Annotated in this window: 118 protein-coding genes, 2 tRNA genes, 1 pseudogene and 1 riboswitch (2 of these 122 cut by a window edge); of the genes and pseudogenes, 62 read left to right on the forward strand and 59 right to left on the reverse strand. The window is 62.0% G+C overall.

Annotated features, from left to right (window positions below; all coding sequences use genetic code 11):
* Positions 1-405, reverse strand: partial view of a glycerate kinase type-2 family protein gene (locus LC298_RS09040; protein WP_131569006.1) — the 5' portion only. It extends 870 nt beyond the left edge of the window; the window shows 405 of its 1275 coding nt (coding positions 1-405); it begins with the start codon at positions 403-405; the stop codon falls past the left edge of the window.
* 135 nt (positions 406-540) lie between these two features.
* Between LC298_RS09040 and LC298_RS09045 the strand changes: the two genes are divergently transcribed.
* The 6 genes from LC298_RS09045 (at position 541) to LC298_RS09070 (ending at position 3917) form a co-directional block, all read left to right on the forward strand.
* Positions 541-921 (forward strand): YciI family protein, encoded by a 381-nt coding sequence (locus LC298_RS09045; protein WP_131569008.1) that lies wholly within the window; start codon positions 541-543, stop codon positions 919-921.
* Complete coding sequence (locus tag LC298_RS09050) at positions 899-2167, forward strand: RNA polymerase sigma factor (protein WP_131569010.1); 1269 nt, start codon at positions 899-901, stop codon at positions 2165-2167. The genes LC298_RS09045 and LC298_RS09050 overlap by 23 nt, the downstream gene beginning before the upstream one ends.
* Positions 2168-2211: 44 nt before the next feature.
* Positions 2212-2361, forward strand: a complete 150-nt coding sequence (locus tag LC298_RS09055; protein ID WP_158284769.1) for a hypothetical protein — start codon at positions 2212-2214, stop codon at positions 2359-2361.
* Positions 2362-2443: 82 nt separating this feature from the next.
* On the forward strand, positions 2444-2824 hold the full coding sequence (locus tag LC298_RS09060; RefSeq protein ID WP_131569012.1) for a VOC family protein: 381 nt from the start codon (positions 2444-2446) through the stop codon (positions 2822-2824).
* Positions 2825-2896: 72 nt separating this feature from the next.
* A complete protein-coding gene (locus tag LC298_RS09065; protein WP_131569015.1) occupies positions 2897-3238 on the forward strand; it encodes a TfoX/Sxy family protein in 342 nt (113 codons plus the stop codon).
* 13 nt (positions 3239-3251) lie between these two features.
* Positions 3252-3917 carry a TIGR02453 family protein gene (locus tag LC298_RS09070; RefSeq protein ID WP_158284770.1) on the forward strand — a complete coding sequence of 222 codons (666 nt, stop codon included), beginning with the start codon at positions 3252-3254 and terminating at the stop codon, positions 3915-3917.
* A gap of 21 nt (positions 3918-3938) precedes the next feature.
* Here LC298_RS09070 and LC298_RS09075 read toward each other — a convergent pair whose 3' ends face one another.
* The 3 genes from LC298_RS09075 to LC298_RS09085 form a co-directional block, all read right to left on the reverse strand.
* A complete protein-coding gene (locus LC298_RS09075; protein WP_223385612.1) occupies positions 3939-4259 on the reverse strand; it encodes a hypothetical protein in 321 nt (106 codons plus the stop codon).
* A gap of 86 nt (positions 4260-4345) precedes the next feature.
* A complete protein-coding gene (locus tag LC298_RS09080; RefSeq protein WP_131569019.1) occupies positions 4346-5485 on the reverse strand; it encodes an acyl-CoA dehydrogenase family protein in 1140 nt (379 codons plus the stop codon).
* A gap of 1 nt (position 5486) precedes the next feature.
* Complete coding sequence (locus tag LC298_RS09085) at positions 5487-6683, reverse strand: acyl-CoA dehydrogenase family protein (RefSeq protein WP_131569021.1); 1197 nt, start codon at positions 6681-6683, stop codon at positions 5487-5489.
* 189 nt (positions 6684-6872) lie between these two features.
* Here LC298_RS09085 and LC298_RS09090 point away from each other — a divergent pair, with 189 nt between their 5' ends.
* A complete protein-coding gene (locus tag LC298_RS09090) occupies positions 6873-7646 on the forward strand; it encodes a Crp/Fnr family transcriptional regulator (protein ID WP_158284771.1) in 774 nt (257 codons plus the stop codon).
* Positions 7647-7668: 22 nt separating this feature from the next.
* Here LC298_RS09090 and LC298_RS09095 read toward each other — a convergent pair.
* Both LC298_RS09095 and LC298_RS09100 read right to left on the reverse strand, forming a co-directional pair.
* Positions 7669-7745 (reverse strand) — tRNA-Arg (locus LC298_RS09095).
* A gap of 53 nt (positions 7746-7798) precedes the next feature.
* On the reverse strand, positions 7799-8962 hold the full coding sequence (locus LC298_RS09100) for a M20 aminoacylase family protein (RefSeq protein WP_131569025.1): 1164 nt from the start codon (positions 8960-8962) through the stop codon (positions 7799-7801).
* Between the two features lie 173 nt (positions 8963-9135).
* Between LC298_RS09100 and LC298_RS09105 the strand changes: the two genes are divergently transcribed.
* Entirely contained in the window at positions 9136-10299 is a 1164-nt protein-coding gene (locus LC298_RS09105; RefSeq protein WP_131569027.1) for a D-alanyl-D-alanine carboxypeptidase family protein, read from the forward strand.
* A gap of 5 nt (positions 10300-10304) precedes the next feature.
* Complete coding sequence (locus LC298_RS09110) at positions 10305-11324, forward strand: CobW family GTP-binding protein (RefSeq protein ID WP_131569030.1); 1020 nt, start codon at positions 10305-10307, stop codon at positions 11322-11324.
* Between the two features lie 14 nt (positions 11325-11338).
* On the opposite strand, the gene LC298_RS09115 is transcribed toward LC298_RS09110, so the two are convergent.
* The 4 genes from LC298_RS09115 to LC298_RS09130 all read right to left on the reverse strand — a co-directional run bounded on the left by LC298_RS09115 (position 11339) and on the right by LC298_RS09130 (position 15987).
* The gene (locus tag LC298_RS09115) at positions 11339-12394 is read right to left on the reverse strand and encodes an esterase-like activity of phytase family protein (protein ID WP_131569032.1); all 1056 of its coding nucleotides are present in this window, start codon (positions 12392-12394) and stop codon (positions 11339-11341) included.
* Positions 12391-14289, reverse strand: a complete 1899-nt coding sequence (gene cobT / locus LC298_RS09120) for a cobaltochelatase subunit CobT (protein WP_131569034.1) — start codon at positions 14287-14289, stop codon at positions 12391-12393. The genes LC298_RS09115 and cobT overlap by 4 nt, the downstream gene beginning before the upstream one ends.
* A 23-nt stretch (positions 14290-14312) precedes the next feature.
* Entirely contained in the window at positions 14313-15299 is a 987-nt protein-coding gene (gene cobS, locus LC298_RS09125) for a cobaltochelatase subunit CobS (RefSeq protein WP_131569036.1), read from the reverse strand.
* A gap of 64 nt (positions 15300-15363) precedes the next feature.
* Positions 15364-15987 carry a J domain-containing protein gene (locus tag LC298_RS09130; RefSeq protein WP_131569038.1) on the reverse strand — a complete coding sequence of 208 codons (624 nt, stop codon included), beginning with the start codon at positions 15985-15987 and terminating at the stop codon, positions 15364-15366.
* 141 nt (positions 15988-16128) lie between these two features.
* Here LC298_RS09130 and LC298_RS09135 point away from each other — a divergent pair, with 141 nt between their 5' ends.
* The gene (locus LC298_RS09135) at positions 16129-16416 is read left to right on the forward strand and encodes a BolA family protein (RefSeq protein WP_131569040.1); all 288 of its coding nucleotides are present in this window, start codon (positions 16129-16131) and stop codon (positions 16414-16416) included.
* 6 nt (positions 16417-16422) lie between these two features.
* On the opposite strand, the gene LC298_RS09140 is transcribed toward LC298_RS09135, so the two are convergent.
* The 3 genes from LC298_RS09140 to LC298_RS09150 are packed head-to-tail and all read right to left on the reverse strand — an operon-like array spanning position 16423 to position 19424.
* Complete coding sequence (locus LC298_RS09140; RefSeq protein ID WP_131569042.1) at positions 16423-17679, reverse strand: HlyC/CorC family transporter; 1257 nt, start codon at positions 17677-17679, stop codon at positions 16423-16425.
* Positions 17680-17685: 6 nt separating this feature from the next.
* Positions 17686-18807 carry a 3-dehydroquinate synthase gene (gene aroB / locus LC298_RS09145; RefSeq protein WP_131569044.1) on the reverse strand — a complete coding sequence of 374 codons (1122 nt, stop codon included), beginning with the start codon at positions 18805-18807 and terminating at the stop codon, positions 17686-17688.
* Positions 18804-19424 (reverse strand): shikimate kinase, encoded by a 621-nt coding sequence (locus LC298_RS09150; RefSeq protein ID WP_131569046.1) that lies wholly within the window; start codon positions 19422-19424, stop codon positions 18804-18806. The genes aroB and LC298_RS09150 overlap by 4 nt, the downstream gene beginning before the upstream one ends.
* A 146-nt stretch (positions 19425-19570) precedes the next feature.
* Between LC298_RS09150 and LC298_RS09155 the strand changes: the two genes are divergently transcribed.
* The 5 genes from LC298_RS09155 to LC298_RS09175 all read left to right on the forward strand — a co-directional run bounded on the left by LC298_RS09155 (position 19571) and on the right by LC298_RS09175 (position 23050).
* On the forward strand, positions 19571-19720 hold the full coding sequence (locus LC298_RS09155; RefSeq protein ID WP_199223278.1) for a hypothetical protein: 150 nt from the start codon (positions 19571-19573) through the stop codon (positions 19718-19720).
* A 60-nt stretch (positions 19721-19780) separates the two neighbouring features.
* Entirely contained in the window at positions 19781-20698 is a 918-nt protein-coding gene (locus LC298_RS09160; RefSeq protein ID WP_131569048.1) for a site-specific tyrosine recombinase XerD, read from the forward strand.
* 67 nt (positions 20699-20765) lie between these two features.
* Positions 20766-21725 (forward strand): acetyl-CoA carboxylase carboxyltransferase subunit alpha, encoded by a 960-nt coding sequence (locus LC298_RS09165; RefSeq protein WP_131569050.1) that lies wholly within the window; start codon positions 20766-20768, stop codon positions 21723-21725.
* 145 nt (positions 21726-21870) lie between these two features.
* A complete protein-coding gene (locus LC298_RS09170) occupies positions 21871-22818 on the forward strand; it encodes a L,D-transpeptidase family protein (protein ID WP_131569052.1) in 948 nt (315 codons plus the stop codon).
* Between the two features lie 7 nt (positions 22819-22825).
* Positions 22826-23050 carry a sulfurtransferase TusA family protein gene (locus tag LC298_RS09175; protein ID WP_131569054.1) on the forward strand — a complete coding sequence of 75 codons (225 nt, stop codon included), beginning with the start codon at positions 22826-22828 and terminating at the stop codon, positions 23048-23050.
* Between the two features lie 13 nt (positions 23051-23063).
* Here the strand turns inward: LC298_RS09175 and LC298_RS09180 are convergent, their stop codons facing one another.
* Positions 23064-23699 (reverse strand): queuosine precursor transporter, encoded by a 636-nt coding sequence (locus LC298_RS09180; RefSeq protein WP_131569056.1) that lies wholly within the window; start codon positions 23697-23699, stop codon positions 23064-23066.
* An 89-nt stretch (positions 23700-23788) separates the two neighbouring features.
* Complete coding sequence (gene rpmB, locus LC298_RS09185) at positions 23789-24082, reverse strand: 50S ribosomal protein L28 (protein WP_131569058.1); 294 nt, start codon at positions 24080-24082, stop codon at positions 23789-23791.
* A gap of 242 nt (positions 24083-24324) precedes the next feature.
* Between rpmB and LC298_RS09190 the strand changes: the two genes are divergently transcribed.
* The 3 genes from LC298_RS09190 (at position 24325) to LC298_RS09200 (ending at position 26769) form a co-directional block, all read left to right on the forward strand.
* A complete protein-coding gene (locus LC298_RS09190) occupies positions 24325-25128 on the forward strand; it encodes a DUF3108 domain-containing protein (RefSeq protein ID WP_131569060.1) in 804 nt (267 codons plus the stop codon).
* A gap of 68 nt (positions 25129-25196) precedes the next feature.
* Positions 25197-26114 (forward strand): aromatic amino acid exporter YddG, encoded by a 918-nt coding sequence (gene yddG, locus LC298_RS09195; RefSeq protein ID WP_131569062.1) that lies wholly within the window; start codon positions 25197-25199, stop codon positions 26112-26114.
* Positions 26104-26769, forward strand: coding sequence for a lysoplasmalogenase (locus tag LC298_RS09200; RefSeq protein WP_158284772.1), 666 nt, complete (start codon positions 26104-26106; stop codon positions 26767-26769). Before yddG ends, LC298_RS09200 begins: the two co-directional genes overlap by 11 nt.
* Here LC298_RS09200 and LC298_RS09205 read toward each other — a convergent pair.
* Positions 26766-27221, reverse strand: a complete 456-nt coding sequence (locus tag LC298_RS09205; protein ID WP_131569066.1) for a cupin domain-containing protein — start codon at positions 27219-27221, stop codon at positions 26766-26768. The genes LC298_RS09200 and LC298_RS09205 overlap by 4 nt on opposite strands.
* The gene (gene gloB, locus LC298_RS09210; RefSeq protein WP_428977557.1) at positions 27221-27985 is read right to left on the reverse strand and encodes a hydroxyacylglutathione hydrolase; all 765 of its coding nucleotides are present in this window, start codon (positions 27983-27985) and stop codon (positions 27221-27223) included. The genes LC298_RS09205 and gloB overlap by 1 nt, the downstream gene beginning before the upstream one ends.
* A 90-nt stretch (positions 27986-28075) precedes the next feature.
* Here gloB and LC298_RS09215 point away from each other — a divergent pair, with 90 nt between their 5' ends.
* The 3 genes from LC298_RS09215 to LC298_RS09225 all read left to right on the forward strand — a co-directional run bounded on the left by LC298_RS09215 (position 28076) and on the right by LC298_RS09225 (position 30994).
* Entirely contained in the window at positions 28076-28795 is a 720-nt protein-coding gene (locus LC298_RS09215) for a class I SAM-dependent methyltransferase (RefSeq protein ID WP_131569070.1), read from the forward strand.
* A gap of 123 nt (positions 28796-28918) precedes the next feature.
* Positions 28919-30034, forward strand: coding sequence for a histidinol-phosphate transaminase (gene hisC, locus LC298_RS09220; protein ID WP_131569072.1), 1116 nt, complete (start codon positions 28919-28921; stop codon positions 30032-30034).
* A gap of 3 nt (positions 30035-30037) precedes the next feature.
* Positions 30038-30994, forward strand: coding sequence for a prephenate/arogenate dehydrogenase family protein (locus LC298_RS09225; protein WP_131569074.1), 957 nt, complete (start codon positions 30038-30040; stop codon positions 30992-30994).
* Here LC298_RS09225 and LC298_RS09230 read toward each other — a convergent pair.
* Positions 30991-31992, reverse strand: coding sequence for a DUF2125 domain-containing protein (locus LC298_RS09230; protein WP_131569076.1), 1002 nt, complete (start codon positions 31990-31992; stop codon positions 30991-30993). The two genes, LC298_RS09225 and LC298_RS09230, sit on opposite strands and share 4 nt — an antisense overlap.
* Positions 31993-32031: 39 nt before the next feature.
* On the opposite strand from LC298_RS09230, the gene LC298_RS09235 reads away from it, so the two are divergent.
* Positions 32032-32559, forward strand: a complete 528-nt coding sequence (locus LC298_RS09235; protein ID WP_131569078.1) for a gamma-glutamylcyclotransferase — start codon at positions 32032-32034, stop codon at positions 32557-32559.
* Here the strand turns inward: LC298_RS09235 and LC298_RS09240 are convergent.
* The 4 genes from LC298_RS09240 to ftsE all read right to left on the reverse strand — a co-directional run bounded on the left by LC298_RS09240 (position 32556) and on the right by ftsE (position 35938).
* Positions 32556-33299 carry a lysophospholipid acyltransferase family protein gene (locus tag LC298_RS09240; protein ID WP_131569377.1) on the reverse strand — a complete coding sequence of 248 codons (744 nt, stop codon included), beginning with the start codon at positions 33297-33299 and terminating at the stop codon, positions 32556-32558. The two genes, LC298_RS09235 and LC298_RS09240, sit on opposite strands and share 4 nt — an antisense overlap.
* A gap of 153 nt (positions 33300-33452) precedes the next feature.
* Entirely contained in the window at positions 33453-34163 is a 711-nt protein-coding gene (locus LC298_RS09245) for a YdcF family protein (protein WP_158284773.1), read from the reverse strand.
* Between the two features lie 115 nt (positions 34164-34278).
* Positions 34279-35286 carry a cell division protein FtsX gene (locus LC298_RS09250; protein WP_131569083.1) on the reverse strand — a complete coding sequence of 336 codons (1008 nt, stop codon included), beginning with the start codon at positions 35284-35286 and terminating at the stop codon, positions 34279-34281.
* A complete protein-coding gene (gene ftsE, locus LC298_RS09255) occupies positions 35279-35938 on the reverse strand; it encodes a cell division ATP-binding protein FtsE (protein ID WP_131569085.1) in 660 nt (219 codons plus the stop codon). The genes LC298_RS09250 and ftsE overlap by 8 nt, the downstream gene beginning before the upstream one ends.
* A 161-nt stretch (positions 35939-36099) precedes the next feature.
* Here ftsE and LC298_RS09260 point away from each other — a divergent pair, with 161 nt between their 5' ends.
* From LC298_RS09260 to LC298_RS09270, 3 genes are read left to right on the forward strand one after another with little or no spacing between them, the layout of a single operon-like run.
* A complete protein-coding gene (locus LC298_RS09260) occupies positions 36100-36654 on the forward strand; it encodes a hypothetical protein (RefSeq protein ID WP_131569087.1) in 555 nt (184 codons plus the stop codon).
* Positions 36655-36658: 4 nt separating this feature from the next.
* Positions 36659-37210 carry a hypoxanthine phosphoribosyltransferase gene (hpt, locus tag LC298_RS09265; protein WP_131569090.1) on the forward strand — a complete coding sequence of 184 codons (552 nt, stop codon included), beginning with the start codon at positions 36659-36661 and terminating at the stop codon, positions 37208-37210.
* Positions 37210-37575 carry a response regulator gene (locus LC298_RS09270; RefSeq protein WP_131569092.1) on the forward strand — a complete coding sequence of 122 codons (366 nt, stop codon included), beginning with the start codon at positions 37210-37212 and terminating at the stop codon, positions 37573-37575. Before hpt ends, LC298_RS09270 begins: the two co-directional genes overlap by 1 nt.
* A 6-nt stretch (positions 37576-37581) precedes the next feature.
* Here the strand turns inward: LC298_RS09270 and LC298_RS09275 are convergent, their stop codons facing one another.
* From LC298_RS09275 to argH, 4 genes are all read right to left on the reverse strand, one after another.
* A complete protein-coding gene (locus tag LC298_RS09275; RefSeq protein ID WP_131569094.1) occupies positions 37582-40125 on the reverse strand; it encodes a TIGR02302 family protein in 2544 nt (847 codons plus the stop codon).
* A gap of 108 nt (positions 40126-40233) precedes the next feature.
* Positions 40234-41499 carry a diaminopimelate decarboxylase gene (gene lysA / locus LC298_RS09280; protein ID WP_131569096.1) on the reverse strand — a complete coding sequence of 422 codons (1266 nt, stop codon included), beginning with the start codon at positions 41497-41499 and terminating at the stop codon, positions 40234-40236.
* A gap of 21 nt (positions 41500-41520) precedes the next feature.
* Positions 41521-41697, reverse strand: a complete 177-nt coding sequence (gene lptM / locus LC298_RS09285) for an LPS translocon maturation chaperone LptM (RefSeq protein WP_199223279.1) — start codon at positions 41695-41697, stop codon at positions 41521-41523.
* Positions 41698-41786: 89 nt separating this feature from the next.
* Positions 41787-43208, reverse strand: a complete 1422-nt coding sequence (gene argH / locus LC298_RS09290; RefSeq protein WP_131569098.1) for an argininosuccinate lyase — start codon at positions 43206-43208, stop codon at positions 41787-41789.
* Here argH and tlpA point away from each other — a divergent pair.
* A complete protein-coding gene (gene tlpA, locus LC298_RS09295; protein WP_131569100.1) occupies positions 43207-43887 on the forward strand; it encodes a thiol:disulfide interchange protein TlpA in 681 nt (226 codons plus the stop codon). The genes argH and tlpA overlap by 2 nt on opposite strands.
* A gap of 9 nt (positions 43888-43896) precedes the next feature.
* Here tlpA and LC298_RS09300 read toward each other — a convergent pair whose 3' ends face one another.
* Entirely contained in the window at positions 43897-44574 is a 678-nt protein-coding gene (locus LC298_RS09300; RefSeq protein WP_131569102.1) for a hypothetical protein, read from the reverse strand.
* A gap of 656 nt (positions 44575-45230) precedes the next feature.
* Here LC298_RS09300 and LC298_RS09305 point away from each other — a divergent pair.
* The 6 genes from LC298_RS09305 (at position 45231) to LC298_RS09330 (ending at position 52593) form a co-directional block, all read left to right on the forward strand.
* Positions 45231-48326: a helicase-related protein gene (locus tag LC298_RS09305; RefSeq protein ID WP_223385613.1), complete on the forward strand. Its 3096-nt coding sequence runs from the start codon at positions 45231-45233 to the stop codon at positions 48324-48326.
* 15 nt (positions 48327-48341) lie between these two features.
* A complete protein-coding gene (locus LC298_RS09310) occupies positions 48342-48737 on the forward strand; it encodes an RNA-binding S4 domain-containing protein (RefSeq protein WP_131569106.1) in 396 nt (131 codons plus the stop codon).
* A gap of 27 nt (positions 48738-48764) precedes the next feature.
* Positions 48765-50099 carry a GH1 family beta-glucosidase gene (locus tag LC298_RS09315; protein ID WP_131569108.1) on the forward strand — a complete coding sequence of 445 codons (1335 nt, stop codon included), beginning with the start codon at positions 48765-48767 and terminating at the stop codon, positions 50097-50099.
* 163 nt (positions 50100-50262) lie between these two features.
* The gene (gene fdxA, locus LC298_RS09320) at positions 50263-50601 is read left to right on the forward strand and encodes a ferredoxin FdxA (protein WP_131569379.1); all 339 of its coding nucleotides are present in this window, start codon (positions 50263-50265) and stop codon (positions 50599-50601) included.
* Positions 50602-50930: 329 nt separating this feature from the next.
* A complete protein-coding gene (locus LC298_RS09325; RefSeq protein WP_131569110.1) occupies positions 50931-51506 on the forward strand; it encodes a CarD family transcriptional regulator in 576 nt (191 codons plus the stop codon).
* 220 nt (positions 51507-51726) lie between these two features.
* Complete coding sequence (locus LC298_RS09330; protein ID WP_223385614.1) at positions 51727-52593, forward strand: RNA polymerase factor sigma-32; 867 nt, start codon at positions 51727-51729, stop codon at positions 52591-52593.
* Between the two features lie 28 nt (positions 52594-52621).
* On the opposite strand, the gene LC298_RS09335 is transcribed toward LC298_RS09330, so the two are convergent.
* The 3 genes from LC298_RS09335 to LC298_RS09345 all read right to left on the reverse strand — a co-directional run bounded on the left by LC298_RS09335 (position 52622) and on the right by LC298_RS09345 (position 55604).
* On the reverse strand, positions 52622-52921 hold the full coding sequence (locus LC298_RS09335) for a DUF2794 domain-containing protein (protein WP_223385626.1): 300 nt from the start codon (positions 52919-52921) through the stop codon (positions 52622-52624).
* A 535-nt stretch (positions 52922-53456) separates the two neighbouring features.
* On the reverse strand, positions 53457-54206 hold the full coding sequence (locus tag LC298_RS09340) for a DUF1223 domain-containing protein (protein ID WP_131569386.1): 750 nt from the start codon (positions 54204-54206) through the stop codon (positions 53457-53459).
* 132 nt (positions 54207-54338) lie between these two features.
* A complete protein-coding gene (locus LC298_RS09345) occupies positions 54339-55604 on the reverse strand; it encodes a D-amino acid dehydrogenase (protein ID WP_131569112.1) in 1266 nt (421 codons plus the stop codon).
* Positions 55605-55790: 186 nt separating this feature from the next.
* Positions 55791-55884, reverse strand: a riboswitch (glycine riboswitch).
* Positions 55885-56011: 127 nt separating this feature from the next.
* Here LC298_RS09345 and LC298_RS09350 point away from each other — a divergent pair.
* Complete coding sequence (locus LC298_RS09350) at positions 56012-57232, forward strand: NAD-dependent epimerase/dehydratase family protein (RefSeq protein ID WP_131569114.1); 1221 nt, start codon at positions 56012-56014, stop codon at positions 57230-57232.
* On the opposite strand, the gene LC298_RS09355 is transcribed toward LC298_RS09350, so the two are convergent.
* Both LC298_RS09355 and LC298_RS09360 read right to left on the reverse strand, forming a co-directional pair.
* Positions 57216-57794, reverse strand: a complete 579-nt coding sequence (locus LC298_RS09355) for an NUDIX domain-containing protein (RefSeq protein ID WP_223385615.1) — start codon at positions 57792-57794, stop codon at positions 57216-57218. The two genes, LC298_RS09350 and LC298_RS09355, sit on opposite strands and share 17 nt — an antisense overlap.
* Before the next feature lie 201 nt (positions 57795-57995).
* The gene (locus LC298_RS09360) at positions 57996-58925 is read right to left on the reverse strand and encodes a hypothetical protein (RefSeq protein ID WP_223385616.1); all 930 of its coding nucleotides are present in this window, start codon (positions 58923-58925) and stop codon (positions 57996-57998) included.
* A gap of 323 nt (positions 58926-59248) precedes the next feature.
* On the opposite strand from LC298_RS09360, the gene LC298_RS09365 reads away from it, so the two are divergent.
* A complete protein-coding gene (locus LC298_RS09365) occupies positions 59249-59854 on the forward strand; it encodes a rhodanese-like domain-containing protein (RefSeq protein ID WP_131569120.1) in 606 nt (201 codons plus the stop codon).
* Positions 59855-59861: 7 nt separating this feature from the next.
* Here the strand turns inward: LC298_RS09365 and LC298_RS09370 are convergent, their stop codons facing one another.
* From LC298_RS09370 to fsa, 6 genes and pseudogenes are all read right to left on the reverse strand, one after another.
* Complete coding sequence (locus tag LC298_RS09370; RefSeq protein ID WP_158284774.1) at positions 59862-60710, reverse strand: LysR substrate-binding domain-containing protein; 849 nt, start codon at positions 60708-60710, stop codon at positions 59862-59864.
* 328 nt (positions 60711-61038) lie between these two features.
* Positions 61039-61416 (reverse strand): iron chaperone, encoded by a 378-nt coding sequence (locus LC298_RS09375; protein ID WP_131569124.1) that lies wholly within the window; start codon positions 61414-61416, stop codon positions 61039-61041.
* 46 nt (positions 61417-61462) lie between these two features.
* Complete coding sequence (locus LC298_RS09380; protein WP_131569126.1) at positions 61463-61885, reverse strand: metallopeptidase family protein; 423 nt, start codon at positions 61883-61885, stop codon at positions 61463-61465.
* 116 nt (positions 61886-62001) lie between these two features.
* The gene (locus LC298_RS09385) at positions 62002-62553 is read right to left on the reverse strand and encodes an SDR family oxidoreductase (protein ID WP_199223280.1); all 552 of its coding nucleotides are present in this window, start codon (positions 62551-62553) and stop codon (positions 62002-62004) included.
* Between the two features lie 13 nt (positions 62554-62566).
* Positions 62567-62686: pseudogene (locus LC298_RS18020) on the reverse strand (SDR family NAD(P)-dependent oxidoreductase); the annotation flags it as partial.
* Between the two features lie 83 nt (positions 62687-62769).
* The gene (gene fsa, locus LC298_RS09390) at positions 62770-63423 is read right to left on the reverse strand and encodes a fructose-6-phosphate aldolase (RefSeq protein ID WP_131569128.1); all 654 of its coding nucleotides are present in this window, start codon (positions 63421-63423) and stop codon (positions 62770-62772) included.
* Positions 63424-63505: 82 nt separating this feature from the next.
* Between fsa and LC298_RS09395 the strand changes: the two genes are divergently transcribed.
* The 9 genes from LC298_RS09395 to LC298_RS09435 all read left to right on the forward strand — a co-directional run bounded on the left by LC298_RS09395 (position 63506) and on the right by LC298_RS09435 (position 72457).
* On the forward strand, positions 63506-65701 hold the full coding sequence (locus LC298_RS09395) for a primosomal protein N' (protein ID WP_131569131.1): 2196 nt from the start codon (positions 63506-63508) through the stop codon (positions 65699-65701).
* Positions 65702-65753: 52 nt separating this feature from the next.
* Positions 65754-66701, forward strand: a complete 948-nt coding sequence (locus LC298_RS09400) for a DMT family transporter (RefSeq protein ID WP_131569133.1) — start codon at positions 65754-65756, stop codon at positions 66699-66701.
* On the forward strand, positions 66698-67090 hold the full coding sequence (locus LC298_RS09405; protein WP_131569135.1) for an AGROH133_08824 family phage infection protein: 393 nt from the start codon (positions 66698-66700) through the stop codon (positions 67088-67090). Before LC298_RS09400 ends, LC298_RS09405 begins: the two co-directional genes overlap by 4 nt.
* A 221-nt stretch (positions 67091-67311) precedes the next feature.
* Positions 67312-67875, forward strand: coding sequence for a F0F1 ATP synthase subunit delta (locus LC298_RS09410; protein WP_131569137.1), 564 nt, complete (start codon positions 67312-67314; stop codon positions 67873-67875).
* Complete coding sequence (atpA, locus tag LC298_RS09415) at positions 67875-69404, forward strand: F0F1 ATP synthase subunit alpha (protein ID WP_131569139.1); 1530 nt, start codon at positions 67875-67877, stop codon at positions 69402-69404. The genes LC298_RS09410 and atpA overlap by 1 nt, the downstream gene beginning before the upstream one ends.
* A 35-nt stretch (positions 69405-69439) precedes the next feature.
* Entirely contained in the window at positions 69440-70321 is an 882-nt protein-coding gene (locus LC298_RS09420) for a F0F1 ATP synthase subunit gamma (protein WP_131569141.1), read from the forward strand.
* Between the two features lie 14 nt (positions 70322-70335).
* On the forward strand, positions 70336-71817 hold the full coding sequence (gene atpD, locus LC298_RS09425; RefSeq protein WP_223385617.1) for a F0F1 ATP synthase subunit beta: 1482 nt from the start codon (positions 70336-70338) through the stop codon (positions 71815-71817).
* A gap of 30 nt (positions 71818-71847) precedes the next feature.
* Positions 71848-72042: a hypothetical protein gene (locus LC298_RS09430; protein ID WP_131569143.1), complete on the forward strand. Its 195-nt coding sequence runs from the start codon at positions 71848-71850 to the stop codon at positions 72040-72042.
* A 7-nt stretch (positions 72043-72049) separates the two neighbouring features.
* A complete protein-coding gene (locus LC298_RS09435; protein WP_131569145.1) occupies positions 72050-72457 on the forward strand; it encodes a F0F1 ATP synthase subunit epsilon in 408 nt (135 codons plus the stop codon).
* Between the two features lie 112 nt (positions 72458-72569).
* Here LC298_RS09435 and LC298_RS09440 read toward each other — a convergent pair whose 3' ends face one another.
* The 15 genes from LC298_RS09440 to LC298_RS09510 all read right to left on the reverse strand — a co-directional run bounded on the left by LC298_RS09440 (position 72570) and on the right by LC298_RS09510 (position 85502).
* Positions 72570-73070, reverse strand: a complete 501-nt coding sequence (locus LC298_RS09440) for a GNAT family N-acetyltransferase (protein WP_131569147.1) — start codon at positions 73068-73070, stop codon at positions 72570-72572.
* Positions 73067-73768, reverse strand: a complete 702-nt coding sequence (locus LC298_RS09445; protein WP_131569149.1) for an aspartate/glutamate racemase family protein — start codon at positions 73766-73768, stop codon at positions 73067-73069. The genes LC298_RS09440 and LC298_RS09445 overlap by 4 nt, the downstream gene beginning before the upstream one ends.
* Positions 73765-74298 (reverse strand): RNA pyrophosphohydrolase, encoded by a 534-nt coding sequence (locus LC298_RS09450; protein WP_131569151.1) that lies wholly within the window; start codon positions 74296-74298, stop codon positions 73765-73767. The genes LC298_RS09445 and LC298_RS09450 overlap by 4 nt, the downstream gene beginning before the upstream one ends.
* Positions 74299-74306: 8 nt before the next feature.
* Positions 74307-75467, reverse strand: a complete 1161-nt coding sequence (locus tag LC298_RS09455) for a divergent polysaccharide deacetylase family protein (RefSeq protein WP_223385618.1) — start codon at positions 75465-75467, stop codon at positions 74307-74309.
* 138 nt (positions 75468-75605) lie between these two features.
* Entirely contained in the window at positions 75606-76928 is a 1323-nt protein-coding gene (locus tag LC298_RS09460) for a S41 family peptidase (RefSeq protein WP_131569155.1), read from the reverse strand.
* A 5-nt stretch (positions 76929-76933) separates the two neighbouring features.
* A complete protein-coding gene (locus LC298_RS09465) occupies positions 76934-78256 on the reverse strand; it encodes a murein hydrolase activator EnvC family protein (protein WP_131569158.1) in 1323 nt (440 codons plus the stop codon).
* A 93-nt stretch (positions 78257-78349) separates the two neighbouring features.
* Positions 78350-78835, reverse strand: coding sequence for a 23S rRNA (pseudouridine(1915)-N(3))-methyltransferase RlmH (gene rlmH, locus LC298_RS09470; protein ID WP_131569160.1), 486 nt, complete (start codon positions 78833-78835; stop codon positions 78350-78352).
* A 34-nt stretch (positions 78836-78869) separates the two neighbouring features.
* Positions 78870-79250: a ribosome silencing factor gene (gene rsfS / locus LC298_RS09475; protein WP_131569162.1), complete on the reverse strand. Its 381-nt coding sequence runs from the start codon at positions 79248-79250 to the stop codon at positions 78870-78872.
* Between the two features lie 140 nt (positions 79251-79390).
* Entirely contained in the window at positions 79391-80029 is a 639-nt protein-coding gene (locus LC298_RS09480; protein WP_223385619.1) for a nicotinate-nucleotide adenylyltransferase, read from the reverse strand.
* 10 nt (positions 80030-80039) lie between these two features.
* A complete protein-coding gene (locus tag LC298_RS09485) occupies positions 80040-81326 on the reverse strand; it encodes a glutamate-5-semialdehyde dehydrogenase (RefSeq protein WP_131569164.1) in 1287 nt (428 codons plus the stop codon).
* A gap of 110 nt (positions 81327-81436) precedes the next feature.
* Positions 81437-82552, reverse strand: coding sequence for a glutamate 5-kinase (gene proB / locus LC298_RS09490; RefSeq protein ID WP_131569166.1), 1116 nt, complete (start codon positions 82550-82552; stop codon positions 81437-81439).
* The gene (gene obgE / locus LC298_RS09495) at positions 82549-83583 is read right to left on the reverse strand and encodes a GTPase ObgE (protein ID WP_131569168.1); all 1035 of its coding nucleotides are present in this window, start codon (positions 83581-83583) and stop codon (positions 82549-82551) included. The genes proB and obgE overlap by 4 nt, the downstream gene beginning before the upstream one ends.
* Before the next feature lie 131 nt (positions 83584-83714).
* Entirely contained in the window at positions 83715-84326 is a 612-nt protein-coding gene (locus tag LC298_RS09500; protein WP_131569170.1) for a GNAT family N-acetyltransferase, read from the reverse strand.
* 113 nt (positions 84327-84439) lie between these two features.
* Positions 84440-84709 (reverse strand): 50S ribosomal protein L27, encoded by a 270-nt coding sequence (gene rpmA, locus LC298_RS09505; protein ID WP_131569172.1) that lies wholly within the window; start codon positions 84707-84709, stop codon positions 84440-84442.
* 82 nt (positions 84710-84791) lie between these two features.
* Positions 84792-85502 (reverse strand): 50S ribosomal protein L21, encoded by a 711-nt coding sequence (locus LC298_RS09510; protein ID WP_131569174.1) that lies wholly within the window; start codon positions 85500-85502, stop codon positions 84792-84794.
* A 263-nt stretch (positions 85503-85765) separates the two neighbouring features.
* Here LC298_RS09510 and LC298_RS09515 point away from each other — a divergent pair.
* From LC298_RS09515 to LC298_RS09560, 10 genes are all read left to right on the forward strand, one after another.
* A tRNA-Ser gene (locus tag LC298_RS09515) sits at positions 85766-85855 on the forward strand.
* A gap of 145 nt (positions 85856-86000) precedes the next feature.
* A complete protein-coding gene (locus LC298_RS09520) occupies positions 86001-86882 on the forward strand; it encodes a choline kinase family protein (RefSeq protein WP_131569176.1) in 882 nt (293 codons plus the stop codon).
* 2 nt (positions 86883-86884) lie between these two features.
* Positions 86885-89338: a GcvT family protein gene (locus tag LC298_RS09525; RefSeq protein ID WP_131569178.1), complete on the forward strand. Its 2454-nt coding sequence runs from the start codon at positions 86885-86887 to the stop codon at positions 89336-89338.
* 532 nt (positions 89339-89870) lie between these two features.
* On the forward strand, positions 89871-90773 hold the full coding sequence (locus LC298_RS09530) for a LysR family transcriptional regulator (RefSeq protein WP_131569180.1): 903 nt from the start codon (positions 89871-89873) through the stop codon (positions 90771-90773).
* Between the two features lie 129 nt (positions 90774-90902).
* Positions 90903-92063, forward strand: a complete 1161-nt coding sequence (locus LC298_RS09535; protein WP_131569182.1) for an ABC transporter substrate-binding protein — start codon at positions 90903-90905, stop codon at positions 92061-92063.
* Between the two features lie 70 nt (positions 92064-92133).
* Entirely contained in the window at positions 92134-93123 is a 990-nt protein-coding gene (locus LC298_RS09540) for an ABC transporter ATP-binding protein (protein WP_131569184.1), read from the forward strand.
* Positions 93120-94067 carry an ABC transporter permease gene (locus tag LC298_RS09545; protein WP_131569186.1) on the forward strand — a complete coding sequence of 316 codons (948 nt, stop codon included), beginning with the start codon at positions 93120-93122 and terminating at the stop codon, positions 94065-94067. Before LC298_RS09540 ends, LC298_RS09545 begins: the two co-directional genes overlap by 4 nt.
* On the forward strand, positions 94057-94872 hold the full coding sequence (locus tag LC298_RS09550) for an ABC transporter permease (RefSeq protein ID WP_131569188.1): 816 nt from the start codon (positions 94057-94059) through the stop codon (positions 94870-94872). Before LC298_RS09545 ends, LC298_RS09550 begins: the two co-directional genes overlap by 11 nt.
* A gap of 23 nt (positions 94873-94895) precedes the next feature.
* The gene (locus LC298_RS09555) at positions 94896-96320 is read left to right on the forward strand and encodes a gamma-aminobutyraldehyde dehydrogenase (RefSeq protein ID WP_131569190.1); all 1425 of its coding nucleotides are present in this window, start codon (positions 94896-94898) and stop codon (positions 96318-96320) included.
* Positions 96321-96429: 109 nt separating this feature from the next.
* Positions 96430-96579: a hypothetical protein gene (locus LC298_RS09560; RefSeq protein ID WP_158284775.1), complete on the forward strand. Its 150-nt coding sequence runs from the start codon at positions 96430-96432 to the stop codon at positions 96577-96579.
* Positions 96580-96830: 251 nt separating this feature from the next.
* Here LC298_RS09560 and LC298_RS09565 read toward each other — a convergent pair whose 3' ends face one another.
* Positions 96831-97292 (reverse strand): hypothetical protein, encoded by a 462-nt coding sequence (locus LC298_RS09565; RefSeq protein WP_131569192.1) that lies wholly within the window; start codon positions 97290-97292, stop codon positions 96831-96833.
* Between the two features lie 152 nt (positions 97293-97444).
* Here LC298_RS09565 and LC298_RS09570 point away from each other — a divergent pair, with 152 nt between their 5' ends.
* A complete protein-coding gene (locus tag LC298_RS09570; protein WP_131569194.1) occupies positions 97445-98941 on the forward strand; it encodes a winged helix-turn-helix domain-containing protein in 1497 nt (498 codons plus the stop codon).
* Here the strand turns inward: LC298_RS09570 and LC298_RS09575 are convergent.
* The 4 genes from LC298_RS09575 to LC298_RS09590 all read right to left on the reverse strand — a co-directional run bounded on the left by LC298_RS09575 (position 98938) and on the right by LC298_RS09590 (position 101731).
* Positions 98938-99123, reverse strand: a complete 186-nt coding sequence (locus tag LC298_RS09575) for a hypothetical protein (RefSeq protein WP_131569197.1) — start codon at positions 99121-99123, stop codon at positions 98938-98940. The genes LC298_RS09570 and LC298_RS09575 overlap by 4 nt on opposite strands.
* 197 nt (positions 99124-99320) lie before the next feature.
* Positions 99321-100259: a fumarylacetoacetate hydrolase family protein gene (locus tag LC298_RS09580; protein WP_131569199.1), complete on the reverse strand. Its 939-nt coding sequence runs from the start codon at positions 100257-100259 to the stop codon at positions 99321-99323.
* Between the two features lie 12 nt (positions 100260-100271).
* Positions 100272-101018, reverse strand: a complete 747-nt coding sequence (locus LC298_RS09585) for a sulfite exporter TauE/SafE family protein (RefSeq protein ID WP_131569201.1) — start codon at positions 101016-101018, stop codon at positions 100272-100274.
* Complete coding sequence (locus LC298_RS09590) at positions 101015-101731, reverse strand: GntR family transcriptional regulator (protein WP_131569203.1); 717 nt, start codon at positions 101729-101731, stop codon at positions 101015-101017. The genes LC298_RS09585 and LC298_RS09590 overlap by 4 nt, the downstream gene beginning before the upstream one ends.
* 109 nt (positions 101732-101840) lie before the next feature.
* Here LC298_RS09590 and LC298_RS09595 point away from each other — a divergent pair, with 109 nt between their 5' ends.
* From LC298_RS09595 to LC298_RS09610, 4 genes are all read left to right on the forward strand, one after another.
* Positions 101841-102710 (forward strand): fumarylacetoacetate hydrolase family protein, encoded by an 870-nt coding sequence (locus LC298_RS09595; RefSeq protein WP_131569213.1) that lies wholly within the window; start codon positions 101841-101843, stop codon positions 102708-102710.
* A 40-nt stretch (positions 102711-102750) separates the two neighbouring features.
* Entirely contained in the window at positions 102751-103824 is a 1074-nt protein-coding gene (locus LC298_RS09600; RefSeq protein WP_199223281.1) for a Bug family tripartite tricarboxylate transporter substrate binding protein, read from the forward strand.
* A 66-nt stretch (positions 103825-103890) separates the two neighbouring features.
* Positions 103891-105825 (forward strand): tripartite tricarboxylate transporter permease, encoded by a 1935-nt coding sequence (locus LC298_RS09605; RefSeq protein WP_131569215.1) that lies wholly within the window; start codon positions 103891-103893, stop codon positions 105823-105825.
* 14 nt (positions 105826-105839) lie between these two features.
* Positions 105840-106367: an OsmC family protein gene (locus LC298_RS09610; RefSeq protein WP_131569217.1), complete on the forward strand. Its 528-nt coding sequence runs from the start codon at positions 105840-105842 to the stop codon at positions 106365-106367.
* A gap of 191 nt (positions 106368-106558) precedes the next feature.
* Here the strand turns inward: LC298_RS09610 and LC298_RS09615 are convergent, their stop codons facing one another.
* Complete coding sequence (locus tag LC298_RS09615; protein WP_131569219.1) at positions 106559-107314, reverse strand: response regulator transcription factor; 756 nt, start codon at positions 107312-107314, stop codon at positions 106559-106561.
* Positions 107315-107391: 77 nt separating this feature from the next.
* Between LC298_RS09615 and LC298_RS09620 the strand changes: the two genes are divergently transcribed.
* From LC298_RS09620 to LC298_RS09635, 4 genes are all read left to right on the forward strand, one after another.
* Positions 107392-109593 carry a hybrid sensor histidine kinase/response regulator gene (locus LC298_RS09620; RefSeq protein ID WP_131569221.1) on the forward strand — a complete coding sequence of 734 codons (2202 nt, stop codon included), beginning with the start codon at positions 107392-107394 and terminating at the stop codon, positions 109591-109593.
* A gap of 194 nt (positions 109594-109787) precedes the next feature.
* Positions 109788-110867, forward strand: a complete 1080-nt coding sequence (locus tag LC298_RS09625) for a cytochrome-c peroxidase (RefSeq protein WP_199223282.1) — start codon at positions 109788-109790, stop codon at positions 110865-110867.
* An 11-nt stretch (positions 110868-110878) separates the two neighbouring features.
* Positions 110879-112006, forward strand: a complete 1128-nt coding sequence (locus tag LC298_RS09630; RefSeq protein WP_199223283.1) for a cytochrome-c peroxidase — start codon at positions 110879-110881, stop codon at positions 112004-112006.
* A 14-nt stretch (positions 112007-112020) separates the two neighbouring features.
* On the forward strand, positions 112021-112141 hold the 5' portion of the coding sequence (locus LC298_RS09635; RefSeq protein ID WP_131569227.1) for an arsenate reductase (azurin) small subunit. It continues 467 nt past the right edge of the window; only the first 121 of its 588 coding nucleotides appear in the window; its start codon is at positions 112021-112023; its stop codon lies off the right edge, out of view.

Below are 112141 nucleotides of genomic sequence, written 5' to 3' on the forward strand. Positions count from 1 at the left end.
CGGAGCCGGCAGCAGCGCGGACGCGCCGCCGGAAATCAGGCAAAGCACCAGTTCGCTGGCCCGCGCCTTTCCTGCGACCGTCTCGACCGCTCTTGCCGCCTCCGCGCCTGCGGCATCCGGCAGCGGGTGCGATGCACCGTGAACGACCGCTCCAGCGATCTCTCGCACGTTCTCGTAGTTCGTTACCACGACCACGTTGCCGAGCTTGCCGGCCGGCACCCGCGAAAGGGCAGCCTCGGTCATCGGGCAGGCGCCCTTCCCGGCGGCAATGATGTGGACGCGCGTCACTTCGTGCAGCATGTCATTGTGCACGCGCAGGGCGCTAAGCACCGCGTCGTGAGGATCGGCTGCGGCCACTCCATGCCTGAAGATTTCGCGAGCATCGGCTGCGAGGTCGTCGATCATTTGTGTCGGGCTTTCATGCGAGGGACATCGGTGTAGGTGCATTGTGCAGCGCGGAAGGCGATCTGTCACGATACGATGTAGGTTTTCATCCGTCGGGTTCGTCGTACAATCGCGACATGCCCATGGGAGGAAACCATGCTCTACGCAATCCTGATCTACGGTGCGGATGGTGTTTTCGACCGCCTATCGGAGAAACAACAGGAGGCAATTCTCGCGAAGCACGGGAAATTGCAGGAAACGATGAAGAAACGAAATGCCCTAGGGGCGGTCGCCCGGCTGATGGAAAGCAATACGGCCGTGTCTCTGCGGCCTCATGGCGGCTCCGTCGTTGTGACCGATGGGCCGTTCGCTGAGTCCAAGGAGCATCTTCTGGGCTTTTATCTGATCGAATGCGCCACCATGGATGAAGCGATCGAGGCCGCCAGGCTCCTGCCGATGGACACCGCATCCTACGAGATCCGTCCGGTTCACTGGTCCAACCAGCAAGCCTCCGATGGCCCTGACCCACACGCTTGAGGCGCATCTCGCCAATGCCAGGCCGCGAGCGCTGGCCGCGCTGCTGCGCCGGTTTCGCGATCTCGACGTCGCCGAGGACGCCCTGCAGGAAGCGATGCTGCGCGCGCTCAAGAAATGGCCGGCGACGCGGATTCCGTCGGATCCGGCCGCATGGCTGATCCGCACCGGCTCGAACGCCATGATCGACCGGATCCGCCGCGACAGAAGGTTTGCCGAACTCGCCTCTGACGAGATCGCATTAATGGGCGGGCCGCGGGACCACACCGAGGTCGAATTGGAGCGTGCCGAGGTAATCGACAGTGCCGACATGCGCGATGATGTGCTGCGGCTGATGTTCATGTGCTGCCATCCCGATCTCGGTGTGCACGATCAACTGGCGCTGGCGCTCAAGGTCATTGCGGGATTTTCGGTGGAGCAGATCGCCGCTGCGTTCGTCATCAAGCCGAAGGCGATGGAACAGCGTATCACCCGCGCCAAGAAGAAGGCGTCTGCGGTTGCCGGTAGGCTCGAGACACCCACCGCATTCGAGCGTACGCGCCGCCTCGAGGCGGTGTGTCTGATGATCTATCTTCTGTTCAACGAGGGCTACGCCTCGAGCCATGGCAAGAGCCATATCAACCCGGAGATCTGTTCCGAGGCGATCCGGCTTGCGCGGCTCTTGCTGTCGCTGTTCCCGGCGCAGGCCGAGGTCATGGGGTTGCTCGCGCTTTGCCTTCTGCAGCATGCGCGGCATCGCGCGCGGATCGGCGCCGGAGGCGAACTCATCACGCTCGACGCCCAGGACCGGACGCTTTGGGACAGGGAGGCGATCGCCGAAGCGACTGTCATGATCGAAAAGGCGCTTCGAAAGGGTCGCCCTGGCCCTTACCAGATCCAGGCGGCGATTGCCGCAGTGCATTGCCGGGCAGCGACCGCCGCAGATGCCGACTGGGCCGAGATCGAACTGCTTTACGGCGCGCTGGAACGCGAGATGCCCACTCCGGTCGTCGCCCTCAACCATGCGGTAGCGATTTCCATGACGAAGGGTCACGCCGCCGCGCTCGCCGCACTCGCCCCGTTGGAGGACGATCTGGGAAGCTACCTGCCCTATCATGTCGCGAGAGCGGATTTCCTTGCCGCGCTCGGACGCAAGGAAGAAGCCCTCCACGCATTCCGAGCGGCGCTTTCACTCTGTCCCAATAAGGGTCAGGAGGCACATATTACCCAGCGAATTGCGGCATTGCAGAGGTGCTTGGCACCCGATTGATTGGCGCTGCCAATTCCCGGTTTCCGCAAGAAAAATGGACGAACATGATGGAGATTGACATGCTGGGATCGCTCGGTTTGTTTTTTGCCGGTCTCGGAGTTTTCTTCATGGGCGGAGGTACGATCTACTGGGTCTCCGTTCAGGACCGCGAAGCACAGCGGCGCGCCCGTTCGGGAAGCTACCACACCTCCTGATCGCAAAAACTTTCCGGGCTGTCGGATTTCGGGTTTTCCCTTCGTCGTATCGCCGTTGATGCAAAGCGAAGGGAGATTCGATATGAGCAATCCGATGCAGACGCATGGCGCGCCGAGCTGGATTCAGCATCAGGGCAGCGACCCGGCCGCCGCGCGCAAATTCTACGAGACAGTGCTCGATTGGCATGTCAACGATATGCCCATGGGTGACGGGTCGTCCTATCCCGCGATCGTCGTCGGTGACACGCCGGTCGGCGGCTTTTATCCCCAGCCTGCGGAAGAAGGTGCTTGGACCGTCTACATCACCGTTGATAATGTAGACGTGCGGTTCAAGAAGGCCGTCGACGCCGGCGCCACCCCGGTTACGGAACCGACCAGTATGCCGGGCGTAGGTCGGATGGCGACCATCCGCGATCCGCAAGGCGGTTCGCTCGCGCTCATAACCTACGAGAGCCAGCAATAGTCGATTAGGAAGCGGTCGGGATATCCTGATCCGGGCCGCTTTTCGCCGCATGAAATTCGGATAAGATGACATATGGCCTACGATGAGAAGCTCGCCGAAAGAATGCGCGACATGCTCGCCGGCCTGCAGGGCCTGTCGGAAAAGAGAATGATGGGCGGGGTCTGCTTCCTGCTCGACGGCAACATGGTTGGTGGCGCGCACCGGGAGAAAAAAAGCGGCGAGGGCCGACTGATGCTGCGTGTGGGCAAGGAGCAACAGGAGGAGGCGCTGAAACGTCCGGGCGTGACGCCGATGATCCATGGCGGACGCGCGATGGGCGGCTTTGTTCATGCGGGCGAGGATACCGATCTGGCCGTGCTGCGTGACCTCGTCTCGATGGCTGTCGCATTCACCGGTTCGTTGCCGCCGAAATAGTCAGGAGCCAACGATGCCCACCGGCGAATTTACAGGCTTTCCTCGCGAGACCCTCGATTTTCTTGAGCAACTGAAAGCCAACAATGACCGGGAATGGTTCTCCGGTCACAAGAACGCTTACGCCAGTGCGGTTAAAAAGCCCGCCACGGCCCTGGCAGAAATCGTCGCCGGTGAACTCGAGCGCCTTACCGGCCAGCCGCACAGGCCTAAGCTTTTCCGGATAAACCGCGATCTCCGTTTCTCGAAGGACAAGACGCCCTACCACACTCACATCCACATCTCGTGGTTACCGGTTGAAGAGGGTGACGGCTTCCCGGTGTGGATGTTCGGCCTTTCACCGGAATATTGTACGGTTGGTTGCGGCGTATTCGAGTTTCCGAGAAATGTCCTCGATATCTACCGAAAGAAGATCGCTGCGGAATTGGGCGACGATCTAGGCCGTATGCTCGACAGGTTGAGGCACGACGGCTTTCGGATCGGCGAGCCCGCACTGAAGCGCGTGCCGGCCGGCTTCCCGGATGATCACCCTTACGTGGAACTAGCGCTACACAAGGGCATTGTTGCTTGGCGGGATTTGGAGGGCCCTGAAGCGGCGACGCAGCCGGACTTAGTGTCCCGCTGCGTCACAGAATTCGCGAAATTGGTCCCGTTGTGGCGGTTTCTGCGCGAACTACGCTGAAACCGCGTACACGGAAAGCGTTTAGTTTTCCGGTGCAGGCTCGACGTCGACCGTCGGCACGGTAACCTTTTCCTCTTCCATGACGACTTTCGGTACAAGGACGGTTTTTTCCTCGCTGCCGACGTCTACCGAACCGGCTTGGACGTCAAACTTTGGTGCCTGGCCGCCTTCGACCTTCACATCCACATCCGGAAGCTTAGCTTCCTGCGTCTGATCGACGTCAAAGAAATAGAATGCAGCTGCGATGATCACGGCGATGGCTACCGCACTGGCGATGATTGTGGAGGTCTTCATTTTCTCGTCCTTGAATGATGTTGCCTGCCACAACAACTCACGATCCATTTTTTGGTTCCGGACCCTAGGGAAAAAAATCCGTTAACCATTTGACATCGATGATAATTTTCAACCGAATCAGGGGAGAGGCGTGGTCAGACGCCGGCCACAGCTGCAATCTCCGCATATCGCGCGGTGTGGAAATCCACGTCACCGAACTGATGATCGATCATCACGAGGCGCTTGGCGTAATGTCCGAGGGAATATTCCCATGTCATAGCGATGCCGCCATGCATCTGGATGGCTTCTTCGGCAACCATCCGGCCAATGCGCCCGGTCATGGCCTTGGCCGCTGAGACCGCCAGTTCGCGTTCCTCACGCGATCTGTTCAAACATCCGGCGGCATTAATCACCGACGATCGCGCCTGCTCGATTTCCATCAGCAACGTTGCCATTCGGTGCTGCAGCGCCTGGAATTTCCCGATCGGCACGCCGAATTGCCTGCGCGTCTTCAGATATTCGATCGTGATGTCGCGGCAGACCTCCATCGCGCCGATTGCTTCGGCCGACAGCGCGAGCGCGCCGCGCGCCAATGTTTCCTCCAGGGCAGGGAATGCACCGCCCTCCCTGCCGAGCAGCGCGCCCCCATCGAGCGTAACCGCCTCGAAGGCAATCTCGGCAGCGTGCAGACCGTCGATCGTTGGATAACCCCGGGCCGTGACGCCTTCGGCATTCGCCGGAACGAGAAATAAGGAGATACCCTCCTCGTCCCACACCTCGCCGCCGGTGCGTGCCGACACGACCAGCGTTCCGGCGCTGTCCCCGTTCAGAACCACCGCCTTTTCGCCGTTCAGGCGCCAACCATCACCATCGCGCTCCGCCCTGGTTTCGACGTGAACGTGGTCGTAACGGCTTTGGGGTTCGCCATGGGCCAAGGCCACGATTGTTTCACCGGCGATGACCCCTTCGAGCCTCGCCTTCTGAGCCTCATCGCCGAGCGACGCGATGGCGTTTCCGCCGAGGACAGAGGCAAGCAGCGGCTCGACCACCAGACCCCGTCCGATCTCCTCGAACACAGTGGAGAGATCGAAGCCCCCGCCGCCGAAACCACCATCGGCCTCCGCAAACAGCGCGCCGATAATCCCCAGCTCGGCGAACTGGCTCCAGATGTCGCGCGAAAATCCTTCCGGCGAAGCCGCAATCTCGTGCCGCACTTCGATGCCGTAATTGTCGGCGACGAAACGGGCAAGCGTATCCTTTAGCATACGCTGTTCGTCGGTCAGGGAAAAATCCATGTCAGAGCCCCATGACCATCTTTGAAATGATGTTGCGCTGAACCTCGTTCGATCCGCCGTAGATCGAGATCTTGCGGTTGTTGAAATAGTCGGCGGCGACACCGGCAGCGTCTTCGGGTCCTATCGGCTCGCCGTTCCAGCCGGGCTCCAGCGCCTCCGAGACGAAAGGCAGCGCGTAGGGACCCAGCGCGCGCCGTGCCAGATCGTTCAACTCCTGCCGGATCTCAGTGCCCTTAATCTTCAGCATCGAGGATATCGGACCGGCATTTGCGGCTGCATCTGGCGCGGAAAGGACACGGAGATTCGTCGTCGCCAGCGCAGCGAGCTCCATTTCAACCTTGGCGATTCTCGCCGCGAAGAGTGGATCGTTGATCAGCGGCCTGCCACGAACCTTTTGATCGCGGGCAATCGCCTTGACATGCGCCAGCGCCGCTCGCGAGAAGCCAACACCGGCGATGTTGGTTCGCTCATGTGTCAGCAGGTATTTGGCGTAGGTCCATCCCTTGTTCTCCTCGCCAACGAGATTTTCGATTGGAACCCGCACGTCGTCGAAGAACACTTCGTTCACCTCATGCGTGCCTTCGAGCAGGATGATTGGCCGGATCGTGATGCCCGGCGTGTCCATGTCGATCAGTAGGAACGAGATACCTTCCTGGGGTTTTCCCTCAGTCGAGGTGCGTACGAGACAGAATATCTTGTTGGCGTGCTGGCCAAGCGTGGTCCACGTCTTCTGGCCATTGACGACGTAATGGTCGCCGTCGCGCACGGCACGGGTCTTCAGCGACGCCAGGTCGGACCCTGCGCCCGGCTCCGAATAGCCCTGACACCACCAGTCCGAACCGTTAAGAATACGCGGGAGGTAACGATCCTTCTGCTCCGGCGAGCCGAACTTCATCAGCACAGGCGCGAGCATCTTCAGGCCGAACGGCACGATGCGCGGCGCGTTTGCCGCAGCCGCCTCGTCCTCGAATATTTGCTGCTGAACTGTCGTCCAACCCGCGCCTCCATGTTCCTTCGGCCAATCTTGGGCAAGCCAGCCCTTATCGTTGAGGATGCCATGCCATTGTTCCATGTCGTCGCGGGAAAGATGCTGATTGCGGCGCACCTTTTCCGACAGGGTCCGCGGCAGTCTCTCTTGCAGAAACGCCCGAACTTTTTCGCGAAACGCCAGATCCTCCGCCGAATACGAGATGTCCATGCCGATACTCCTCCGGAACCGTCGGCAGGCACGCTGCCACGGGGTCACGTCGAAAGCCATACGGATTTCGCGAAGGGCCATCAACCGGGGGATGGCATAATCACGTCGCCCCGGAGACATTCCGCTGTAGCGATACGTGGTCTATAGACGATGCAGGGACGCAAACCGGAAGATCAGATGGAAATGCGAATGATGACTGAAGGCGAGGCCATGCACAGCGCCGCCGTCCGTCGACTCAGTTCAACTGTCCTGCTCACGACTGAGGAAATCGAGTTCTTCGAGGGACTTCAAAATAACCGCGCCCAACTGAAACCAGACGAAAAGATCATCGCCGATGGCGAGGAATTCACTGCCAGCTTTCTGATTCGCAAGGGCTGGGCGATGCGCTGGCACGTGACGCCCCTCGGGCGGCGACAGATCATCAAGATCTATCTGCCAGGAGACTTCATCGGTCTGCACGTAAACTTCCGGCGCTCCGCAGTCCACAATGTCTCGGCGCTGACCAATGTTGAACTGGCGGCGATCGAGCCAACCCGCATCCTCGACATCTACCGTAACTATCCGATACTCGCCGCGGGTCTCGACTGGAGCGCTGTGCGCAGTTTCAACATCATTAGTGAGCACAATATCAGCCTCGGTGCTCGACCTGCGCGACAGCGAATTCTCCACCTGTTCCTCGAGCTTTGGTGCCGAATGCTTTTGATCGAGGAGGCGGACGACGACAGTTTCGACTTTCCGCTTACACAATCGCAGATCGCCGATATCTGCGGACTGTCCCTCGTTCACACAAACAAGTCGATTCAGCATTTGCGGCGCTCGGGCCTGATCGTCTTCGGCAAGGGCAGACTCCAGTTTCCGGATATCGACGCGGCGGTCGAATTCTGCGATTTCGATGCCAGGTTCTTGGGAGAGTTCCGCACGAAGCGGCCGCCGCACGCTGTGCTCGCCAGCGGAACCGACTGACTGGACAAGGAAAGGGAGCAAATGGTGATCCCGACAGGATTCGAACCTGTGACCCTCAGATTAGGAATCTGATGCTCTATCCTGCTGAGCTACGGGACCACGCGTTCGCCTGATATCAAGAACGGCCGGATTTTAAAACCGAAATCGGACCGTCAGGCGGGAGCATTAGCCTCGGCAAGCGCCGCCCAGTAGCTGATGCCAAGCGGTATGATCTCGTCATTGAAGTCATATGCTGGATGATGCAGTCCCGCGGTCTCGCCGTTGCCGATCAGGATCATCGCGCCGGGGCGCGCTTCCAGCATATATGAAAAATCCTCCCCGCCCATCAGCGGGGGCGCCGACGTGTCGACAGCGCTGTCGCCGACGATGCGGGCGGCCTGCTTTGCCGCGAACACTGCTTCCGCCTCGTGATTGACCGTTACCGGATATCCGTTCCGGTATTCGACTGTCGCGATCGCCCCATGGGCGGCGGCGATACCCTCGGTGAGTGTCCGGATCCGTACCTCGCCCAGTTTGCGGCTTTCCGCTGAAAGCGTGCGGACCGTTCCGGACATCTCCGCCGTCTCGGGAATGACATTGTGCGCGCTGCCGGCATTGAATTTCGTCACCGAAACAACGATCGACGAGATCGGGTCGGTATTGCGCGATGCGATGGTCTGCAGTGCGGTGACGAGCTGACTCGCTGCAACGATCGGATCAACCGTCTGGTGCGGCATGGCTGCATGGCCGCCCTTGCCCTTGATTTCGATGCGGAACTCGTCCGTTGCTGCAAAAAAGGGCCCCGGGCGGATGGAGAAGGCGCCGGCCGGGACGCCCGGCATATTGTGCATTCCGAACACCCGTTCGATGCCGAAGCGCTCCATCATGCTGTCCTTGACCATGGCGTCGCCGCCGCCGCCGCCTTCTTCGGCAGGCTGGAAGATGACGACGATGGTGCCGGCAAAATTGCGGGTCTCGGCGAGGTACTTCGATGCGCCGAGCAGCATGGCGGTGTGTCCGTCATGCCCGCAGGCATGCATCTTGCCGGCCACCCTGGACTGATAAGCCTTGCCCGTTTCCTCACGGATCGGAAGCGCGTCCATATCGGCGCGAAGACCGATGGTCCCGGCGGGACCGCGCGCGCCCTTGATGACGCCCACCACGCCGGTTCGCCCGATGCCGGTGGCAACCTCATCGCACCCGAACTCACGGAGTTTTTCGGCGACGAAGGCTGCCGTGTCGTGCACGTCAAACAGCAGTTCTGGGTTCATGTGCAGATGCCTGCGCCACTCCGCAACTTCGGGCTGCAATTGATGAGCACGGTTCAGTATCGGCATTCGTTGTCCTTCGATTCTTTCTGTCTGCGGACCAGATGGCGGACTCCGCCCGCTGAGGCAAGCGCGCGGCTTGTCCCACCTTTGCCGCATTCATGCAGCAGCAGGTGCATTGCTTGTTTCGTCACAGGCCCTACCTTAGACAACTCGATCGGCAACATATCAACGGAAATAGCATGAACGCGGGAATACTACTGCGCCTGACACGCTCGGCTGCAATCGCATTTCTCTTCTCGTTTCCGGCCGCCGCAGCCCCGGTAATCGTCGTGGATGCCGCGAGCGGGCGCGTTCTGCACTCCGAGGATGCCTTTCTTCGCTGGAGCCCGGCATCGCTGACCAAGTTGATGACGGCCTATGTGGCGTTTCGGGAAATTGAATCCGGCCGGCTGAACCTGAAATCCCCCGTCCGCATTTCAACCAATGCGGCACACAACCCGCCTAGCCACATGGCTTATCCGGTCGGCACCATCATAACGCTGGAAAACGCCCTGAAGATGATCATCGTGAAGTCCGCAAACGATATTGCGGTGGCGATCGGTGAATCCATCGCCGGAACCGAGGAGGATTTCGTGATCCGTATGAATCAGGAAGCTCACTTTCTGGGCATGACGGACACCAACTTCGAGAATCCGAATGGCCTGCACGCCGACGGCCAGTATTCAACCGCTCGCGATCTCGCGATCCTGACACGCGCGATCAGGACTCAATACCCGCAATATGCCGACTTGTTCTCGATCGAGGCCATCCGCGATGGCGAACGGGTCTACAAAACCTACAATGACCTCATCGGCCGGTTTCAGGGCGCTGACGGCATGAAGACCGGTTACGTCTGCGAATCGGGTTTCAATCTTGCCGCGTCAGCAACACAGGATGGCCGCACCATGATCGCTATCATACTCGGGGAGATAGGACCGAAGGGCCGCGCCGAGCGCGCCGCCACGCTCCTCCAAAAGGCATTCGACACCGGCGACGAAACGGGGCTGCCGCTGATCACCGATCTCGCCAAGACGCCCGACACCCCGGAGACACCGGTCGACATGCGGCCTATCGTCTGCTCCGACGCGGGGCGCGCCGCGAGACAAAGCGAACGCGGTGAGCCATTCGATACCGCCTTGCTGACGGATCTGGACCGGCCGCCCGTCGCGGTGGCGGTCGGCAAAGGCGGCGCCATCGGATCTAGCCGCTCGGCGACGATGGTTCTGGGAAAAATGGTCAAGGAAGTCCCGCTGCCTGCCGATAAACCCGAGCGCGTGACGCTGGTCGACGAAGACGACCGGGCAAGATATGCCCTGGAGCCGGGCTTCGACGTACCGGTCCCGGATAGGCGGCCGGAAACCTGACAGCGATGTCGATACCCGTTCATATCGTTACGGGCTTTCTCGGAGCCGGCAAGACGACGCTGCTGAACAGACAGCTTTCGTCCGGCGACCTCGCCAATACGGCAATCATCGTCAATGAGTTCGGCGACGTCGGTATTGACCATCTGCTCGTTGAATCGGCCAGTCCCGCGGACGCGATGATCGAACTGTCCGACGGTTGCCTCTGCTGCACGGTTCGCGGGGACCTTGTCGATACGCTGGAGCAGCTCTCGCGGCGCGTGAGCGGAGGGACCCCGCTCGAACGCGTGATCATCGAGACCACCGGCCTCGCCGACCCTGCACCAGTCCTGCAGGTCATCATGGCGGCACCCGGAATTCGAGACCGCTTCCGCGTGGCCGGTGTAGTGACGGCTGTGTGCGCTCTGACGGGTCTCGATAGCCTCGACCAACACAACGAAGCGCGGACCCAAGTGGCGCTCGCGGATGTGATCATCCTGACCAAGACGGATATCGCACCGCCCTCTCCCGCATTGATTGCTACGCTGGCAGCGCTAAACCCCCTCGTTGAACCGGTTGACGCAAATGCGTCCGACGTCTCGCTAACGCTCGACGACGCCACGGTTTCTAACGCTAAAATCACGGATTCGGGCGCCGGTCACCATAACGATCGCCACCACGACAACGGTATCGAGGCCTTCACACTGACCCATAACCGCCCGATCGACGAGGCGTCAGTCGGAATGTTCGTTGATCTGTTGCGCTCGACCATGGCGCCAGAGATGTTGCGTATGAAGGGGATCGTCTGGACCGAGCAGTTGGCCGATCAGCCTTTGGTCATACACGGCGTCCGGTCGGTTTTTGATCCGCCGCAACGGCTTGCGTCCTGGCCCAGCAGTGAACGGAAGACGCGGCTCGTCGTGATATCGAAACACGGCAAGCGGCGGCACATCGCTGACCTGTTTGCAGCTTTTACCGGCCAGGCACGCATCGATACGCCGGACCAGCAGGCGATCACTGAAAATCCGCTGGCTATTCCCGGGATGTAGTCCCTGGCGCCGGATTATCCGGAACCTGACCGGCTTTGGACGCTGTCAACAAGAAGGAATTCGAGCAGCAGATTGCGCTGCAGGATCGAATGGTTGTCGTCCGACACGATCGTCAACCTGGGCGTGCCGTCCGGATCTGTCGAAATTGCGAGGCCTTCCATGTTGTCGATCTGATAAAGCTGATCGGCCTCTAGCAGGATTTCGCCATCAATGGTGACCCCCTCGCCGATCGCGTTGGCTGCGATCCGTCGCAGACGCATGGCGACACCATCCTGCATGTTGAAACGGCGTTCAAGCAGGATGAGATCGCCATCGGACAAAAACTCGCCGTCGGTTACGTCGAAAGCGCCCCGCCTTGTTACCGAAAACTCGAAACTCGAGCCGTCCTCGCGTCGAACAAACGCCATGATATTTCCGTCAGGGTCGAGACTGCGCTCGGAAATCCCCACCAGGGCCCCGGCAAGCGGCGTGCGCTCCGGCGAAACGGCGATCGTTTCGAAGCCCTTGTTGTTCCGCAGTTCATGCAAGGGCACCGGCGGCTGCCATTCCCGTACGAACATTGGCCAATCGCCGTCGGTCAGCGAATATTCGCTGACACGGTGCAACCGCTCGAAGCTGACGAATACCCGATCGTCTGTAACAGTCACGCCTTCGGCGTCAGTCTCCCATTTGCTATGACTGCTTTCGCCCTTGGCACCTGACATCTCCCGCATGGCGACAGCCGAAAGACCTGTCGGCTTGCGCGCCGCATCCCGCTCGATCGTTCCTGCGAACCAGAAGCCGGTATCTGTCACACCGATGAAACGCGATTGGTCGTCAAACACGTGGACGCCCGAAAGCGCACCAAAATGCCGGGACGATCCGTAGAGCTCCAGTCCCCCGGCAAATTTCAGAGTGCCGAATCGCATATTATTCGAGCCAATTCTGAAATACTCGATCGGACGCACCCTCACCGTGACCTCAATCGCCTCCCCGGCCACATCGGCGAGGACGGCGGGCGCAAGCGCGAAAAATCCGAAAACAAGCAACGTCAGGCGGCACGGCCGTCCGCTCCTACTGTAGCGCTTCACCGCGACACCCGGGGTCTCGTATCACTCGCTTTTTGCTCCTCGAACAGCCCCGCAAGCTGTTCGGTCATCGCCCCGGCCAATTCTTCGGCGTCGACGATCGTGACTGCACGGCGATAGTATCGGGTCACGTCATGGCCAATGCCGATCGCCAGCAGTTCGACATTTGATCGGGTCTCGATCTCCTCGATCACGGCACGCAGATGTCGCTCGAGATAATTGCCCGGATTAACTGATAGCGTGGAATCGTCGACCGGAGCGCCGTCGGAAATCATCATCAGGATGCGGCGCTGTTCCGGCCGCATGGCGAGCCGGCGGTACGCCCAGGTAAGGGCTTCGCCGTCGATGTTTTCCTTCAGCAGTCCCTCGCGCATCATTAGGCCGAGGTTACGACGTGCCCGCCGCCATGGAGCATCGGCACTTTTGTAGATGATGTGCCGGAGATCGTTCAGCCGCCCCGGCTCCGCCGGTTTGCCGCCCTTCAGCCACGCCTCGCGCGCCTGACCGCCCTTCCAGGCGCGCGTCGTGAAGCCGAGGATTTCAACCTTCACGCCGCAGCGTTCCAGCGTGCGCGCCAGAATGTCTGCGCATGTTGCCGCAACAGTGATCGGCCGGCCGCGCATCGAGCCCGAATTGTCGAGCAGCAGCGTCACCACCGTGTCCCGGAAGTTTGTATCCCGCTCGCGCTTGAAGGAAAGCGGGGCGAAGGTGCCGGCCATCTCATCGATGATGATACGCGGCAGGCGCGCCGGATCGAGATATCCCTCTTCAAGATCGAAATCCCAAGAGCGGTTTTGTTGCGCCATCAGCCGACGCTGCAACCTGTTCGCCAGCCGTCCAACCACGCCCTGAAGATTGGCGAGCTGTTTGTCGAGGAAAGACCGCAGCCGGTCGAGTTCGGCCTCGTCGCAGAGTTCCTCGGCGGCGATCGTCTCGTCGAACTCCGTGGTGAAAATCTTGTAATCGATGCCGGAAAGGATGTCGGTAAAGGGCTGGTCGGACCGTAGAGCCTCGCCTGGTTCCTCCGCGTCGGCATCCATGTCCTCGTCCATGTCCTCCGAGGTCGCCTCAGAGACGTCCATTTCACCGGACTCGGGTTGCTCGCTTTCGACTTGTGAATCCTCAGCTTCGGACTGATCCTCTCCGCCCTCGTCCTGCTGACCTCCCTCGGTCTCGTCGTCGGCGTCCGGCTGGTCTTCGTCGTTCTCTTCATCCTGATCCGGCTCTTCGCCCGACATCTCGTCGGCGAGTTCCATCGAGACCAGCATGTCACGCACCGCTTTCGCGAAAGCGGTCTGGTCGTCAATCGATGATTCAAGGTTGGGAAAGCTGTTCTCAGCCCTTTCGTCGATCCAATCTCGCCAGAGGTCGGCTACTGCGGACGCACCGGGCGGCGTCGGCAGGCCGGTCAGCTTCTCGCGGACTAGCAGCGCCACTGCTTCGGAGAGCGGCGCCTGATCCCGCTCGGTAACACCGGCTAGGTTCGATTTGACGAAGCGGTCGTCAATCATTGCGGACAGATTGTCGCCGACGCCCGGCATGCGCCGGGCTCCGATCGCTTCCACCCGCGCCTGTTCGACGGCGTCAAAAACGGCGCGCGCATCGGCGCCATCGGGCGCAGCCGCCGCGTGTATGCGGGGATTGTGGCAGGCTGTGCGCAGCGCCATCGAATCGCCGACGCCGCGGGTCACCATGACGTCGTTCTTCGTGATCCGCTTCGGGAGATCCGGCAACCGCGCGTGCTTGCCGGCAAGCGCGGGCTTGTCGGTTGCGAACACAACTTCGAGTTCTGGCTCGCCGGCCATCGCCCGCATGCAGGACGTCACCGCCCGCTTCAGCGGTTCGGTGTCAACCGGCTTACCCGGCTTCTTTCGGATGTTGTCGCCAGGCCTCGCCATTGTGTCTCTTGTCGTCGGCGCACTCAGCTCAAGACCACATTGGCCGCGCTTTCGGCCAGTTCCTCGCTGAAGCAGCGCTGATAGAACTCGGCCACGAGCGTGCGCTCGAGATCATCGCACTTGTTGAGGAAGGTGAGCCGGAAAGCGAAACCGATATCCTTGAAAATATCTGCATTTTCCGCCCATGTGATCACGGTACGCGGGCTCATCACGGTGGAAAGATCGCCATTGATGAACGCCTGGCGCGTTAGGTCGGCGAGGCGCACCATGTTGTTCACGGTCTCGCGCCCATCCTTGGTCTGGTAATGCTTTGCCTTGGCCAGCACGATCTCGACTTCCTTGTCATGGGGCAGATAGTTCAGCGTCGTGACGATCGACCAGCGGTCCATCTGGGCCTGGTTAATCTGCTGCGTGCCATGATAAAGACCGGTCGTATCTCCAAGGCCGACAGTGTTGGCGGTTGCAAACAGCCGAAAGGCCGGATGCGGGCGGATCACTCTACTCTGGTCCAGCAGCGTGAGCCGGCCAGACGACTCCAGCACGCGCTGAATGACGAACATGACGTCCGGACGCCCGGCGTCGTATTCGTCGAACACCAGCGCGACATTGTGCTGATAGGCCCACGGCAGTATACCATCGCGAAATTCGGTGACCTGCTTTCCTTCATGAACTACGATCGCGTCCTTGCCCACAAGGTCGATCCGGCTCACATGGCTGTCGAGGTTAATGCGCACGCACGGCCAGTTCAGCCGCGCGGCGACCTGCTCGATATGGGTCGACTTGCCGGTGCCGTGGTAGCCAGAAACCATGACACGACGGTTGTGAGCAAAACCGGCCAGAATCGCGAGGGTCGTGGTCCGGTCGAAGATATAATCTCGGTCGATTTCGGGCACATAAGCGTCGGCTTCCCTATAGGCCGGCACTGTCATGTCGACATCGATGCCGAACACTTCGCGCACATCTGCGGAGGTGTCGGGCATGTTTGCGATGTCGAGATCGATCTTGTTCATCTTGCGTCCTCGAAATGGCGGGCGCCGCCTGCACAATGGAGTTCAGTTTTGTCTTGGGCGGCACCTAGCACAGCCCGGCAGTCTTCAACAATTGGTAGGCCTGCACGACATCGCGGAATCGTTCCTCGGACGTGCGGTCGCCGCCATTTGCATCCGGATGATGCTTCTTCACCAGCGCCTTGTACTGGGTTTTGATGTCCTCGCCGGTTGCGCTCGCGTTAAGCCCAAGCGTCGCCATGGCCTTGGCCTCGAGCGGCTTCAGCTTGCGCATCTTCGGAATGGACTCGCGCGCCATCCAGTTGGGGTCACGCATCCGCATGGAACGGGCCGATCCAGACTTCAGGTCGGAAAACACCGGCGCAGAGGACGTCGTCGTCTCGGACTTAGCGGTCCCCATTTTCCAGGTCGGGCGGTTGCCGGTCAGCGAATCCTTCTGGAACTTCGCGACATCCTTGTCTGACAAGCCCGAGAAGTAATTGTAGTTCTTGTTGTACTCACGAACGTGATCAATGCAGAAGCTGAAATATTGCCCCTCGCGATCGCGGCCGGCAGGCGCCTTGTGCCCGCCGGGCTTCTCGCAGCCCGCCCACTGGCATGCTTGCGAGGAAACCTCCTCCTGCGGGCGCTTGCGTTTCTTTCCGCCCGGATTGATGCGGATCGAATCAAAGTATTTCGAACTGGTTGTCATGACCACGGTTATGGGGCGGAGACCGCCTTCAGCAAGGATTGACACAGGAAGATTTGGCGCGGCACATCACACCGCAACGTCCCCAAAAACAGGACGCACTGGTTTAACCATCAATGATGGCGGAGGCAAGGTAGGAAGCACATGGGCCCATTGGAAGAACGGATCACAAGAAAGATTCAGGAACAACTTTCACCGACCCGGTTCGAAGTTATCAATGAGAGCCATTTGCACGCCGGACATCAGGGCGGAGCAATGGATGGAACCGGGGAGACTCATTTCCGGGTCCGCGTGATCGCTGCGTCCTTCACCGGGATGAGTCGGGTAGATCGGCATCGCGCGCTTAACGAGTTGCTCGCTGACGAACTCGCCGGCGGCGTCCACGCGCTGGCGCTCGAACCCGCCGCACCAAGTGAGAACGTCAGGTGGTGATGGAGCCTAAACGGGCCGGACCCTGAGCTTGGTAATGCGATTTTTCTCGCGTTTCATCACAACAAAGCGCATGCCGTGGAATGTGAAGGCCTGTTTTTCGGCCGGGATCGTCTGCGCTTCGTGAATGACAAGACCTGCTATTGTCGTCGCCTCATCGTCCGGCAAATTCCAGTCAAGCGCCCGGTTGATGTCTCGGATCGGCACCGAGCCATCGACGACCACCGATCCGTCGGCCTCCGTGCGGACACCTTGAACGTCGATGTCGTGCTCGTCGGCAATCTCGCCGACGATCTCCTCGATGATGTCCTCCAGCGTGACAAGTCCCTCAACCTCGCCGTACTCGTCGACTACCAGCGCGACATGCGCCTTACGCCGCAGGAACGCGTCGAGCTGATCGCGCAAGCTCGTCGTATCGGGCACGAACCACGGCTTGGTCGCCACCTTGAGGATATCGATCTTTGCTGGATCGTTTTCGACAGCGTGCAGCGCTCGCAGTATGTCTTTCGCATGCACGATTCCGACGATGTTGTCCGTTTCGCCGCGCCAAACCGGCATCCTTGTATGGGGGCTTTGCAGGATCTCGGCGACGATCGTCCTCGGATCGAGATCCGCATTGACCATGCGCATGCTCGTCCGGTGAACCATGATGTCGGACACCTCCAGTTCAGCGAGGTCCAGCAACCCTCCGAGCCGGTCCCGTTCTTCTTTCACGACCGAGCCTTCCTGGTGCAACACTTCGACCGCGCCGCGAATTTCCTCGTGAGCGGTCAGCATGGATTCGTTGTCGGCCAGATCAACCCCGAAGAATTTGAGAATCCGGCGCACGAGCCAGTTAACAAAGCTGGAAAGCGGACCGACCACCACAACGAAGCGGCGAATGACGGGCGCCACGAAAAGCGCGAACCGGTCGGGGTTGGAAATCGCCCAGGATTTCGGCAGTACCTCGGCGAAGATCACCAGCAGCACTGTCATCCCGATCGTCGCATAGGCCACACCCGTCTGTCCGAAGATGGTCAGGAAGACGCTGGTCGCCAGTGCGGAACCGAGAATATTGACAAGATTGTTGCCGATTAGCAGCGCGCCGATCAGCCTGTCCTGACGACTTAGCATCGCGTTGACGCTTCTGGCGCGCAGATCGCCATTGGCCTCGAACTGGTGCATGCGTGCTCTCGATGTCGCCGTCAGCGCGGTCTCCGAGCCAGAGAAAAATGCCGACATGATCACCAGAAAGAGCACCACCAGGGCGACAATCAGAATTTCCATAACCGTCTATTCTCCAATCGCCCCGGCAAGATAGGCGTGCACTTCCGAAGCGGGAACGTCGCGCGCGACGAAGGCCTGACCTATGCCGCGCGTGAGGATGAAGTTCAGCGCGCCGCGGGTGACCTTCTTGTCTTGCGCTATGAAATCGAGCATCCGGTCGGCGTTGCCGGCAACCGCCTTCAGCCCGTTGAGATTTGTCGGCAGTCCGGCGGTTTCAAGATGCGCGGCGACCCGCTTCGCATCGTCCGGGCTCGCGAGGTTCATGCGCGCCGAAAACTCGTGCGCCATCACCATGCCGATGGCGACACCTTCGCCGTGTACGATGATCTCCGGATCGAATTTCGCCGCGGCCTCCAGGGCGTGGCCGAAGGTGTGGCCGAGATTGAGCAGGGCCCGATCGCCCGTCTCGCGTTCGTCGCGCGCAACCACCGCGGACTTCGCTCGGCACGATTCGGCGATCGCGTTAATTCGCTCGGGCCCGCCCGCGCGAATTGCCGGCCATTGCCTCTCCAGCCACGCGAAGAAATCCGGGCGGTCGATCAGCCCGTATTTAACCACCTCGGCATAGCCAGCGCGGAATTCACGATCCGGCAGCGTGTCGAGCGCGTCCGTATCAGCCAGAACCAGTTGCGGCTGGTAGAACGCGCCAACGAGGTTCTTGCCATGGGGACTGTTGATGCCGGTCTTGCCGCCAACTGAGGAATCGACTTGGGCGAGCAGAGAGGTCGGCATCTGCACAAACCGCATTCCGCGCCGCGCGATAGCGGCCGCGAATCCGGCGAGATCACCGATCACGCCGCCTCCGAGTGCAATGACCGCATCACCGCGTTCAAGTCTCGCATCGAGGATCCGCTCAACCACATCCTGCAGGGTAGGGTAACATTTGGAAGGTTCGCCAGCCGGTACGCGGACCACCGTCGCGCCGATGCCGAATGCCTCCATACTCGCCAAGACTGAATCGAGGTGATAGCGCGCGACGTTCTCGTCGGTCACAACCGCGGCCCGTGCGCCCGGTGGTAGCACATCGGCCACCAGTTCGCCGCTCTTGGCGAGCAATCCGGGACCGATATGGATGTCATAGGACCGGTCGCCGAGAGACACCGGCACTATCTGATGGATGTCCCTCATACTCCTCTAGCCTCGCCGGCGGCGCCAACGTGACTGACGCGAGAGGCGTTGCCTACGGTCAGAAAAGTGGCGACAGCCTCCACGACCCGGGCTGCCATTTCATCCTTGGAGACGTCCTGCGAAGGGACTTCGACATCTGCGTGCGCATAGACAGGGTAGCGCTCGGCAATCAGTTTTTGCATCACCATGCGCGGATCGGGATTTTGCAACAGCGGACGGTTTTGGCGACGCGAAACCCGTTCCATTAGCAGGTCGATATCCGCGGAAAGCCAGATCGAGACGCCGCGCCGTGCGATCGTCTGGCGCGTCTGCTCGTTCATGAATGCACCGCCGCCGGTCGCGAGCACCCGCGGCCCTCCCTTCAGGACGCGGGCGATAACCCGTTTCTCCAGGGCGCGGAATTCGGGTTCGCCATATTGTTCGAACAGGTCGGCCACTGTCATTTGCGAAGCGGCTTCGATTTCCGAATCAGCGTCGACGAACGGCAGTTCGAGCATCGCAGCCAGTTTTCGACCGATGGCCGATTTGCCAGCGCCCATAAGTCCCACGAGCACCACGGACCGCTTGCCGATCAGGCGGCGGACGGTCTTGCAATGTGCTGTCGTTTCCCGGGTCATGCTCTCCACCGTGTGGCTCCGCTTACCACACGAACGGTTGTGACGTGTCAAGAATTGTAACGGCGGTGAAGTTAGGGTTTGATTTCGACGCTGCGGGAACGCATACCGCAACAGAGGAAGGGGCGCCTCGGAGGATTTGGGGAAACATGCCGAGTTTGATTCGGTTTCTTTTCATGATCGGCGTGCTTGCGGGCTTGGTATACGCGGGCATGTGGGCGCTTGTCTTCTTTGTCGAGCCGACGCCGCGTGAAATGACAGTGCGCATTCCCGCCGACCGGATCAATCCGGACCGCTAGCGTGGAGACACACTTGGCGGCGGAAACCGGGGGTAAACTTTCCGGCGTTAGCTTTCGGGCATGATCGACGCATTCCTGGAAATGATGAGCGCCGAACGAGGCGCTGCGGACAACACGCTCGCTTCCTACCGCCGCGACCTGGAGGATGCCGAGCGCTTCACGCGCTCTTCATGCGGAACACGATTGGCTGAATCCGCGTCAAGCGATATCGCGGCGTTGTTGCGTGACATGGAAAAAGCGGGCTTTGCCGCATCCTCGCAAGCGCGGCGCCTATCCGCGCTACGGCAATATTTTCGATTTCTACACGCCGAAGGCATACGGGCCGACGATCCTACGGGGGTCGTCATGTCGCCCAAACGCGCGCGCGCCTTGCCGAAGATCCTGAGCGAAAACGAAGTCGATCGTCTGCTGCACCGCGCCGCCGACGAGGCAAGAGATCCGTCGATAGCGGCGGGGCAGGTGCAGAGCGCGGTCCGAACCCGCGCATTGCTGGAACTCCTCTATGCAACCGGAATGCGGGTCACCGAACTCGTGTCACTTCCCGTCAGTGTCGCTTGGAGCGAGGAGCCGTTCTTCATCGTGAAAGGTAAGGGCGGCAAGGAACGGATGGTTCCAGTCACGCAATCCGCTCGCGATGCGGTATCGGACCACCTCCAATTGCGCGACCGCGATCCGCGATCCGCTACTTGCCCCTGGCTCTTCCCGGCAGAAAGTTACACGAAAGCCATCGCGAGGCAGGTTTTCGCCCGCGACTTGAAGGCACTCGGTGCGCGATGCGGAATCCCTTCCGCACGCATGTCGCCGCACGTGCTCCGTCACGCTTTCGCAAGTCACCTGCTGCAGAATGGCGCCGATTTGCGAGTGGTGCAGCAGCTTCTTGGGCACGCCGATATCTCCACGACGCAAATCTACACACACGTGATGGAGGAGCGTCTGCACCGCCTTGTCAGCGAGAATCATCCGCTGGCGTGCAGATAGCGTTATCTTGACATCAATCCCTTTTACCTCCACCTGCACCCGAAATCGTCACCGGAACCGCTATTGAATGTACAGCTATCTCGATTTCGAAAAGCCGATTGCCGATCTGGATGGCCAGATCATGGAACTCAAAAAGCTTTCCGAAGGTGAGAACGGCGGGGTTGACGTAGCCGAGGAAATCGCCCGTCTGGAGCGGCGCTCGGCCGAGGCCCTTGTCGAGGTGTATCGGAAACTGACGCCTTGGCAGAAGGCGCAGGTCGCCCGCCACCCGGACCGTCCGCACTGCTCACGCTACGTGGAAGCGCTGTTTACGGAGTTCACGCCGCTGGCAGGCGACCGGAAATTTGCCGAGGACCATGCGGTGATCGCCGGCTTCGCCCGTTTCAACGGTGAGCCCGTAGCCGTGATCGGCCAGGAAAAGGGTTCCGACACCAAGGCTCGGCTCAAGCACAATTTCGGCATGGCGCGCCCGGAGGGTTATCGAAAGGCCGTGAGGATCATGGAACTGGCGAACCGCTTTGCGATGCCGGTTATCACGCTGGTCGACACGGCTGGCGCCTATCCCGGGGTCGGGGCAGAGGAGCGTGGGCAGGCCGAGGCGATCGCCCGGTCGACCGAGGCCTGCCTGAATCTCGAAGTGCCGATTGTCTCGGTCGTTATTGGGGAGGGCGGCTCGGGGGGCGCCATAGCGATCGCCACCGCCAATCGCGTGTTCATGCTCGAACATTCCATCTACAGCGTCATTTCGCCGGAGGGCGGAGCGTCGATTCTCTGGCGCGACGCAGCCCGCGCCAAGGACGCCGCGACGGCGATGAAGATCACGGCGCAGGATCTCCAGGACCTGAAGATCATCGACGGCATCATTCCCGAGCCGCTCGGCGGCGCGCATCGGGACCACGATGCTGTCATAATGGAAACGTCAAAAACACTGAAACAGGCGCTTGACGAACTCTCCCCCATCGACGGGCTGACCCTCAAGAAGGATCGTCGTGAGAAGTTTCTCGCTATCGGTCGCCACCTGAACTAGCGTGGACGCGAAACCGCCATATAGCCGCCGCATTTTCTGCCGATTTCACACCCGTGATATTTCCGTGAGTGGGCTGGGGAAACATTGCGGTAAGCAATGGTCAACTATGATCCGGACGAGAATGACTGACCGGAGGATGTAGCGGATGGTCTTGCGACGCACTTTAACGGCGCTGGTCTTGGCCGGCGCAACCGCGTTGGCGGGATGTCAGGCCAACGACATATTGGCTCTGAAGGAAAACGCGCCGATTCCGAAAGATGCGTTAGCCTTTATGAAGGCCAACGGGATGACATCCGCGTCACCGATATTCATGCGAATCTTCAAGAACGAAGGTGTTCTGGAGATGTGGAAGCAGAAAGACACCGGACGCTACGATCTCGTGAAGAGCTACGAGATTTGCAAATACTCGGGAGTTCCGGGGCCAAAATTCAAGGAAGGCGACCGGCAGGCTCCGGAGGGCTTCTATTTCGTCTCGCGCAGCCTGCTGAACCCAAATTCGTCCTATCATCTCTCCTTCAACATGGGCTTTCCCAACGCTTACGATCGCTCACTCGGGCGCACTGGCACGAACCTGATGGTGCATGGCGCATGTTCATCGGCGGGCTGCTATTCCATGACTGACGAGTATATCGCGGAAATCTACGCATTCGCCCGCGAGGCGTTGAACGGTGGTCAGCAGGACGCATTTCAGATCCAGGCATTTCCCTTCCGCATGACGCCGGAAAACCTCGCCGAAAATCGGGGCAGCCCGCACTTTGAATTTTGGAAGATGCTCAAGGAAGGCTACGACCATTTCGAGCTGACCAAGGTTCCGCCGAAAGTCGATATTTGCGACCGCCGCTATGTCTTTAACCAAGAGGCGGAAGACGGCGAGTTCGTGCCGACCCAGCAGTGTCCGCAGACGACGATGCCTGAACGGCTGGCCGTTGCGTACAATACGCTGCAGTCCCAGCACGCACTGGCGTTCGAGCAGGCAGTGGCAAAGCTCGAGGGTCGAGAAATTCCCGAGCAGTTGCAATCGATTCCCACAACTCCGGTTCAGGACCTGCTCGAATCGCCCGCCTACACGGGTTCGACCACGTCCGCTGAATAGATCCGCGATGGAAGACGATTACGATCTACGCGGCCTCAACTGTCCCCTGCCAGTCCTCAAGACGCAAAAACGCATGCGCACCATGGCCAAGGGCGACCGCATCTGGGTGCGCACAAGCGATCCGCTTGCGGTTATCGATATTCCTAATTTCTGTCAGGAGCGCGGCCACGCGTTGATCGAGACGCAATCCGCTGAAGACGGGCACCGCTTTCTGATCGAGCGCGGCGCCTGACGTGTCGGCGGCCTCAGACCGCCGCCGGGGTCTCGGAAGTCACAACGCCCCGAAGCGCTCCGTACGGCAAAAGCATCGCAACGCCGACGATCAGCTTCACGACCAAATCGCCGGCAGCCAGCGATACCCAGAGCGGAACCTCGCTGCCGAAACCCAGAAACGGCACCGGGAAATCGAGAGAGCCGCGTTCGCCGCCGAAGTCAAAAACGGCGAAAAATCCTGCAAACGCGATGCTGAAGAACATGAAGGTGTCGAGTACCGAACCGATCACCGACGAGACGAGTGGCGCTTTCCACCATGCGGAATGGCGCAGGCGATCGAAGACGGAAACGTCCAGTAACTGGGCGGCCAGAAAAGCTGTGCCTGAGGCGATCGCAATACGCGGGCTAGCGAGCAAAGCGGAAAGCGCCACCGCCAGAACGAATCCACAAAACACAATGACACGCGCTGCCGAACTGCCGAAACGGCGGTTTGTCAGGTCCGTTACGAGGAACGCGACGGGGTAGGTGAAGGCGCCCCATGTCAGGAGATCTCCGAGATTGAGGCCGCCGATCGAGGCCTGGACCGGAAACTGGACGAGATAGTTCGACAGCGCGACGATGGCGCACATGGCGAAAATGAAAGGGAAATAAGAGCGCAGAGCTTGCATTTTTTTACCCTGGGTGATGCCACCAGCTGAACCAACGAAACGGGCCGGCGAACCGGCCCGTGAAAAGATCTTTGAACCGGCAGACCGTATCAGGCGGTCTGTTCGGAAACCTTCTTGGCGATCTGACGCTTCAGCAGACGGGCACGCTGCGACAGGTCATCCGCCTTGGCTTTCGCCAGAAATGCATCCAGACCACCACGATGCTCGACCGTACGGAGTGCAGCCGCAGACACGCGAAAACGGTAACTCTGGCCGAGCGTCTCGGACATCAGCGTGACTTGGCAGAGATTTGGCAAAAACCGGCGGCGGGTCTTGTTATTCGCGTGGCTTACATTGTTGCCAGTCAAGACAGCCTTGCCGGTCAATTCACATGCGCGTGACATCGTAATCACCTTTGAAATCGGTTTTCGTATCCGCTTTCGCAACGCGGTCTCGAGTTGCGCCGACCGAGGCGGCGTCACTGGACAATCGCGGCATCTGCGGAAAAGTCAGGGTCCTATAGTGACAACCACCATTTTCGTCAACCGCCCCCGTTCACTTTCGCGCCGGTTGGCAGACGCCACCATACAATGGTCGCTTTCAGCCGCGAAGCCAATTCCAGGGACGACAACTAGGAAACTGAATCATGCGCGTGATTGGAGCCGCGTCATTTCTCTTTGTCCTCGCCTCCGCACCCCAGCCGGCTGCACAGGAAGGGGTGACCCACAATTCGGAATACCGGGTAACAGCGCTCGGACTGCCGGTGGGTACCTCGGCCTTCCAGACTGCAATCGCCGGTGACGTCTACGCGCTCAAGGGCTCTGTGAACTCGTCCGGCCTTGCCCAGCTTTTCGCCCCCACATCCGGCACCCTGAAAGTCTCAGGTCGCATTGGAAGTGGCGGCGTCGAGGCAAATGCTTTCGCGATGCATTACAAGACTGGAAAGAAACGCCAGCGCACTGCCATTGGTTTCAGACGCGGCAGCATCGCCAGTATCGTCAACGAACCCGAGCCGCGCAAAGGCGCAGACTGGATCGACGTTCACCAGGATCAATTGCGCAATGCCCTCGATCCAATCAGCGCTATGCTGGTTCGCGCGGGAGGGCCAGCCGAGGTCTGTAACCGAACCGTACGCGTGTTCGACGGGGCAATGCGCGCAGATATCGCCATGTCGTACCTGCGCACCGTGCCGTTCTACACCGAAGGCTTCAATGGAGACGCAGTAACCTGTCGTGCGCGTTTTATTCCCGTATCAGGCTACTCCGGCGGAAAAAAGGAGATTGCCTGGATGCGTGACAAGGGCCGGATCGAGATCGGGTTTGCGCCGATCGCAGGCACAGAGCTCTATGCGCCCGTTACCGCCTCGATCAGCACCCAGATCGGCAAGGTGCGCATTCGCGCGACCCGTTTCCAAAGGACAGGCGCGGCGCCCGAACTCACCGCGAAGTAGTTCCGGACCCGCCGTCGCATCGCACGGTCGGCGCTTGACAAAATTTCGCAGCGCGGCGAACGGAAAGTATGTCAGGAGCCCCATCCTCCCGTCCATCGCGTCTCGCTGCCACACTGATCGGCTTTACGGCGGTCGTGATGTGGGCGTTGCTGGCGCTGTTCACCGCTGTCTCGGGTGACGTGCCGCCGTTCCAGCTCTCGGCAATGACGTTTGCACTGGGCGGCATGATCGGTCTTGTGGTGTCGACGATGCGAGGAACGCTCCCCGCCCTGAAACGAGCGATTCCGGTAAAAGCATGGCTGATCGGCGTCGGGGGGCTGTTCGGATATCATTTTCTCTATTTCACCGCCCTCCGTCACGCACCGGCGGTAGAGGCAAGCCTGATCGCTTATCTCTGGCCGATGCTCATCGTGACCGGCAGCGCGATGATGCCCGGCGAGCGCCTCGGCTGGCACCATCTGGCAGGCGTCGCCTGCGGTTTCGCCGGCACGGTGCTGATTGTCACTGACGGAAGCGGACTGTCGCTGAAGACGGAATATGCCTACGGTTATGCCATCGCGCTTGCGGCTGCGTTCACATGGTCTGGCTACTCTCTGCTTTCGCGCCGTTTCGCGTCCGTTCCGACGGACGTCGTGGCAATCTACTGCATGGCCACCGCCATTCTTTCCCTGATTGCCCATCTCGCGCTCGAAACTACCGTTTGGCCGCAAGGCACGACCGAGTGGCTGGCGGTTGCCGGCCTCGGGGCTCTGCCCGTCGGGGCGGCGTTCTATGTCTGGGACCATGGCGTCAAGCATGGGGATATCCAGGTTCTGGGTGCATCTAGCTATGCCGCGCCGCTTATCTCGACGATCATTCTGGTTGCTGCCGGCCAAGCCAACGCCGGCTGGAGCATCGCGCTTGCCTGCCTCTTGATCACGGGCGGTGCCGCGATCGCCGCGAAGGACATGCTGGTCGTGCGAAGGAGGAAGAACATTGCCATTTGAGGGAGGCGTCTCGGGAACGGCTAATGGAACCCTGCTCTTTGCCGTCCTGCTGGCCGCCGCCTATCTTTTTTACGGCCAGCGCCGCCAGTCAATTCTGAAAGTCGTCGCCAAGACTGGCTCCATCGGCCTGCTCGCGCTTCTCGCGGGCATAGGGAACGGCCCGTGGCTTCTGACGCTGGCGCTTGTTCTATGCGCCGCAGGCGACTTTTTCTTGGCGGTTGAAGACCGGAACGCACGCTTCTTTACCGTCGGGCTCGGGGCGTTCCTGCTTGGCCACCTGGCCTATGTCGCATTGTTTGCCGCGCTTGCCGGAACCACGGCGATTTCGACGCCCGTGGCCGCAGTGATCGGAGTTGGCATTGCCTTCGTAGCGATCACGATGGCCACACGGCTCTGGTCCGCGGCAGGGCCTCTCCGCATCCCTGTTATGGTCTATATCACGGCAATTTTCGCCATGGGCCTGACCGCGCTGGCGACAGGCATCCCACTGCTAATCGCCGGAGCGGCGAGCTTCATCGCATCGGACGCTGTTCTCGCAGCTGACCGCTTCCTGATGAACAGCCAAACGCCGCTGCGGCAATTTGCCGGTCCGTTCGTCTGGATCACCTATTTCGCCGCCCAAGTACTCATCACCTTGGGGATTCTTCTAGCCTAGACGCCCCTTGGCGTGCGCGGTGTCGGCCGCCAATCGGGCGGCGCAAGTTCGAACGAGGCGAACTCGAAACCCGGCGCGACCGTGCAACCGACAAGCGTCCACCGGCCGAGCGATGTCGCCGTCTGCCACCAATTTGCAGGCACGACCAACTGCGGACGTTCCCCTGCAGCGAGATTTGACCCGAGCCGGTACGCCTCGGCGTCATGCCCGTTCGCCGACAGCGTCAGCACCAGTGGCGCACCCGCGTAATAATGCCAAACCTCGGCGGCGTCGGTTACCCGGTGCCAGTGGGACACATCGCCAGCCTCCAGCAGGAAATAGATCGCGGTGGAGTGTCCCCGCGCATCCGCATGCCCGCCAGCGTCCCGAAACGTCTCGGCGTACCAACCGCCTTCCGGATGGGGCTTCAGGCCGAGCAGGGATTTGATCCTGTCCGCCGCAAGATTTTGCATCAGAAGCGGTCCTTGCGAGCGCGTATTTCGGCAAAGACGGCCTCATCCGTCTCGCTCTCCATCCCGAGCGTGCGGCGTATTGCCGGATCGTCAGGGCGCAGGAACGGATTCGTGGCCAATTCGCCGGAGAGCAAGACTGGAAGCGTCGGTCTGCCGCTCTGGCGTAAAAGTTCGACTTCCGCCGTGCGCGCAATCAACGCATCGTTATCGGGGTCGACGGACAACGCGAAGCGTGCATTGGAGAGCGTGTATTCATGTCCGCAGTAAAGCTGCGTATCAGGTGGCAGCGCCTTCAATTTTCGCAAGGCCGACCACATCTCCGCCGGGCCGCGCTCGAACAAGCGCCCGCATCCGAGCGAGAAAAGCGTATCTCCGGCAAACAGCACCGTGGCTTCCGGCGAGTGATAGACGATATGACCCGCCGTATGACCGGGCGTTCCGATCACCCTAAATCCGTACGCACCGAAGTCGAACACGTCGCCTTCGGCGAGTGTCCGGTCGATGCCCGGAATTCGGTCCGCTTCCGCCTGCGGCCCGACGATATGGCACCCGAACCGCTTCTTCAGGGCCAGATTACCGGCCGTGTGGTCGTGATGGTGATGCGTCGTCATGATATCGGTCAGCGTCCATCCCTTTGCCTCGAGCACCGCAACGATAGGATCAGCCTCCGGTGCATCCACAGAGGCGGTGCGACCGGTTTCCGAGTCGTGGATCAGAACGCCGAAATTGTCGGAAAGGCACGTGAACTGTTCAATCGCCAACACGCTTCGTCTCCTTGACATTGCCCTCGCCGCGGGGAAGGGATTTGTTGCACCTGCCGATGCGCGAAGCAACCTGAAGGACAGCCACAAACCATGCATATGGACATTGTGGAGATACGCAGCTTTTACGATAGTCTGCTCGGCAGGATGGTTGCGCGCTCGATCGGCATGGGCCTCACACGCATCTGGCAGTCGCTACCGAACGAAAGACTACTCGGGCTGGGCTACGCGCGGCCGTGGCTCGATCTCTTCGAGCCTGACACTGAGCGCACCTTCTCCTTTATGTTGGCCGCTCAGGGCGCTGTGAAATGGCCGCGCGAGGGGCTCTCCCGCTCCGCGCTCGTTTTCGACGAGGAATTGCCGCTGCCGGATTCCGCCATCGACCGTATATTGATGGTGCACGCGCTCGAGCACTCCGAAAACCCTCGCGAAACCTTGATGGAAGCTTGGCGCGTGCTCGCGCCCAACGGCCGGCTGATCTTGGTCGTACCCAACCGCCGCGGTCTCTGGGCGCGCTTCGAACACACGCCCTTCGGCACCGGCCGTCCTTTCTCGAAGGGTCAGCTCGTCCGATTGCTCCGCGACTGCAACTTCACCCCCGGTCCTATGACCGAGGCCTTGCTGTACCCGCCTGTGACCCGGTCATCACTGCTTCGGATCGCGGTTCAGACCGAAAGGATCGGGTTGCGATTGTGGCCGCTCTTTGCCGGCGTCATCGTGATGGAGGCGCAGAAGCGTTTGTATCAGGGACTTCCGGTTGCCGCACGACAGTCGCGCCGGGTGTTCGTCCCCGTACTGGCGCCGCAAGGATAGGTGCGGTTCGGCGCGATTGGCGTCCGCCCGCGCAAGCCCTCGTCTCGACATTTGAACATCGGCCCTGTATCCCGCTGCGGTCTAACAGGGGCCTGTCCTGGGCTCAAAAGGAAAGACCTTCGAATGTCCGCGTCGAATTCCGCAGATCGTCCTGTTCCGAAACCCGGCGTCATGGACATTGCCGCCTATGTTCCCGGGCGCAGCAAGGCCGCGCCCGGCGTAAAGCTGTGGAAATTGTCTTCCAATGAGACACCCCTCGGGCCTAGCCCGACTGCGGTGGCGGCATATGAGGCTGTTGCGTCGAATCTGGAGCGCTATCCCGACGGATCGGCGACGGATTTACGACAAGCAATCGCCGAGGTGCACGGCCTGAATATCGACAACCTGATCTGCGGAAACGGATCGGACGAATTGCTCGGACTCCTCGCCAACACCTATTTGGCGCCGGGCGACGAGGCGATATTCACCGAGCACGGCTTCCTCGTCTACAAGATCCAGATTCTCGCGGCTGGCGGCACTCCGGTCGTTGCGCCGGAGACCAATTACCAGAGCGACGTCGACGCTATTCTGGAGCGCATAACCGATCGCACCCGGATCGTGTTTCTCGCCAATCCCAACAATCCCACCGGCACATATATCAGCGATGAGGAGGTCCGCCGGTTACATGCCGGCCTGCCGAAACACGTGCTTCTCGTGCTTGATGCGGCTTATGCGGAATATGTACGACGGAACGACTACAGCGCAGGCATCGAACTCGTTTCCGGGCACGACAACGTCGTCATGACGCGCACTTTCTCGAAGATTCATGGGCTCGCTGCATTGCGCATCGGCTGGATGTATGGCCCCATTCATATAATCGATGCGCTGAACCGGGTGCGCGGACCGTTCAACGTCAACGCGGCAGCCATTGCGTCGGGCGTGGCGGCGATCCGCGACCGCGCCCATACCGACAAGGCGGTCGCGCACAACGAAACATGGCTCCCGGTGCTGACGAACGCGCTGACCGATATCGGCCTGACTGTCACCCCGAGCGTCGGCAACTTCATCCTGATACATTTCCCAAAGGACGACCCCCGGCGTACTGCAGCCGCGGCCGATGCCTACCTTACCAAACGGGGGTATGTATTACGGGCTGTTGCCGGATACGGATTGCCGAACGCCCTTCGTATGACCATCGGTCCAGCTGAAGCCAATGAGGGCGTGATTGCGGCGTTAACCGAGTTCATGGACCGCGGCTGAATCATGTCATCATCCAAACCGTTGTTCGAACGCGTCGCGTTGATCGGCATCGGCCTGATCGGCTCGTCGCTTGCGCGCGTGATCCGACGCGAGGGTCTCGCCGGCGAGATTGTGATCTCCACCCGTTCATCTCAGACGCTTGATCGCGCCCGAGCTCTAGGACTTGGCGACCGCTACACAAGCGATGCGGCCGATGCCGTTCGCGATGCCGATCTGATCATCTTGTCCATTCCCGTCGGCGCATACGCACCTGTCGCCGCCACCATATCGCCGCATCTCGCAAAAGGTGCGATCCTGACCGACGCCGGCTCGACGAAGGGATCGGTCATCAGCGACGTGACTCCGCACCTGCCCCGCCACGTGAATTTCATTCCGGGACATCCCATCGCCGGCACCGAACAATCCGGTCCGGATGCGGGGTTCGACAGTCTGTTCGAAAACCGCTGGTGCATCCTGACCCCCGTCCCCGGAACAGATGAAGTTGCGGTCAAGAAGCTCGCGCGGTTCTGGACGGCATGCGGTTCGACGGTCGAGATGATGGATGCCGCGCATCACGACCGGGTTCTCGCCATCGTTTCCCACCTGCCGCACATCATAGCGTACAACATAGTCGGTACGGCGGATGACCTGGAATCGGTGTCCAAGTCCGAAGTCATCAAGTACTCCGCTTCAGGTTTCCGTGATTTCACACGCCTCGCGGCGTCCGACCCGGTGATGTGGCGCGACGTCTGCTTGGCCAACCGCGATGCCATTCTTGAAATGCTTGGCCGGTTTTCCGAGGACCTTGCCGCTCTCCAGCGCTCGATTCGATGGAGTGACGGGGACGCCCTGTTCGATCTGTTCACCCGAACCCGCGCCATCCGCCGTTCGATCATCGAGGCCGGGCAGGAGGTCGACGCGCCGGATTTCGGTCGTCATCCGGAAATCGCGAAAGGCGAGTCCGCAAAGAACGAGGGCTAGTCAATCGGCGGAATGTCGCCAAGGGCGAAAAAGCCGAGCCGGACCATGCCATCCCGGATCGCGACTGGCAGCGTCACCTCGGGGACCGATCCATCGTCTGATGGCGGCTGGACGGAAGCCAATGCCTCGATCTGCGCCGCATATTGAGGAAAGACGGGTTTGAACGCTGCGGCAAGCCCGGCCGGATCGACGACCGACAGTTCCAGGGTTGCGTCAACGAGCCCATCCGCGCCGATCGAGAAGGGGCCGTTCAACATCACGCCCTTCTCAGGCGTCACGAGCAATGCCCCCCGTCGCAACTCGCCCGACACGCCGCGCAGCGAACTCACGCCGCCGGAGGCAAGCGCGACGCCGTCTTTGATGGTAACATCCGCGTCGCCTGACAGCGGCGGCAGAGCGGAATAGGGCGCAAGCGGAGGCGCTGCCGCCAAGCCCTCGAACCGTACCGCCAGATCAAGCGCGTCGCCATTCTGACGCATATGGATTTCGAAGCGCGTCGACGTCATCAAAGGATTCTCGTCATGCGTCGAAACACGCAGTCGATCGATCGCGGCCGACGCTCGCTGCGGCAAGGGCTCGGCGACCACGGCGCTCGTCTGTGCCAGATCGTACTCGATACGCAGGGGCGGCAAGACAGGACTTAGGACGGTCATCGGACTGTCCAGTTCAGCGATGATACGGCGCGGCTCGTAAACCTGAGCCGCGCTCCGGAACGCGCCCGCCTCGATCGAGAACTCCCGCGCGGGCTGCTCGAACGCAATCGAAGCGCACCGAACCTCGAAGCGGAACGGATAACCTGTCACCGCGCGGCCCGGACAGTCGATGGAGTTCCCTTTTGCTCGCTGGGCGTCCAGGGCGGCCGTGGCATAAGCCTCGACCTTGTCGGCCAGCCAGAACCAACCCCCGGAATATGCGATGGCCACGAGAAAAATGATCACAGCGAGCCAGCGAATCTGGCGGCCTGTGTCTCGGGGTGATTTTTCTCTGCGGCTTTCCATGATACGGCGGGCACTCGTAATTGTGAAACGTCCGCGCTTATGAATGATTTTTGGGTCTTCGGCTACGCATCTCTGATGTGGAAGCCCGGTTTCGATTTTGTTGAAAAACAGCGCGCCCGATTGCACGGCTACCACCGCAGCCTGTGCGTGATCTCGATCGAGCATCGCGGGTCCGCCCACCGTCCGGGCCTGGTTATGGGCCTGGATCGCGGAGGATCGTGCGTCGGCGTCGCGTTTCGGGTGGACGGACGGAATCGGGCAAACGTGCTCGACTACCTGCGCGCCCGCGAACTGGTTACCAATGTCTATCTGGAACGCCGCGGTTCAATCACAATCGAGGACGGGAACCATGCGTCCGCTTTGATCTACGTGGCAGACCGCGACCACGGGCAATATGCGGGGCGTCTGAGCGTAGGGGAGGCCGTCGCGCGCGTATGCGGCGCCGTCGGGGGGATGGGGCCGAACGAGGATTACGTTCTCAACACCGCAGACCACATCCGCACGCTTGGCATCCGCGACCACTGGCTGGAGGAGGTCGTCTCGCGAGTTAAGGCGCGCCGAACTTAAGCGCTGGTGGGGCTAGCCGCTTCAGCGCGGAGTTCCGCAACCCGTTTTCGCGCCGTCTCCGGGAACGGTGGCGCGGTCGGGTCGTCGGCAAGTTCCAGAAGTTGCCTGTCGCAAGCCTCCTCGATGCGGCGGATCAGTTCGCCGCGAAACTCATCGCGGCCGAGACCGGGCTGGATGGGCTTGAGAATTTCCACCTTGATCGTCCCCGGATAGCGCATGAATGTGCGTCGGCGCCAATAGAGCCCTGCATTGTGGGCGATCGGCACGACCGGGACATCAAGAGCCTCGTAAAGATTGACAATCCCCATTTTGTAGGAGGCTTCAGCGCCTGGGGAGCGCCGCGTACCTTCCGGATAGATCACGATCTGGCGGCCTTGCTCAACGGCACGTCTGGCCCCGCGGTTCACGGAAGCAATGGCCGTCGCACGATTTCCCCGGTCGATCGCGATCATGTCCATCTTGGCGAGGTACCAGCCGAAGATCGGAACCCACGTCAGTTCGCGCTTGAGAATGTAGACGGGATCGGGCCACCACGGCAGAAATGCGAACGTATCCCAGACGGACTGATGTTTGGGCGCGAGAATATAGCTGCCGGCCGGCAGGTTCTCCTTGCCGATGACCACGTGATCGGTGCCCACGATGACCTTCATCAGCCACAAATGTGTCTTTGCCCAGAACTTCGGTACGAACCATGCGTTTTTGCGCGGCGCCAGAAAATAGAAGGGAGTGAACACGATCATCTCGATCAGGGTCACCGCATAGAAAAGGAAATTGAAAAAGAGAGAGCGAATGGCCAGCAAGGGGAACCCGATCGGCGGTTAATGGATAAGACTCACCGAAAGCCGATACACGCCGTCGCGCGATAAAGCAAAACGCCTGCCCCGTGACTCCTGTCAGGAACCTGGGACGAGCGCCGCGCGCTGGGTCTGAAGCTGATCGTCCCTCAGCGGTGCGATCAGGTGGCGAAATTGCGCCGCGCTGTATTTAATGTACTCCGCGAACAACAGCCGGTAGCGCGCTGCCTCATCCGAAACACTTTGTTCGTCATTCCTTCGGGCAGCGACGGCATGCGGGATCAGCTCGATTCCCGCCATATAGCGGCGCATTTCAAGCAGGCTGCGCGGCATGTGATAATCATTGGTAACGACGATGAGCGAACTGTATCCGCGATCCGCTGCCCAGCGCGACGTCTCGACCGCATTTCCTATCGTGTCGAGCGCGACGTTGTCGACGTCCACGCAGCATCGGAAGCGCGCGACATCGCTGGCAAAGGTCCTGCGCAACACGTCACGCGACGTCGATGGGTTAACCCCGCTAATGAGCAGGCGGCTGCCGCGCTCTTCTTCCAGCAGTTTCAGCGCAGCACCGATGCGGTCGTAGCCGCCGGTCAGTACGACGATCCCGTCGGCAGCCCGGGTAGCCTGCACTGACCTCAGATCGGAGACCCAGGAGGCGAAAAGAAGAAATCCGACGATCACCGCCGCCGCAGCCCCCAGAAATACAATCGCACCCACGCTCGCGGCCCGCCGCCAGGCACGCGCCGATGAGGATCTCTTTTCATTCTGGGTTTCGTCTGTGGCCTGCATTCCAATGCCAGAATCCATGTCCACTGTCCCGGACATGATGGATGGTTACCCATGAAATACGGCGCCGCATAGGCAAAAACCGCCATGAGCTGAATTTTCCGCTTGTTTTCAAGGCGCAAGCAAGCCGTGCCGTCTAATCGAGGCGTCCGGGGTCCGCCCGTCGGTCGTCAATGTCACGCAACGCCTGAAGCACCGTCAGCCTCGTCGTCAATGCTGTAAGCAGCCCGACCAGCACAATCACCGCGACCACTCCACCATAGGCAGCCGCTCCGATTGCAAAATCGCCAAACAAGGCTGAGGCCTGCTCGCCTTCGGGGGTGATGATGTTGCGGGCGGCCCACCAGTTGACGAGGAAGAAGACGATTATTGCCGTGCCACCGCCGATCATGCCGCCCCAGATGCCCGAAAGCAGAAAGCGCATCTGAAATTGTCGTGCCACAAATCCCGCCTTCGCGCCGATGAAATGCAGCACCTCGATGACATGCTGGTTTCCAGCCATGGCGCCGCGCGTGGCGAAGACAACCGTCAGCACCAATGCCGCCAGAACGAGCCCTAGAATCGAAACGCCGATGAACGTCATCGTGCGCGCCATTCCGACCAGCCGGTCGACCCAGGCGCGATGATCGTCGAGCGACGCGTAAGGGACGGCCTCGCGAATGGCACCGCGCATCGCCTCAAAATCGGGCGGCGCCGTCTCGTCTATCGTGACGACAACAAGCCGTGGCACAGGCAGTTCCTCTAGCCCCAGCCCGCTGCCCAGCCAGGGTTCGAGCAGTGCGATCGTTTCTTCGTTACCGATAATTCTTGCATCACGTACCCCTTCGAATCGCAGCGCAGCCGCGCGCGCGGCGTCGAGTGCCGCGCTCATGTCGCGGCCGTCGCCCGGCCGGATCTGAATTGTCGCCTCTCGCGATATCTGACTTTGCCAAGTGGTGGCGCTCTTGTTGACGAGGGACACCGCCCCGACGGTCAGGCAGGAGAGGAACGACATGATTGCGATGACGAGAATCAGGGCCTGTGTCGCCACGCCGGATCGCGGCACGATCGGCGCCATGGGCCGCAATTGCGGCTCCGTTGTTTTCGGCAACACGCTGACCGACGGATTGTTCTTCCCGATGGGCGTTCTCGGCCTGTCACTCATAAATTTCGAGCTGCCCCTCGCTGAGGATCATGCGCCGCGCCTCGACCTGGTCCATCAGACCGAGATCGTGCGTTGCAATCACCACCGCTGTGCCAAGCCGATTGAGTTCGAGAAATAGCCGCAAAAGGCGCTTTGCCATTGGCGTGTCCACATTTCCTGTCGGTTCGTCAGCAAGCAGGATTTCGGGCTGGTCGATCAGTGCGCGGGCGATCGCGACACGCTGCTTCTCACCACCCGAAAGAACAGGCGGAAGCGCGTGCAGCCGGTCCCCTAGGCCAACCCATTTCAGCAATTCGAGAACATCGCTGCGATAACCGGCCTCCTCTCTCCCGCGTACCCGCAAGGGCAAGGCGACGTTCTCGTATATCGTCATGTGATCGAGCAGACGGAAATCCTGGAACACCACGCCGATGCGCCGACGCAACAAGGGCAACTCCGAAACCTCGATCGTCGCTATATCCTTGTCAAACACGGTGATCAGACCGCGCGTCGGGCGCAGGGACATGAAAAGCAGCCGCAGCAAGGTCGTCTTGCCGGCGCCGGATGGGCCGGTGAGAAACTGAAACGACTGCTTGGGAACGTGAAAGGAGACATCCCGCAGAACCTCCGGCCCCATCCCGTAGCGTAGCCCGACATTCTCGAATTTGATCAACGCCCCGTCCGAATCGCAAGTGTTCGCAGCGCCAAGGCTTAAAGCACTTTCACCCCGAATTGAACCGAAGGCGACACCGGCTTCGCAGCCCACAACAGTGAATTAACCAAACCCGGATAGACCCGAATCATGGCTGTTCCGCGTCGGAAAGGAGCGCAGACATGGCGCAGGACTTCATCGACGCGGAATTCGTTACCTTGCAACGGGAAGAAGCGGACATGTCGGCTGGAAACGCGTCCAGTCGGGATACGGCCGCCACTCGACAGCGTCAGATGGGCGAGCAGATCACCGTCCTGAAATCGTCGGCCCTGGGCAGCCGGCCTTCGCTCATGGCGGAAAGACTCTATCTGGCGACGGTGGTGACGGCTGCGCTGATCGCCTTTATTGCCGCCGGTGGTCATGTGCTGCTGAGGGGCGCACACTTCGCTGCAGACCCCTCCCTGACCCTGCGGATGGGAGCAGCCGGGGCGGACCCGCGAAGCGGTCGCGCTGTCACGATAAGCGCGACGATCAGCAATGCAGGCGCCAAAGCTCAAATCGTCCCCGACATCATTCTTGTTTTCGAAGCAATCGACGGTGGAGGCCGCCTTTCCTACAGACTCCCTCGTGGAGAAATGCTTGGAGCGGGCAAAAGTCTTGCCTTTACCGTCCGCATGCCGAAGAAACCGGGATACCGCGAGGCGCCCAGCCTGCGATTCGACACAAGCGGAGCGTAACCCCATGCCGGTTGTCCGGGGCAAGAAGATTGATGTTCTATATTCCGCGTCCACCATCGCGGCGCGCAATCTCGAGTTGGCGAAGGAAATTGCCGCGCGCGACTACACCGATCTGCTGGTGATTTCCGTGCTGAAGGGATCGTTCATCTTCTCGGCCGATCTCGTGCGCGCCATGCATGATGCGGGGCTGGAACCGGGCGTCGAGTTCATCATGCTTTCGACCTATGGCAAAGGTACCGAGCCCGGCAAGGTGAATATTCTGCGTGATGTCGACAGCGATGTGAGCGGGCGCGACGTGCTGCTGGTGGACGACATTCTGGAATCCGGGCGCACACTGACATTCGCGCGCGAACGCATGCTTGAACGCGGGGCGAAGAGCGTGAATGTCGCTGTTCTGCTCGACAAGTCCTCGCGTCGCCAGGCCGACACTCCTTTCCAGGCCGACTTCGTCGGCTTCGAGTGCCCGGATCATTTCGTCGTCGGCTACGGAATGGATGTCGGACACGCCTTTCGCGAGCTACCGTTCGTCGGCGTCGTCACCGGAGACGCTGACTGATGGCCCGGATCCTGATTGTCGAGGATGACGATTCCGTTCGCAACTTCACCGCCCGTGCTCTCCAGATCGACGGACACGCCGTCGATCAGGCCGAAGATGGCGATATAGGTCTGCAGAAGGTTCTCGAAGACGACGGTGCCTACGACCTCGTCCTCTCGGACATACGCATGCCGGCGATGGACGGCATCGAGATGGCCAAGGAAATCGTCAAGGATCTCCCGGACCTGAAAATCCTGTTAATGACCGGTTTCGCCGAACAACGCGAACGGGCCCGCGACATTTCAAAGATCATCGTCGATGTGGTGCAGAAGCCATTCACGCTGGCTGACATTCGACAGGCCGTGAACCGCGCTCTCGGGTCCTAGAGCCAGTCAGTTCAACTCAAGCAGACGCTCCAGATACTCTTTCTCGAGTTGCGGCGAGAGCGCGTTGCCGAGACGCCGCCGGATGGCTTCGAGGATTTCGCGTGCCCTGCGGATGTCGATTTCGTCCGGCACTTCGACCGATTCGCCGAAATCCGGTCCTGCGGATCGCTGCGGTCGCCCTAGCGGATCGCGGTCTATGCCATTTCGGTTGCCGCCCGGTTCGGATGCGCCAGTGCCGCCATCCATGGCCTGCTGCATCTGTTGCATCATCGAATTGGCGCCCTGGCGCAGGGCTTCCATCGCCTCTCCCTGATCGGAAAACGCACCTTCGCCGTCGCCTTCCTGAAGCGCCTCGCCCGCTTCGCCCATCGCCCGGCCAGCGTCGCCAAACTCCTCACCCGGATTGATCCCCATGCCGCGCAGTCCGTCCATGAACCGGTCGAGCCGCTCGCGAAGAGTCTGCTGACCGGGCGCGAGCCCTTGCAACCCGCGCTGTCCGTTCTGGCCGAATTGCTGGCCCTGCTGGCCGCCTTGGCCTTCCTGCCCCTGCTGGCCTTCACCCGTCTGGCCTTGCTCTCCCTGCTGGCTCTCGCCGTTGCGGCGGTTTTGACGATAGGTTTCGTTCATTAATTCCTGCTGGCGGCGAAGAATTTCGCCAAGCTCGTTCATCTGCTGCTGCGCACGGTTCTGACCGTCGCCCTGCTGCTGGTTGTGCCGGCCCATCTGCAGGTTGTTCATCATGTCCTGCAGTTGTGACAGCATCTCTTGCGCCTGCTCGCGCGCGCCTGACTTCGCCAGTTCCTCGATCTTGTCGAGCATCTCCTGCAGGCTCTGCATGTCCAGCTCCTGGGCCGCTCCCTCCGGTATTTGTTCGGCGAGGTCCGGATTGTTCTCCATCTGACGGGCAAGTTCGCGCAAATATTCCTGCATCGCTTCGCGCAGTTCTGCCATCAATTCTTCGATCTGCTCGTCGGAAGCTCCATTCTCCAGAGCATCCTGAAGCGCTTGCTGCGCCTCCCGCATCCTGCGTTCGGCATCGCTGAGATTGCCGTCCTCGATCGTCCGGGCAAACTCCCAGAGATAGTCGACCACGCCCCTCAATGCTTCGTCGTTTCCGTAGGCGGTCATCAGCCGCGCCCGTGCGGTCACCAGGCCGAGAAAATGTCCGGCATCTTTGATGGTTTCCTCCGGATAGAGTGTCAGCACGTCGATCACGTCGACGATTTTGGGCACGCTGTTGGCGTCAAGGGCGAGACTGCGCCGCTGCTCGATGATGGCGCGTGCGAGCGGGTTCGAGAACGGCCGTCCCGGCAAGACGAGCGTCTTGGTGGCGCTGCGTCCGATTTGGCCCCGGTCATCTTCCGCCTCAAGCGTCAGCTCGACGCGGGCACCCGCCCAAGGATGCTCGCTCAGGTCCGCCATCGTCTTGGCTACACCGTTGTCGGAAGACCTGCGCGGCAGGGACAGGGGCAGTTCGGGCGCTTCGTAAAGCGGATGGGCAGCATCCGGCTGATCGTCGGCGAGCGCGATGATGCCACGAGCGGCGCTCACCCGATGGTCGTCGGTAGCCATGTATTCGACCGTCATCGTGCCGTTTACCGCGCGGGACGGATCGTCTTGGAACGCGATCGACGGAGGATCGTCTGGCGTGACCTCGAATCGCCACGATCGCAATGGACCGGTCCCCTCCGAAATAGCCAGTTCGCCGGACTCCTCGAGCGCCACCTCAAAGCGCCGCGAGGCCGTCGGTACCGACGCATCGCCGCCGCCCTCCGCCATTCGCAACGGCAACTCCGGCTGAGGCCATGTAACAGTCTCCCGTCCGGAACCGCCGGCGATCCGCACGACAGCAAGGCTGCCTTCTGGCACCGTGACCGTCGATTTGATGGCATTCTGCTCGGACGTCAGGAAAATCGGAGCCAGACCGGTATAGGGCGGCGGCGTGACCCAGGCATCGATGCGGGCAGGGATCACCTCGCCGGCGTTGTGGGCGCGGAATGCGTCTCCAAGCGAGCCGCCCGATATCCCAAAGGAATAGGCAAAAGCGGTTACCATGAGCAGCGCGACAAATGCGCGAAGGGCATAGGGGTCGCGCGCCGGAATGTCAGTGCGAGCGCCTGCCTCTTCGACCGACGAGACGCTCTCCGCCATCCGGCGCTGATGCTCGCGCCACAAGGCGGCGGCAAACGCGTCGCTGTCTCCCGAGGGTCGGTCATCCTGTGTGGTTATCGGGGCATGGGCCAGGAGATTGGCCTGCTCCAGTCGCCGGTCAATCGCACGGCGATCGGCAGTTCTCAGGGACCGCAATGGCCAAAGACTCGCCAGAGCGGCAAGCGCGAATGCCGCGACCATCCCCAGGCGCAACGCATCCGGAACGGCCCTGAACGCGCCGAACCAGGAGAGAGTCGCGAAGAGCGAGAGCACTGCCGCGAGCGGCAGAATACGCGGCAATAACCGTTCCGCGACGATCGCGATTGAGGTCGCGAATCGCGCAAACCTCAATTTACGCGACAGGTCGGGAGAATTTTTTGGGTCTGTATCGGCAGCCATGAGCCTCTCGTCTCCGTAACAGAGAGTAGCATTCTTCGTGGCGAAGACGAGGCATAAACGCGCAAAAGCCCCTCACAGCTTTGTTAGACGATGAAGCCCTGCGAGGGCCTAGAGCCAAGGGGGAACGCTGTCCAGCCCGATCAAATCCTCGTAGGTGGGACGCGGCCGGGCCACATAGAAGCGGTCGCCTCTAACAATGACTTCCGGCACGAGAAGTCGCGAATTATAGGTGCCCGACTGGACGGCCCCATATGCGCCGGCCGATCCGATGGCGACGAGGTCGCCTCCCTCAAGCCGCGCCATTTCGCGTTCTTTAGCGAGAAAATCACCCGATTCGCAGACCGGCCCCACGATATCGGCCGTCACGCGCGGCGCGCCTTCGCCGGGTAGGTTGACCGGTCGAATGTCGTGCCAAGCGTCGTACAGCGTCGGACGAATGAGGTCATTCATCGCCGCGTCGACGATCACGAAATTGCGTGCTTCGGCGTCTTTCACGTAGAGGACGGTGGTGACGAGAATGCCGGCATTGCCGACAATCAGGCGTCCGGGCTCGAAAATCGCCTTCAGGCCGAGCGGCCGGACGTGCTTCTTGACGATTTCGCCATAGGCGTCGGGGAGCGGCGGCGGCGCATTGTCGGTGCGATAGGGGATGCCGAGACCTCCTCCGAGATCGACATGTTCGATCGAATGCCCATCGGCGCGCAACTGCCCGACCAGTTCGGTCAGCAATGCGAAGGCATCGTCGAAGGGTTGCAACTCGGTGATCTGGCTGCCGATATGCATGTCGATGCCGATGACCCGGATGTGGGGCAGTTCCGCGGCGCGGCGATAGACGTCGCGGGCGCGCGTCCACGAGATGCCGAACTTGTCGTCCTTCTTGCCGGTGGAAATCTTGTGATGCGTCTTCGCGTCGACATCCGGATTGATGCGCAGCGACACCGGCGCCTCCCTGCCGGCGGCGGTTGCCCGGGCCGACAGCGCCTCCAGTTCGGGTTCGGATTCGACATTGAAGCAGTGAATGCCCTCGGCCAGCGCGAAATCCATCTCGCGCGCGGTCTTGCCGACGCCCGAGAACATGATCTTCCCCGGCGGGATGCCAGCAGAAAGCGCGCGGCGCAACTCGCCCTCCGACACGACATCGGCGCCCGAGCCGAGTCGTGCCAGAGTGGTCAGGACCGCCTGGTTCGAATTCGCCTTCATCGCATAGCAGACGAGCGAATCGATATCGGCAAATGCTTCCGAGAAGACGCGGTAATGGCGTTCGAGCGTCGCCGTCGAATAGCAATAGAAGGGTGTCCCGACCTCTGCCGCAATATCGGCGACGGGCACGTCCTCGGCGTGGAGCACGCCTTCGCGATATTCGAAATGATTCACGGCATCACCTGATGGGAAGGCTCAGAGCAGCGCGTCGAGAATGAACGGCCTGTCCTCCACCGGCGTTTCCTCGGCAGTGGCCGGCGTGGATGTTGCGCTGGCCGGGGGCGGCTCGAGCGGACCCGCCCTTCCGCAGGCGGCGATACCCAGGGCGACAAGCGCGAAAAGGACGAAGCGTTTCGTTTCGAAAAGACCCATGGCGGCGTTCCCGTTGACCTTTCATCGGCGGCGCTGACGGACAAGTTCCTAGCGCGCATGAACAGGAATGAACAGTCCCGGCGGGGTCGCTATTTCGCGTTGCCGGACGCCCCAAGCCTTTTCTTCCAGAAGCGGATCTGCCGGCGCACTTCCTGCGGCGCGGTGCCGCCGAAGCTCTTTCGGCTTGCGGCCGATTTTTCGACCGTCAGGACGCCAAACACCGAATCGGTAATGCGCGGATGGATCGACTGGAGATCTTCGAGCGTCAGCTTTTCCAGCGCAACGCCCTTTTCCACCGCCACCGCCACCGCGCGACCGGTGACATGATGGGCCTCGCGGAACGGAATGCCGAGTTCGCGAACCAGCCAGTCGGCGAGATCGGTGGCCGTCGAATAGCCGGACCCCGCGGCCTTCTTCATCGCCTTGGCGTTGACGGTCAGGTCGCCGACCATGCCCGTCATTGCGGCAAGCGCGAGCTCCAGCGACTCGGAGGCGTCGAAGACGGCTTCCTTGTCTTCCTGCATGTCCTTCGAATAGGCGAGCGGCAGCCCCTTCATGACAGTCAGCAGCGCGATCAGGTCGCCATTGATCCGGCCGGTCTTGGCGCGAACCAGTTCGGCGGCGTCCGGGTTCTTCTTTTGCGGCATGATCGACGAGCCGGTCGAGAACGCGTCGGACAACGTCACGAAACCGAATTGCGGCGTCGACCAGATGACGATTTCCTCGGCGAGCCGGGACAGATGCGTCGCGCAGATCGAGGCGGCAGCCATGTATTCAAGCGCGAAATCCCGGTCGGAAACCGTATCGATCGAGTTGCGCGTCGGCCCCGTGAAGCCGAGCGCCGATGCGGTCTGGCTCCGGTCGATCGGAAATCCCGTGCCGGCAAGCGCCGCAGCGCCGAGCGGGCATTCGTTCATGCGGGCAAGACAATCCTCCATCCGCGACAAATCGCGCCCGAACATCTCGACATAAGCCATGCAGTGATGGCCGAAGGTCACCGGCTGTGCGGTCTGCAAATGGGTGAATCCGGGCATCACGGTCTTGGCGTGTTCTTCGGCGCGTGCCAGAAACGCGGCAATCAGCGATTGCAGCAACCCGACCGCCTTCTCGGTCTCGCCGCGCGCCCACATCCGGAAGTCGAGGGCGACTTGGTCGTTGCGGGAGCGGGCGGTGTGCAACCGGCCCGCCGCAGGTCCGATCAACTCCGACAGTCTCGCCTCGACATTCATGTGAATGTCCTCCAGCTTGCGCGAGAAGTTGAAATCGCCAGCCTCGATTTCTGAACGGATCGTGTTCAGTCCGTGAATGATCTTGTCGCGGTCACCGGCGGAAATTATGTCACAGTCGGCAAGCATGGTGGCATGGGCTATAGAGCCTTCGATATCCTGCCGGTAAAGCTTGCGGTCGTAGCCGATGGACGCGTTGATCTCTTCCATGATCGCGGCGGGACCGGAGGCGAAACGCCCGCCCCACATCTGGTTGGAGCCCTTGGTCTTGGAATCGTCGGACATGAAAGAACAAACCCCGGAAAAAACTCATGGCCAGCCGCGCCGCTTTTCGGCAGGAGCGATCGCGGCCGTGGCAATTGGCTTGGTAGCCGCGCTCGGCGCCGCCGGGATATACGTCACCGGCGCGCTTTCTGGCAATGGCACCACCTCCGGCAGCGCATGTGCCGCTGCGATCGCCGAGGGGAAAGCGCTGAAACCCCTCATGGCAGGCGATGTCGCCGCGATGGCGAAACGCAGCCAGGCGAACGATCTTTCTGGCCTGGGTTTCAATGACGGCAGCGGGACGGCGATGACCCTTGCCGATACCGGGGCCACGACCCGGCTCGTCAATCTGTGGGCGACCTGGTGCGCCCCGTGCCGCGAGGAAATGCCAGCGCTCGACAGGCTGCAGGCGGAGATGGGCGGGGAAGAATTCGAGGTGGTTGCGATCTCGGTCGATGGTGGCTCGGACGCCAAGCCCCGCAAGTTCTTCGAGGAAATCGGGATCGAGCACCTCGCCTTCTATCACGATCCGACGATAGGGGTGTTCAACGAACTGAAGAAGGAGAGTCTTGCGTTCGGTCTTCCGGTGACACTGCTGGTCGATGAATCAAACTGCGTGATCGCCAACATGAACGGTCCGGCGGACTGGGCGAGCCCGGACGCATTCCGTCTGATCGAGGCCGCGATAGCGAAGAACTGACCTCCGGTCTCAGCCGAGGAATGCCCGCATGTGAAACGCCGCCATCTCGTCGGGCTGGTTGAAATCCGTGCCGACCGGGCATGCCCGCCGCGCGAGGCAACCGCGATGACAAGACGCGTCCGGATTCGCCGCCAGGTAGCCGCGGCACAGCGGCACGTCATATCCTGAAAGAGAAAGAGCCCCGGCAGGACAGGTGGTAATGCATGGCTTTTTCGTGCACGAGGTGCACGGACCGGGGAGCGCCTGCGCAGCGAAGGTTCCGGACCGGTCGGTCGAAATGAACGCCGCACGGAAACCCGCCCAGGGGCCGTACCGGTGATGCGCCAAGAGTCCCATCGGGGACGGAGAAAAGCCTCCCGCCTTCCGGGCCCATTCGGCGAAGGGAAACCAGGGCGCTCCATCGAAGGGAAAGAGAGCGCCGAGAGAGAATTCGTGCGCCACCTCCAGAAGCACCCGCCTCGTGTAACGGTCGAGCGGATCGGCCACCCCGTCCCGTGCTTCCGGCGCTTGCTGAAACGCAGTCCACATCGCGGCGCCTGCGTTTCCGATCACGAGAAGCGTACGCGCCGGCCGCCCGCATTCAAGGTCTGGGACGCTATCTGCGGGCTCCGGATGGAACCCGCCGAACGCGAGAAAGCCGCCAGTCCAAAGCCGTTTTCCGAAGCGTGTCGCGGTTCGAATATCCATGGCGCGAACATGTATCACCCCATGCCCGGAGTGCCAGCAGGATTACGACGCCACGCGCTACGAGCCGAAATCCATTAACCTTTCGGATCGAAACGCCGTCCAAAAAACCGCGATGAATCGCTAAAGTTGTATCTCCTGACGTTTCGTGACCCCATATCTGGTGGAGAACAAAACCAGAAACCTGACAGATCGGTGATTCGTCGCCGATTCGTTCCGCCTCGGTTCCGGAAGTTAACGAGATCTGTGCTTTTCGTTAGTGCTCATGGTTAACCGAAGGTTTCTATTGCGCTTAGAATTCAAGAGGTTGCCTTCGACCGGTCGCTGAGATCGGCGAACCGCGGGCAAACCTTAACGCGGCCGCGTCATTGCTGCTCGAACATCCAATCGTTGAATCAGCAAGTGGTGTCACCGCACGCACACGACACCACATCTTGTGGAGAACAGAGGTGCAACCTATGAGAGTCACCGATTCGTCTCCGATTCGTTCCAGACTCGTTCTGGTTGTTAAAAGATGCAACCGCAAGGCGGTAGAAGCGCTGCATTTTCGCGTTATTTTCGCCCTTTAATTGCCGTCCAGACCCATTAAGTCCCTCCTGACGGCAACTTGCCGCATATCCCTCCGCAGACTGCCGGATTCGAATTCAATGCAAGAGTCAATGCCACGCGACTTTTTTTCCGGTCACACGGTCAAGGCGGTGCTCGGCCCGACGAATACCGGCAAGACTCATTATGCGATCGAACGCATGGTGGCGCATTCGAGCGGCATGATCGGTCTGCCGCTGCGCCTTCTCGCCCGCGAGGTGTATGGACGCGTTGCAAAGAAGGTCGGGGTCGACCAGGTATCGCTGATTACGGGCGAGGAAAAGATCCAGCCGCCAAATGCGCGATTTTCCGTTTGCACCGTCGAGGCGATGCCGGCGCAAGCCGATGTGGCGTTCGTCGCGATCGACGAGATCCAGCTTGCCGGCGATCTGGAGCGCGGGCACATCTTTACCGACCGCCTGCTGAACCTGCGCGGACGCGAGGAAACACTCCTTCTCGGCTCGGACACCATGGCGGGAATCCTGCGCCTGCTCCTGCCGGGCATCGATATCCTCAGCCGCCCCCGCATGTCGCATCTGGCCTATGCCGGCTCAAGGAAGATAACCCGCCTGCCGCGCCGTTCGGCGATCGTCGCTTTTTCCACGGACGAAGTCTACACGATCGCAGAACTGATCCGCCGCCAACGTGGCGGCGCGGCGGTGGTCATGGGCGCGCTGTCGCCGCGCACCCGCAATGCCCAGGTCGAGATCTATCAGAACGGCGATGTCGAGTATCTCGTCGCCACCGACGCCATCGGCATGGGTCTCAATCTCGATGTCGACCACGTCGCGTTCGCGCAATTGCGCAAATTCGACGGATATAGTTACCGGGATCTGAATGCGGCCGAGATGGGGCAGATCGCGGGCCGCGCCGGACGCCACATTCGTGACGGAACGTTCGGCGTTTCCGGTCACGCGGGACCGCTGGACGACGAGACCGTGCGCCGGATCGAAGGCCATGAATTCGATCCGGTCAAGGTGCTGCAGTGGCGCTCGCGCCGACTGGACTTCTCTTCCCTCGACGCGCTTCGCAACTCGCTGGAGACGACACCCGCCGCCCAAGGGCTGACGAAGGCGCTTCCGGCGGTCGATCAGCGTGCGCTGGAGTTTCTCTCTCGAGACCGCGTCATCGCCGAGATTTGCAGCGGATCGCGCGAGGTCGCGATGCTTTGGGAAAGCTGCATGTTGCCCGACTACCGCAAGATCGCCCCGGCCCAGCATGCCGACATCATTTCGCAGATATTTCTTGATCTGGTGAAGCGCGGACATGTCGACGAGGACTACATGGCCGAGCAGGTTCGGCGCGCCGACCGAACCGATGGAGAGATCGACACGCTGTCCCACCGCATCGCCCAGATCCGGACCTGGACATATGTGGCGAACCGGCCCGGCTGGCTGAGCGACCATCTCCACTGGAAGGAAACGACGCGGGCGATCGAGGACAAGCTCTCCGACGCCTTGCATGAGCGGTTGACGAAACGCTTCGTAGACCGCAGGACATCCGTGCTTATGAAGCGTCTGCGAGAGAATGTGACCATGGAAGCAGAAATCAGCCAGACCGGCGACGTCATGGTGGAAGGCCACCATGTCGGACAATTGGACGGATTCAGGTTCACCGCCGACAGATCCGCCGAGGGCGAGGATGCCAAGGCAGTCCGCGCCGCCTCCGGCAAGGCGCTTGCCACGGAGTTCGAAACGCGCGCAGGCCGCTTCGCCGCATCCGGCAACAGCGATTTCGGCCTCGGCATGGATGGCGTGCTGCGCTGGCTCGGCTCGCCGGTCGCCAGCCTCACTGCCTCCGACGAATGGCTCAAGCCGCGCGTGGTGCTGCTCGCGGACGAACAGTTGAGCGGTCCGGCCCGGGACAGCGTTGCCGCCCGCGCCGAGCGTTTCGTCGCTCATCACATCGAGACGCAACTGAAGCCCTTGGTGGATCTGGCGCGCGCCGACGAACTTTCCGGCATTGCCCGGGGCATCGGCTTCCGGCTGATCGAAAATTACGGCATCGTGCAGCGGCGCGAGATCGCCGATGACATACGCTCGCTGGACCAGGACGGCCGGGCGGCCCTGCGCCGATACGGCGTTCGGTTCGGGTTCTACCACATCTTTATCCCGGCGCTCATCAAGCCCGCTCCCGCCGGGTTGCTGACCCTGCTATGGGCTTTGCAGAACGACGGACGGGAAAAGCCTGGTTACGGAGATGTCGTTCATCTGCTCTCGACCGGCCGTACCTCGCTGGTGCCCGATCCCCAATTCGACTCCGCGTTCTACAAGCTGGCCGGTTACCGGCACTTGGGAAGCCGGGCGGTACGGGTCGATATCCTGGAACGGCTGGCCGACCTGATCCGTCCGGCGTTGCAGTGGCGGGACGGAAACGGCGCGCTCCCCGATGGCGCCGGCGGTGGCGGCCGTTTCTTCGTGACGCCGGCGATGATGTCCATCCTCGGCGCGACTGCCGATGACATGGAGGCGGTGCTGAAGAGCCTCGGTTACCGGCACGACGTGGTCGACGCATCCGAGTTCGAGACGAAGATCGAGGCGCTGCGCGCGGCCAACGCACCCGACAAAGAGGAAGCCGAGACCACCGCCAAGGATAACTCCGGTGGGGAGGCGGCGGCATTACCCGGAGATCCCGCGGCCGCGACAACCCCGGAACCCGAGACGGCAGCATCCGATCGCCCTTTGGCGGGGCCGGCTGCCGACGACGCCGCGGCGGCAATGGAACCCGGCCCGGCGCCTCAGGCGATTTCGGAGCCACCGGCTGCAGCGGTCGACGCGCCGAGCGAACCCGGCGTGAGTGCGGAAACCACGCAGACCCGCCCATCCGAGGACGCTGACACCAAACCCTCAGACCCGGAAGACGAAGGCCCGAAGACGATTCTCGTCTGGCATCAGCCGCGAAGCGACCGTCACCGCCGTGGAGCGCACACCCAAGGGCGCCGCAGTGACGGGAAGCCGGGGGGCGAGCACCGCGGCCGTGGCGATGGCGGTAAGCCGGGCGGCAAACGCGACGAGAAGTTCCGCGGCAGGAACCGCAACAGGCCGAACGCCGCTGGCAACCGTCTCCCCGCAGGCACGAAACAGGCAAGTCAGCCTCGCCGCGAGGCCAAGCCCGATCCGGATTCCCCCTTCGCCAAGCTCGCGGCGCTGAAGGAGCAGTTCGACAAGTAATGGCAAAGAAAGCCAATGGCGTCTGAACGCCAGCGGATCGACAAGTGGTTGTTCTTCGCGCGCGTCGTGAAGTCCCGGACGCTGGCGGCCAAGCTCGTCCAAGGCGGCAAGGTCAGGGTCAATGGCGAGAAGATCGCGCAGGCGAGCCAGGATGTGAAACCGGGAGACGTTCTGACAGTGACCCTTGATCGCCGGATCGTGGTTCACCGCGTGGTGGATTGCGGCGAGCGCCGGGGACCGGCGGCCGAGGCACGAACGCTGTACGAGGACCTTTCGCCGCCCCCGCCTCCAAGAGGCGAGAGCGCGCTCGACCGGGTGGTGGCGAAGCGCGAGCCGGGTTCCGGACGACCGACCAAGAAGGAACGCCGGGCGCTTGACCGTTTGTCAGACGTCGGACCGGCCGGAGACTGAGGCGAGAGCGCCGACGGAAGCATCCGCATGGGCTTCACCCACACCCGAGCAGACTTTCCGGAGGATTTCCTCTTCGGAGCGGCGACGGCCGCCTATCAGATCGAAGGGTCTTCTTTCGGCGGGTGTGGCCCGTCGCATTGGGACACGTTCGCGGCAACGCCGGGCAATGTCGCCAATGGCGACGACGGGGCCGTGGCGTGCGACCACTACCACCGGTTCGCCGAAGACCTCGATCTGGTCCGTGTGGCCGGCTTCGACGCCTACCGTTTCTCGACGTCTTGGTCGCGTGTCCTGCCGGAGGGACGCGGGCGGACGAACGAGGCGGGTCTCGATTACTACGAGCGGCTGGTCGACGAGATTCTCTCCCGCGGCCTGCGTCCGTTCCTGACGCTATACCACTGGGATCTGCCGGCGGCGCTGTCGGACCTCGGTGGGTGGCGCAACCGCGATGTGGCGGACTGGTTCGCCGACTTCACGGAGATCGTCATCGGCAGAATCGGCGACCGGGTTGCCGCGGTGGCCACTCTCAACGAGCCCTGGTGCGTCTCCTGGCTCAGCCATTTCTGGGGCTTCCATGCGCCGGGCCTGCGAGACATCCGCGCCACCGCGCATTCCATGCACCACGTCCTTCTGGCCCACGGCCGCGCCGTCGAGGTCATGCGCGCCATGAACCAGCGCAATTTGGGTATCGTGCTCAATTTCGAGTATGCCAACCCGGCGACCGACACCGACGCCGACAGGGCCGCCGCCGACCGCTACGACGGTATCTACAATCGCTGGTTTGTCGAGGCGATGTTCTCAGGGAGATATCCAGACATCGCCCTCGAAGGCTTGGGCTCGCACATGCCAAAAGGCTTCGAGAATGACATGGAGACGATCGGAGCACCATTGGATTGGCTCGGCGTCAACTACTATACGCGGAGCAATTTGCGCCATCTCCCAAATGCGATGTGGCCAACATTCGAAGCCGTCCCTGGACCGCTCGACAAGACGGACATGGGCTGGGAAATCTACCCCGACGGACTGCGCAACATTCTGACGCGGCTGCATCGGGACTACACGCGTGGCTTGCCCATCTACGTGACCGAAAACGGCATGGCCGGCGCGAACGAGACCGGTCCCGGCACAATCGACGACGCGGTACGCACCGACTACTTCGACGCCCACCTCCACGCGGTTCGCGGCGCGATTAAAGACGGCGTACCGGTGAAAGGTTATTTCGCCTGGTCGCTTCTCGACAACTACGAGTGGTCGTTCGGATACGGCAAACGCTTTGGCATCGTGCATGTCGATTACGCCACACAGAAACGAACACCAAAGGCCTCATACCAGGCGTTCAGGCAGGCGCTGAGCAGAAGTTAAGGAGGTCGGGAACCGTTTTCTTCAGACGCCGAATTATGCGCCAAACCGTTTCCCCATTGCGCCGTTTTGCCCCCTTGCACGCATATCTCAAAGCCGTTACCCATCGCCGTCGAACACCCTCGCCGGAAACGCGGCGTTGCAGATCTTCTCCGGAGTCCAAGCCGTGACCTATATCGTCACCGAAAACTGCATACGCTGCAAATACATGGATTGCGTCGAGGTCTGCCCGGTGGATTGCTTCTACGAAGGCGACAACATGCTCGTCATCCATCCCGATGAGTGCATCGATTGCGGCGTCTGCGAACCCGAGTGCCCTGCCGACGCGATCAAGCCGGACACGGAACCGGGCCTCGACAAGTGGCTGCAGATTAACACCGAATACGCCGAAAGATGGCCCAATATCACCATCAAGCGTGATGCGCCCGAGGACGCCAAGGCAATGGACGGCGTCGAGAACAAGTACGAATTGTACTTCTCCCCGGAGCCAGGCGAAGGGGACTAGGCGATTGAAAACGGGCCCTGAGCGCCCCATATGATGTTTTCATCCCGCAGGAACTACCCCTGCGGAAAGTTCGCATTTGTGCAACGCATTGAAAAACGCACGTTTTTGTGCTATGCATACAAAATGTCATCGCACGTCACGCTTTTGGGCTGTTTGACGCTTTCACTTTGAAGGAACGTCTTTTCGACCGGTTTTGTATCGGGTAGGCCATTTTGGCCGGATTCGTACTCCCCGGAAATGACGTATGTGTGCGTGTTGAGATGACGACAACAGGCTCTGGCTCCGAACCGGCTTTCCGGTGCGGCGCCCAGACAGGGAGTAAGCAAAGTATGGCGGCTGCCTCTAAAAAAACATCTCAGCGGCAGGGATTCAAGACCAACGAGTTTATCGTGTATCCGGCGCATGGCGTCGGGCAGATCACGGCGATCGAGGATCAGGAAGTTGCAGGTCACAAGCTGGAACTGTTCGTCGTCGAGTTCCAGAAGGACAAGATGCGCCTGAAGGTCCCGGTCGCGAAAGCGTTGTCAATCGGCATGCGCAAACTGTCCGAGCCGGGTTTTGTGGAACGCGCGCTGAAGATTTTGCAGGGTCGCGCTCGGGTCAAGCGCACCATGTGGTCGCGCCGTGCCCAGGAGTATGACGCGAAGATCAATTCCGGCGACCTGATTTCGATCGCCGAGGTCGTCCGCGATCTCTATCGCGCAGAGAACCAGCCGGAACAATCGTATTCGGAGCGCCAGCTCTACGAGGCTGCGCTGGATCGGATGGCGCGTGAAATCGCTGCCGTCAACAAGATCTCGGACACCGAGGCCGTGCGTCTCATCGAGACCAATCTTAACAAGGGTCCCAAACGCGGCGCCAAGGCTGAGAACGATGAGACATCGGCTCAGGAAGAAGCCGCGTAGCGGCAGACGCCGAGCGATCGAATAACCCGGCCTTCGCGCCGGGTTTTTTCGTTTCTTGCGGGGGTTCGGTCTGATCTGCCCTCGCTTCCGCCCACCTAAAGATATCGTCGTAGCGCGCGATCAGCAGGAAGTAGGAGGGGTCTGCGGGTCAAGGTGATCCGGAACAAATAAGCGCGCGTAGAGTTGGTCACAGGTCCAGCTAGGCAGATCGGAGAACGGTATGGGTTCGGAACCAGCACGGCTCACCATGGTAAGAGCAGCAATGGCGGCCCCCTATCTGGAGCGTGACGAGGAACACGAGCTCGCGGTTCTCTGGAAAGAGAAGCAGGACCAGGACGCCCTTCACAAGATAACGACCGCCCATATGCGCCTTGTCATTTCAATGGCCTCGAAGTTCCGAAATTTCGGTCTGCCGATGAGCGACCTCGTACAGGAAGGCCATGTGGGCCTGCTCGAAGCGGCGGCCCGTTTTGACCCGGACCGCGAGGTGCGCTTCTCGACCTACGCAACCTGGTGGATTCGCGCGTCGATGCAGGATTACATCCTTCGCAACTGGTCGATTGTTCGGGGAGGAACGAGCTCCGCACAGAAGGCCCTGTTCTTCAACCTGCGCCGCTTGCGCGCCCGGCTTTCGCAAACCGGCGGTACGGTTTCAAAACCGGTCCTGTACCAGCAGATCTCTAATGCGCTCGGCGTGTCGGAGAAGGACGTCGCCGTCATGGATTCCCGCCTTTCCGGACCGGACACTTCGCTCTCCGCCCCGGTTTCCGACGAAGAGAGTGCCGCCACGCGGCAGGATTTTCTCGTCGATGAAAGTCCTCTCCCGGACGAGATCGTCGAAGGCATGATCGACGAGCCGCGACGCAGCCGATGGCTGCACAACGCGCTCGGGATGCTCAACGACCGGGAGCGGCGCATCATCGCGCAACGCCGGCTGTCCGAAGAGGGCGCCACACTGGAATCGCTCGGCGCGCAGCTCGGGATCTCCAAGGAGCGCGTGCGGCAGATCGAGAACCGTGCCCTCGAAAAACTCAAGGACGCGCTTATCCGCGGGAACCCCGACATCGCGGCCCTGCAATTCGCTTGAAGAGCAGACCCAGCTCTAGCGGGGCCATCTAGCGCGAGGCGACCAGCTTGAGCGGCTTGTCGAAGACCTTCAGCACGTTGGCGAGTTCATGTCCACGCTTGAGGATCTGTCCGGACGCCGAGATCAGGCTGAATGCGCCCTGCCGCCGCGCGAGTTTGGGATTTTTTTCAATGCGGTACAGCGGCACTTCGGACGAGTGCCGAAAGACGGAAAAGACCGCCCGGTCCTTCATATGATCGAGGGCGTAGTCACGCCATTCACCCGCACCAACCATCATTGAATAGATTCGGAGGATTTGATCGAGTTCGCGGCGTTCGAAGCGCACCATTTCGACCGCGTTGATCCGCGGAGAGCCTTGGGCGAGTGGAACCACCTTGCCATCATCGTAGGACGCACCGGCCGCCGGCTGCGTCATGGAGTTCGGCGAATCATCTTCAGACATGGGCGCTCCCGTTTCTGATGGAGCAGATTTGCCGGGATTTTCCTCGGTTGCAAGTCTGCCGGCCTGCGCATGCCCCGATTCTCGCCGGCAGAGATGGTAAAGAATCGGCTAATTCTTGTGCTCACAGAATGGAACACCGTGTACCGATCAGTGACTGCGGGACATGGTTTCGCCCTAGTTGCGACACAACTCAGCCCTGTTTCGAAGGGACCTTCGCCGTGTTGCCGATTGTGTTCCCCGACAATTGTCTCAGGAACGCGAAGAGCACGGTGAGGGTGACAGCCAGGTCACGGCGCTCGGCTTTGCCACTCTTAGGACCGGTGCGGTGCAGGCGTTGGAAACCTCTAGCCCCCCAGCCCCCCGATGCCACGCCGGGCCGGTCCGCACCTTGTGTCCGCCGGAGCCGCCCACCTGCTCCGGTTCAACCGCTTTGGCGGGGAAGTATGGCTGCGCCGATGATAGCACCCGGATTTCCGGATGCCGTGGCTTCCTGAAGCAGAACGGCGCAGCCATCGGCCTCGTTGGAGGCCAGTTCGGACAGTGGAATGTCGATTGTCGTCTGTTCGCCGTTCCACATCCCGACCGTCTGAACATCCGTCACCGCATTGACATAGGTAATGTTCTTACCCGCGTTTTCGCCGCGCTCAATCGTGACATCCGTCCGGCCCTTGAAATAGACGACCACCACGTGAAATTCGCCGGCGGCCTGTGCGCTTCCAGCAACGGAAACCCGCATTCGCTTGCCAATCTGGGAAATTCGGAGGTCCACGGTCAGACCGTTGCCCTTGCTCTCATAGTCGCCGAGCCTGTCGACGATTTCGTCGAACCTGCCCCCGTTGATGTGCGAACGGCCGTTCATGATGGCCTGCGGCGTGTAGACACCCCGGCGCTTGAGTTCCTTAGCGTAATTGTACTGACGCTCCGAATTTTCCCGCGAGCCGAGCGTGTCGCGCCAGCCCAGATAATCCCAGTAGTCGACATGGTATCCGAGCGCGATCACGTCCCCGCGCTCGACGAGGCGGACAAGAGCTTCATCCGCCGGGGGACAGGAACTGCAGCCCTGGCTGGTGAAGAGTTCGACCACGCCCAGCGGCCGCGAGGGACCTTCCTGCGCAGCGGCTGAAAGGCCAACGACAACGAGCCCGGCGGCAAGTGCCGCTATGGCGAACATCCTATTCACGCAAAATCACCCGCAATTTGATCGGCTGGACGAAACTAGGCGCAACACCAGTCAATAGAAACTCACTTTAGGGTGAGACGCCGCGTCCGGCTATGGCGATGATAACGACGAGACAATCCGGATTCATGCTGCTTCGAGGAGATCCCCCCTTGCGCGAAATATCCCGTCTGCGGGCAGATCGTTTCCGATCAGCGCCGCCACGGCATCGGCGGTCGCCGGGGACAGCGTCCAGCCCAGATGGCCGTGGCCGGTGTTGTAGAAGATGCGCGGCTTCGCGCCCCGCCCGACTCGGGGCATCATGTTGGGCATCATCGGCCGGAGGCCGGCCCATGGAACCACGCTCGCGGTGTCCACGCCCGGGAAAAGCGTCTCGCACCAGTTCACCAGCGGCCGAATGCGGGCAGAGCGGATGTCCCGGTTTTCACCGGTGAACTCCGCTGTTCCGGCAATGCGGAAGCGATCGGCTCCAAGGCGGCTGGTAACGATCTTGGCGTCATCGTCCAGGAGACTCGTCCAGGGTGCGGCGGCGCGGCTTGCCGCGTCGCGCAGGTTGACGGTAATCGAGTATCCCTTCACCGGGTAGATGTTGACGCGGTCGCCAAGCTGCGCGGCGAAGCGGCGGCTGGCAATGCCCGCCGCGACGACGACGCCGTCGAACCGCTCTTCGCGGGTTTCGCCGCTCCGTTCGAAGCGCACCGTGACGCCGGCATCGTCGCGCGACAGGCGGTGGACCGTCGTCCCGGTCTCGAAACGGCCGCCGCAGCGCGCCACCGCGTCGGCGAGGCCGACAGCGAATTTATGGATATCGCCGGTGGAATCGCTTTCGGTGAAATAGCCGGCATGCAGGTTTCCGGTAAGCGTCGGCTCGATGACCCGCATTTCCGCCGGGCCAACTGCGCGCCGGACGAGTCCGCCCTTCTCAAGCAGGCGATTGACCCGGGTGGCATGCTCGAACCCCGCCCTGTCCCGGTAGATGTGGAGAATGCCGCGCTTCTCGTGGTCGAACGCGATTCCGGCTTCCGCGGCCATGCGCCAAATGTGCTCCCGCGCGGCGATGGCCAGTCGAACGGTCTCGACGGTATTGCGCTCATATTGCGGGATGCTGGCCACGAATTCGGTGATCCACGACAGCTTGTGCCAGGTCGGAGCCGGGTGGAACAGCAGCGGCGCATCCTTGCGGAACATCCATCTGAGGCCCTTGAGGATGGTCGCCCAGTGCATCCAGACCTCGGCGTTGGAGGCCGAAAGCTGTCCGCCATTGGCGAAGCTGGTTTCCATGGCGGCATAGCGCTGGCGATCGAACAGCGTGACGTCATAGCCCCGCCGGATGAGCGACCAGGCGGTCGTCGTGCCGGTGATTCCTGCGCCGATGATTGCGATACGGGTCATTTCGGTTCCTTTCGCGACAGAGGACGAAGAGGCAGATCGTTCCGCCGCGCTTCATCGCCCCATCTGTCAGGAACCTGAGAGCTTTGCCCGGACGCCGCGCCTTGCGCTGAAGTCACGATGCCGGACCACCCGGCACGGGCTTTCTCCTTCGGTGGGCGGCCGCACGGCCGCCACTCTCCAGATTGTTTCCATCACGCGGTTCTTCTGCCTGAGAGTTTCCGGGGCGGTTGCTCCTTCGGCGCCGGACCGTTTCAGGCCCAATCTCTCCCGCGCGATGCGTGCCGCGCCAATACGCCGGAAACTGACGCAACGCAAGTTTTTAGTAAACCAGGGAGCCGGGGTCTTTTATTTCTGTCACAAAGCGGCTTTATCCCGGGTTCGGATCGGACATTACGGGAAGCAAAGACATGAAGATTGCGGTTCTGGGCGGCGACGGATTCGTGGGATGGCCGACATCCCTCCATCTGAGCGATCAGGGGCACGACGTTCACATCGTCGACAATCTGTCGCGGCGCTGGATCGACACCGAACTCGGCGTGCAGTCGCTAACGCCGATGGACTCGATCCAGGAGCGGACCCGCATCTGGCACCAGGAAACGGGCCGCAAGATCCATTTCCACCTGATCGACCTCGCCCGCGACTACGAGGTGTTCAAGCAGTGGCTGGTGCGCGAGAAGCCCGACGCGATCATCCATTTCGCCGAGCAGCGCGCCGCGCCCTATTCGATGAAGACCGATCGCCACAAGAACTACACGGTCAACAACAACGTCAACGCCACGCACAACGTCCTGAACGCGCTGGTCGAGACCGGCCTCGACGCGCATCTGGTGCATCTCGGCACGATGGGCGTCTACGGCTATTCCACCATCGGGGCGGCCATTCCGGAGGGCTATCTGCCCGTCGGCATCGAGACGCTGGAAGGCGACACGGTCAATCAGGAGATCCTCTACCCGGCCAATCCCGGCTCGATCTACCACATGACCAAATGTCTCGATCAGCTGCTGTTTCAGTTCTACGCCAAGAATGACGGATTGCGGGTCACCGACCTGCATCAGGGGATCGTCTGGGGCACGCATACCGAGCAGACCCGCAAGCACGACCAGCTGATCAACCGCTTCGACTATGACGGAGACTACGGCACGGTGCTGAACCGTTTCCTGATCCAGGCGGCAATCGACTATCCGCTGACCGTGCATGGCACCGGCGGCCAGACGCGGGCCTTCATCCATATTCAGGATTCCGTGCGCTGCATCGAACTGGCGCTCAACAACCCGCCCAAGGCCGGCGACAAGGTGAAGATCTTCAACCAGATGACCGAAACCCACCGGGTGCGCGATCTCGCCGAGATGATCGCCCGCAAGACCGGCGCCAAGATCGCCTACCTGCCGAATCCGCGCAAGGAAGCCGCCGAGAACGATCTCGTCGTCAGGAACGAACAGTTTCTGGCGCTCGGTCTTGATCCGATCACGCTCGAGGAAGGGCTGCTCGACGAGGTGGTCGAGGTGGCAAGGAAATACGCCTACCGCGTCGACCGCTCCCGCGTTCCGGCGGTTTCGGCCTGGACCAAGGACATCGCCAAGACCGTGGAAAAAGATCCCGAAGGAACCCGGCTCAAGAGCGTCGGCTGACCGCGCCGCTTTCGATGCCCTGCAGCTTCAGTGTCTGCAGCAGGTAAACGGTCTTCATGTCGCTGATCCGCCCGTCGCGGACCATCTCGTCCGCTTCGGTCAGGGCCAGTTCCACGACCTCGATCTCCTCGTGCTCGTCGGCCACGCCGCCTCCCTCGCCGACCTTGTCGGCGGCGGAATAGGCGGCAAGGAAACAATGCATGCGCTCCGTGGCGCAGCCCGGCATCGACCACAGCGATCCGGCAGGTGTCAAAGCGCCGAGCTGGAGGCCGGTTTCCTCCAGCACTTCCCGCATGGCGGCGTCCGCCGGGGCCTCGCCGTCGGTCAGCCCCGCGGGAACTTCAAGCAGCAGCGCATCCGCTCCCCGGAACAGCGGCGCGATGCGCGGTTGCCGGACCAGGGTCGCCACCTCGCGGACCGGATCATAGGGCAGCACGCAGACGGCATCGCCGTGATCCTCGACCTGCCGGAGCATGGTGCCGCCATCGCCGCGGCTGACGGTCACGACATGAAAGCGGCCCCACCCATCATGAATGGTCTCGATATTCTCGATCGAATGCACTGAAACAACTCCCGAGCGTCCGCAGCCTTTCACCCAATAATCATATTGGCGGGTGATGCAAACAGGACGATGCGGTTCCGCGAGCACCCATCTCGCGCTTGGCGCGCGGACTGTTCGTCCCGCCCTTAAGCTCATCGGGTTTCTTCTTTCGTAAGCGGCAAGCCGCTGTCCGGAGCTCGTCGCTGGCGGGCCCCTTGAAGCTCACGAGCTATTGAGGGCGTCGAGGGCGAGGATGTGGCAGTCCTTCAGCGTCTCGCCGACAAGGGTCTTCGGCCGCTCGCGGTAGCCGGGCGGAACTCCCGGCCGGATCGGCGACAGCCGCCGCAGCGTGCGCTCCTTCCAGGGCAGTTTGGACTGGGCGGCGCGCCGGGCCCGCCAGCGGGACATGCGATCGATGTGATGATCGAGGTTGAGCAGCGCGTTGGCAAAGGCGCGCACCCGCCGGCAGAGGGTCCTGGCGGGGACCAGCTCGTCCGGGTCGAGCACCGGCCGGGGCGGCAGGGGCACGCGGTTCGGATCGTTCAGCGCGGCGATCTGCTCCTCGGTCAGAAAGGGCGGGCCGTAGCGCTTCCACGGATCGAAGATCGGGAAATAGGGAACGCGAGCATTCCGTGAATGCCCGAAACCGGACGAGGGAACAGTCCCTCTTTCCTGCGATTGGTGATCTTGCGATTTTCGACATTTGGCCGTCGCAGTCCGCTCGGCCAGGCCGTTAAAATCCCTGGCCTTTCCCAAGCGGTTCTCACTCTCCTCATCAGGGGGGAGAGGGGCGTAAGGGGTCTTTGTCCCGCCCTTAAGCTCCTCGCCGCAGGCTCGTCGCTGGCGGGCCCCTGATGTCCCATCCTCAAGCTGCGGGCTTTCCTCTTTCACAAGCGGCAGGCCGCTGCCGGTTTTCTCTTTCGCAGTGGCAAGCTCCCTGAAAGGCACCACCTTCCAGGCGGCCATGACGATCAGGCGGCGCAGCGCGAATTCGGCGGGGCGAAGGATCGACAGGATTTCCAGATAGAGCCGGCGCGGCAGGGTCTCGACCGGCCGGCCCCACAGGATCCCGGCCATGGTGATCATCCGCGCGGCGATGGCGTCGAGCGCATCGCCGTAATGCTCCACCGACCCTTCCCAGTCGAAACCCATTCCCGCCTCCTTCGGCAACAAACACGGGACGGATTATCCGGGAGGTTTCGGAAGTGTGGATAAAAATCGCGCGAAAAAATTCCAATTGTGAATGGAAACAACAGGTTGGCGGGTCGCAGGCAAAAAACTTATCCACGCAATCAGATCTGCGGAGCCTTGTTGACATTCCACTGACTGGATGGACCACCTTTCACAAGGGCCTGCTGCCGCCCGATCGAGGGCGCGCCCACCGTCAGCGTGGAACGGGGCACGAAGCGCATCCGGCAGATCGGCACACCACACGGTGGTGGTGCGTCGAACGCCGCAGACGAAGGAGAAGCCCGATGGCAGGAGAATCGTCGGCCAATACGTTCGGACAGCCGGAGGACCTCGAGGTAAGAATACACAGGGAGTGCGCATCGGTGACCGTCGAAACGACGGACGGTCCGCAAGAAATCCGCCGCATTCAGGATACGCAAAACAAGATTTCCGGTGAGTTCGCCCTTACCTCGCGCCCATGTCCGCCGTTCTGTATCCAGCCGATGGTCGCGGCCGACGGCGTTGTCACAATCGGGGAACTGGAACTGCTCGACATGCTGGAGACTGGCGACGCGGTCGTCGTGGATAGCCGCACCGAGCGATGGTTTGTTCACGGCACCATTCCCGGTGCGGTTCACATGCCGTTCACGGACGCGACCGCGCAACTCGACAAGCTGGGCTGCGTACGGGTTGACGGGGGCTGGGATTGCACCAACGCGAAACCGGTCGCTCTGTTCTGCAACGGTTCGTGGTGCGGCCAGTCGCCCACCTCGATTCACGCGATGATAGAGGCCGGCTATCCGGCCGAGCGGATATTCTATTATCGCGGTGGCATTCAGGATTGGCGCCAAGTCGGCCTCACCGTGACCGGTGACGAGGACCAGGGCGCCGCCTTAGGGAACGCCGGATAAGACGATCCTAGCGTGGCTGCCGCATCGGCTTTCCCAATTCGCCGAAAAGAACTTCCGCCGCGAGCGATACCTGCGCGGACTGATCCGCCGGGCGATGGTGGACCGATATCGCAACGTCGGGCAGCGGAGGGAAGCCCGGCTGCCCGTCGACGATCCGCAGCGATTCCGGTATTGTGGACGCCTCCATCACCGAGACGCCCAAACCCGTTGCCACAGCGCCTTCGATAAGGGCGAGACTGCGGGTCGAATAGGCGACGCTCCACTTCCGATCGCCCTGATCCAGCGCGCCGAGCGCAAGCGCGCGACACACGCACCCAGCTGGAAACAGAACCAGCGGAAGTGGTTTGTCCGGATCATCGACGAACCGCGATGACGCCACCCAGTGCAGCCGTTCCCGCCTCGCAACCTGACCCGCCACATCGTGAAGCGGGTGCGTAGCAACCACGATATCGAGCGCCCCCTTCCGTTGCATTTCCAGAAGTTCGACACTGTTGTCGCAGGTGACTTCGATACGAATGAGGGGATAATCGCTGCTGAACTGCGCCAGTATATCCGGCAGAAGGCGCGCTGCGTAATCGTCCGGAGCTCCAATGCGGACGAGCCCGGCCGCCTCCGGCCGAGTCAGATGCGACAACGCCTCGTCATTGGTTTTCAGTATGCGATTGGCATAGACCAGAAGCGTTTCGCCGGCGCGCGTGATCGTCACCGATTGCCGGGTCCGCTCGAACAGGGCGTCGCCGACGATTTCCTCCAGACGCTTGATCTGCAGGCTGACGGCCGACTGGGTCCGGCCGACCGCTGTCGCGGCGCGGGTGAAGTTGCTTTGCGCCGCGACGGCCACGAATGACCGGAGCAAGTCGATTTCCAGATCACGCTGCATGACACATGATAAGCAAAACTCATCACGCTTAGCAATTCTATTCGTTTCTCGAATGTAGCTATAGTCCTTAGGGTGAGTACCTGAGCCTGTTCCATGGAGGTGACGATGTTGATGTTACTCGCGCGATCGATCCTTGAAGCGGCGCGGATTTCCCCACAATGCGCGGCTGCCCCGCTCCGGCGGACGGAACGACCCTTTTTAGGCCGAATATTTCTGTTCGGCACGGGGTTTGGAGGCGCTGGATAGTGCGGCGGAAAACACGTTTTCCGTAAGCGGCTTCGGGCAGACACCGGCCTGCCAGGAGTCAACAACCGATGTCTTCGCCTTCCTCCCGGCGCACGATGGCACGTTCGATGAAGGCATCTATGAGGGTCTTTGAAACGTCGACGCTTTTTGTAAAGCGGATGCAGCCCTTGCCAGTGTTAAGCCCCCTCAACAGTTCGCCGCCGGGATCGATCTTCGAGGCGTTACCGACATAGAGACTGACATAATGCTTCTGGGCATTGAGGTGGAAAACATTACCGCGCGAGTCGCCATAGGCGAGCATCTTGTAGTTGAGGCGCTCGATCAGGGACGGGCCTTTTTGCTTGATGAGGCGCCGCAGGCCGAGCAGGGTTTCACGCCGCCAGTCATCATCCAGCTGCTCCAAATAGTCTTCCGGCGTTGTTGCATCGTAGAGCATGGCTGCTCCGCTGGATTGATCTGCGTGTAACACACTTTCGGATCGCTTATTCGGCGGCTTCCTCGATCCGTTCCATGTCGTCGTCGGACAGGCCGAAATGATGACCCAGCTCGTGGATCAGCACATGAGTGACAATGTCGCCCAGCGTCTCCTCGTTCTCGGACCAGTAGTCGAGAATGGCGCGGCGGTAGAGGGTGATGCGGTTCGGGTGTTCGCCGGTTCCCGGCGTCCAACGTTCCGCGACGCCCCGCCCCTCGAACAGGCCGAGCAGGTCGAACGGCGTTTCCAGGCCGAGATCGTCGCTGATCTCGTCGGTTGGAAAATCCTCCACGAGAATCTGAACATCCGCCGTCAGCTTGCGGAAATCCTCCGGCAGGTGCGCATAGGCGTTGACCGCGATCGATTCGATGGTTGCAAGGTCGGGGGAAAGGCGGTCGGTCCATCCGCCGCTTTGGTCGGTGCGGGCCATTTTACTCGGTACATCTGTTTCGCGCCTCTATATCGCGTCTTTGCCGGTGGGGCGAGTGCCAAAACGGCATCCGCCGGGCGGGACCGGGGGACAGCCCCGGCGAGAGGCGGCGGGCTTCAGCGCCCGGCGGGATTGGGCATGACCAGCACTTCCGACACGTTGACATGGGCCGGCTGCGACACCGCGTAGATGACGGCATTGGCGATATCTTCGGCCTGCAGGGCCTCAGGTTTCTTCTCGTCGAAGAAGGGCGTGTCGACCATGCCCGGCTCGATCAGGGTGACGCGCACGCCGTCCTCCTTCACTTCCTCGCGCAAATTGCGTCCATAACCGGTCACCGCCCATTTGGTCGCGCCATAGACCGAGCCGCTGAGCGTGACACGGCCCGCAACCGACGAAGTCAGCACGATGTGTCCCATCGCCTTCTTCACCTCCGGAAGCGCGGTCCTGCAGGTCATGATCGCGCCGTAGATATTGGCGAGGATCATCGCCTTCCAGTTCTCCGGGTCGCCCTTGGCGGTGCCCGGCGAAGACGCGCCGAAACCGGCATTGGCGAAGACCACGTCGAGCGAACCGAATTTTTCGATGGTCCGGGCGACCATCGCCTCCTGATCGGCATCCTCGGGTGACGTCGCATTTGATGGCGATGGCGTAATCAGGTCCGCCAAGCTCTGCGGCGAGGCTTTCCAGCTTGTCGACAGAGCGGGCGGCAAGCGCCACCCGGTAGCCCTGTTCACGCGCTGCGCGGGCGGTCGCCGCGCCGATGCCCGACGACGCGCCGGTGATCAGAAAGGTTTTCATGGATAGCCTCCGTGGGTGTTTCCGTGGCCTCCGGGCAACGGGCGGCCTCCACGGAGGTTCCGTTCAGGCCGGACGGCGCTGCCTCAGGCGATCTTCTGGCCGGTCTTCGCCCAGTCGGCGAGGAAAGCGTCGAGACCCTTGTCGGTCAGCGGATGCTTGACGAGTGCCCGCAGGGTCGCCGGGGGCACGGTGGCGACATCGGCGCCGATAAGAGCGGCTTCCTTGACATGGTTCACGGTGCGGATCGAGGCAGCGAGGATCTCGGTCGCAAAACCGTAATTGTCGTAAATCGCGCGGATCTCTCCGATCAGGTCCATGCCATTGATGCCCATATCGTCGATGCGGCCGATGAAGGGCGAAATGAACGTTGCGCCGGCCTTGGCGGCGAGCAGCGCCTGCGTGGCCGAAAAGCACAGCGTCACATTCACCTTGCGGCCATCGGAAGTGATCGTCTTGCAGGCCTTCAGCCCGTCGAAGGTGAGCGGCACCTTGATGCAGATATTGTCGGCGATCTTCGACAGAACGTCGGCTTCCTTCATCATCTGCTCGTATTCGGTCGCCGCCACCTCGGCGGAGACGGGACCGTCGACGATATCGCAGATCTCCTTTGTCACCTCGGTGATGTCGCGGCCGGATTTCATGATCAGCGACGGGTTGGTGGTCACGCCGTCGAGCAGGCCGATCTCGTTGAGTTCGCGGATTTCCTTGGTGTCGGCGGTATCGACAAAGAACTTCATGGGGGGTCCCTGCTGCTGTGCCCGGGGGCAATTTCGGATCGGGCTTCCGTTTAGACCAAAGTATCGGCAAGGTCACCCTGAAATGGCAGCAGATTCGTCTTCCCCCGCCCGGACCGTCCCCGTACTCGTTCCGACGCCGTCGGAGCGGCCCTACACCTATGCCGTGTCGGCCGGGGTGACGGTCCGGCCGGGCTCGATCGTGCAGGTTCCGCTCGGTCCGCGACTGGTGCCGGGAATCGTCTGGGATGCGCCGGAAGGTGGCGCGGACGAGGTCGATCCGAAGAAGCTGCGTCCGATCGAGCAGGCCTTTGATTGCCCGCCCGTTCCCGCCGGCATGAGGCGATTCATCGACTGGGTCGCGCGCTATACGCTGTCGGCGCCGGGGATGGTGGCGCGCATGGTGTTGCGCGCTCCGGCGGCCTTCGATCCCGAGCCGCCGACGCCCGGACTGCGGATCACCGACGGCAGGCCGCAGCGCATGACGGCGGCGCGCGAGCGCGTGCTGGAACTGGCGGAGGACGGCCTGGCGTGGACCCGCTCCGGCCTCGCCCATGCGGCCGGGGTATCGCTTTCGGTCGTCGACGGCCTCGTCAAGGCCGGGTCGTTCGAGACGATCGACCTGCCGCCGCAGCCGGTTGTCGCCGCGCCGGACCCGGAGTTCGGCGAGGGCGAACTTTCGCCGGACCAGCAATCGGCCGCCGATGACTTGAGGGCGGTGGTGGAGAAAGGCGGGTTTTCGGCGACGCTGCTGGAGGGAGTCACCGGTTCGGGCAAGACGGAGGTCTATTTCGAGGCCGTCGCGGCGGCGCTTGACAAGGGCAGGCAGGTGCTCGTGCTGCTGCCCGAAATCGCGCTGACGCATGCCTTTCTGGAGCGATTTCATGCCCGCTTCGGCGCGCCGCCCGCCGAATGGCACTCCGATCTGGCGCCGAAAACCCGCGAACGGGTGTGGCGGCAGGCCGCGGACGGGCGGGTGCGGGTGGTCGCGGGCGCGCGCTCGGCACTGTTCCTGCCGTTCTGCGATCTCGGGCTTATCGTCGTCGACGAGGAGCACGACCCCGCCTACAAGCAGGAAGACCGGGTGTTTTACAATGCCCGCGACATGGCCGTGGTGCGGGCGCATCTGGGCGGCTTTCCGATTGTGCTGGCGAGCGCGACGCCCTCGGTCGAAACGCGCCACAACGCCGAGGCCGGGCGTTACCGCCACGTCACGCTCGACCGCCGCTTCGCCGAGGCCGCGCTTCCCGATCTGCGAGCCATCGACATGCGCCGCACTCCGCCGGCGCGCGGCAAATTCCTGTCGCCGCCGCTGCAGGCCGAGATCGGCAAGACGCTCGAACGCGGGGAGCAGGCGCTGCTGTTTCTCAACCGGCGGGGCTATGCGCCGCTGACACTGTGCCGGGTATGCGGCCACCGGTTCGAATGTCCGGACTGCTCGAGCTGGCTTGTCGAGCACCGGTTTCGCGGCCAGTTGATGTGCCACCATTGCGGTCATCACGAGCCGGTACCGGAAGCCTGTCCGCAATGCGGGACGCTCGACCATCTGGTCGCCTGCGGGCCCGGGATCGAACGGATCGCTGAGGAGGTCGTCGGCCGGTTCCCCGACGCCCGCGCGATCGTCCTGTCATCCGACATGATGGGCGGGGTGAAGCGGCTGCGACTGGAACTGGAGGCGATCGCCGAGGGCCAGGCCGACATCGTCATCGGCACCCAGCTCGTCGCCAAGGGCCACAATTTTCCGAACCTGACGCTGGTCGGCGTGGTCGACGCCGATCTGGGGCTGGCGAGCGGCGATCCGCGCGCCGCCGAACGGACGTTCCAGCTCCTCAGCCAGGTGACGGGACGCGCCGGGCGCACCGGCAAGAAGAGCCTCGGGCTGATCCAGACCTACCAGCCGGAACATCCCGCCATGAAGGCGATCGTCACCGGAGACGGCGAGGCGTTCTACGCCAGCCAGATCGCCGAGCGCGAACGCGGGCAACTGCCGCCGTTCGGGCGGCTGGCGGCGGTCATCGTCTCGGCGAACACGCGCGCCGAGGCGGAGGCCTACGGGCGGGCGCTGCGCGCCGCCGCACCGCCGGCGGGCGACATCATGGTGCTCGGGCCGGCCGAAGCCCCGCTGGCCCTGATCCGCGGGCGGCACCGATTCCGGCTGCTCGTGCACGGGACGGAGCGCGCCGACCTGCAGACCTATCTGCGCCGGACGATCGCGGCCGCCCCGAAACCGCGCGGATCGGTCAGGGTCAGTCTCGACATCGATCCGCAAAGCTTCTTGTAGAACGAACCTCTTTTCAGATACCGCTCGCCTGCCATCCCATCCCCTGTTAGGGATGGCGCTGCTTTCTCCGGATATTCCCTTGTCTTCCACCCGCACCCTCCGTCACGACATCGATTCCATCGCCATGCCGCCGGCGGCGATGGGTTTTGCGCTGGCCGCCTTCCTGATGTTCTCCTGCCTCGATGCCGGCGCGAAGTGGTTGGTGACCGGCGGCTATGCCGTGCTGTTCGTCGCCTGGGTCCGGTTCGCCGTGCAGGGGATCGTGCTGTTCGTCGTCTATCGCGGCTGGAGGAACGCCAGGCTGTGGCGGATGGAGAACCGCCTGCTCCAGACCGTGCGCGGGCTGCTGCTGCCGGCAATGACGGTGTTCAACTTCCTCGCGCTCCGGCACCTGCAGTTGGCGGAGACGGTCAGCGTGCTGCTGGCCACGCCCATCCTCGTCACGATCCTGGCCGGACCGCTGCTCGGCGAATGGGCGGGGCCGCGGCGCTGGGCGGCCATTCTCGTCGGGTTCGCCGGGGTGCTTCTGGTGGTTCGCCCCGGCACCGAAATGTTCGACCTGCCGGTGGTCTTCATCCTTGCCGCCATGACGTGCAACGGCTTCTACTTCATCCTGACCCGCAAGCTCGCCGCGCGCGAGACGCCGGAAAGCCTGATCTTCTATTCCTGCCTCTTTGCGATCGTCATCTTTGCGCCCTTCGCCTTCACCGAGGGGGTGGCACCGGCCGAACTCCTCGATGTGGCGGTCTTCGTCGTCGTCGGCCTCGCCGGAATGGTCGGCCACATGGCGCTGATCCGCGCGAGCCGGCTGGCCGACGCATCAAAAGTCTCGCCGTTTCAGTATTCGCAGGTCATCTGGATGGCAGCCTTCGGGTTTTTCATCTTCGGCGACCTGCCCGACCTGTGGACAGTAGCCGGCACCCTCGTCATTTGCGCCAGCGGGCTCTATCTGATGAACCGCGAACGGCAGATCCGCAGAAAGAGGCGCGCTCCCGCATGATCGATATCATTCCTCCGCAAACGCCCGGTGAATGGCTCGCCTGGGCGTCCGCACTCGTCACACTTTTCTTCGGCCTGCTGTGTTTCTTCGCGCCGCGGCTGTCGCTGCGCGTCATGCGCCTGCAGACCGAACCCGGCGTGCCGGAGGCGGTTTCCGAGAGCCGTGGAACGATGGCGGGATTTTATCTCGGGACGGCCCTTCTCGCGATCGTCTTCAACCAGCCGTTCATCTGGATGGTGCTTGGCGCCGGCTGGGCATTCACCGCCCTCGGCCGGCTGGTTTCCATCGTGTTCGACGGCGGCAACAAGACGTTCAACTGGATTTCCATCGCCATCGAAATCGCGCTCGCCGCGGCCCCGCTCGCCTACGTCTTCGGGTGGGTGCACTGACCGTCGCGCGGTGCCGCCCGGAATCCGGCTTTTCTGCGACAAAAGGGCGGTTTCCTCTTGTTGCGCGGGGGAAAAGCATATGCTAGACGGCTCGCAATTCGCTGGGGGACGGGTTCTTCCGTTTCAAGTTGCGGAAAAAGAAATATCAATAAGATCAATGCGTTAAGCAATGCCGTCTCGGCTTCTCCCTGCTTGCGTATTGGGAAATAACAGAGAAGCGGTTGCCAGTGGCCAATTCATCTCTCACTTCCGGTGTGGCTTCCCGATATGCGCAGTCCCTTTTCGACATCGCGCTGGAAACCGGCTCGGTGGCGAAGGTGCAGGAGCAGCTTGGCGCATTCGAGAAACTGCTGAACGAAAGCGATGATCTGCAGCGCCTGGTGCGCAGCCCGGTCTTCTCGACCGGTGAGCAGCTTTCGGCGATCAACGCGATCACCCGGAAGGCCGGTCTCGACGGCGTCTTCGGAAATTTCCTCAAGGTCGTCGCCTCGAACCGCCGCCTGTTCGCCCTGCCGGGAATGATCGAGGCCTTCCGCACGATCGCCGCCGAGCACAAGGGCGTCGTCAACGCCAAGGTGACGAGCGCATTCGCGCTGACGCCGGAGCAGGAAGAAGAACTCAAGGCGACGTTGAAGGACGTTGCCGGCAAGGACGTCGAGATCGACCTGACCGTCGATCCGTCGCTTCTGGGCGGGCTGATCGTCAAGATCGGGTCGCGGCAGATCGACACGTCACTCAAGACAAAATTGTCATCAATGAAGCTCGCGCTGAAAGAGGTCGGCTGATGGATATTCGCGCCGCGGAAATTTCCGCAATCCTTAAAGACCAGATCAAGAACTTCGGAGAGGAAGCCGAAGTCTCGGAAGTCGGTTCCGTTCTGTCCGTCGGCGACGGTATCGCCCGCGTTTACGGTCTGGACAATGTGCAGGCCGGTGAAATGGTCGAATTTCCGGGCGGCATTCGCGGTATGGCGCTCAACCTGGAATCCGACAATGTCGGCGTCGTGATCTTCGGCTCCGACCGCGACATCAAGGAAGGCGACACGGTCAAGCGGACCGGCGCCATCGTGGACGTGCCAGTCGGCAAGGAACTTCTCGGCCGCGTGGTTGACGGCCTCGGCAACCCGATCGACGGCAAGGGGCCGATCAAGGCGAAGCAGCGCATGCGCGTCGACGTCAAGGCGCCGGGCATCATCCCCCGCAAGTCGGTTCATGAGCCGATGTCGACAGGCCTCAAGGCCATCGATGCCCTGATCCCGATCGGCCGCGGCCAGCGCGAGCTCGTCATCGGCGACCGCCAGACCGGCAAGACGGCGATCATTCTCGACACCTTCCTCAACCAGAAGCCGATCCACGACAGCGGTCCGGAAAAGGACAAGCTCTATTGCGTCTACGTCGCGATCGGGCAGAAGCGCTCGACGGTCGCGCAGTTCGTGAAGGTACTGGAGGAGCGCGGTGCGCTCGAATATTCCGTCATCATCGCCGCGACGGCTTCCGATCCCGCGCCCATGCAGTATCTGGCCCCATTCGCCGGCTGCACGATCGGCGAATATTTCCGCGACAACGGCATGCACGCGCTGATCGCCTATGACGATCTGTCGAAACAGGCCGTCGCCTACCGCCAGATGTCGCTGCTGCTGCGCCGCCCGCCGGGCCGCGAAGCCTATCCGGGCGACGTCTTCTACCTGCATTCGCGCCTGCTCGAACGCGCCGCGAAGCTGAACGAGGACCACGGTGCCGGTTCGCTTACCGCCCTACCGATCATCGAGACGCAGGCCAACGACGTGTCGGCCTACATCCCGACCAACGTGATCTCGATTACAGACGGCCAGATCTTCCTCGAGACGGATCTGTTCTTCCAGGGCGTCCGCCCGGCGGTGAACGTCGGCCTGTCGGTGTCGCGCGTCGGTTCCTCCGCGCAGATCAAGGCGATGAAGCAGGTTGCCGGCTCGATTAAGGGCGAGCTCGCCCAGTATCGCGAAATGGCGGCCTTTGCCCAGTTCGGCTCCGACCTGGACGCGGCGACGCAGCGCTTGCTCAACCGCGGCGCGCGCCTCACCGAACTCCTCAAGCAGCCGCAGTTCTCGCCGCTGAAGACCGAAGAACAGGTCGCGGTGATCTTCGCCGGCGTCAACGGCTATCTCGACAAGCTGGCAGTGGACGAGGTCGGCAGATTCGAGCAGGGCCTGCTCAGCCACATGCGCACCGAAGGCAAGAACGTTCTCGAAGAGATCCGCAAGGAGCAGAAACTCACCGACGAGATCGAAGAGAAGCTCAAGGCACAGATCGACGCCTACGCGAAATCCTTCGCGTAAGGCGCTGACCGGAACAGAGAACGGAACAGTCTGGCATGCCTTCACTCAAGGACCTCCGCAACCGGATTGCATCGGTCAAGGCCACGCAGAAGATCACCAAGGCCATGCAGATGGTGGCCGCGGCGAAACTCCGGCGCGCGCAGGATGCAGCCGAGGCGGCGCGCCCCTATTCGCAGCGGATGGGCGCCGTGCTCGCCAACATCGCCGAAACCCTCGGCGACGGCGACGATGCGCCGAAGCTGATGACCGGCACGGGCAGCGATCAGACACACCTGCTGGTTGTCTGCACCGCGGAGCGCGGTCTTTGCGGCGGCTTCAACTCCTCGATCGCGCGCCTTGCCCGCGAACACGCCCGCAAGCTCCTGGCCGAGGGAAAGACGGTGAAGATCATCACCGTCGGCAAAAAGGGCCATGACATCCTGCGGCGAGGACTGGGCGACAACATCATCGAGCGGATCGACCTTCGCGATGTGAAGAAGCTCGCCTTCGTCAATGCGGACGAGATCGGCAAGAAGGTGATCGCGCTCTTCGAGGAGGGCGCGTTCGACGTCTGCACGCTGTTCTATTCGGAATTCAAATCCGTCATCTCCCAGATTCCGACAGCGCAGCAACTCATCCCGGCCTCGGCTGGAGAGAGTGTTGCGGCACAGACCGCCGGCGACGCGATTTACGACTACGAGCCGGACGCGACCGCGATCCTGGACGACCTTATTCCGCGCAATATCTCGGTGCAGATCTTCCGCGCGCTTCTCGAAAACGCCGCGTCCGAACAGGGTGCGAGAATGAGCGCGATGGACAACGCCACGCGCAACGCCGGTGAGATGATCGACAAGCTGACGATGAGCTACAACCGTCAGCGTCAGGCTCAGATCACCAAGGAACTCATTGAAATCATTTCCGGCGCGGAAGCGCTGTAAGGAAGGGTAGAACGATGGCCAAAGCAGCAGCAGCAAAGAAACCCGCCGCAAAGAAGCCAACCAAGGTGAAACTGGCCGAAGGAACCACCGGCAAGATCGCCCAGGTGATCGGCGCCGTCGTCGACGTGCAGTTCGGGGACGAGCTTCCGGCGATCCTCAACGCGCTCGAAACGGAGAACGGCGGACAGCGCCTGGTGCTCGAAGTCGCCCAGCATCTCGGCGAAAACACCGTGCGCTGCATCGCGATGGACTCCACCGAGGGTCTGGTCCGCGGCCAGGAGGTCGTCGATACCGGCGGCCCGATCTCGGTTCCGGTGGGCCCGCAAATGCTCGGCCGCATCATCAACGTGGTCGGTGAGCCGATCGACGAGGCCGGCGCCGTCAATGGCGAAGAGATGCGCGGCATCCACCAGCCTGCTCCCGATTACATCGACCAGTCGACGGAAGCTGAAATCCTGATCACCGGCATCAAGGTGCTCGACCTGCTCGCCCCCTACGCAAAAGGCGGCAAGATCGGCCTGTTCGGCGGCGCGGGCGTCGGCAAGACGGTGCTCATCCAGGAACTGATCAACAACGTCGCGAAAGCCCATGGCGGCTACTCGGTGTTTGCCGGCGTCGGCGAGCGCACCCGCGAGGGCAACGATCTCTATCACGAGTTCATCGAATCCGGCGTCAACAAGCAGGGCGGCGGCGAAGGCTCCAAGGCCGCGCTTGTGTTCGGCCAGATGAACGAGCCGCCCGGCGCACGCGCCCGCGTCGGCCTCACCGGCCTGACCATCGCCGAATATTTCCGCGACCAGGGCCAGGACGTGCTGTTCTTCGTGGACAACATTTTCCGCTTCACACAGGCCGGTTCGGAAGTGTCGGCGCTGCTCGGCCGCATCCCGTCGGCGGTGGGCTACCAGCCGACGCTCGCCACCGACATGGGGGCGCTGCAGGAGCGCATCACCACGACGACCAAGGGTTCGATCACCTCCGTGCAGGCGATCTACGTGCCCGCCGACGACCTGACCGACCCCGCGCCGGCGACCTCGTTCGCGCACCTTGACGCAACGACCGTTCTCAACCGCGCGATTTCTGAAAAGGGCATCTATCCGGCCGTCGACCCGCTCGACTCGACCTCGCGCATGCTCGACCCGATGATCGTCGGCGAGGAGCATTATGAAGTGGCGCGCCGGGTGCAGGAAACGCTGCAGCGCTACAAGTCGCTGCAGGACATCATCGCCATTCTCGGCATGGACGAACTGTCCGAAGAGGACAAGCTGACTGTGGCGCGCGCGCGCAAAATCGAGCGTTTCCTGTCACAGCCGTTCTTCGTCGCCGAGGTCTTCACCGGTTCTCCGGGCAAGCTCGTCGACCTCGCCGACACGATCAAGGGCTTCAAGGGCCTGGTCGACGGTGAGTACGATCACCTTCCCGAGGTTGCCTTCTATATGGTCGGCACCATCGAGGAAGCGGTTGAGAAGGCGCAGCGCCTCGCCGCAGAGGCGGCCTGACGCCAACCCTGAACCGGCGGGAGAACGACGATGAAGCGGTGGATACCAGCAGCTGAAATCGTTCTCGCCGGTGCCTTGACTGGTTACCTGATCGGGCCCGAGTCGCTCGATCAGTTCTTCGGGACGGCGTTCCGCAACACCGTCGCATTCAATGTGATCGCCGGCGCGGCCATCGGGGCAGTGCTCGGAGTGATCGCGGTGATGGCGACACCAAAGGCAGAGTGATTGATCGATGGCTGACGCATTCAAGTTCGAACTGGTTTCGCCGGAGCGCCTTCTCGTTTCCGAAGAGGCGCTGCAGGTCGTCGTGCCGGGCGAAGAAGGCTATTTCACCGTCCTCGCCAGCCACGCGCCGGCCATGGCGACGCTGAAGCCCGGCGTCGTGGAGGTGAAGCTCGCCGGGGGTGCCGACGAGCGATTCGTCGTCTTCGGCGGCTTTGTCGACGTCACGCCGGAGGCGTGCACGCTGCTGGCCGAATCTGCGGTCAACGTGAACGATATCGACCGGCACGACCTTGAACAGCGCATCCAGGACGCCCGCGAGGACGTCGACGATGCCAAGGACGACGCCGGCCTGACCAAGGCGCGTACCTATCTCGACCAGTTGACCACGCTTCAGGGCGCAATCTTGCCCGCGTGACGCGATTGAGAGCGTATGTCGAAAGCGGCCTTCGGGGCCGCTTTTTTGTTTTGCAGGGCAGAAACCGATCCGTGCCTCACGATCAGCGGTTCAAATGAACCGCGCAAGCAGATCAGAGAGCATCGAATGCTTCCGGATAGCGCAACGGGCCGCGGTAACCGAACAGGCCGCCGGGGACGAGTTCGAGCGCCATCAGGTGCGGCCCCTGCCAGGGAGACGTCACGCAGTCGGCCAGCGCGCTCGTGAACCCGAAACGGCCGTAATAGACCGGGTCACCGAGAACGAAGACCGAAAGCCAGCCCCGCTCACGCGCGGCGGTTATGGCGGTGCGGGTCAGTTCCGTTCCGATAAGGAAATCTCGCCAGTCCGGATCGACGCCTAAGGGAGCAAGGGCCAGCGAACGTTCCGGTCCCCCGACCGCCGACAGGAGGACGTGGCCGATGATCCGGCCGTCGAGTTCGGCAACCATTGATAGGGTTTCGGTCTCGTCCGCGAGAAGCTTTTCGACGAGATTCGCTTCGGCATCCTGTCCGAATGCCCGGCGCTGAACCGCGAGGATGCCGGGCAGATCTTCAGCTCTGCCCGGCCTGAAACTGGTTTTCGCCAGTATCATTCGGCTGCCTCGAGAGCGCACGCGACCGCCGCCCTCGCATGAAGGACAGTAGTATCGAAAACCGGAACCGGAGAGTTGGAGGCGTCGATCAGCATGGTAATCTCCGTGCAGCCGAGAATGAACGCGTCGCAGCCCTCGCGCCGCATGCGCTCCATGATCTTAAGATAGCGCCTTCTCGACCCGTCCTCGACCCTGCCGAGGCACAACTCCTCGTAAATGATGCGGTGGACGTCGTCGCGTTCGCCCTGGTCGGGCAGCCTCACCTCCAGTCCGAACTTCCCTTCCAGCCGGTCCCTGTAGAACCTTTCCTCCATGGTGAAGCGCGTGGCCAGCAGGCCCACCGTCCGGTGGCCCGCATCCGCGATCGCCGCGCCGGTCGGGTCGGCGATGTGAAGGACCTCAAGCCCCGAGCCCTCACCGACCTCGGTTGCGAGCTTGTGCATCGTATTTGTGGCGATGACCAGGAAGGCGGCACCACCAGCCTTCAGGCCTTGGGCCGCCTCCACGAGAATACGCGCACAGGCGTTCCAATCAGCTTCATGTTGGTATCGCTGAATTTCCTCGAAATCGACGGATTGGAGCAGAATGCGCGCAGAATGGAGGCCACCGAGCGTCTCGCGCGCTGCCTCGTTCATCGCGCGATAGTAAAGCGCCGTGGATTCCCAGCTCATGCCGCCGAGAACGCCGATGAGTCTCATTGCGGGGAATTTCCGGCAAGATGACCGAAAACCCGCACCAGTTCCTCGTACACCGCCCGCTTGAACGGTACGATCAGGTCGGGCAATTCCGCCATCGGCAGCCATGCCCACTCCTCGAACTCGCGCTCATGCCCGTCCGGTGGCGGGTCAATGCGCACTTCGCTGTCGTCGCCGGTGAAGCGGAAGGCGAACCACTTTTGCGTCTGGCCGCAATATTTTCCTTTCAGGCCGGTGCCTATCAGGTGTTCGGGAAGATCGTAATCCATCCACTCAGGGGCCTCCCCGATCAGATCCACAGAGCGCATTCCCGTTTCCTCGTAAAGTTCGCGGTAGGCAGCCGAAAGCGGGTCCTCGCCCTTGTCAATTCCGCCCTGCGGCAGCTGCCACAGTTTGGCGTGGCCGGAATACTCGGTGTTGCCCTCCTTGGCGCGCTTGCCGGCCCAGACGAGGCCGTCGGCGTTCAACACCATGATGCCGACGCAGGGCCGGTACGGCAAATCGTTTGGCCGGCATTTTTTGGTGTCCGACATGTTCTCTCCTAGCGCGCAAGGGCCGACACACCGACCAACTCGAATCCGCGTTTCTTCGCGCCGTTCGCCCAAGACGCGACGATCTCGACCGTGGTCTCGAACGCCGAGCCGCTGCCGACGGCAAAGCCCGTTGTGGATGCCGTCTGCTCAAGCTGCTTGAGTTGCGCTGAAATTGCAGCGGGATCCCGGGATGCGTCCAGAATCACGTGACCGGCGACATAGGGAACGTCGTGGGCGGCAGCGAGTTCGCGCAACCGTTCCCCGCCAGCGGTACCGTCATTCAGGTAGAGCAGGCCCCGATCGGCCACTTCGCGCAGAACCGGCGTTATCGCCCCGTCATCATTCGCGAACCGCCCGCCGAGATAATTGACTACGCCGGTGTAATTCGTCATCCGCCCGAGCGCCCAGCGCAGATGGGCGAGATTTTCCTCAGCGGAGGCGGCCAGCGTCAGCGTTTCGGGCCCGGGATCGGATTGGGGATAGTTAAACGGTTCCATCGGAACCTGCATCAGGAGTTCGTGCCCCTTCTTGCGCGCCTGCCGCATCCACCTGCCAAGACTGTTGCCGTGGGGAGCGAAGGCAAGCGTCACCTCGGGCGGCAGTTCGCGCAGCGCGTTTTGCGTGCCGGTCTGCGACACGCCCATTCCGCCGATGACGATGGCGATGCGCTTACCGCCCGCTTGCGACCAAGGCCGCGCGTAGATGTCCATCGGGCGGCGGCCGTCGCCGGTGCGCGCCGGGAGATCGCCCCACTCGCTTTTTTCGAGCGCCTCCTCATCCGGCAGGTGAGCGACCTGGAGCGGCTGGCCGACCGATGCGGCCGACGGGTCGCGGATGACGATCACCTTGGGGCCGCCCTCCGAGAGCCGGCCGTCGGCTGGAGCAGCGCCGTCCTCCGGCACAGTGGCACCTTCGGCCGACGCCGGCGTGTCCCCGTCCCCGTAAACGATCTCGACGCCCGCGGAAGGTGCGGCGGTGCGATCCGGCATCTCCGTCTCGCCATCAGCGACCGCCGGGGCCTCGATCGAGATGGCCGCCGTTTCCGGGAGATTGTCGCGGGTCGCGAGGGAATAGACGTTGAGCCCCGCCAGACCGAGGAAGACGCAGGCAACCAGCGCCTTACCCTGCCAGCCGCCCGAAACGCGATGCCGCTCCTTGCGTTTCTGCACTCGCGCATCCGGTCGGCGCGGCTGTCCGAGAGGGGCATTCAGGTCGGTCACGATTGGGCTTACCCGCGAATCAAAAGGCCACCGGAAACGGTGGCCTTTTCTAGCACGGGTTTCCGTTGTTCCTGCAACGGTAGGAGCCTAGTTCGGCAGCGCCTTGGCCGGGTCCGGCGGATACGCCTCGTTCGTGCGCTCGCCGCGCATCAGTGCCAGCGCGAAAGCCAACTGGTCGTCTTCCTTCGGATCTTGCGGAACGTAGGCGATCGAGCCCGATCCTTTGTCGTCCTCCTCGTCGCCGGCGATGTGGCCACGCAAGTCCGACTCGCCGCGTTTGAGGTCGCGCCCGAGCAACTCCTCGGGGATGGTCTGCTCCACCTTGATATCCGGCGTGATGCCCTTGCCCTGGATCGAGACGCCCGCCGGCGTGTAGTAGAGGGCCGTCGTCAGGCGAAGCGCACCGTTCTCGCCCAGCGGGATGATGGTCTGAACCGATCCCTTGCCGAAGGATTGTGTTCCGACCACGGTTGCTCGGCGATGATCCTGCAGAGCACCGGCAACGATCTCGGATGCACTGGCCGAACCACCATTGACCATGACGATCAGGGGCTTTCCGCCCGTCAGGTCACCCGGCCGGGCCGAGTAACGTCGGCTGTCGCGGTCATCGCGCCCCCGGGTCGAGACAATCAGGCCCTTTTCCAGAAATGCGTCGGAAACATTGATCGCCTGATCCAGCAGTCCGCCCGGATTGAGGCGCATGTCGAGAACGAACCCCTTCAGCCTGTCCTCGCCGATTTCCTCGGTCAGGTCGGTAATCGCCTTCTGCAGGTCGTCGAACGTCTGCTCGGTGAAGGAGATCAGCCGCAGATAGCCGATGTCGTCCTCGGCACGGTAACGCACCGCCTGCACCTTGATGACGTCGCGAACGATCGTGATCTCCAGCGGCCTGTCAGCGCCCTCCCGGATGATCGTCAGCTCGATCGGTGTGTTGACAAGGCCGCGCATCTTGTCGACCGCGTCCTGCAACGTCAGGCCACGAACCTCGACACCGTCGATCTTGCTGATCAAGTCGCCAGCGAGAACACCCGCCTTCTCGGCGGGCGTGCCGTACATCGGCGTGATCACCTTGACGAGTTCGTCTTCCATGGTGACTTCGATTCCGAGACCGCCGAACTCCCCCTTGGTCTGGGTGCGCATGTCGGCGGCATCGTCGGCATTGAGATAGGATGAATGCGGATCAAGCGACGTCAGCATGCCGTTTATTGCATTCTCGATGAGATCCTTTTCCGCAGGCTCTTCGACATAGTTCGCCCGAATGCGCTCGAAAATGTCACCGAAAATGGCAAGTTGCTTATACGTATCGCTTCCCGCTGCGTTCGCGGACATCAGTCCACCGCCCGACAATGCCAGCATGGAAGCCGCACCCATAAGAGCGCCTGCAAAAAGCAGTGACAACTTTCGCATCATATCCCTTACGTCCTTCCAGTTCCGGAGCGTTCCCACCATGGCGAGGGATCGATCGGGTTACCGTTTTTCCTGAACTCTATATAGAGCGTCGGATTGTCGTTTGCAGCGGCCGCTGCCGAAACGCTCGCCAAATGTATTCTTCCCACACCGCCGACCGGTTCGCCAGCCAATACGAACTGGCCTTGCCGGACGTCTATGCGCTCCATACCCGCCAGCACGACATGATAATCTTCACCGACATTCAGGATCAAGAGTTGTCCGTACGATCTGAACGGGCCCGCATAGACAACCCATCCGTCAGCCGGTGCCGTGACATATGCGCCGGGCATCGCCTCGATCGTCTCGCCCTGCGCCGTCGCGCCATAGCCGTCATCATCTCCAAATGCGGTGATTATGCGGCCCGTAGTGGGCTTTGCGAGTTTTCCGCGAAGGTCCGAAAACGCATATGCCGGCGAGATGCGTGCGGTCGAATCAGCTTGGTTTTCAGCACGTTTGCGCCCTTCTTCCAGTCGCCGTTCCGCCTCGGCGCGCGCCTCCTCGGCGGCTTCCTGCACCGACAGGATTTCGCGCTCGATTGAAGCGATCAACTCCTGAAGCGTCTCCGCCTTCGCCGCAAGTTCGGCAGCCCGCGCCTGTTCGAACGCCAGTTCCTTAGCGGTCCGGGTCTCCAGCGATTTCTTTTCCTCAAGCAAAAGTGAAAGACGTGTTTGCTCCGCCTTCTGCTCCGCCATGGTTTCGCGGAGGCTTTCACGCTCGGACCGGTAAGTCTCGGTCAGACGCCGCAATTCGGTCAGGTCCGCGATCAGCACACGGGTTTCCTCGCGCATGCCCGGCACCACGGCACTCAAAAGTATGGAACTGCGCACCGACGACAGCGCATCTTCAGGCGTGACCAGGATCGCGGGCGGCGGGTTGAGCCCCATGCGCTGCAATGCCGCCAGTACCTCCGCCAGAAGTGCCCGGCGCTCGCTCAGGCTCAGACGCACCGCGTCCGCTTCCCGCGCGGTCGCCACAAGCGAGTCCTCCAGTTCCATCACATCCCGGGAAAGTTTCCTCTCCGTCTTCGCGGCCTGAATCAACGCGGTGTTCAGCGAGGCGCGATCCTTCCGGATTCCTGCCACCTCGGCGGCAAGCTGTTGCGCCTTCTCGCGGGACAATTGACGGGCACGCAGAACATCCGCCAACTCAGTGGCGCTGCGCTCGAGACTATTCGACAGATCCTGGCCCGAGGCCGGCTTCGCGTCTTGCTGCGGCGTCTCCTGCGCGCGCACGAAGACCGGCGCGAAAACGAGCGCGCCCGATATCATGAGGTGGAGAAACAAACGCATCGAGGGAAAGGAATCAGCTCCGGTTGCCAGCAGCAATGTTACGCGATGGTGTGGCGAATGAAACCGGCGACTTTATCTGAAGCCCGGCAGTGTTCAGCCGCGATGATAGGGATGCCCGGAAAGTATGGTAGTGGCCCGGTAGAGCTGCTCGGCCAGCATGATGCGGGCGAGCTGATGGGGCCAGGTCTGTTCGCCGAAGGACAGAACCAGGTCTGCGCGGTCGCGCAGCGACGGATCATGTCCGTCGGGCCCGCCGAGTGCAAAGACCAGATGCGCGATCCCGTCATCACGGTAACCCGCGATCTTCCCCGCAAAATCGCTGGAACTGAAAGACTTCCCGCGTTCGTCGAGCAGGATCAGAATTGTCGATGGATCGGAACCAAGCTCCGCACAGCGGGCGCTTTCCTCCCGCCTTCTTAGCGCAGAGGTTTGCGCGCGGCTCTCCGCAATCTCGATCTGCCCGCCGAATTCCAGACCAAGAGACCGTCCGGCCTTCGTCAGCCGACCGCTATATCGCGACACAAGTTCTGTTTCGGGGCCGGACTTCATCCGACCCACAGCAAAGACGGTCAATCGCATCGCGACTCAGAGGCCAGCGCGGCGGGCGCGGCTCCTAGTGAAGGGTGCCGGGCGCCGTTTCCGGCTCCTGCCACATTTTCTCAAGCGAGTAAAAGTCGCGAACTTCCGGGCGAAAGACATGAATGATGACGTCGCCGGCGTCGATGAGGACCCAGTCGGCAGCCGACAGCCCTTCCACCTTCGCGGTTCCGTATCCCGCCTCTTTCAGACTACGAAGCAAATGATCGGCGACCGCAGCGACGTGGCGATGCGAACGACCCGAGGCCACGACCATGTGATCGGCCATGGCGGATTTGCCCTGAATGTCGATTGAGACGATGTCTTCGGCCTTGGAGTCTTCCAGACTTTCAATGACCAGTTCATGAACCCGATCGGCAGCTTCCTTATCGCTGATGTCGGGTGTTGAAGGCGCCATAGGGGCCTTCTTGAGTGTCGTTGTTCTCAAAGGTTTCCTTTCAATTCGGAACAAACGATACGACCGGCGATTCGCCCGCCGCACCCTGAAGATAGTCACGAGGCGTTAACACTTTCAAGACGCGGCGGTTCAAGCTTTATTCACGGTTTGTGCAGACCGTCGCGAATTGCGGTCGAGGAAACCGGAGAGCGTGGCCCGTGGAGGAATGTCCAGACCGGCGGTTCAAGGAAGGAAAGCAGGGCCGCGTCGCCCTCGTCGAGGCGCGCATAGTCGAAGGTCTTCGCCATCTTGGAGGAAAGATAGGAAAGCGTTGCGCCGGGACGGTCGATCACGGCGATGGGAAACGCTTGGACGATGTCGCGCCAGTTCTGCCAGCGATGAAAATCCGCCAGATTGTCCGCTCCCATGATCCACACGAACCGGACCCCGGGGTTGTAACGGCGCACCAGCGCAAGGGTCTCGGAAGTGAAGCGCACGTCATGGGAGGCTTCGAACGCCGTGACTTTGACGCGCGGATTCGAGTTGATGGCCTCCGACCAGGCAATACGGTCCGCAAGCGGCGGAAGCGCAGCGGTATCCTTCAGCGGGTTACCGGGTGTCACCATCCACCAGATCTGGTTGAGTTGGAGCCGCCGCGTGGCAAGTTCCGTGACCAATAGATGGCCGTCATGCGGCGGATTGAACGATCCGCCGAAGAGGCCAACCGACATGCCCGGCTCGACATGCGGCATGCGCAGATGATGCCGGGCGATGCCCGCACGGGATTTCGCAGCGGTCATCTTGCTTCGATCAGGGCCGGGTCTGCCCGGTACCGCGCACGCGATATTTGAATGAGGTCAGCTGCTCCACGCCGACCGGGCCGCGGGCGTGCATCTTCCCGGTGGCGATGCCGATCTCGGCCCCCATCCCGAACTCGCCGCCATCGGCGAACTGGGTCGAGGCATTGTGCAGCAGGATGGCGCTGTCAACCTCGTCGAAGAACCGGCTGACGACGTCCGCACCCTCGGCGATAACAGCTTCGGTGTGGTTGGACGAGTATTCGCCGATATGGGCGATTGCGCCACTGATCCCGTCAACGAGAGCGACGGAAATGACCGGGGCGAGATATTCCGTTGTCCAGTCCTCCGGTGTGGCTGCGAGTGCGCCCGGCCAGAGTCGGCAAACATCCGCGTCGCCCCGGATTTCGCACCCCGCATCACGCAGCGCGTCGAGAACCGGCGCGAGATGGGTATCGGCTCCAGCCCGATCGACGAGAAGCGTCTCCGCGGAGCCGCAAATGCCGGTACGGCGCATCTTGGAGTTGACGACGACGTCGCACGCCATGGCGAGATCGGCCGACTTGTCGACATAGACGTGACAGAGGCCCTCCAGATGGGCGAAAACCGGCACGCGGGCCTCGGCCTGCACGCGCGCAACGAGACTCTTGCCGCCGCGCGGAACGATCACATCGACCGTGCCGCCAAGACCGGTCAGCAATTCACCGACCGCCGCGCGGTCGGTCACCGGGACGAGCTGGATTGCGTCCTCGGGAAGCCCGGCCGCCTTGAGGCCGTCAACCAGCGCGGCATGAATGGCGCGCGAGGAATTCAGCGAATCCGAGCCGCCGCGCAGGATCACCGCATTGCCCGCCTTGAGACACAACGCCCCGGCGTCCGCGGTAACATTGGGGCGGCTTTCGTAAATCACGCCGATCACGCCGAGCGGCGTGCGGACACGCTCGATCTTCAGGCCGTTCGGCCGGTCCCATGCCGCGATGATTTCGCCGACCGGATCAGGCAGATCAGCGATGGCGCGGATTGCATCGGCCATTGCGCGGATGCGGTCTTCATCCAGTTTCAGCCGGTCCCGGAAAGCCGGCGTGATATCTGTTTCTTCTGCGTTCTCCATGTCGATCGCGTTGGCCGAAAGGATTTCCCCGCTGCGCCGCAGAATGGCATCGGCCATGGCGGCCAGCGCGTCGTTCCTCCGCTCGGCGCCGGCGATGGCGAGCGGCCCGCTTGCCGCCCGCGCGCGGGTGCCCATGTCGGCCATGAGAGCCGCGACATCATTTCCGTTGAGCTCGGTTTTCGTCAGCATTGCGCTGTCCTCTCGCGTGGAGCCGTCTCAATACAGCGCAAGCCATTCGAGGGCAATGCGCTGCCCTTGCCGGAAGACGGAGGCGGAAAGCCGATGACTGGGCTCTTCCGTTACCGGCTCAGCACCAGATCGTCGCGATGCACCATCGCAGCACGTGGCGCGTAACCGAGAATGCCCTCGATCTCACCGGTCCTGCGGCCCGCGATCCGGATTGCTTCGGCGGAATCGTAACCGGCCAGTCCGCGCGCAATCTCCGCGCCGTCCTCGAGGGCGATCGCCAGCGTATCGCCGCGCTGGAACGTGCCTTGGACTCCCCGGACGCCTGCCGCCAGGAGGCTCTTGCCTGACTTCAGCGCTGCATGGGCACCGGCGTCGATCACCAACCTTCCCTGCGGCTCCAGTTGCCCGGCGATCCAGCTCTTCCAGGCGGAAACCGGGTGCGCAACCGGGTGAAACAGCGTGTGGCGCCCGCCGCCGGAAAGCGCCCGCAGCGGGTGCTCGGCCTTGCCGCTGGCGATGATCATTGCCGTCCCTGCCTGTGTGGCGATCTTTCCCGCCTCGATCTTGGTGCGCATTCCGCCGCGCGAAAGTTCCGACGCCGCGGCGCCGGCCATTGCCTCGATCCGGGGCGTGATCCGCTCGATCTCGGCGAAGTGTTCAGCGTCCGGCTGCTCCGCCGGCGATGCGCTGTAGAGCCCGTCGACATCGGACAGGAGCACCAGAAGATCGGCGTTCATCATCGTCGCGACGCGCGCCGCCAGCCGGTCGTTGTCGCCGTAGCGGATTTCGGATGTCGCGACGGTGTCGTTCTCGTTGATGACCGGTACCGCTCCCGCGCGCAGCAACGCGCCCATCGTGGCACGTGCATTCAGGTAGCGGCGGCGCGATTCCGTGTCATCGATAGTGACCAGGACCTGCCCTGTGGTGATGCCTTCCTCGTCCAGCGCCTCCGCCCAGGCCCGCGACAGCGCAATCTGTCCGACGGCGGCCGCGGCCTGGCTTTCTTCCAGCTTGAGAGATCCGGACCGCATACCGAGCACGGTACGGCCCATGGCAATCGCGCCGGAAGAGACGACGAGAATCTCGTGCCCCTGGCCGAGCAGATGCGCGATGTCGCGGGCGAGGCCGTTCAGCCACGATCGCCGGAGGCCGGACTTCCGTTCGACCAGCAAGGCGGAGCCGATCTTGACGGCGATCCGCTTGTAGGGGGCGAGGGTCCCACTCATGCCGACCAGCGCGGATCGCTTTCGGCGGGCTCCTCCGCCTCCCGGGCATCTTCGATATGATCCATCAGTGCCCGCAGAACCTCTTCGAGCCCGTCGCGGCTGACCGAGGAAACCAGCATCGGGGCGCGGCCGCATCCTTCTGCGAGGCGCTCTGCCTTCTCGCGGATGCCGGCGGCGTCGAGCGCGTCGATCTTCGACAGTGCGACGATTTCCGGTTCTTCCGCGATGCCGTGTCCGTAAGCCTCGAGTTCGTGACGGACGGTGCGGTAGGCGTGCGCCGGATCCTCTTCGAGCGCCGATACCAAATGCAGGATCACGTTGGTGCGCTCGATATGGCCGAGGAACCGGTCGCCGATGCCGACGCCCTCATGGGCGCCTTCGATCAAACCGGGAATGTCGGCCATCACGAACTCCCGGGAATCGATGCGCACAACGCCGAGATTGGGGTGCAGGGTCGTGAACGGATAATCCGCGATTTTCGGCTTTGCCGCGGTGACGCTTGCCAGAAACGTCGATTTGCCCGCATTGGGCAGGCCGGCGATCCCGGCGTCTGCAATCAGTTTCAGGCGCAGCCAGATCGTGCGCTCGAGCCCTTCCTGGCCCGGATTCGCCCGGCGCGGCGCCTGATTGGTGGAGGACTTGAAATGGGCATTGCCGAACCCGCCATTGCCGCCCTTGGCGAGCAGGAAGCGCTGCCCTTTTTCGGTCAGGTCGACGATCAGCGTTTCATTGTCCTCCTCGAGGATCTGCGTCCCGACCGGCACCTTCAGCGTCACGTCGGAACCCTTGGCTCCAGTCTTCTCGCGGCCCATGCCGTGAATTCCGGTCTTCGCCTTGAAGTGCTGCTGGTATCGATAGTCGATAAGTGTGTTCAAGCCGTCGACGGCTTCGACCCAGACATCGCCGCCCCGTCCGCCATCGCCGCCATCCGGACCTCCGAACTCGATGTATTTCTCGCGGCGAAACGACACGGCGCCTGCGCCGCCATCGCCCGAACGGATATAGACTTTTGCCTGATCGAGAAATTTCATGCTGCTGTCATCTGTGCCTGATCAGGGCACCACCTAACCCATTGAGCAAAAAAGCGCGAGATTGAATTCGTGAGCCATCCGCGGTGTCATCAGACTGGAGAGGGTCGAGAAGGGCCGGGCGGCTCGCCGGATCAGCACCGCCTTTGGGAAGCCTTCTGGGAAAGCCAATCCGTCCGGTTCAACGTATAGCGCTCAACCGGAACGCGACCAACCGAAACGCTGTCGATCTCGTCGAGCCCGGCTAGGGAAAATCCCGATTTGCGGATCACGTTGCGCGAAGGGGAGTTGATCGTCCGGCAGACGGCATAGACCCTCTCGGCGGCCGTGGCGCGGAATGCCTGATCGACCAGCGCACTGGCGACCTCGGTGGCGTAGCCGTTGCCCCAATACCCCGCGCCGAGCCAGAAACCGATCTCGAAACCCTGGCTGCGCGCACGCTGCTCCAGGCCGCATACCCCGATCAGACGGCCGGTGTCGGCGAGGGTGATGGCGTACATGTAGCCTTCGTGTTCACCCCGTTCACAGCGCTCCAGAAACGCTTTCGCGTCGGCGAGACTGTAGGGATGGGGGATGCGCGACGTCATCTCCGCTATGCGGCGGTCATTGGCGATGACGGCGAGTTCCTCCGCGTCGTCGAGATGCGGAGGTCGCAGCACAAGGCGTTCCGTGAGAAGGACGGGACTGTCGTAGTTCAGGTCCAACCCGCGAAAGTCCGCTTCGTTCTGTCTGGCATTCTGGATCATGGTTCTCACGGGAATCAAAAAGGGAGATGGGGGCTTGTCCCATCTCCCTTCAAGGTTTCGTCTTCAAACGTGATCCGGGGTCTGGGACACCGGATGTTTTGAAGCGGACCCGGTTACTCCGCGGCTTCCTGCGTCGGCATGACGGATACGTAGGTTCGGCCATTGGCTTTCGCCTTGAACTCCACGGCGCCTTCGACGAGGGCAAAAATGGTGTGATCCTTGCCAAGGCCGACATTCACGCCGGGATGCCATTTCGTGCCGCGCTGACGCACGAGGATGTTGCCCGGGATGACGCGCTCGCCACCGAACTTCTTCACGCCAAGACGTTTGGATTCCGAATCGCGACCGTTACGCGACGAACCGCCAGCTTTCTTGTGTGCCATTTTCTGTCTCCTGTCGCGCTTCGAAGCGCGTTTATCGTTTTATGGGGGCTGCGGGCGTTCGAGACAAGCCCGCCTGCTGCTGTTATTTCTTCACGAGTTCTTTCGCCTGCGCCTGCCAGTCGCTGATCTGGTCGGCCGAGAACGGCATCGCCTCGTCGATCTTCGCGATGTCGGCCTTGGTGAGCTTGGCGATCTGCGCGAAGGTCGTGATGCCCTGCTCGTTCAGCTGCTTTTCCGCGACCGGGCCGATGCCCTTGATCTCGGTCAGCTTGTCGGCATCGCCCTTCGGCGCGGTGAACAGCGTGGCGGCTGCCGCCGGCTCGGCTTTCGCCTTCTTCTCGGCCTTTGCCGCCGGCTTTGCGTCGGCTTTCTCCGCCGGTTTGGCGGCTGCCTTGGCTTCGGCTTTTGCAGTTTCTTTCTTCGGAGCTTCCTTCTTGGGCGCGTCCTTTTTGGCGGCGGCCTTTTTCGAGGGCTTGGCGCCACCGGTAAGGATCTCGGAGATCCGCACCGTCGTCAGGTGCTGGCGATGGCCGCGGGTGCGCTGCGAATTCTGGCGGCGGCGCTTCTTGAAGGCGATGACCTTGCGGGCGCGGCCCTGCTCGACAACCTCGGCGGTGACCAGAGCGCCATCCACGAAGGGCACACCGATCGATGCATCGGCGCCTTCGCCGACCATCAGAACCTCGTTAAATTCAATGATGTCGCCAGCATCGCCGGCAACCTTCTCGATCTTCAGGACATCCTCGGCGGCAACGCGGTATTGCTTGCCCCCGGTCTTGATGACTGCGAACATCTTTTTTCCTTCCGTGTTCGGTCCGGCTCGTGCCAAAGTTCCGCGATGGGACCGGCAGGCCGTCTTTTTGGTCAGTCGTGACGGTTTCTCGTTGCTGCGCCGTGTGCGGCGATGGCCGCGCGCAAACGCAAGCGGCGCGGATAATCCGCGCCAGCGCGACCCCTATGATGGGACGCTCGCGAAAAGTCAAGCTTTTCCGCGCCCGGAGGCTTGTTTTCGCCGCCATTGACCGGTATGCAGCGGCCCGCTCGAGAGAGCGCCACGGAGAGGTGGCAGAGTGGTCGAATGCACCGCACTCGAAATGCGGCATACGGGCGACCGTATCGGGGGTTCGAATCCCCCCCTCTCCGCCAGTGACCCCCACAAATCGTCTTTGTATTCCGTTGCGGCCGGCAACTTCGGCGGATTGTACAAACCGGGGGGGCATCGGGTATGACGCCTGATTTCGGCAGGCGCTGCACGGGCGCGGGAGCGGATGGGTTCGTCGGAGGAGGTGCAATGAGCGGACCGAAGCGGATCGCCGCCCTGCCCTGCTGGAAAGGCAGTGTCGACATGGAACCGCTGACCGGCGGCCTGTCGAACGAGAGCTGGCTCGTTACCGACGCGGCCGGCAGGCACGTCGTCCGGTTTGGCAAGGACTACCCCTTCCACCACGTCATCCGCGAGAGGGAGCTATTGGTGGCTCGTGCCGCGCATGCCGCCGGCTTCTCGCCGGCGGTCGAGTACGCGGAATCGGGCGTGATGGTCTCCGCGTTCCTTGAAGCGCGCACATGGACCGAAGAGGACATGCGCGCGCAGCCTGAGAGGATCGCCCGGCTGCTCCATGATTTCCATCACCGTATGCCGTCCGCGGTTTCCGGGCCGGGCTTCATGTTCTGGGTGTTTCATGTCATCCGCGACTATGCACGCACGCTGGCGGCGGGCGGCAGCCGTCACGCGACAGACCTGCCGGAATACCTGCGGCTTGCAGCCGAACTTGAGGAGGCGCAGGTGCCACTGCCGATCATCTTCGGCCACAACGACCTGCTGCCCGGCAATTTCCTCGACGACGGCGAACGGCTCTGGCTGATCGACTTCGAATATGCCGGCTTCAATACCGCTATGTTCGACCTTGCCGGCGCGGCGTCGAATTCCGGCATGGATGAGGAAACGGCGGAGTGCCTTCTCGCCGGCTATTTCGGTCGCGCTTCCGAAACGGCACTGAAGCGCTCCTTCGATGCAATGCAATGCGCTTCCCTGCTACGCGAGGCGATGTGGGCGATGGTCTCAGAACTGCACCTGAGCGCGCCTGGCGTCGATTACGCCGCTTACGCCCGCGAAAACCTCGCGCGTCTCTTCGCGGCTCTCGACCGCTACCACTCCAGACACGGAAAGAGTTGAGCATGACGCTTCCGCAACAGGCCGAGATCGTCGTTATCGGCGGCGGCATCATCGGATGCTCCACGGCCTACCATCTGGCGAAGGATCACAAGGCCGAAGTCGTCCTGCTTGAGATGGGCCAGCTGACATCGGGCTCGACCTGGCACGCCGCCGGCCTGGTTGGCCAGCTTCGTTCCTCCGCGTCGATCACGCGGGTGCTGAAATATTCGGTCGACCTCTACAAGCGCCTCGACGAGGAAACCGGACTGTCGACCGGCTGGAAAATGACCGGCTGCCTGCGGCTCGCGACCAACCAGGACCGCTGGACGGAATTCCGCCGTCTTGCGACTACCGCCCGATCATTCGGCATGGAGATGCACCTTCTGTCGCCGGACGAGGTGAAGGCGATGTGGCCGCTGATGGACACGTCCGACCTGGTCGGCGCGAGCTGGCTGCCGACCGACGGACAGGCCAGCCCTTCCGACATCACGCAGTCGCTCGCCAAGGGCGCGCGCATGCATGGCGCGAAAATCTTCGAGCAGGTGCGAGTCACCGGCTTCGAGCTCGACGGCGGCCGGATCACGAAAGTGAAGACCGACCAGGGCGCCATCATCTGCGGGAAGGTTGTCAACTGCGCCGGCCAGTGGGCCAGGCAGGTCGGCGCGATGGCGGGGATCAACGTGCCTCTTCAGCCGGTCAAGCACCAATATATCGTCACCGAGAAAATACCCGGTCTCGCGGCCGACGCGCCGACGATCCGGGATCCCGACCGGCGGACCTACTTCAAGGAGGAAGTCGGCGGTCTCGTCACGGGCGGCTACGAGCCCGACCCCCAGGCATGGACCACCGGCGATGTGCCGAATGATTGGGAATACAGGCTGTTCGACGATGATTTCGAGCATTTCGAACAGCACATGGAACAGGCAATGATCCGTATCCCGGCGCTGGCCGAGGCCGGGGTCAAGCAGATGATCAACGGTCCGGAAAGCTTCACTCCGGACGGCAACTTCATCCTCGGCGTCGCGCCGGAATGCGCCAACATGTTCGTCGGCGCAGGCTTCAACGCGTTCGGGATCGCGTCTGGCGGCGGGGCCGGCTGGGTCCTCGCCGAGTGGACGATGTCCGGCGAGGCGCCACTCGATCTGTGGGTCGTCGACGTCCGCCGCTTCTCAGGCTTGCACCGCGACCGGCAATGGGTCTGCGACCGCACGCTCGAGGCTTACGGCAAGCACTACACGATCGGATTCCCGCATGAGGAGTATGAGAGCGGCCGCCCGCGCATCGTCTCGCCACTCTATGAGCGGCTGAAATCCCACCGTGCCGTTTTCGGCTCCAAGCTCGGCTGGGAACGCCCGAACTGGTTCGCGCCGAAGGGGATGGAGGCCAGGGACGTCTATTCGATGGGACGACAGAACTGGTTCGGTCCGGTCGGAGAAGAGCACAGGCATGTCCGCGAGAAGGTCGGTATTTTCGACCAGTCCTCCTTCGCCAAGTACGAACTCAGCGGCGCCGACGCGCTTAGGGCGCTCGACTGGATCTGCGCCAACGACGTGGCGAAACCGGCCGGGAAGCTGACCTACACGCAGCTGCTGAACAGCCGCGGCGGGATCGAAGCCGACCTGACCGTGGCACGGCTCGCTGAGGAGAAATTTTACATCGTCACCGGCACGGGTTTCCGGACGCATGACATGGCATGGATTGCCGATCACATTCCGGTCGGCAGCAATGCGGTGCTGACCGACATCACCGAGGAGTGGGGCACGCTTTCGCTGATGGGACCGAAATCCCGCGAGGTGCTCGCGAAGGTCACCCCGGGAGACGTTTCCAACGAGGCCTTTCCCTTCGCTCACATACGCGAGATCGGGATCACCGGGCACACGGTGCGCGCTCTGCGCGTCACCTATGTCGGCGAGCTCGGATGGGAACTGCACGTCCCAATCGCAGCCACGGGCGCGGTGTTTGATGCGCTGATGGAGGCTGGCGAGGCGGAGGGTATCCGGCCGGTCGGCTACCGGGCGCTCGAAAGCCTGCGTCTCGAAAAGGGCTACCGCGCCTGGGCGGCCGATATCACGCCGAACGACACGCCATTCGAGGCCGGTCTGGGCTGGGCGGTGAAGCTGAAGAAGGATACCGACTTCATGGGCCGCAACTCGCTTGAGAGCATCGTGGGCCGGTCGTTGACGAAGCGGCTGGCCGGCTTCACGCTCGATGACCGCGATGTGGTGCTGGTCGGGCGCGAAACGATCCTTCGCGACGGGGAGACAGTCGGTTACCTTACTTCAGGCGGTTACGGATACACGATCGGCAAGAGCATCGGTTACGGATATGTCCGCAATCCCGAGGGCGTCAGCGACGACTTTCTGATGTCGGGCACCTACGAACTCGTCGTGGCCAACGAGTCGATCCCGGCCAAAATCGGAATGAACGCGTTCTTTGATCCGGAGAATATGCGCGTCAGGGGGGGATGCCAAACATGACCTGCGGATATCCGTTCAGGTTCGGCGCAGTGCAATGGCGAAACTGGGAAGGGTGCCAGCCTCACTGGGAATCGATACGTAGGGCTCGGTCTGTTCCACGCTCGCGACAAGCCCGTCGGCATGCAGCGCCTTTACTTTGCCGGCAAAACCGTTGTCACAAAGCTTCGTCTTGACGGTCAGGACGACACGGCCAGCTTGACCTCTTCGATTAGATTTATGCACAGTTGGGCATTCCGACAGTGAAAAACCCAATATTCCAGGTCAAACACCATCCGGACGATATGTCATGGCTTTACAGCCATCGCTCGCGGCGGGAGTTACGCATCAGGACTGGCTGCCATGCTCGTCGCCGAATCCACCTATGGGCTGGTCCCGGCAAATCGCCCTGATCGGGCCGGAGGCGGACGTCGGCTTCCTTTTTATACGCGAGCTGATGTGGATGAGGTATCCGGTTCGGCGGATTCTGGCTATGAGATCTCCGTCGTAAGAGACAGCTTCAGTTGGCGAAGCTCGAAACCGTTGCTGGACCCGCATGGCATTTACACTCAGGCAATTGCAGTATTTTGTCGCCGTATGCGAACAGGGTACGGTATCGGGCGCAGCGCACACCTTGTCCATTTCCCAATCGGCAGTCACCGAAGCGATCAAAGAGCTCGAATCCGATCTCGGGGTTAACCTTTTCGAGCGTCATCCGCGCGGTCTGAACATCACGCACAAGGGCCACCAGTTCCTGCGCCACGCAACGACGATCCTGGGGGATGTCTCGGATGCGCGCAATGCGTTTCGGGAGGAGGATGATGCGGCGAGCGGAAATCTGCATTTGGGCGTGACGTCGTTGGTGGCGGGCTACGTCCTGTCGGACATCCTCGCCCGCTATCGCCGCGCAAACCCGGCCGTCAGCGTTACCGCGATTGAGGACAATGGCGAATATCTGGAACACCTGCTGATCGGCGGCGAGCTCGATGTGGCGGTGACCATCATCTCCAACCTGCGCGACCGCATGGCGCTGCAGGCCGATATTCTGGAGGTGTCACCCTACAGATTGTGGCTGCCCCTGGGACATCGCCTGTCCGGCCTGGAGAGCATTTCGCTCGCCGACGTCTCGTCGGAGCCGATCATCATGCTGACCGTCGACGAAATCGAGGAGGCCACCGTCAAGCTGCTCGGTGCGTTCGGGGCCAAGCCCAACGTCGCTTTCCGCACCCGCTCGGTGGAAGCCGTGCGCAGCCTGGTCGCGACGGGCGCCGGCGTGGCCTTGCTGCCCGATCTCGTTTACCGGCCATGGTCGCTGGAAGGCGACCGAATCGATTCCCGCGATGTCTCCGGCTCGCTACCGATGGTCCAGGTCGGCGTCGTTTGGCGAAAGGGCTCCAGCCTGCCCCGCACGGCCCGCGATTTCATCGCGATCGCGCAGGCGCAGCGCTTGACCCGCTGAGAAATTCGATTTCGGATTTTCCGATATCACTGTTCAGATAAATGAATTTGTGAAACCTGCGCGCACGCGTAACCTGACTTCCCGGGAAGAGCGCCGCCATTCCGGCGGTCGAATACGGGAGACGTCGCCATGAAATCCATCCTCAAATCCTGTACCGCGCTGACGCTGTGCTGCAGCCTTGCGGGCCAGGCATCCGCCCAGGCCATGCTGGCCGAGATCGGACCGGGCGAAGGTCAGGTCGATATCGTCGCCTGGCCCGGCTATATCGAACGTGGTGAGACCGACAAGGCGTTCGACTGGGTCACCAGGTTCGAGGAAGCGTCGGGTTGCAAGGTCAACGTCAAGACTGCCAACACTTCCGATGAGATGGTCGCGCTGATGAATGAGGGCGGCTTTGACCTGGTCACCGCCTCCGGTGACGCGTCTCTGCGCCTCATCGCCGGAAAGCGGGTGCAGCCAGTCAATATCGACCTGATCCCGAGCTGGGGTTCCGTCGACGACCGCCTGAAGGATGCGCCGTGGCACACGGTCGACGGCGTCCACTACGGCACGCCCTACATGTGGGGCCCGAACGTGTTGATGTACAACACCCAAGCCTTCGACGAAGCGCCGGCCAGCTGGAACGTCGTGTTCGAGGAAGTGACGCTCGACGACGGCAAGTCCAACACGGGCCGCGTGCAGGCCTATGATGGCCCGATCCACATCGCTGACGCTGCCAACTACCTGATGGCACACCAGCCGGACCTCGGCATCAAGAACCCCTACGAGCTGAACGAGGACCAGTACAAGGCCGCCCTCGACCTGCTGCGCCAGCAGCGCACGCTGGTGTCGCGTTATTGGCACGACGCCTTCATCCAGATGGACGATTTCAAGAATGAAGGTGTCGTCGCCTCGGGTTCGTGGCCGTTTCAAGTCAATATCCTGAAGAGCGAGGGCCAGCCGATCGCCTCGACCATTCCGCAGGAAGGCGCGACGGGCTGGGCCGACACGACCATGCTGCACGCCGACGCTGCGCATCCAAACTGCTCCTATATGTGGATGGAGCACACGCTGTCCTCCAATCTGCAGAGCGATCTTTCGGTCTGGTTCGGCGCCGTGCCGAGCGTGCCCGCCGCCTGCACCGACGGGCGCGGCATGCAGACGGCAGAGGGCTGCACGGCAAACGGTCTCGACGACTTTGAGAAAATCAAGTTCTGGACCACGCCGGTTTCCAAATGCGAAAGCCAGGGCGAATGTGTGCCCTACTACCGTTGGGTTTCCGACTATATCGGGGTCATCGGCGGCCGCTGACCGACCATCTTCCATCGCGATGCAACTTCCGTCCGCCGGTTCGCCGGCGGACGGAACAACGGGATATGCCATGCAAACCGCTGTCGCCTTTTCCACAGTCTCGCGTCACTTTGGCGCCGTGCGCGCCGTCGACGACGTTGATCTCGAGATCAAGGAAGGCGAGTTCTTTGCCATGCTGGGGCCGTCCGGTTCGGGCAAGACCACATGCCTGCGCCTGATCGCGGGCTTCGAACAACCGACATCTGGTCATATCGAGATTTTCGGCGAGACCGCGGAGGGCGTCCCGCCCTACCGGCGCAACGTCAACACGGTTTTCCAAGACTACGCACTGTTTCCGCATCTGAGTGTCGCCGACAATGTCGCCTACGGGCCGATGATCCGCGGGGTTGCGAAGGCTGAACGCCGGAAGGCGGCGGATGAGGCTTTGTGCCTCGTTCAGCTTCCCGGCTACGGCGACCGCCGTCCGGGGCAATTGTCCGGCGGCCAGCGCCAGCGCGTCGCGCTTGCCCGCGCGCTCATCAACAAGCCGAAAGTGCTACTGCTCGACGAACCACTCGGGGCGCTAGATCTGAAACTGCGCGAGCAGATGCAGGAGGAACTCAAGGCCCTGCAGCGCTCGCTCGCCATCACATTTGTCTTCGTTACCCACGACCAGGGAGAGGCCCTGTCGATGGCCGACCGCGTCGCCGTGTTCAACGACGGGAAGATCATGCAGGTTGGGGCGCCCGAAGAGATCTACCGTGCGCCGCGCTCGCGCTTCGTCGCCAATTTCGTCGGCTCGTCAAATATCCTGCCGCCGGAGCTGACCGAGCGCCTCGCGGGCAACCGGTCCTGGGCAAGTCTACGTCCCGAGGCCATCCATATCGCGGCCGGCGAGGGGCAACGGGCGACGGTCACCGGCTATTCCTATCTCGGCGCGGCGACGAGGCTTGCCGTCGATATGGGCGGACAGCGCCTGACCGTTTTGCTGCCGGCCAGTTCGGACGTGCCGGCGGTCGGGCAGCAGGTCTTCCTCACCTGGCAGCCCTCGGACCTTCACCTCATGGAGGACGAGCAGTGAGCGCGGCCTCTCACGCCATCCTGCCGGGACGCGGCGGCCTGTTCGGCTCGTTGTCGGACGTGCTTTGGCGCAATCCGCGCCTCATGCTGTTCCTGATGCTGACGCCGCCCTTATTGTGGCTGGGCGTCATCTATCTGGGCTCCCTCTTCGCGTTGCTCGCCCAGAGCTTCTTCTCGATCGACGAGTTCTCCGGCCTGATAAAATACGAATGGACGCTGAAGACCTATGCCGAGCTGCTGCGGCCGGCCAATCTCGACATAATCGTCCGCACGGTCAGCATGGCCGTCGCTGTGACGCTGGCGTCCGCGGTCATCGCCTTTCCCATAGCCTATTACGCGGCGCGCTATGCGCGAGGTAAGTGGAAGGCGTTGTTCTATCTCGGCGCCATGCTGCCGCTGTGGTCGAGCTACCTGGTCAAGGTCTATGCGTGGAAGCTGATCCTCGCCAAGGAAGGCATCCTCAACTGGATCTTCGCCAAGCTGCACCTGACGCCGGTACTCGAGGCATGGCTCGCGATCCCGGTCATCGGCGGCAACTCGCTGTCGGTCAGCTATACCGGCACCTTCCTTGTCTTCGTCTATGTCTGGCTGCCCTACATGATCCTGCCGACCCAAGCGGCGCTGGAGCGGGTGCCGGAATCGATGCTCGAGGCGTCGTCCGACCTCGGCGGCTCGCCGGTCCAGACATTCCGCCACGTGCTGCTGCCGCTGGCGCTGCCCGGCATCATCGCTGGTTCGATCTTCACCTTCTCGTTGACGCTCGGCGACTACATCATCCCGCAGATCGTCGGTTCCTCGCGGCTGTTCATCGGCCAGGCGGTTTATGCCCACCAGGGCACGGCGGGTAATATTCCGCTTGCCGCCGCCTTCACGGTCGTCCCGATCGTCATCATGGGTTTCTATCTCTGGATGGCAAAACGCCAGGGGGCTTTCGATGCGCTCTGACCCTAACGGCAAGGCCCCGCTCGGCCTCAAGATCGCCGCCGCCGCGGGGCTCCTGTTTCTGCACCTGCCGATCCTCTTGATCTTCGTCTACGCCTTCACCACCGAGGACCGCAGCTACCAGTGGCCGCCGCCCGGGCTTACGCTGAAGTGGTTCGCGGTCACATGGAACAGGCCGGATGTCTGGGAGGCGCTTGGACTTTCGGTGCGTGTTGCCGCGATCTCGACGGTGATGGCCCTGATCCTCGGCACGCTCTGCGCGGCGGCTGTTTCGCGCACGAAGTTCTTCGGCCGCGAAACGATATCGTTGCTGGTGATCCTGCCGATCGCCTTGCCGGGCATCATCACCGGTATCGCGCTGCGCTCGGCGTTCAACCTGGCGGACGTCCCGTTCTCGTTCTGGACGATCGTGCTTGGCCACGCGACTTTCTGCGTCGTCGTCGTCTACAACAACGCGATCGCACGCTTCCGCCGCACCTCCGGTTCGCTGATCGAGGCGTCGATGGATCTCGGCGCCGATGGCTTCCAGACATTTCGCCATGTGGTGCTGCCGAATATCGGCACCGCGCTGCTGGCCGGCGGCATGCTCGCATTCGCGCTGTCCTTTGACGAGGTGATCGTCACCACTTTCACCGCCGGTCAGCAGGCGACGCTGCCGATCTGGATGCTCGAGGAACTCGTCCGTCCCCGCCAGCGCCCCGTCACCAACGTGGTTGCGATGGTGGTCGTGCTGGTGACGTTCCTGCCAATCCTCGCGGCCTATTACCTCACCCGCGACGGCGACCGGATCGCCGGCAGCGGCAAGTGAACTTCTGAAAAGGGAGAAGCCCCATGGATACCCAAATGCTGATCGGCGGCAACCTCGAGAAGGGTGCGGACGCCGAGGAAAACATCCTCAATCCAAAGACGGGCGAATCCGTCTTGCATCTGCCCGAGGCGAGCCTCGACCAGATCGACCGAGCCGTGGACGCGGCTGACAAGGCGTTTGCGACCTGGTCGCGAACGACACCCGCCGAACGCTCGGCCTATCTCTTGAAGATCGCCGACCGCATCGAGGCCGAGGCCGATGGTTTCGCCGCGCTGGAGGCGCTCAACTGTGGCAAGCCGATCAATGCGGTGCGTGATGACGAGATCCCGGCCATTGTCGATTGCTACCGCTTCTTCGCGGGTGCGGTTCGCTGCACGCCGGGCAATGCCGCCGGAGAATACCTCTCCGGCTTCACCTCGATGATCCGCCGCGATCCGATCGGCATCGTCGCCTCCATCGCGCCGTGGAACTACCCGCTGATGATGATGGCCTGGAAGCTCGCGCCGGCCATCGGCGGCGGCAACACGGTCGTCTTCAAGCCGTCGGAACAGACGCCGTTGACGGCGCTGAAGATGGCGAAGATCCTCGCAGACGTCCTGCCCAAGGGCGTGGTCAACGTCGTTCTCGGCCGCGGCGAGAGCGTCGGCAACGCGCTGATCGACCACTCCAGGGTCAACATGATCTCGATCACCGGCGACGTCGCAACCGGCAAGAAAGTGCTGCAGGCCGCCGCCAAATCGGTCAAACGCACCCACCTGGAACTCGGCGGCAAGGCCCCGGTCATCGTTTTCGACGACGCCGATGTCGACGCCGTAGTCGAGGGCGTGCGCACCTTCGGCTACTACAATGCCGGGCAGGACTGCACCGCCGCGTGCCGCATCTACGCCGCGCCGAAAATCCACGATAAGCTGGTCGCTGACCTGTCTGCCGCCGTCTCGACGATCAAATATGCGAGCGAGGACGACAGCGAGAACGAGATCGGCCCGCTGATCTCGCAGCGCCAGCGCGACCGCGTGGCAAGCTTCGTAGAGCGGGCCTCGACAATGAACCACATGGAAATCACCGCCGGCGGCAAGGCACATGAGGGCAACGGCTTCTTCTACCAGCCGACCGTCATCGCCGGCGCGCTGCAGACTGACGAGATCGTTCGCCGCGAGGTGTTCGGCCCCGTGGTTTCGGTGACCCGCTTTACCGATGTGGACGAGGCCGTCGCATGGGCGAACGACTCCGACTATGGCTTGGCGTCCTCCGTGTGGACCAAGGACGTTTCGAAAGCGATGGAATGCGCCGCCCGGCTTCAATATGGCTGCACTTGGATTAATACGCATTTCATGCTGTGCAACGAAATGCCCCACGGCGGCTTGAAGAAGTCCGGCTACGGTAAGGACATGTCACTCTACGCGCTGGAGGACTACACGGCCGTTCGCCACGTCATGATTGCTCACTAAGAAGCGATGACAGTCAGCGACGGCTTTTCAGAAAGCCGCCACTGAATGACCCTTCGAGTCGCGCAGCTCATTGTCAGCACTTCAAGGGGGCAGCATCGGAAAATTATTTATGTGTGGTCAGTCTCTGCCGTCCGGCAGCCTGTCGGAGAAAGGCGCACTCGTGAGGGCCGGCGTTGTCGATTTCGCCGTGGCTGAGATCGACGGCCAGTCCGGGCACGGTTGTTCGCGCGAGGCTGCCTACGCGGCGCAGGCGAGATGAGGCAAGGTCGACGGTGCTGCAACGCCGAATGTGGAACAGAGGGCGGCCGCGATACGCGAAGCGGGAGCGGTCAACTCCAGGCTGCCAAGAGAGTTCTTCGCCTCTGACTGACAGCCCGGCCAGTATGCGCAACCAAGATCTAGCCTTGGTGAAGAAGGGGCGGCTTGTTTCGCTAGCGGCGGCCTGTGCCGAAGCGCATTGCCACCTCAAGGGGCGACCAGCGTCAGGCGAGGCTTAGCCGCCGGGGCGCGTCAGTCCACGCAGAGCTCGCCTTCGTAGCGGAGAGTGACGAGACCCGTGATCGTGTCTGCGATCCCGTCATTTCTCAGCGTGCCCGTCGCTCCGGCGAGCGGACCGGCTCCGTCTTGGATCGTATACTCCGTCATCATGTGAAAGACGCCATCCTCTCCGGGGATAGGCGTCCAGGTCGCGGTATCGGACGTCCTGAGGGTGCCGCGTGAACGGGTGACGAAGTCGTGCGCTAAGCTTAGCGCCAGCACGCCGTCTTTTCCTTCGGACTGATCCAGCAGCACCGCCCGGGTCGCGCCAGCCAGATCGCCGCTGACGCTTCCAAGAACATTGACGGGCTCGCCTCCGACCACCGAGGCGTCGATCGTTCCCGCGACCGTGCGGCACTCGGCCGAGGCGGTGGCCGGTGCAAGCGTGAGGTGCAGCGACGCGGCGAGAGAGCTGCAGACGACTTTCGTGAACATGATCGTTCTCCTTCCCTTCGGCGAGGGCCGCACCCTCACACGCCGGAGCCATGCTACGCCCTCTCTCGTCGAGCCGCTTGAAGTTTTCCTTCGGGACTTCTTGAGATTTGTGCTTTTCTCGGGTTAACCGCCGATAGACCTATGGACCGAGGATGAAGTATCGCTTTTGCGGACTGGAGCTCGACGTCGGCGCGCGGACGCTTGAGGTCGACGGAGTGCACGTTCATGTCGAGCCTCAGGTCTTCGACCTGATCGTCTACCTCGTCGAGAACCGTGGGCGCGTCGTGGACAAGGACGAGCTGCTTGCTCGGGTCTGGAAGGGGAGAGTGGTTTCCGACGCGACTATCGCCACGCGGATCAACGCGGCGCGCCGAGTTCTCCGCGACGACGGGCGCCGCCAGCACATCATCGCCACACTGCCGCGCCGGGGATTTCGTTTTGCGGCCGAAGTGGGCGTGAATGGCGAGACGCAGGGACGGCCAACAGTTGCCGTAACGCCTCTTTCCCTTTTGTCAGATGATAGGTCGAACGGGTATCTCGCACGCGGCTTGGCCGACCAACTGGCCGCCACGCTCGGTCAAGCGGGCTGGTTCGACATCCGGGACACGGCTGCCTCGTTCGCGTCGTCCCTTGAGGGCGCCGGGCCCGCAGAGATGGCGCGCAAACTGAAGGCCGACTATCTGGTGACGGGCTCCCTCCAAACGAACGGCGACGTCCTGAGGCTCTTCGTCCGGCTGATCGACCCGCGAAACGACCACCAAGTTTGGTCAGCAACGTTCTCGGGTGGGCATGGCGACCTGTTCGCCATGCAGGATCGAATGGCGGGACAGGTGCTTGGCGAGCTCGAGCCGAGGCTGAGGCGAATTGAACTGCTGCGCAGCGCCGAGCGCCACGGGAGCCTGAGCGCCTTCGACCATTACCTGCGCGCGGCGGACGCTCTGAGAGCGATGTCCTTGTCTGCTATGCACGCGGCCTGCGTCGATCTCGACAAGGCCGTGCTAGCGCATCCGGCCTACGCCGCCGCTCATGGCATGCGCGCGTGGATTGCGACGCTGATGCTGCCCCACGGTCGCCGGGTCGACGCGGTCAGAGAACGTGAGCGCGCCCGCTTCGCCGTTTCCGAGGGAAGCTTCGACTGCGACGCCCTTTCGATGGGTGGGTATGCGCTCGGCTTCTTCGATCGCGACCCAGCGACGGGGCTCGGCTATGTCCGCCGTGCGTTGGCGCTCAACCCGAGCTCTGCTCGCTCGCATGATTTTGCCGGATGGTTGCTACTCTATGGCGGGGGGTCGGGCGAGGCGCTCGCCCATTTCGACCGCGCTCTATCTCTCTGCCCAATCGACGAGTTCGGATTTCGCATGCTTACAGGGCGCGCCTTCGCGCACCTCTACCAGCACGATTTCGAGGCGGCGGTCTTGGATGCGCGTCGCGCGCATGCGGCGGCGCCGAGCTACACGGTTTGCCACCGCGTCCTAATCGCCGCGCTCGCCCATCTCGGCCGTAGAGCGGAGGCTAGGGCCACTCTCCGCGATCTCCTGTCAATCCGTCCGGGCCTGACGCTCGCCCGCTTCGCCAAGGAAACGCGTTTTGACGATCCGGCTGACCGAGAAGTGCTCTTCGGCGGGCTGAAGCAGGCAGGCCTAACCTAGCGTTGCGACCAGAGAAGGTTCGAGGTCAGCCGTACACCCTCCGCCAAGGGGCAGGTCTCCGATTCCGACAGAAGCGCCGCCCCCAGTCCTTGTTCGCCGTGATCGGCGGTCGGCCGTCCGGCGAGATTGCGAATTGGGAGCACTCGGTTCGCTTGGAAAGCGGCAACTCGAATCTCCGTCATCTGTTTTCGTACAGGCTTTATCTCGAGGAGAGCGAAGGGCTCGCCGAAAAGACCGTGGATGAGCATATGTGATCGCTCGCCCGCATGAGGCATGTCCACATTCGTTTGCGCGCCGGGTCATTGTGATGCGTTCTTCACATGGCAGGAAGTTCATACCGAAAGCCCGCTGGCCCCCGCATTGCGTGTTTGGGACTTTGTCACGCTCGTTCAACAACGGCGTTCTGCAGCGCACCGACATTTTCAATTTCGCTGATCACGGTGTCTCCGGGAAGACAGTATCGGGTGGCTGCGATTAGACCCTCCGTCGGGGTCCAGGTGCCCCCCAGTTCCCGGTCGACCGACCAAGCGGTTCCGGCGGGTGTGCCAGTCAGGATAACCATGCCCGGCTTCAAGGTGAAATTGGTCGAAAAGAAGTGGATAAGCTCTGCGCAGGACCAGATCATGTCGGCGGTGTTTGCCTGTTGGCGAAGCTCGCCATTGACAGTCGTTCTCAACATTAGCGTTTGCGGATCGGGAATTTCGGACGTCGTGGCGATCACCGGACCGAGCGGCAGGCTCGTATCGAAAGCCTTTCCCCGGCCAAGTTCGTAAAATACCACGCCTTCCGGGGTGCGCCGCACCTGTCGATCACGGGCGGTGACGTCATTTGCGATGGTGTAACCGAAGACGTGCGATAGAGCGTCGTCTACCGGTATATGACGGCCGGGGCGCCCGACCACAACCGCCAGTTCGGTTTCGCAGTCGAGTTTCCGGGTCAACCGCGGATCATGGACAATGTCCTCACCGGGGCCAATCACGCAGTCCGATGTCTTCAGAAAGAATTCGGGTTCCCGCCCGCTGAGCGGCGAACCGGCCTTCTCGGCGTTGTGTGCACGATAGTTGCTTCCGGCGCACAGAACCGTCGAGGGAAGGAGGGGAGCGGCGATCCGGAGTTCGTCCATACCCCTTACAGATCTCGCCGGCGGGTTACGGGCAATCTCCGTGGCGATTTCCTCGGCCGCTTCGCCGCCCTCGATGAAGGACAGCATGCTCCTGAACTCGTCACGCTCGTCGGCCGCCAGCAGATCGATCGCAGTATTCCCGGCCTGGAGGAAAAGCCGCCGCACCGATCCGTCGACGAAGCTTCCCAGTCTCATGGCGCCACCTCCTCAGGAAAGCAGAAACGACATGGTCAAGACCAGGCCGAGCCCGGCGACCCCTGTCCGCACCACCGCCTCGGGCAGACGCCTCGTGATGCTGGCGCCGATGTAGCCGCCGAATATTCCGCCGGTCAGCACACAAAGCGCCGCCACCCAGTCGACGAGGCCTGACATCATCATTGGCACCACTGCCACCGACTGGATCGAGGCGGCAAACAGGTTCTTGGCGCCGTTCACATGGCTGACGCCGGCTCCTGAAGAGGCTGACAGCACGGCGAGCAGCATGAAGCCTAGCCCGGCGCCAAAAAAGCCGCCATAAAAGCCGAACACCGCCAAGAGGACAGCAGTCGCGGCTTTCAGCCGGTCGCCCGGAAAGGCCCAACGCATCAAGGCGGTCGTTCTCGGGCCCAATATGATCGCGCCGACCGCCAGGACGAGGAGTACCGGAACGACCGTGACGAATGCTTCGTTGCTGGCGTTGACCATCACGATGGCGCCGGCAAGGGCGCCGGCGAGCGCCGGGAGCATCTGACGGAAAAGCTTGCGCAACTCGCCCGCCACTTCCCGCCGGTATACCCACACGGCCGGAAGCTGCGCAGGCCACAGCGCGACGCCTTGCGTGACATTCGCCGCAATCGGAGGCAGGCCTGTCGCCAGAAGCATCGGGAAAACAAAGATCTTCGCGCCGCCGGCCGCAGCGTTCACCGCCCCGCCGACCAGGCCCGCGGCCAGAAAGACCAGGATTTCGACCGTCATGCCGTCCGCCTGTCCAGATGACGTCCATCCCCGGAAAAGTCCGATTCGGCGAGCGCCGATGCCGTAAGCGCGAAATGCTGTTCGGTCAGGTTGCACGCGCGATCCGCGTCGCGCGCGATGGCCGCTTCGGCGATCTCGGCATGCTCGGTCGCCAAGTCCCGCGATCCCAGCTTCTGATACACGGAAACGCGGCGATAACGCTCGCAGAGATCGTGCAAACCCGCCCGGACTCTCAGCAACCAGTTCGAACCGCAGGCCGAAACGAGGGCCGCATGGAATTCGGTGTTGGCGCGCTCCCACGAATCGGTGACGCTATCACGGGCGGCTGCCAGTGCGGCGTCTTCCTTCGACATTATATACGCCGCGGCGACAACGCGGGCCTCCCATACATCGCCGCCGCGTTGGATCGAAAGCCGGAGCGCCTCTTTCTCGATTGCGGTCCTTGCAACGTTGAGGTCATTGAACTCCGCCGGGTCGAGCGGAGCGACGGTGAATCCGCGGTTTCCTTCGCTCAGGACGAGGCCGTCCTGAGCGAGCTTCTGCAGCGCTTCGCGAAGCGGCGTCGGACCGATAGCGTATATCGCCTTGAGCTTCTCGATGCGCAGCCGTTCCCCCGGCGGACGAGCGCCGATGATGATGTCCCGGCGAAGCCGCTTGTAGGCCGCCTCGGAAAGCGTTTCTCCGTCCAGGGCTTCTTTTTCTCTCGTCTGCATGCAGGTGTCTGTCCTTCTTATCCCCTTTGCGTCCGATAGGCGCGGGTTTGACAGGGTAGGTTTTCTATGATCTCTGTTATTATCGATAGAATTGCGATATGTCGAGAAAATGAAGCTGATTACTTTCGAATTCGACGGCATAGTCGCAGCCGGCTACATTGACGGGGGCGACGCGGTCGTATGCGCCGAAGGCGATGAAGCGCACCGAGCCGTTCTCGATGTCATATCGGGGGGTGAAGCGGCGTTGGCGACATGGCGCAAGGGCTCGGCGCGTCGCGTTCCTCTTGGGGGTATCCGCTTCCTCGCACCCATCCCTGCCCCATTACGCGACGTTTTCTGCGTCGGAAAGAACTATTATGCCCATGCCGCAGAGTTTCACTCGAGCGGCTTCGACTCGAGCGCCAAGGAGCAGGTTCCCTCCCATCCGGTTATCTTCACCAAGGCGACGACAAGCGTCTGCGGGCCGGGCGACATCGTCAAGGGGTCACTGGATCCGACGAACAGCGTCGACTACGAGGGCGAACTTGGCGTCGTCATCGGCAAACGCTGTTTCCAAGTAAGCAGGGAAGCGGCCTACGATCACGTCTTCGGCTACGTTGCCCTCAACGACGTGACCTCCCGCGAGCTTCAGAAGAAACACAACCAGTGGGTCATCGGGAAGGGCATCGACACCTTCTGCCCGATTGGACCGTGGATCGCGACGGCCGATGAGGTGGGCGACGTTACCGAGCTTGAACTGTGTACGGAGATCAATGGCGAAATGCGCCAGCGTGCCAAGGTCTCGGATCTTATCTTCGACATCCCGACACTCATCGAGACCATGTCGAGGACGATGACTCTTCTACCGGGAGACATCATCGCCACCGGCACGCCCGTCGGAGTCGGGATTGGCTTCAAGCCCCCGAAATACCTGTCGGCGGGAGACACGATGCGTGTCAGCATCACCGGCCTTGGTACGCTGGAGAATACAATCGGCTGATTTCGTAGCTTGCAAGAGAGTTCAAGGGAGGAACTACATCATGCGTAAGATCACACTATCGGTTGCAGCCGCACTGCTCGCTGGCAGCGCCTTTTCGGCGATGGCCCAGGATGGATATTTCGCAGGCAAGACGATCGAGATCGTCGTGCCCTTCGGTGAAGGTGGAGCCACCTTCGTTTCCGCGAAATTCCTTGAGCCCTATTTCGAGAAACACCTGCCCGGAAACCCGGAGATCGACGTTGTGTCGCGGCCGGGCGGAGGCTCCATTCTCGGCGCCAACTGGTTCGAACAGAATGCGAAGTCCGATGGAACCACCATCCTCTTCACCACTTCGTCGACGGCCAATCCGTTTGTCCTCGGCCAGGAGGGAGTCGAGTATCGCCTGGCCGACTACCGTGTCGCCTACAGCCATCCGTTCAGCGCCGTGGCATATGTTTCGCCCGATACCGGCGTCACCAGCGCCGCCGACATCAAGAACGCATCGACGCCGCTGATCTACGGCGGGATTGCGGCAGCCGCGTCCGACCTGCCGGGATTGCTCTCCTTCGAGGTTCTCGATCTCGATGTGAAAACCGTACTCGGGTTCAATGGCCGCGGACCGGTTCGCCTCGCCTTCGAACAGGGAGAATTGAACCTCGATTACCAGTTCACGCCCGTCTATCTCACCCAGGTCGTGCCCTCGGTAGCCGAGGGCCGCGCCGTGCCGCTATGGACGGGGGGAGCGATGGAGAACGGGGTCCTGAAGGCCCGCGATCCGATCGCGCCGGAATTGCCGTCGGTCTACGAGGTGTATGAACAAATGAACGGCGGCGCCCCATCGGGAATCGAATGGGAGGCGTTTCAGGGCGTCGCCTCCGTGACGTACGCCTACGGCCTGACCGGCTACATGCACCCCGACACGCCGCAGGAAGTGCTCGACATCTTCGCCGAGACCGTTGCAGCGATCAACGCCGACCCCGAGTTCCAGGCCGAAAGCCAGGAGGTCACGAACGGGGCCCGCCTGAACGCCGGGCCGGACACCGAGGCCGCGATCAAGGCCGCGCTTTCGCCGAGCCAGGAAGTGAAGGACTACCTGCGAAAACTCCTGTCGGACAAGTACGGCGTGAATTTCTGACCCAGCCGATAGCCCGAGCCCGGACATCCGGGCTCGGACCCGCCCCAAGCCTTCCCGGAAAGGTTCATGATCGAAAACGCCCTCTCGGCGCTCGATGCGCTCTTCGACCCGGTTCGGCTGGCGGCGCTCTTCGCCGGGATGATCGTGGGCATGGTCTTCGGCATGCTTCCCGGACTGGGCGGCGTGGCCGCTGTCTCGATACTTCTGCCCTTTGTCTACTACCTCGACGGCTACTCCGGACTTGCGATGCTGCTGGGGGCGGTATCGGTCGTCTACACGTCGGACACCATCACCTCGGTTCTCCTGGGCGCACCGGGTTCGCCTGCATCGGCCCCAACCGCCATCGAAGGGCACGCGCTTGCCAAACAGGGACAGGCGGCACGTGCCCTCGGGGTCGGTTTCCTCGCCTCGATGGTCGGCGGGCTTATGGGCGCCGCAATCCTGTTCGTGGCCATTCCCGTTGCCGGGCCGATCGTATTGCTGCTGTCGACGCCCGAACTTTTCATGTTTGCGCTTGTCGGGCTCTTCTTCGCCGCGTCGATGATCGGAAAGGATCTCGCCAAGGGGCTCGCGGCCGCCTGCCTCGGAATCCTGCTCGGCGTGGTCGGTCCGGCCCAGGCGGCGGCCGATTTCCGCTACACCTTCGGCCAGGTCTACTTGCTGGACGGTTTCTCGCTCACCGTCGTGGCCCTGGGACTGTTCGGTGTGGCCGAGGTCATATCGATGCTCGCCGCCGGCGGCGGCATCAGTCACGAGCGGATGAAGGTTGCCCACTGGGGCACTGGTTTCCACGATTTCTGGCAGTCGAAATGGCTCGTGCTGCGGGCATCGGTGATCGGTGTGTTCGGGGGATTCGTGCCCGCCGTCGGCGCATCGGCCTCGACCTGGGTCGCCTACGGCCATTCGATGCGCTCGACGCGCGACAAGTCACGCTTCGGCCACGGCGAGATCCGGGGCATCGCCGCTTCCGAGGGCGCCAACAATGCGACCGTGATCTCGGACCTCGTTCCTACGCTCCTGTTCAGCGTGCCCGGAGGACCGGCGGCGGCGGTCTTTCTCGGCGCGCTGTTCTCGTTCGGATACTATCCAGGACCGCGCATGATCACGCAGAATCCGGACCTGATGTTCCTCATCGTCTGGTCAGTTGCGTTGACGTCGGTGGTCGGCGCGGCGGTCTGCTTTGCCATCACGCCCATGCTGGCACGGCTGACGCGCATTCCGTTCGCCATCATCGCCGCGCCGCTGGTGCTGATCATGGTCATCGGGGCTTATCAGTCGACCTCGACGATAGGCGACATCTTCTTGCTTTTCCTGCTTGGCGCTTTGGGCTGGATGATGAAGCATGGCGGATGGCCGCGGGCACCGGCCCTGGTGGGATTCGTGTTGTCCGGCCCCATGGAACAATATTTCTGGCTCACCAACCAGATCCACGGGTGGTCATGGCTGACACGGCCGGGTGTGATTCTCATAGGCTCGGTCATCGTCATCCCAGTCGTCGTATCTTCGGTCCGCTGGTTGCGCCACCGGGGGCAGCCCGCGCCGAGCGTGCCTGACCAGCCCGAAACAGTGGCCCAGGAGCCAAGCCAAGGTGTTGCGCTGGTGCTTGCCGGTGTCGCGACAGTGATGTTCATCTACGCGCTCTTTGAAATGTTCACGTTCAATCCTGCCTCGCGGCTGATGCCGGCCCTGACGATCGTGCCGGGGCTCCCGCTTGTGCTGTGGCTGCTGGCGCGCGGGATACGCGAGTACCGCAACGACTTTGGTCGCGACGCCAACGAACTCTGGATCCTTCTTGCGCTGGTCATATACGCTGTCGGCGTTTGGGCCATCGGCCTCAGCATTCCGACAATCGCGCTCATAACGTGGATGCTGTTGGCGCGCGCGCGCATGCGCGTCTGGACGAGCCTGCTGTACGGCGCCATCGTCTTCGTGGTCGTACGACTGCTTTTCGAACTCTTACGCGGTGACCCGCCCGTAGGAGCCATAATCCCCCTGAGCTAGACGTGAGAAGGCCAATGTCCGACATGATCGATCCAGAAATCATCGAGCCCAGCATCGATCCGGAAACGAAGAAGATCGGAGTCAGGCACGTCAAGGCAACCAACGCAGCCGGCACCCGCACCAAAATCCAGGTGCGGGACTTCGCGCCCGCCTACACCGACGAACCCGCTTCGCTCGGCGGCTCGAACACGGCCCCAAGCCCGCTGGAAACGGTTCTGATCGCGCTCGTCGGATGCGATGGGGTCATCATCAACGGCGTCGCGAAGGCCATGAATTTCTCCTACACCGGCGTCGACTTCGCCTGCCAAATCCAGATCGACGTGCGGGGCCCAAAGGGCGTTCCCGGCATCCGCCCTTATTTCGAGAGCGGCACGCTCGACATCAGCGTCTACTCGGACGAAACGGAGGCGAGATTCCGCCAGCTCTGCAAGAACGTCGAATTCCGTTGCCCGGTAATGAACTTGCTTGCCGCGGCGAATGTGGACATGACGGTCACGTGGAACCAGCGTCCCGCTTCGGAATACAGCGGCAACGTGGACTGAGCAGTACGCCGGCCAGGTGAGAAGACAAGAGGCTGAGCACAACGAACGTCCGCTTACCGCCGCCTGAGGAAGTATTCTGGGAGGAATTTGCCGGGATCACTCGCTCAGATGTCACAGCACGGCCTCCTCCCCCGTTTGCCGCACCGGCGCTACATGTCGACCAGCCCTGCCATCTGACTGACTTTCCTGTATCAATGCGGGTTATCGCCCTGCAATTGTTCGCCAGTGACCGCTTGCACCATCGCAGCCAGCTTGTAGCCCACTCCATGCACGGTGAGAAGGAGATCGGCGTCTGCGCCGGCGTCGGCTAGCTTCCGACGCAGCCGCACCATGTGCGTGTCAATGGCGCGGTCCGTGACCTGGATCGAGTTTCCGTAGACCGTGTGCAGAATTTCCTCTCGAGTCAGAACGTTGCCCTGCGCCCCGGCCAGCGCTTTCAACAAGGCGAATTCCGTGCTGGTTAGGCCGAGATCCAGGCGGTCGGGCCACCGGCGGGCGGTCGACTTGACCAAATCCAGCTCGATATTGGCGAAGCGGAGATTGGTGGGCGAACCGCCAACCTCCGGGTCCGGAACCGGATGCCGGCCATGCCGACGCAGGACAGACCGCACCCGCGCCAGCAATTCGCGCGGCTCGTAGGGTTTGGTGACGTAATCATCAGCTCCGAGTTCGAGTCCGACGACTCTGTCGAAGAGTTCGTCCCGCGCCGTCAGCATGATGATCGGCACATCGTTGGAGCGGCGCAACTGCCGCGCGGCCTCCATTCCGTCCTCGTCGGGCAAGATGAGATCCAGTACGATCAGATCGAAACGATCTTTCTCCACTGCGGCGAACAGTTCCGCGCAACTCGCCGCCGACGTGGCGCGATACCCGTGTTTCTTGAAGAACCGCTCCAGAAACGAGGTCAGTTGCCTGTCGTCGTCAACAATGAGAACGTGCTGCTGCATATCCCTCGTCGCCCAACCCTTGACCATCTGTCGTAGTCGACCTTGCGCGGGACGGCAACACGGAGGAAGGTTGGCCAATGGAAGCGTTGTCAGGTCGTGGATTGTCTCGTCCGCTGATCATCGTCTTGGCGGCCGTCGTCCTGTTGGCCATTACGGTCGCACTCGGCGCGACGTTGGGGCTTGCGACGCGCGTGCAGTTCCGTGAGATCGAGCAGAGCTGGGCCGAGTATTCCGGTGGAACAGAACGCAAGGCGATTCTCATCAGCAACCTGCGCGGCCATCTCGGCTATGGCGGCATCATCCACAATTTCAAGAACTATGTGCTGCGCCGCGAGCCGAGCTATCTGGAGACGACCCGCACGCAGATGCAGCGCTTCTACTCTGTTATCGCCGAGTTTCAGACGCTCAACCTGTCGGCTGAGGAAGCTCGTGCGCTCGACACCATTCTGGCGGCAATTAGAACCTACGAAGCAAAATTGCCCATCGCCATCAAAGCGGCTCAGGAGGGATGGGATCCGGAACGAACCGACGCACTGGTGCGCGTTGACGACAGCGCAGCGGTCGCGGCGCTTCACGACCTCGAGCAGATTTGGAAGGGTGTCCAGATAAGCAGTTCGCGCCGGATCGGCGCCGCGGTTACCGACGGGCAGTATCTGATCTGGCTCGGATTCATGTCGATCTTCGCGCTGGTGATCGTCGCGCTCCTGATCGGCTGGTTCGTCTTTCTGCTTGTTCGGAACCTGCATGGGGCGGTCAGCGATCTGGCCGCTCAACTGGCGGAACGACGGCGCCTCGAAAGCTCGGAGAGCCGGCTTGCCACAGCCGTCGAGCAGAGCCCCGCCACGATCATCATCACAGACACTGATGCGCGTATAGAATATGTCAATGCGAAATTCGAGGAACTCACCGGTTGGTCCCGCGATGAGATCCGCGGACAGACGCCGGCCTTTCTGCAATCCGGCGAGACATCCCCGCAGACCTATAATGAGATACGCGCCAGCCTGGCGGAGGGGCAGACGTGGCACGGCATCTTTCGCAACCGTAAAAGGGACGGCGCGAGCTACTGGACCGAAACGACGATTCTGCCGTTGCTCGCCAAGGACGGAACGACGAGAAACTTCATAGCCATCGGCGAGGACATCACGGAGAAACGCCACGCCAGGGATCAGGTGGTTCGCGCGCAGAAGCTTGAGGCGGTTGGTCAACTCGCAAGCGGCGTCGCGCATGATTTCAACAACATTCTGACGACCATCGTCGGATCGAGCCATCTGGCCGCCATGGATGCGCCGGGCGGCAGCGATCTTGCCGCCGAGGTCGCGCAGATCCAGATTGCTGCGCGCCGTGCGCAGTCGCTGGTAAGGGAACTGCTGACCTTCGCCCGGCGTGAACCAGGCCAAAAGAAGCCGGTGATCGTCGGGGCGATCGTCGCAGAGGTGGCCGGCCTTCTTAGGGCTTCCGTTCCGCCGTTTGTCAGGATCGTCTGTGCACCGCGATCCGATGATCTGGCGGTTCTCGGCGATCCGACACATCTGCACCAGATCCTGATGAATCTTTGCCGCAACGCAGCCGAGGCGATGAGCGGCAACCCGGGCACGATCACGGTTTTCCACGAACCATGCGGCCCACCGGAGAACCAGCGAGCGCGACCGGACGGATGGGTTAGGCTGTGTGTCTCGGACGACGGCCCGGGAATGACGGCGGAAACGCAAGCACACTTGTTCGAGCCATTTTTTACCACAAAGCCAATCGGCAAGGGCTCGGGACTTGGGCTCGCGGTCGTTTACGGTCTCGTCGACGATATGGGCGGACAAATCGCGGTGGAGAGCGCCCTTGGCAAAGGCAGCCGGTTTACGTTGATCCTTCCACGCGCGTTCGCCACTGCCGGCGAGGCGATCGACGAGCACAGCGCCCTGCCCCGGGGGACCGAGCGACTGATCCTGATCGATGACGAGGCCGAGGTGGCCGGCACGTTCCGGAGATTGTTGCTCCGGCTAGGTTACAAAGTCGAGGCGTTTACGGCGCCGCTCCAGGCGCTTGAGCGGTTCCGGCAGGATCCGGCGCGCTTCGACCTGGTGATTTCCGACATGGTGATGCCCGAGATGAGCGGCGAGGTGCTGATGCAACAGTTCCGAGCATTGCGACCCCACATCCCGGTTCTGTTCTGCAGCGGTTACAAACCGCATCATATCGACCTGCCGGGTGCCGAGCCCGAGGTTCTGGACAAGCCTGTGGAGCCGGGACGGCTTGCCAGGAGCATTCGCGCCTTGCTCGACCGGTAGGCAGTTCCGTGCGTAATTAAACCCGGCGCAAGACCGCCCCGTCACAAAACGTCACAAATCCTCACAGCTCGCAATCCCGCCCGCAACATATGGGCGGAAAAGCCATGGTAACAACAACGCTGATTGAGATCGCGCCATGCCCTCGAATGGCAGTCAGCCACACGGGGCAACCTGCGGAAAGGTGAGGGAGAACAATGATGATGAGAATTGGCATTGTGTCCTGCGTGGTCGTCCTCCTCGGCGGCACAGCCATCGCGCAGGATGTCACCCCGGAGCCTGGACTGGAGTTGAATGCCGCTAGAGCCGAACTGGGTAAGCGGCTGTTCTACGACACGCGTCTCTCCGGCGACACGTCACTGTCCTGTGCGAGCTGCCATCAGCCCGACAAGGCATTCACCGACGGCGCGGCGCTCTCCGCCGCGTATACCGGTGCGGCGCATTTCCGGAACACGCCCACGCTCGCCAACGCGGGTTTTCGCGATGCGTGGCTGCACGACGGCCGTCTGGGAACCAACCTCAACGACGTTGCGCGGGAGATGATCACCGAGACCTACTTGATGAACATGGACATGCGGATCATGCAGGAGCGCCTGAAGCAGGATCCGATCTATGTGGAAATGTTCGCGACTGCCGGCATGTCGGAGCCGTCGAACGGCGGCGCCCGCAACGCGCTGATGGATTTCGTCAAGACCATCCAGTCGCGCAACGCGCCGATCGACACAGGCGAGATGTCTGCCGCCGCGCAACGAGGCCAGGGCATCTTCGAGGGAAAGGGCGGATGTGCAAGCTGCCATGCCGGCGTACGGTTCACCGATGATCGGCCGCACAATACCGGCGTGCCCAACAATCCGGAGATCTGGACCGATGCGGAGCGTCACTCGGCCTTCGTGACCTATGCCAAGTTCTTCGGCGTGCCGAACTACATGAACCTGCGCGAGGATCTGGGTGCCTATGTCCGCAATCGTCGCGACGGGACCCGGCGAAGCTTCCTCACGCCGACGCTCCGCGAGCTGACCTGGACTGCGCCATACATGCACAATGGCATCTTCGCGACACTGGAGGAGGTGGTCGACTTCTACGACGCGGGCGGCGGGGACGATCCCTTGAAGGACGAAAGCCTTCGGCCGCTTGGCCTGGTTCCAAGCGAGAAGGACGACCTCATTGCCTTCCTCGAAAGCCTCAGCGGCGACAGCTTTGACACCGAAGCCTATGTCTGGCGAGAGGATGATTACGACTACTCACTGATCGAAAATTGGCGCGACGTGCCGAATTGAGGGAGGCCATGATGACCGCACGCAGCATACTCACCGCAGCGGCGTTGGCAGTGCTCGCCATTCCCGCGCTGGCGCAGGACAACCCCCGGCCCGAGGGTCTCGCACCGTTGGGTCCACCCCCGATCCCGGCCGACAATCCGATGACGCCGGAGAAGATCGCCCTCGGCGAGAAGCTCTTCTTCGATCCGGTGCTTTCAGGCAACTACGCGATGCCCTGCTCGTCCTGCCATCTGCCCGATGCCGGCTGGGCCGTGCAGAGCCCGATCAGCTTCGGATATCCGGGTACGACCCATTGGCGCAACAGCCAGACGGTGATCAATTCGGCCTATTACGGCAAACTGTTCTGGGCCGGCGCTTCCGGTTCGCTGGAGCATCAGGCCCGTTCGGCCGCCCGCGGGGGTGTCGCCGGAAATGGCGAGGACGACATGATGGAGGCACGTCTTGCCTTCATCCCGGAGTACCGCAAGGCATTCCGCGAGGTGTTCGGCGATGACTGGCCGAGCGTCCGCCACGCCTATATGGCGATCGCGGCATATGAGCGTACGCTGGTACAGACCGACACGCCGTTCGACGAATACATGCGTGGCGATGACGACGCGCTGACCGACGAGCAGAAGCGGGGCCTGGAACTGTTTGCCGGAAAGGCGAACTGCATCGCGTGCCACAACGGCCCGCTGCTGACGAACGAGGCCTACTACAACCTCGGCGTCCCGCCCTACGAGGGTTGGGAGACCGACGAACTCGCCCAGATCACCTTCCGCTTCGAACTCTACGCCAAGGGCGTGACCGAAGAGATGTATCGCGCAACGAAGGATGATCCCGGGCTGTATTTCCGGACGAAGCAGAAAGCCGACAAGGGAAAGTTCCGGGTGCCGTCTCTCCGCTACACCGCCTACACCTTTCCCTACATGCACAATGGCATGCTGGAGACGCTTCGCGATGTCGTGACGTTCTACAACGAGGGCGGTGGCGAAAATGAATTCGCCGCGACAAAAACCGGTCTGATCCAGCCTCTTGGGCTCAACGAGACCGAAGTCGACGAACTTGTAGCGTTCTTGGAAAGCCTCAGCGGCGAGGAAATCCTGCCGGAAGAGCCGGAAACTCCGGAGATGCAGCCGTTGCCGGTCGCTCAGAACTGACGAGGAGCAGGAAAATGAAGAACGTTGATCCGAAAATCCTCGCAGCCATCAATGGCAACAACGGAGAAGCCGAGAAGGCGGGCACGCGCCGCTGCCTCATGAACCGGCGCCAGTTCCTCCTGACAGGAGGAATCG

Origin of the sequence: Oricola cellulosilytica (assembly GCF_019966575.1) — a bacterium.
Lineage (GTDB): Bacteria > Pseudomonadota > Alphaproteobacteria > Rhizobiales > Rhizobiaceae > Oricola > Oricola cellulosilytica.

Bases quoted from the DNA above. Each gene is read 5' to 3' on its own strand.
- LC298_RS09045 (WP_131569008.1), top strand. From the start codon at position 541: ATGCTCTACGCAATCCTGATCTACGGTGCGGATGGTGTTTTCGACCGC.
- LC298_RS09050 (WP_131569010.1), top strand. From the start codon at position 899: ATGGCCCTGACCCACACGCTTGAGGCGCATCTCGCCAATGCCAGGCCG.
- LC298_RS09055 (WP_158284769.1), top strand. From the start codon at position 2,212: ATGATGGAGATTGACATGCTGGGATCGCTCGGTTTGTTTTTTGCCGGT.
- LC298_RS09060 (WP_131569012.1), top strand. From the start codon at position 2,444: ATGAGCAATCCGATGCAGACGCATGGCGCGCCGAGCTGGATTCAGCAT.
- LC298_RS09065 (WP_131569015.1), top strand. From the start codon at position 2,897: ATGGCCTACGATGAGAAGCTCGCCGAAAGAATGCGCGACATGCTCGCC.
- LC298_RS09070 (WP_158284770.1), top strand. From the start codon at position 3,252: ATGCCCACCGGCGAATTTACAGGCTTTCCTCGCGAGACCCTCGATTTT.
- LC298_RS09075 (WP_223385612.1), bottom strand. From the start codon at position 4,259: ATGGATCGTGAGTTGTTGTGGCAGGCAACATCATTCAAGGACGAGAAA.
- LC298_RS09080 (WP_131569019.1), bottom strand. From the start codon at position 5,485: ATGGATTTTTCCCTGACCGACGAACAGCGTATGCTAAAGGATACGCTT.
- LC298_RS09085 (WP_131569021.1), bottom strand. From the start codon at position 6,683: ATGGACATCTCGTATTCGGCGGAGGATCTGGCGTTTCGCGAAAAAGTT.
- LC298_RS09090 (WP_158284771.1), top strand. From the start codon at position 6,873: ATGATGACTGAAGGCGAGGCCATGCACAGCGCCGCCGTCCGTCGACTC.
- LC298_RS09100 (WP_131569025.1), bottom strand. From the start codon at position 8,962: ATGCCGATACTGAACCGTGCTCATCAATTGCAGCCCGAAGTTGCGGAG.
- LC298_RS09105 (WP_131569027.1), top strand. From the start codon at position 9,136: ATGAACGCGGGAATACTACTGCGCCTGACACGCTCGGCTGCAATCGCA.
- LC298_RS09110 (WP_131569030.1), top strand. From the start codon at position 10,305: ATGTCGATACCCGTTCATATCGTTACGGGCTTTCTCGGAGCCGGCAAG.
- cobT (WP_131569034.1), bottom strand. From the start codon at position 14,289: ATGGCGAGGCCTGGCGACAACATCCGAAAGAAGCCGGGTAAGCCGGTT.
- cobS (WP_131569036.1), bottom strand. From the start codon at position 15,299: ATGAACAAGATCGATCTCGACATCGCAAACATGCCCGACACCTCCGCA.
- LC298_RS09130 (WP_131569038.1), bottom strand. From the start codon at position 15,987: ATGACAACCAGTTCGAAATACTTTGATTCGATCCGCATCAATCCGGGC.
- LC298_RS09135 (WP_131569040.1), top strand. From the start codon at position 16,129: ATGGGCCCATTGGAAGAACGGATCACAAGAAAGATTCAGGAACAACTT.
- LC298_RS09140 (WP_131569042.1), bottom strand. From the start codon at position 17,679: ATGGAAATTCTGATTGTCGCCCTGGTGGTGCTCTTTCTGGTGATCATG.
- aroB (WP_131569044.1), bottom strand. From the start codon at position 18,807: ATGAGGGACATCCATCAGATAGTGCCGGTGTCTCTCGGCGACCGGTCC.
- LC298_RS09150 (WP_131569046.1), bottom strand. From the start codon at position 19,424: ATGACCCGGGAAACGACAGCACATTGCAAGACCGTCCGCCGCCTGATC.
- LC298_RS09155 (WP_199223278.1), top strand. From the start codon at position 19,571: ATGCCGAGTTTGATTCGGTTTCTTTTCATGATCGGCGTGCTTGCGGGC.
- LC298_RS09160 (WP_131569048.1), top strand. From the start codon at position 19,781: ATGATCGACGCATTCCTGGAAATGATGAGCGCCGAACGAGGCGCTGCG.
- LC298_RS09165 (WP_131569050.1), top strand. From the start codon at position 20,766: ATGTACAGCTATCTCGATTTCGAAAAGCCGATTGCCGATCTGGATGGC.
- LC298_RS09170 (WP_131569052.1), top strand. From the start codon at position 21,871: ATGGTCTTGCGACGCACTTTAACGGCGCTGGTCTTGGCCGGCGCAACC.
- LC298_RS09175 (WP_131569054.1), top strand. From the start codon at position 22,826: ATGGAAGACGATTACGATCTACGCGGCCTCAACTGTCCCCTGCCAGTC.
- LC298_RS09180 (WP_131569056.1), bottom strand. From the start codon at position 23,699: ATGCAAGCTCTGCGCTCTTATTTCCCTTTCATTTTCGCCATGTGCGCC.
- rpmB (WP_131569058.1), bottom strand. From the start codon at position 24,082: ATGTCACGCGCATGTGAATTGACCGGCAAGGCTGTCTTGACTGGCAAC.
- LC298_RS09190 (WP_131569060.1), top strand. From the start codon at position 24,325: ATGCGCGTGATTGGAGCCGCGTCATTTCTCTTTGTCCTCGCCTCCGCA.
- yddG (WP_131569062.1), top strand. From the start codon at position 25,197: ATGTCAGGAGCCCCATCCTCCCGTCCATCGCGTCTCGCTGCCACACTG.
- LC298_RS09205 (WP_131569066.1), bottom strand. From the start codon at position 27,221: ATGCAAAATCTTGCGGCGGACAGGATCAAATCCCTGCTCGGCCTGAAG.
- LC298_RS09215 (WP_131569070.1), top strand. From the start codon at position 28,076: ATGCATATGGACATTGTGGAGATACGCAGCTTTTACGATAGTCTGCTC.
- hisC (WP_131569072.1), top strand. From the start codon at position 28,919: ATGTCCGCGTCGAATTCCGCAGATCGTCCTGTTCCGAAACCCGGCGTC.
- LC298_RS09225 (WP_131569074.1), top strand. From the start codon at position 30,038: ATGTCATCATCCAAACCGTTGTTCGAACGCGTCGCGTTGATCGGCATC.
- LC298_RS09230 (WP_131569076.1), bottom strand. From the start codon at position 31,992: ATGGAAAGCCGCAGAGAAAAATCACCCCGAGACACAGGCCGCCAGATT.
- LC298_RS09235 (WP_131569078.1), top strand. From the start codon at position 32,032: ATGAATGATTTTTGGGTCTTCGGCTACGCATCTCTGATGTGGAAGCCC.
- LC298_RS09240 (WP_131569377.1), bottom strand. From the start codon at position 33,299: ATGATCGTGTTCACTCCCTTCTATTTTCTGGCGCCGCGCAAAAACGCA.
- LC298_RS09245 (WP_158284773.1), bottom strand. From the start codon at position 34,163: ATGGATTCTGGCATTGGAATGCAGGCCACAGACGAAACCCAGAATGAA.
- LC298_RS09250 (WP_131569083.1), bottom strand. From the start codon at position 35,286: ATGAGTGACAGGCCGAGAACGCCCATCGGGAAGAACAATCCGTCGGTC.
- LC298_RS09260 (WP_131569087.1), top strand. From the start codon at position 36,100: ATGGCGCAGGACTTCATCGACGCGGAATTCGTTACCTTGCAACGGGAA.
- hpt (WP_131569090.1), top strand. From the start codon at position 36,659: ATGCCGGTTGTCCGGGGCAAGAAGATTGATGTTCTATATTCCGCGTCC.
- LC298_RS09270 (WP_131569092.1), top strand. From the start codon at position 37,210: ATGGCCCGGATCCTGATTGTCGAGGATGACGATTCCGTTCGCAACTTC.
- LC298_RS09275 (WP_131569094.1), bottom strand. From the start codon at position 40,125: ATGGCTGCCGATACAGACCCAAAAAATTCTCCCGACCTGTCGCGTAAA.
- lptM (WP_199223279.1), bottom strand. From the start codon at position 41,697: ATGGGTCTTTTCGAAACGAAACGCTTCGTCCTTTTCGCGCTTGTCGCC.
- tlpA (WP_131569100.1), top strand. From the start codon at position 43,207: ATGAAAGAACAAACCCCGGAAAAAACTCATGGCCAGCCGCGCCGCTTT.
- argH (WP_131569098.1), bottom strand. From the start codon at position 43,208: ATGTCCGACGATTCCAAGACCAAGGGCTCCAACCAGATGTGGGGCGGG.
- LC298_RS09300 (WP_131569102.1), bottom strand. From the start codon at position 44,574: ATGGATATTCGAACCGCGACACGCTTCGGAAAACGGCTTTGGACTGGC.
- LC298_RS09305 (WP_223385613.1), top strand. From the start codon at position 45,231: ATGCCACGCGACTTTTTTTCCGGTCACACGGTCAAGGCGGTGCTCGGC.
- LC298_RS09310 (WP_131569106.1), top strand. From the start codon at position 48,342: ATGGCGTCTGAACGCCAGCGGATCGACAAGTGGTTGTTCTTCGCGCGC.
- LC298_RS09315 (WP_131569108.1), top strand. From the start codon at position 48,765: ATGGGCTTCACCCACACCCGAGCAGACTTTCCGGAGGATTTCCTCTTC.
- LC298_RS09325 (WP_131569110.1), top strand. From the start codon at position 50,931: ATGGCGGCTGCCTCTAAAAAAACATCTCAGCGGCAGGGATTCAAGACC.
- LC298_RS09330 (WP_223385614.1), top strand. From the start codon at position 51,727: ATGGGTTCGGAACCAGCACGGCTCACCATGGTAAGAGCAGCAATGGCG.
- LC298_RS09335 (WP_223385626.1), bottom strand. From the start codon at position 52,921: ATGGTGCGCTTCGAACGCCGCGAACTCGATCAAATCCTCCGAATCTAT.
- LC298_RS09340 (WP_131569386.1), bottom strand. From the start codon at position 54,206: ATGTTCGCCATAGCGGCACTTGCCGCCGGGCTCGTTGTCGTTGGCCTT.
- LC298_RS09345 (WP_131569112.1), bottom strand. From the start codon at position 55,604: ATGACCCGTATCGCAATCATCGGCGCAGGAATCACCGGCACGACGACC.
- LC298_RS09350 (WP_131569114.1), top strand. From the start codon at position 56,012: ATGAAGATTGCGGTTCTGGGCGGCGACGGATTCGTGGGATGGCCGACA.
- LC298_RS09360 (WP_223385616.1), bottom strand. From the start codon at position 58,925: ATGGGTTTCGACTGGGAAGGGTCGGTGGAGCATTACGGCGATGCGCTC.
- LC298_RS09365 (WP_131569120.1), top strand. From the start codon at position 59,249: ATGGCAGGAGAATCGTCGGCCAATACGTTCGGACAGCCGGAGGACCTC.
- LC298_RS09375 (WP_131569124.1), bottom strand. From the start codon at position 61,416: ATGCTCTACGATGCAACAACGCCGGAAGACTATTTGGAGCAGCTGGAT.
- LC298_RS09380 (WP_131569126.1), bottom strand. From the start codon at position 61,885: ATGGCCCGCACCGACCAAAGCGGCGGATGGACCGACCGCCTTTCCCCC.
- fsa (WP_131569128.1), bottom strand. From the start codon at position 63,423: ATGAAGTTCTTTGTCGATACCGCCGACACCAAGGAAATCCGCGAACTC.
- LC298_RS09395 (WP_131569131.1), top strand. From the start codon at position 63,506: ATGGCAGCAGATTCGTCTTCCCCCGCCCGGACCGTCCCCGTACTCGTT.
- LC298_RS09400 (WP_131569133.1), top strand. From the start codon at position 65,754: ATGGCGCTGCTTTCTCCGGATATTCCCTTGTCTTCCACCCGCACCCTC.
- LC298_RS09405 (WP_131569135.1), top strand. From the start codon at position 66,698: ATGATCGATATCATTCCTCCGCAAACGCCCGGTGAATGGCTCGCCTGG.
- atpA (WP_131569139.1), top strand. From the start codon at position 67,875: ATGGATATTCGCGCCGCGGAAATTTCCGCAATCCTTAAAGACCAGATC.
- LC298_RS09420 (WP_131569141.1), top strand. From the start codon at position 69,440: ATGCCTTCACTCAAGGACCTCCGCAACCGGATTGCATCGGTCAAGGCC.
- atpD (WP_223385617.1), top strand. From the start codon at position 70,336: ATGGCCAAAGCAGCAGCAGCAAAGAAACCCGCCGCAAAGAAGCCAACC.
- LC298_RS09430 (WP_131569143.1), top strand. From the start codon at position 71,848: ATGAAGCGGTGGATACCAGCAGCTGAAATCGTTCTCGCCGGTGCCTTG.
- LC298_RS09435 (WP_131569145.1), top strand. From the start codon at position 72,050: ATGGCTGACGCATTCAAGTTCGAACTGGTTTCGCCGGAGCGCCTTCTC.
- LC298_RS09440 (WP_131569147.1), bottom strand. From the start codon at position 73,070: ATGATACTGGCGAAAACCAGTTTCAGGCCGGGCAGAGCTGAAGATCTG.
- LC298_RS09445 (WP_131569149.1), bottom strand. From the start codon at position 73,768: ATGAGACTCATCGGCGTTCTCGGCGGCATGAGCTGGGAATCCACGGCG.
- LC298_RS09450 (WP_131569151.1), bottom strand. From the start codon at position 74,298: ATGTCGGACACCAAAAAATGCCGGCCAAACGATTTGCCGTACCGGCCC.
- LC298_RS09460 (WP_131569155.1), bottom strand. From the start codon at position 76,928: ATGATGCGAAAGTTGTCACTGCTTTTTGCAGGCGCTCTTATGGGTGCG.
- LC298_RS09465 (WP_131569158.1), bottom strand. From the start codon at position 78,256: ATGCGTTTGTTTCTCCACCTCATGATATCGGGCGCGCTCGTTTTCGCG.
- rlmH (WP_131569160.1), bottom strand. From the start codon at position 78,835: ATGCGATTGACCGTCTTTGCTGTGGGTCGGATGAAGTCCGGCCCCGAA.
- rsfS (WP_131569162.1), bottom strand. From the start codon at position 79,250: ATGGCGCCTTCAACACCCGACATCAGCGATAAGGAAGCTGCCGATCGG.
- LC298_RS09480 (WP_223385619.1), bottom strand. From the start codon at position 80,029: ATGACCGCTGCGAAATCCCGTGCGGGCATCGCCCGGCATCATCTGCGC.
- LC298_RS09485 (WP_131569164.1), bottom strand. From the start codon at position 81,326: ATGCTGACGAAAACCGAGCTCAACGGAAATGATGTCGCGGCTCTCATG.
- proB (WP_131569166.1), bottom strand. From the start codon at position 82,552: ATGAGTGGGACCCTCGCCCCCTACAAGCGGATCGCCGTCAAGATCGGC.
- obgE (WP_131569168.1), bottom strand. From the start codon at position 83,583: ATGAAATTTCTCGATCAGGCAAAAGTCTATATCCGTTCGGGCGATGGC.
- LC298_RS09500 (WP_131569170.1), bottom strand. From the start codon at position 84,326: ATGATCCAGAATGCCAGACAGAACGAAGCGGACTTTCGCGGGTTGGAC.
- rpmA (WP_131569172.1), bottom strand. From the start codon at position 84,709: ATGGCACACAAGAAAGCTGGCGGTTCGTCGCGTAACGGTCGCGATTCG.
- LC298_RS09510 (WP_131569174.1), bottom strand. From the start codon at position 85,502: ATGTTCGCAGTCATCAAGACCGGGGGCAAGCAATACCGCGTTGCCGCC.
- LC298_RS09520 (WP_131569176.1), top strand. From the start codon at position 86,001: ATGAGCGGACCGAAGCGGATCGCCGCCCTGCCCTGCTGGAAAGGCAGT.
- LC298_RS09525 (WP_131569178.1), top strand. From the start codon at position 86,885: ATGACGCTTCCGCAACAGGCCGAGATCGTCGTTATCGGCGGCGGCATC.
- LC298_RS09530 (WP_131569180.1), top strand. From the start codon at position 89,871: ATGGCATTTACACTCAGGCAATTGCAGTATTTTGTCGCCGTATGCGAA.
- LC298_RS09535 (WP_131569182.1), top strand. From the start codon at position 90,903: ATGAAATCCATCCTCAAATCCTGTACCGCGCTGACGCTGTGCTGCAGC.
- LC298_RS09540 (WP_131569184.1), top strand. From the start codon at position 92,134: ATGCAAACCGCTGTCGCCTTTTCCACAGTCTCGCGTCACTTTGGCGCC.
- LC298_RS09550 (WP_131569188.1), top strand. From the start codon at position 94,057: ATGCGCTCTGACCCTAACGGCAAGGCCCCGCTCGGCCTCAAGATCGCC.
- LC298_RS09555 (WP_131569190.1), top strand. From the start codon at position 94,896: ATGGATACCCAAATGCTGATCGGCGGCAACCTCGAGAAGGGTGCGGAC.
- LC298_RS09560 (WP_158284775.1), top strand. From the start codon at position 96,430: ATGTGTGGTCAGTCTCTGCCGTCCGGCAGCCTGTCGGAGAAAGGCGCA.
- LC298_RS09565 (WP_131569192.1), bottom strand. From the start codon at position 97,292: ATGTTCACGAAAGTCGTCTGCAGCTCTCTCGCCGCGTCGCTGCACCTC.
- LC298_RS09570 (WP_131569194.1), top strand. From the start codon at position 97,445: ATGAAGTATCGCTTTTGCGGACTGGAGCTCGACGTCGGCGCGCGGACG.
- LC298_RS09575 (WP_131569197.1), bottom strand. From the start codon at position 99,123: ATGACGGAGATTCGAGTTGCCGCTTTCCAAGCGAACCGAGTGCTCCCA.
- LC298_RS09580 (WP_131569199.1), bottom strand. From the start codon at position 100,259: ATGAGACTGGGAAGCTTCGTCGACGGATCGGTGCGGCGGCTTTTCCTC.
- LC298_RS09585 (WP_131569201.1), bottom strand. From the start codon at position 101,018: ATGACGGTCGAAATCCTGGTCTTTCTGGCCGCGGGCCTGGTCGGCGGG.
- LC298_RS09590 (WP_131569203.1), bottom strand. From the start codon at position 101,731: ATGCAGACGAGAGAAAAAGAAGCCCTGGACGGAGAAACGCTTTCCGAG.
- LC298_RS09595 (WP_131569213.1), top strand. From the start codon at position 101,841: ATGAAGCTGATTACTTTCGAATTCGACGGCATAGTCGCAGCCGGCTAC.
- LC298_RS09600 (WP_199223281.1), top strand. From the start codon at position 102,751: ATGCGTAAGATCACACTATCGGTTGCAGCCGCACTGCTCGCTGGCAGC.
- LC298_RS09605 (WP_131569215.1), top strand. From the start codon at position 103,891: ATGATCGAAAACGCCCTCTCGGCGCTCGATGCGCTCTTCGACCCGGTT.
- LC298_RS09610 (WP_131569217.1), top strand. From the start codon at position 105,840: ATGTCCGACATGATCGATCCAGAAATCATCGAGCCCAGCATCGATCCG.
- LC298_RS09615 (WP_131569219.1), bottom strand. From the start codon at position 107,314: ATGCAGCAGCACGTTCTCATTGTTGACGACGACAGGCAACTGACCTCG.
- LC298_RS09620 (WP_131569221.1), top strand. From the start codon at position 107,392: ATGGAAGCGTTGTCAGGTCGTGGATTGTCTCGTCCGCTGATCATCGTC.
- LC298_RS09625 (WP_199223282.1), top strand. From the start codon at position 109,788: ATGATGATGAGAATTGGCATTGTGTCCTGCGTGGTCGTCCTCCTCGGC.
- LC298_RS09630 (WP_199223283.1), top strand. From the start codon at position 110,879: ATGACCGCACGCAGCATACTCACCGCAGCGGCGTTGGCAGTGCTCGCC.